The following is a 90,253-nucleotide window of genomic DNA, read 5'->3' as shown; positions in this document are numbered from 1 at the left end:
TAGCAGGAAATATACAACGGGTACTGTTCCCAGAGTTGGAAGAAATACTTACCGATTCAATAACCAAGAAACAAAAGCAGTTAGTTACAATCCTGGAGATAGTTCAGATAGAAAGACATATGTGGTGGGTAGACAGTCAATGCATAGGTCGTAAACTCAAGGAGAGGTATGCAATTGGCAGAGCGTTTGTAGCCAAAGTTGTCTATAATTACCCTACGACAAGTCTTTTGATAGAATCTCTAAAAACGATGCCAAATCTGAGAAAGATATGTGGATTTGCTAAAATACAAGATATACCATCAGAATCAACATTCTCACGTGCTTTTGCTGAATATGCACTACATGGGATAGGTGATAAAGTGCATGAAGCGTTAATTAAAGAGTATCTAAGGGACGAATTGATTGGTCATATGTCACTGGATTCTACAGCAATAGAGGGCAATGAAAAGCCGCAAAAGAAAGAAAAAAAGGTGATTGAGGCAGAAGAGCCGAAAAAATTAGGTAGACCTAAGAACGGAGAGAAAAGGGAAAAAAAGGTAGAAGAGAAGCGTATTGATAGACAAGTCAACGAGAGTTACGAAGATTCGTTGAAAGAGTTGCCATGCGTATGCGATGTAGGCTGTAAGGTAGATTCCAAGGGTTACAAGATGACATGGATAGGGTTTAAGTTACACATAGGTACAACTGACTGTGGTCTTCCTGTAGCAGTAGCCCTCACGTCGGCCTCTTTGCATGATAGTCAGGCAGCAATTCCAATGATGAAGATGGCAACAGATAGGGTGACATATTTCTATGACCTCATGGATTCAGCCTACGACGCAAAAACAATATACGATACAAGCAAAAATCTTGGACATGTACCAATAATAGACAAAAATCCTCGCCGTGGCAGCGTTTTACCAATGTCCACTGCAGAGGCTATAAGATATAATGAACGTACTACAATCGAAAGAGTCAATGGTAGATTGAAGACCGAATTTGGTGGAAATAATGTTTTGGTAAGGGGAAGCATGAAAGTAAAGATGCACTTGATGATCGGAATTGTTGTCTTATTTGCCGATCAAATGTTAAAACTGATAACCTAAACGATAAAAGATACCTAAAAAAAGGTTGTTTTAGCATTATGAGGGAGAAATGCGTCTAAAATCAGAACAAATTGGCAATTATGTCCGATAAAATAGAAGATTTGGAGATTTTTATGTGAGTGAATAAAATTTAGACCTCATTAAAGATGAGAGAGTAGATATTTGTAGGGATTTTTGATTTCTTTTTGCAAGAGGCTCATTTTAAAGATTGCGCCTGATATCTTGAGTGAATACATTGAACAAGCAATGTCTGTTGCCGTATATGACAGGCTACAAGACGATACTTTTGTTGGTCGGATACCAATCTGTAAGGGTGTCATAGCCTTTGGGGCTAAATTAAGTGAATGTGAAAGTGAGCTTAGTTCCACATTGGAAGACTGGATACTGCTCGGACTTAAGATGGGGCACCCCTTGCCAGTGATCTCAGGGCAAGGCCGCTGAACTCCTGGGAATAACCCGGCATGATCTCTTTGATCTGATGGCTGAATATAACGTGCCGATATCTGATTTTTCCATAGAAGAACTCCACCTGCAGCGGAGAGAAGTATAAACAATTCGACCTCTTGCTAAAGTACGGGCAAGTGTAGTACACTGTAGCCGGATATAATAACTGTATGAAGACAATAGCATTTATTGAGACGAGGTCTCCGCTGTCAAATATATTCAGGAGATTCCCTATACCACGTTTAGGGGCTGTCTTACTGTCAACGCTGCTTAGACAGCAGGGTTATGAGGTAAAGACGTTCATTGAGGATATCCGCACACCGGACTGGTCTTTCATTGAGCGTTCAGACCTTTTGTGCATATCCACCATTACCTCTACAGTCCATGTGGCTTATGAGACGGCAGACAGGGCCAGAAAGCTCGGGATACCGGTGGTGATGGGCGGGGCACACCCCACGTTCATGGCAGGGGAGGCACTGCAACACGCCAACTTTGTCATCAGGGGCGAGGGGGAGAGGGCGCTCCTGCAACTTGTGGAGTCGCTTAAGAGCGGAACTCCCGCCCTGAATTCAATCAACGGACTGTCCTACAGGGATAAGGCCGGCAACGATGTCCACAATCCGCCGTCGGAGTTCGTCGCAGACCTCGACTCGCTGCCCGACCCGGACTATACACTCGTGCATGGCTGGAGGAACTCCAATATCCACCCCATTGCCACCTCACGGGGGTGTGCCTTTAACTGTCGATTCTGCCTGGTAAGTCCCATGTTTGGCAGGAGATACCGATTTCGCTCTGTTGAAAGGGTGGTGAATGAGCTGAGGCGCATAGCATCAGTATCAAGGTCTCCATTGTTTTTCGTTGACGACAACTTTGCCGCCAACAAGAAACGAACCAAGGAGATACTACGCCGCATGATCGCTGAGGGCATAAAGCCACGATGGTCTGCAATGGTTCGTCCTGACATATACAGGGACGAGGAACTCCTGGGTCTGCTGGCCAGGTCGGGGAAGTTTACCGCATCCATCGGCTTTGAGTCAACAAGCGCCCAAGCCCTCAAGGACTACAACAAGCACCAGAAGGTCGATGATAACATAAGGTGTGTTGCCGCCCTCAAGACACATGGAATAAAGATACACGGCATGTTTGTCTTTGGTGCCGACACAGACACCATCGAAACGATCACTGACTCCGCCGAGTTTTCCATCGATAGCGGACTTGATTCGGTGCAGTTCATGATCCTGACCCCACTGCCCGGAACCGCACTGTATGAGGACTTTAAGGCAACACAAAGGCTCCTGCACACCGACTGGTCCAAGTACGACATCAACCACGTCGTCTACAAAACGGCCACCATCAAGCCCCAACACCTCCAGGTGGAGACCATAAAGGCAATGGAGAGGTTCTACAGCCTGAAACACTTCTGGCGACACATGAAGTCTCTTGACCTGTTCTATGCCGCCTTCGGTCTGTATAGCCGGCGGATGGTCAAAAAGGCCCTCAAAGATATCCAGGGCTATGCCGATTCACTGAACCAATAGCGTTTGCCGGCTCTTGCATTTGCCGGTTATGGTACACAAAAACTGATACATTAACGGATCGAGATATCTCACAGGGGGGATCATAAAACAGATGTCAATAAATTGTCAGTACGTGGCAATTTTTATACTGATAGAAACTTAAACGACAGGAGTATCAATGACAAACCTAGAAAAGCTACAGACCATGCTCCTTCACTGGAAGCATCACAACGTTGAACATGCCGGCACCTACCATGAATGGTCTCAAAAGATGTCAGAAGAAGGACACACGGAGTTGTCCGAGGTCATGCGGGAGATATCTGAGGAGAGTCTCAGGGTGAACGAATTATTCGATAAGGCATTGAGATTGCTCACAGAAAAACCATAGACACCAGATACTGAGATGCAGCAACCATATCTGGCATGAATCTTGATAAAGTTGTGTATTATGATTAAAAACATTAACGACAACAGGACAGATGCTTTCAGCAAGGACACGAGACTGGCAGTAGCGCAGGGCGCCGAGTTCAGTTCGGACTTCAGGAGAATCCTGACGGGGGCACTAAACGATGATGAGCACTTGAGGCCGTTGGATATGTCGGTGGTTGACTCGCTGCGCAGGATACTTGACATTTTTGTCAACCATAGCAATTCAGCTTTATTCCCCTCCGAGGATACTATGTTTAGTGGTAGCAGCAGCGGAGTTGGTGGGTTTCTCCCCATGCTTCCGCTTCCGTTGTACCTGCCACAGTTGGCACAGAAGAAGATTGCAGCCGTATCGCTGCCCTCTCATCCTGGGGCTGCCGTGGACGTCTCAGGCATAAAGCAGGCCAAAAAACCCCAGGAACAGACTGCCCGCACCGTAAAGAACGAAACCGGAAAAGGCATAAATGGGCAGACTGCAACAGAGCCTGACCAAATCTCCGTGGCTGCCACGGATGGCGACAACAACTCCTCTTCTGCAGAGGCAAAAGATGAGAATTCAGGTAAATACAAGGTGCTGGATAAGTATGAGGCAATCATAAATGAATCGGCACAGAAGTATGAGGTCAATCCGGCGCTTATAAAGGCGGTTATAATGGCAGAGAGTAACGGAGACCCCAAGGCCCAATCCTATGCGGGCGCACGGGGATTGATGCAATTGATGCCTTCAACGGCGGCAGGCCTCGGCGTAAAGAACTCCTTTGATCCCAAGCAGAATATCATGGGAGGCACACGTTATCTGCGCCAGTTGCTTGACCGTTACAACGGTGACGTGCGGTTAACCCTTGCCGCCTATAACTGGGGTATGGGAAACCTGGAAAGAATACCGCATAAGATGCCCACGGAGACACGCAACTACATAGCAAAAGTCGAGGGCTATTACCGCAATTTTGCAGAGGGAGCAGCGCCACCGGATATGTTAATGGCCTAGGGATACACTCTGCGCAAGGAAAACCTCCTGTTGCAGTTTTTTGCGGTAAGACAGGGCAATTGCTGCCAACCTTACTTTTTGGGGACAGCCCTGCCACTGATAGTGACTTGCAACACCTCGATTTTTGACAAATCAGGGGCTAAATCACCGGTTGTCACTACTTGTGCAGGACTGCCGTTTTTTAGTTGGCCTTAATTAATGTATGCCATCTCCTATTTTTTCTTGACTTTCTTACCTGCCTTTATTGGTTCGGTTTTTGGCGTGTCGGCAACTTTCTTTACAGGTTGATTTTTAGCTGTGCTTTTATTTGAGGTTTTAGCTGTGGGTTCCTTGACGACCAAAGCGTCTTTTAAGGCTGCCCCGGCTATAAACTTAGGGACTCTGGCAGCGGGGATTGTTATAGCGTCTCCCGTTCTTGGATTACGTCCCTCACGTGCCTTTCTCTCCCTGGCTGAAAAACTGCCAAAACCAACCAGTGTGACCTTGCCGTCGGTGGTGAGTGCCTTTGTAACGTTCTTCATAAACGACTCGACGATCTTCAGAACCTCGTGTTTGCTCATTTGGGTGTCACTAGCAATGGAAGAAACAAGCTGTGCCTTTGTCATAGATCCTCCTAAAAGTTAGTTATATCGTTCTTACGGCGTAAAGCCTATGTTTTTTTATGATACAGAATTGTTTTGAATTTGTAAAGCATTTTGAAGAAAAATTTATATTTTTTTTGTCTATTGTCAATACCTGTCCAATATCCCCTAAAATAGCCAACATACATGCCATGTCCTGATTTTAAGGGCTGTTGCAACATGCTGATTATATACGCTTATATCACAACAGTCCCCGTTTAGCACTCTGCCGAAGAACTCTGTTTTACAAAGACGCTACATTAATGTTAGCATACAGGAGAGTAACTTCATATGCTTACGTATTTATTTAAGAAGGCTACCGAGATGGTCGTCACGTTTGTGGGGATAACGATAATCAGCTTTTTGATAATCCACCTGGCCCCGGGCAAACCCACGGACGTCTTAACCGATATGAATCCCAAGATCACACCGGAGGCACGCACCAGACTCCTGCAATACTATGGTCTGGACAAACCCATATGGCAACAGTACACACGGTGGTTTGGCCGGGTTGTGCGACTGGACTTCGGTGAGTCATTTTCCTCAGACCACAGACCCGTCTGGAACAAGATCAAGGAGAGACTGCCTGTGACCTTTGGGATAAACCTGCTATCGCTGACCATTATCTTTGTTGCTGCCGTCCCCATAGGGGTGTTGTCTGCCACCCACAGGCATTCCATGTATGACAAGGTTACGACCCTGCTCGTGTTTGTGGGTTTTGCGATGCCGGCCTTCTGGTTGGCCCTGCTGTTGATGATGTTGTTTGGCACGTACCTGCACGTGCTGCCCATATCGGGGCTTAAGTCGTTGGGGTACGAAGGGTTGAGTCTTTGGGGCAAGGTGGTGGATATGGCAAGGCATTTGGTCTTGCCCGTGTTTGTATCCTCATTCGGGGGGCTTGCCGGCATCTCCCGATATATGCGGGGGAGTCTCCTTGAGGTGATACGTCAGGACTACATCACCACGGCCCGGGCAAAGGGGTTAACCGAAGGCAAGGTCATCTACGTCCACGCCCTGAGAAACGCCCTCCTGCCCATAATCACCATCCTGGGATTGTCCATACCGGGACTCATCGGGGGCAGCGTTATCTTTGAGCAGGTCTTTGGCATCCCGGGGATGGGACAGCTCTTTTACATGGCCGTCATGATGAGGGACTACCCCCTGGTGATGGGCATACTGACCATCGGTGCAGTCCTGACTCTGGCAGGCAACCTTGCCGCCGATATCGGCTACGCCATCGCAGACCCCAGAATCCGAAAGTAACAAGAAAAAAAAGGGGCGGCTCCGCTTCTTTGTCGCTCCAGGACGCTCCTGACCCCCCTTGACCCCATTAAAAGGGCCACGTATTTGCTCCACCACTGCATGTTCATCACTACAGCGTTATTTTGCTGATACCGTTACAATCGCGCTAAAGATCGGTTTTGCAGTGTTGTTGGCGTAGGCCGTGATGCTAATAGTCTGGCTATTCACGGCAGTTAAGACAATATCTCCCTGTGTGGTGTGTGTGGTTACAAACAAGGGCAACTTCGTAAATGGATTTTTGTCTCCTTTGTTGGTGCGGTCTCTTATAAAGTCGCTGATTACTTCATCCATGCCACCCGGGAAGGACGTGTAGAGGGCAGAATTGGCCTGGTTGTATACCGCCTGGCAGGTCTTACCGGTAACCGCTGCGTTTTCGACCTCGATACAACCTTGCTTACCGCTACTGTCTGTTACGATTAGATACGGGTTACCCGCTGCATATGAATTCAAATAGACTTGCAGGTCAGAGACGGCACCCCTTGCCGCTGAGTTGATGGCTTTTACCTTATCCCTGGCGTCAACGCCCTCAGCCCATGTTAAAAGTGTCTCTAATAGAGGCGGGGAGTTGTCGGTCCAGCTCAACCGGTGAATCGATGTCGTTGTTGCTATGCCGGCGATAAATATAAGGACAAAGGCTGCCACAGAGACAAGTGTCCATCTCAATTGCCAGGTTGTTGGTGTTTCGTTGCGGAGGCGCTTTAACTTTGGATAGAACCACTTCACAAACACATGCAACCCCACCGCTAACAACGCCAGGAGTACAATATCTAACACGAACACCGCCGTGTTAAAGCTTATTTTTTCAGTAACGAGTAAACAGGAAAACCATATCATTGAGATTAAATAGCTAGCAAATAGCAAGTTCCCTGTAACAAATATAACGGATGTTCTGGGTTTTGACTGTAAAAAATCGTGTAACCCCTTGACACTAAACGATTATTCAAAATTGATAGTGTCTACATTTTAAAATTCTTTGCTATATTAATAAGTTATCATGAAATGTATTATACCATGCCTCACTAATAAAATCAAGTTTTAGTGTCTACGTGTTTACACATTTTCTTTTATAAAACCTTATATTTAAAGGAAGTAAGCCTTTTTTTGCGCAGAACATCCGATATAAGCAAGTAAGCAGGAGCTGCTATAAATATAGTCGCTATAATAGCTTTCCGTATTTTACGCAAGTGTTTTTTAAGCTTCCATAAGGTAAATGTGCCGGCCACAAAAATAAGCGCCATTGTAATAGGAAAAATAAGAACATATAAAGGCAATGGCTCTCTATGGTCGTAGGTCATAAAAGAGATTAACACTATGCTTGAAAGGATATTGGAAGTCAACAGTAAAAGAAAGATAACAAACAAATACCCCTTTCTATCCAACCATTTCATATTAAAAAAGCATAGTAAAATGGGGTCAAGGGGACTTCTTTCCGGCCGGGGCGCCTCGCCCCTCCCCTTGCGGGGGGTTCTGAAGGGGGGCGGAGGGGGTGGGGCACCCCTGCCACAAACCGCCCCTTTCTTTCTTGCCGTAAAGTATAGTTACCATGAAATATCAATAGGATACATTTTATGCATCGATGATAACATATCTCCGTATCGCTGTCAATATGACGAATTGCCTGCTGGTGGAATTGACTGCCGGTGGTATGGTACAATACTAGCGGTCTAAAGGGAAAGCGTATTTAATGATATTTTGGAGAAACCGGCAATCGTGATACAAGAGCCAACAGTACAGGGGAAAAAAATAAACGCAATGAAGATACTGATCATCAAGCCAAGCTCCCTGGGGGATGTCATCCATGCGCTGCCTTTTCTGAACGCCTTACGCCAGGGGTATCCGCAGGCCGAAATCCACTGGGTCATCGCCAGGGGGTTGTACGATCTCCTGGATGGCCATCCGATGATACACAGGCTCTGGGCCATAGACAAAGACCAATGGAAGAGACCCGGGCGCATCAAGGAGACAATTGCAGAACTCAACGCGTTACGGATCGGCCTGAGAGAGGAGCGATTCGATGTCGTCGTTGATCTGCAGGGGTTGTTCAGGAGCGGGCTTGTAGCGGCACTGTCGGGATGCCCGCTGAGGATCGGATTCAAGGAGGCCAGAGAGGGCAGCAGGCTGTTTTACAATCAGCTCGTAGAGGGTGGCCGGAATTTTCATGCCGTTGAAAGATACCTGCGGGTGGCAACCACGACACTTGGGTGCAAGACACCTTCGGTGAACTTCCCCCTACCTATGGGTAATCCGCCGGAGGGGCTTGCGGGTAAGGACTTTGCCGTCATAGTCCCCGGTGCACGGTGGCGGACCAAGCAGTGGGAGCCGGAGAAGTTCGGTCAGGTGGCCGCAAGACTACCTGTATCCTCGGTTGTCATCGGCAGCAACGACGATGCAGAGGCCGCAGCGGCGGTGGTAGCACACTCGGCAGGGAAGGCCATAAACCTTGCCGGCAGGACTTCCTTAAAGGATATCGTCGGTATAATCGCCAGGGCACGCCTTGTGCTCACCAACGACACCGGCCCCATGCACATCGCAGCAGCCCTGAAAGTCCCGGTGTTTGCCGTCTTTGGCCCCACAGACCCACAACTCACAGGCCCATATGGCAGTTTTGGACACGTCTTCAGAACCGCAATTGCATGTTCGCCATGCCGTAAGAAAAATTGCAGAACAAAAAAATGTCTGAGGGATTTATCTTTTCAATCGGTTTATGAAACAATAATAGACAGTGTTTTCTCAGACGCTTGCCGGGAGGTTGACCCACTGGCGGCAAGAACACTTATACGGCTTTAGATATTCAAAACAAAGGAGGCAGATATTATGACTATCGGTTTACTTGTAACGAGGGATGGTTTTAAGGAAGACATCGTTGGTCTGACCAAGGCAGCGGCAGGCAAGGGATACACCGTCATCATCTTCATGATGGATGACGGCATACGACACTCACAGGATGCAGATATCCAGGCGCTGAAGGACCTGCCCGGTGTGAGCATGAGCCTGTGCGACCACAGCGCAAAGCTCAGAGACGTTACCGAGGGTATGATCCCGGCGTGCATCACCGCCGGCAGTCAGTACCAGAACTCAGTAATGAACCAGGACGCCGACCGGGTGATCCTCATTTAACAAACAATAAACAACTGCAGGAGACAACTAACACTATGGCCAAGAAAATAGCAGTACTCGTAAGAGACAGACAGGGTGAGGCGCTGAGGATGAGCATCGGTATAACCGTCATGGACGACATTATAGATGTCTTTATCCTGGACAAGAAGATCGTCGAAAACGAAGAAAACTCCATGAACCTTGAGATGATCAAGGACATGGGCATGAACCTGTGCACAAACATCAAGGACTACGACGACATACAGTACGTCACAACAGAGGAAATTGGCAGCAAACTCCTGGAGTATGACAATATCCTTGCTTACTAACAAAACACCCATGGAGGTAACATGAAAGTACTACTAATCCAGAAACAGGACCTTAACCCCACGGGCAAGGTCATCATAGATGAGATGAAAAAACACGCAGAACTTACTACCATCGACATGCGCACCGACAAGGACTACGGCAAGATTATTGACAGCGTTGTCAGCAGCGACAAGGTCATTACGTGGTAGGCGTTGTACGGTGGAGGGGGGGAGGTTTGCCCCCCAATTTTTTGTTGTCAGAAAAAGTCTTTGCTTATTGTACGCTTAAATGTGTATACTGTATAATTATTGTAATAAGGAGGTCATTTTATGCCTAAAAAGGTAGCGCTATTAACGGCGGGCGGATTGGCGCCATGTCTAAGTTCGGCGGTGGGGGGACTCATCCAGCGTTACAGTGAGATATTACCGGAGACGGAGATCATCGGATTTACCAACGGCTATGACGGCCTGTTGCGTAAGAGCTTCATAACTGTTACACCCGAGGTAAGACAGAACGCCCACCTGCTGCATGGGTTTGGCGGCAGTCCGCTTGGCAATAGCCGCGTGAAACTGACAAACGTCAAGGATTGCGTCAAAAAGGGCTTGGTCAAGGAGGGACAGAATCCCCTGCACGTGGCAGCCGAAAATCTCAAGGAACTCGGCGTAGAGGTACTGCACACCATCGGCGGTGATGACACAAGCCTCACGGCTGCCGACCTGGCAAAGTACCTGCACGAAAACGGCTATGAGCTGACCGTCATCGGCCTGCCCAAGACCGTGGACAACGACGTCTCACCCATCGTGCAAACACTTGGAGCCTACACGGCGGCAGAACACGGGGCAAACTTCTTCTTGAACGTCGTCGGCGAAACTTCGGCAAACCCCGGAATGTTGATCGTCCATGAGGTTATGGGTAGAAACTGCGGATATCTGACGGCAAGAACCGCCTATGAGTACAACAAGCTGCTCAAGAGGATATCCTTTGTGGACTCCTTTGGTATCTCAAGCAACACCTACGGGGTGGATGCCGTACTCATACCGGAGGTCGAGTTTGACCTGAACAAGTTGGCCGCCCTTCTCAAGGACAAGCTGGCAAAGAACGACTGTGCCAAGATATTCATATCCGAAGGCGCCGGAGCGGCAGGCATAGTAAAAGAGCTTGAGTCCAAGGGACTTGAGGTGCCACGCGATGCCTTTGGTCACGTGAAACTGGACAAGGTCAACGTCGGACAGTGGCACGCCGACACCCTCTCAGGCATGATCGGAGCCGGCAAGGTGCTCGTACAGAAGAGCGGTTACTATGCCCGTGCAGCCCGACCAAATATCCATGACATCATGCTGATAAAGTCCATGACGGACCTGGCCGTGGAGATGGCCGTTGCGGGCATCCCGGGGATACTTGGACATGACGAGGAGAGAAACGGCGTATTGCGTGCCATCGAATTTACGCGTATCAAGGGGGGCAAGCCCTTTGATCCAAACGTGGACTGGTTTAAGGCCCTGATAAAAGACATCGGACAGCCGGACCTCAAGTAGCATACGTGTTATAATCAACAAAACGGCCTCATTCATTGGTGATAGCTGAGGGGTGGGGCCTTTATTAAAAAACATTAGATTTATGGAGTAAGTAAATATGTTAAATGAGATGAAGATTAAGACCAAGTTGTATCTGGGTTTCGCTATAGTGTTCTGTCTTATACTGATAACCGGTGTTGTAGGTTTTATAAGTGTGGAAAAGCTGATAACACAAACAGACAAGGCAGAGGAGCTTAGTCAGAGCCTGGCAGCAGAGATTGGGACTAAAGACCAGTCAAAGGCGAGGACGATCCAGGATGCAGCCAAGAAAATAAAAGAGGAGGCTGATTCTACAGAAAGTACGGTAATTATTTCGATGATTTTTATGGTCATCCTGGGTATGGTGGTAAGTGTGTTGATAGCCATGTTCTTAAACAAGTCAATAACCCAGCCAATCATTAATATCGCCAGTACGGCGGAGTCTATCTCCGAGGGCAACCTCCACGTGGAATCCATGCGTGTGGATAGCCGTGATGAGGTTGGCACGCTCGTGGGTGCGGTTAATCGGATGAAGGAGTCGTTAGCTGGCGTTATCGATCAGATATCCGATACGGCGGGGCAGTTGACGTCGGCCTCGGAGGTGTTATCGAACTCTGTGCAGCAGATAACCCGCAAGGTCGATGACCAGGCAACGAGGGCAGGGCAGTTGTCCACCTCTTCGACGGAGATGTCTCAGACAGTTATAGATATAGCCAAGAACGCCTCGGAGATAGCCGCCTCAGCCAGCGAAACCCTGACAACTGCACAAAAGGGCGCCGACGTTGTCATCAAGACCGTCAACGAGGTCGATGAGATATCCAACACCGTCTCTAACCTGGCCCAGGTGATGACCACCCTGGGGGATCGCTCCAAACAGATCGGCGATATCGTAAGCGTTATAAACGACATAGCGGACCAGACAAACCTGCTGGCCTTAAACGCCGCCATAGAGGCAGCCAGGGCCGGTGAACAAGGCAGAGGCTTTGCCGTTGTTGCCGATGAGGTAAGGAAGCTCGCCGAAAAAACGGCCAAGGCCACCACCGAAATCAGTGAAATGATAAACGCCATCCAGCGGGAAACGGACAAGGCCGTGTCATCGATGGAGGAGAGTCTCAAGCGCGTTGAATCCGGCTCACGGTTCTCCCAAGAGGCCGGGACTGCTCTGCAAACCATCGTCAGCAGTGTGCAGGAGCTTCAGACTATGGTACTACAGATAGCCTCCGCCACCGAAGAGATGTCCACCGTAACCGAAACCATGACAACCGACATAGAATCCATAGCAGCCGCAGCCAACGAAACATCCTCTGATGCAGAGCAGATATCGCGTGCATCGACAGACCTGACTGACCTTTCGTCAAGTCTTGAAAAGGTGCTGGGTCAGTTTAGCTCCACGGGTTCCGGGCGAGGACAAAAAGCTGCTCCCAAAAAACGAGGATCTGCACCACAGTCGCTTAATTGGAACAAGGGTTAAGACAGAGAGAAACACACACAAAAAAGCGTTTTTTTATAAGTCGCTGACCATTACGGCGTAGTCAGTTTCTTAGCCTTGGCCATGCTTATAAAACCGGCACCGTAGCAGAAGGTGTTAGCCGTACCGGATGTTATTGCAAACTGTACGGTCTGTTGGAGGGGGAATGTTACCTGCCGGAGTCTCGGACATACTGGCAATCTTGAGACATAAATTATGTACACTATAGCGTGTCCTTATGGTACAATAGGTTTATGACAACACAAATATTAGAGAAGGATTTAGACTTGACTGAAATAATCAATGGGGTGGAAGTTATGTCGCCAAGTCCTTTTGAACGACATCAAAGTATCAGCAGTAATATTTACAGGAAAATAGACAGACATATGGAAAAGGTCAAGATTGGAAAGGTGTATTATGCACCCCTTGACGTTATCCTCAAGGAAGGGCAGCAAAGATTACAACCCGACATCTTGTTTATCAGAAGAGAGAACATGGTCATCGTGCAAGACTGGATCAGGGGCGTGCCCGACATGGTATGTGAGATTGTATCTAAAGGCTCTCATGGTAAAGACACCGTAACCAAGAAGAAAATCTACGAAGATTTCAGAGTGCCTGAGTACTGGATTGTCATCCCGGAGCTTGAAACCATAGAAGTGTTTACCATTGAGGGGGATGCTTACGAGTTGTTTTCCCTGGCAGAAGGTGAGGGAGTGGTAAGGTCCAGAGTCATTGAAGGGCTTGAATTTGATGTTAAGGACGTCTTTGAGGAATAAGGCCAAGAGGTAATCGTAAAGGGCTTTTCTCATAAGTCGCTGACAACGACAGCCGTAGCCAACTCCTTAACCTTGTCCATGCTGATGAAACCGGCACCGTAGCAGAGGGTGTTGGCCGTACCGGATGCTATTGCAAGCCGTAAGGTTTGCTGCAGGGGCGTGTTATCTGCCAAGGCTATGGCCATGCCGGCAACAACGCAGTCACCGCTGCCCCAACTGTTTACCGTTGCCACCTGCGGGGGGGTAATCCTCCACGCCGTGCCTGATGTAAAGGCAAGTGCGTCATCCCTGCCACGGGTAATGACCACCGTTGAAATGCCCAGGTTCAGGAGGCATTCGACATCCGAAATCGTCTCCTCCAGGGTACCGTCAACCCTCCCGGTGAGTCCGTGTAGTTCTGCTGCGTTTATCTTGAGGAAATCCGGTGCTGCCTCAATCCCCCTTGCAAGGGCACTGCCGCTGGTATCGAGAATAACCTTGGCTTGTCTCTGGTGCGCAATGGATATCAACTCTGCATACAGGCAATCGTCAATCCCCCTGGCCATGCTGCCGGAGAGCACTACGATTGCCCCGGCTGTTACCGTCTCCGCATAGAGCGCCTTGAATCTGTTCACTTCGCCGGTTGAGACGACAGGCCCCAGCTCATTGAGTATCGTCTCCCCTGCGTTTTTGGTCTCATCATTTAGCACATCCAGTATGCCATAACAATTTCTGCTCTCCTGCTCAACTTCAACGTACCTAAAGTCTATTCCCTCTTGCCTGAGCATCTCAACGATCATCCCACCCGTCCTGCCGCCAACGAAGCCAAGGGCAATGCCCTCCGCCCCCATGCGCACAACGGCACGGGAGACGTTGATCCCCTTCCCCCCAGGGCAGACCATCAGTGCCTCCCCACGATTGACACCGCTAACCCTGAAGTCATCCACTCTCAGAGTTCTGTCTATCGAGGGATTAAGTGTCACTGTTATAATCATCAACTGAGACAATTATAACATATGACGTGTGCGGAGCTACTTATTTCTTATTTCACGGTCAAATGGATTACCCTGGAGGTGCTCACTTTTTTACTCTTTTCGTATATAATTAAAGCTATGGATGAATATCTGCTTGGCCAACTCAGCAACGTATGCAAGACCTACAGGGTGGGCGACATAACGGTTGAGGCCCTCCGGGGGGTTTCGATGACGCTTAACCGTGGTGATTTCTTTGCCATCATGGGGGTATCCGGCTCGGGAAAGACCACGCTGCTGAATATTCTTGGGTGCCTGGACGTACCAACCTCGGGCAGTTACGTCCTCAATGGCAAGGACGTCTCCCGGACAGATGACGATACACTATCGACCATAAGAAACGAACTGATCGGGTTTGTGTTTCAGAGCTTTTACCTGCTTCACTACGCCACGGTGCTGGAAAACGTGCTGCTGCCAACCCTGTACAAAGAAAATTCCACGGCAGACACCTCCCGTAGGGCTGAGGAGGTGCTTAAACTGGTGGGCCTGCAGGACAGGGCAGACTTCAAACCCAGACAGCTCTCCGGTGGGCAACAACAGCGCGTGGCAATCGCACGGGCGCTTATCAATACCCCCCAGTTGCTCATATGCGATGAACCTACAGGCCAACTGGACAGCACAACTGCCGGCGAAATCATGGCCATCATCAAGGCCCTCCACCACAGTGGCAAGACCATAGTGCTCGTCACCCACGACAGGGACATAGCCGCATACGCCGACAAGGTGTTGACCATCAAGGACGGTCAACTCGTGACTGCCGCATGAGTCTGCAAGGCGTTAGACGATTGACGGGGATTGCCATTGATGCATTCAGGGCGGTTGTGGCGTTTAAGCTGAGGGCGTTTTTCTGCATCCTGAGTGTATCTCTGGGCATAGCAGCCATAACGGTAATCGTGGCCACAGTGGAGGGGGCATACAAGAAGGCATACGACATCATTGACATCTTTGGGCCGGACTCTTTGCTCGTCCTGGGCGGGGGGACGGAGATTCGGGCAGTGGCACAGAGGCAGAAGACCCTGACCCTTGATGACGCCGATGCCATTGGGGGAAACTTCCCATCGGCCTACTTCGTCACCCCCATGGCCACCAGGGGCGGGGTTGATGTATCCTACCGCGACCACAAGCACCAGACCCTGGTAATCGGTTCGACTTTTGATTATACCGCCAGTTGGAGCTGGGCCATAGCAGAGGGGGGAGACATCTCAGCCGATGACGTCACGGGGCGTCGCAACGTGTGTCTGTTGGGTCAGCACGTAGCCATGCAACTGTTTGACCAAATAAGCCCCGTTGGTAAAACTATCCTCGTTGACAGGCTGCAATGCCGCGTGGTGGGGGTGTTGTCACAGCGGAGTGCCTCACAGATGGGGCACAACATCAACGACCGTATTATCATGCCCATTACCACGGTGATGAGAAAGCTGCAAAACGAATCCCGCTACATCACAATGGTAAAGGTCAGGTTCAGGGAGACCGCATATCTCAAATCATGGGCGGAACAGTTGAGGCAATTTCTGAGACACCGGCACGGGATAAAGTCCGACCAGAGTGACGACTTCACGATTGTCAGTCCGGATGAGATCATACGCTTCCTGGTGGCCTTTACGGGATCGCTTGTGGTGTTTTTGGGGATTACGGGTGTGGTGTCGCTGTTGGTGTCAGGGTTTGTGCTGGCCAACCTGTTTAGTCTCTCCGTCAGTGAGAGGACAAACGAAATCGGGATCAGGCGTGCCTTGGGTGCCAGAAAAAGCGACATATTTCATCAGTTCATCCTTGAGTCAACCATCCTGACAACCGTGGGGGGACTGCTTGGGTTTGTGCTGGGGCTTGCGTCGTCAAAGTTAATCGTGATGATGGCTGAGTTTCCGATCTATTTTTCGTGGAAGGCCTTTGCCATAGGGCTTGCAATGGCAATTGTCGTGGGCGTAGTCTTTGCCGTTGCCCCGGCACGCACTGCCGCAAACCTCAATCCCATTGAGGCCATAAGGTAAAAAATACAACACACTCTCTCTGTTACCGATATAGTGGGGGTGCCCGATGAGCAATTGGTATCCTCTTAAAAAAGCAGGGTAAAATTTATTTCCCGGTTAAAAGGCATGGATTCCTGCTTTTGCAGGAATGACAGTTACAGCCGTTTTCCAAGTGTGCCTGCCCCTGGCTCGAACAGGGGTCATTCCTGGCTTGACCAGGAATCCAGGATGCGTAAAAGCATAGTTACCATGAAATATAAAGAGGATACAGCAATTGCATAAATGTTTGCGGTTGTTGTATCATAAAAAGGTGTTACTGTTATGAGCAACAACGATATTAACGACAAAGACGGCAATCACTTCCAACGGTTGGTTGAGGCTGCACGAGATGCCATACTGGTGATGGACCAGAAGGGGTCTGTCATGTATGGCAATAATGCCGCCACAAGGCTCTTTGGCTATAACAGTGACGAGCTAATAGGCATGAGCGTTGAAATGTTGTTTCCAAAGGGGTTGGATTTGTTAAAAAGAGAGACAAAGATAAGCGAGTCTGTTGCTGCTAAAAAAGATGGCAGCAGGTTCCCTGCCGAGGTGACGGTTTCAAGTTATGAGGTTGACAACAGGAAGTTCTTTATGTCGATGATCAGGGGTAATCTGTATCAGCACAACGATGAGGGCATATACGACGGCGAGTCTTATCCGTACAGACAGGCAAAGATAGAGGTAGAGACCCTTCTTAAGCAAAAGGAGCTTCTCATCAGACAACAGGACCAGATATTTGAGATGTACGCATATTCAGCCCATACCTTAAAGAATTACATTTCCACCATCATAACCTTCTTTGAGCTGCTTAAAAGGCGCAAGAACAAACCGGATAAGCTCAACGAACTGCTTGAGGAAGACTATATAGAAAGCCTCGATTTCGAACTAAAAAGCATGTACGAACTCCTTGTCAGCGTCCTTAAGAGTACCTCTGTCAATAACGTTGAGGAAGGCGACCTCAATGTCAATGAATATATAAAAAAGAACCTCCTGCCACTACGCATGGGTAAAAAGAGCAGTTACCTGAAGGTGGAGAACAGATTTCCAGACGATAAACAATATTACGTCAGGGGCATTGCCGTCAATCTCAACACCATTCTGAGAAACGTCTTTAACAACGCCAGAGATGAGGTTATCATGCACTATGGCCCCTGGGATGATGGCTTTTATGCCGAGGGTAATATGAAGATACTCGATACGGAAGAGTCGCATATTATAATAGACGGGCATGTCAATGACAACAACGTGCTTATCAAAGTCTCCAACAAAGGAAGACTTATACCGGATGACAAGAAGGAGTTCATTTTTGAAAAAGGCATTACCTTTAAAACAACCGGAACCGGCTACGGCCTGACCGACTGTCGCAAACTTACCGGCGAAATGGGAGGTACGATATGGGCAGAGAACTTTGGTGACAAAGGGGCAACGTTTTGCATCCAACTGCCACTTGTCAATGTAATAGAAGAAGGAGGTGCTACGGATGATTGATCCGCGCGTTAAGATGCTCATAAGGCAGCAATTTAAGACCATGAAGGTCCTGTTGGTAGATGACATGATGCCCAATATAAAAAATAACATCATGTTGCTTGAAGACCTGGGTTTTACAAAGGCAAACATAACGACTGCCTCAAATGGTGCACAGGCATTTTCAAAGCTGATGGTGACAAAGCCTAACTTTATCATAACCGACTGGAACATGCCGATGGTAGACGGTCTGACGTTTGTAAAGAAGCTGCGGGCACTTGAGGCCTATAAAGATATACCGGTCATTATGATCACGGCAGAGCCCGATAAGAAGGTTAAGGATGTAGAGGAGTATGTTAACGCCTTTCTCAAAAAACCTTATACTATACAATACCTTGAGGATATAATCTACTCCGTGGTGGCAAGAAAGCTGCTTAAAGACAAGAAGGTGTAAGGCAGCAAAAGGCTTTTTGAGGAACGTTGAATTTTCAGACAATTTCATTTTACAACAGATTCAAAATAAAACCCAGAGAGGCTTGACAGATGGAGGCTGACAGATGACAGATGCGATGCACAAGCAAACATTGCCCCAGGGGTTGCTGACCCCCAGGTGGACATTGAGTGAGCTCTTGCCGGGTGGGAAGGGGCCTGAGCTGGAGGATGTTATACAGGAGATAGACGAAACTGCAAGCTACATACAATCCCTTCGTGATACGCTTGTGCCCGGTATGACGTGCGAGGACTTTGTGAGAATCCTCAATGCCCTGGAGCGGTTTGCAACGCTGTCCAACCGACTGGGGGCCTATGGACAGTTGTGGTTTTCCGAAGACACGCAAAACCGTGAGGCACTGTCCTATATGGTGCGCATGGATGACATGCTGGCGTCCCTGCAAAATCGCATACTGTTTTTCAACCTCTGGTGGAGGTCACTGTCCAACGATGAGGCCAACAGACTCATCGCCTGTTCCGGCTCCCTGCAATACTACCTGAAACAGCAACGCAACTTTAAACGGCACACGCTTTCAGAACCCGAAGAGAAAATTATCAACTTAAAGGACGTAAACGGCATAAATGCAATCCTTACCCTCTATGATATGATTACAAACAAGTATGCCTTTGAACTGGAGATAGACGGCAAGAAACAGCAACTGACCAGAGATGCACTCATGGGCTATGTCCGTCACCATGACGCCGGGCTACGCAAGGGAGCATATCAGGAACTTTTACGGGTCTATGGTGCCGACGAGGCTGTTCTTTCGCAGATATACATCCACAGGTTGCGTGATTTTACAAACGAAAATCTGCATCTGCGCCAATTTCAATCACCAATAAGCGTACGAAATCTCGCCAACGACGTCTCCGACATTGCAGTGGAGATACTGCTAACCGTCTGCGAAGTGGAGGCCCATGTCTTTCAACGCTACTTCAAGCTCAAGGGGCGCATGTTAAACACTCCCAAGTTGCAGCGTTATGACATCTATGCCCCCTGCTACGCCTCCTCTGACAATCAGGATAATAAACCACACAAGACCATTGCCTATCACGATGCCGTGGCTATGGTACTGGACACCTTCAGGGAGTTTTCCCCGCAGTTAGAGGTGTTAGCCCGCCGTGTCTTTGAACAACGGCACGTTGATAGCGAAGACCGTCCCAATAAGCGTGGAGGGGCCTTCTGCTACAGTGCCCTGCCAACACTACTGCCCTGGGTGCTTGTCAACTACAACGGTCAACCGCGTCAGGTTGCCACCATTGCACATGAGATGGGACACGCCGTACATGCACTCATGGCTCATGAGCACAGCGTCCTTACGTACAACGCAACCCTCCCGCTTGCCGAAACGGCGTCCGTGTTTTCCGAAATGCTCCTGACCGAAAGGCTCCTGGCTACCGAAACCGACAGAAACGTAAAACGCGAAATCCTCCAAAACGCCATAGATGACATCTATGCAACCGTTATCAGGCAGGCATACTTTGTGATCTTTGAACAGAAGGCGCATCGTCTTTTTTCCGAGGGTGAAATAGACCTCAACGCCCTATACATGTCAACCCTTTCGGCACAGTTTGGCGACGTCGTGGACATCAGCAAGGACTTCAGATTCGAGTGGATGGCGATCCCGCATATATATCACACTCCGTTTTACTGCTATGCCTATTGTTTTGGTGAACTTCTCTCCCTTGCCCTGTATCAGAGGTACAAGGAGGAAGGTGAGAAATTCAAGCCGCTGTTTTTGAAGATACTCTCCTACGGCGGCTCAAAAAGCCCCGATCACATACTAAGCGAAGTCGGCATTGACATATCGGACCCGGCCTTCTGGAGAAGTGGCTTCAGGGTCATCGAAACCATGATAAACCAACTCGAAGTGCTATAGAAGGGGTTGCCAACAGAGGGGCGAAGTATCCTCATTACGAAAAATATAAAAGTGGCTTAAATCTTGCCAACCACGGTTGTTTGTGGTGCTTATTGATTTTGGGTCAATGGTTATGTAACAATAGGTGTGTTGGTTGCATGGTTAGTGGACGGTCATTTAAGGGCGGTTAGCTCAGTTGGGAGAGCATCACGTTCGCAACGTGGGGGTCGGGGGTTCGAATCCCCTACCGTCCATTTTAGAGTAACATTGTAAACGCTATCCCTGTTAGGTATAACATCCGGATAAAAGAAAATAAGGAGAATGGCTGTGAGTAACAAGTTATGAGGATGGGCACCTGCTTGAAACACTATGCGGACATACGGCTGTAGGGCCTTGGATATGACACCGAATGTTATCCGCCAAATGCCTTGTTACAGCCTACCTGATTTACGTGCATGAGATTCCGCAAGACGCTCTACAGGTTGATGACGTCAGGATGATAGCCATGAAAAAGCTGCCATCCCCAATACACTTCAAGCTAACCGTAACAGGCGGACTTGAAAATATACCTGAAATCGTGGACTTCATTGCAGAGTCGGTCCAATCACTTGGTCTGAGCGAAGACGTTGGGTTTGACTCAACATTGGCCGTTGAGGAGGCATGCACAAATATTATCAAATACGCATATGATGTCCCAGAACAAGCGTGGCTTAACCTTGGCATTACCGTTACTGACAGCAAACTTGTAATCACCATCAGGGATAACGGACGCCCGTTTGACTATGACTCCGTGCCTGCTCCGAACCTTACCGCTAATCTTAAAGACAGGAAACCCGGTGGCATGGGAGTCTACTTTATAAGACAGGTAATGGATGAGATGCGTTACGAACACAAAAACGGCATTGGGATGCTGACATTAACCAAAAAACTAAATTAAAACAGCTCTCAAACATGGAGACAGCATGGAAATCCTGACCCGTAAGAACGGCAACATAACGATTATAACAATTAACGGCAGACTCGACAGCTCCACTGCACGAGAGTTCACTGCCATAATAGAACCGTGTATTGCCAATGGCGAGCTGTATTTTATAATTAACGTAAGTGGCCTGGTGTTTATATCAAGCTCCGGACTTAGCAGCTTTGTCACACCGGCCAAGAAGCTCCAGGAACAAGGGGGAAAAATTATCTTCGTTGCCATGCCCAAACGCATAGAGCAGATATTTAAACTGACCGGCTTTTACAACACCCTCTTTAATGTCTATGACTCCGAGGAGGCAGCGTTAAAGGAGCTGCAATAAACTCCTTCATGCAGAGATTCAGTGGGGCCGATGAAGATTTATGTACCCAGAGAATTCGCTCCATTGACAACGTGATGCTTGATATGCTAACCTCAACCAAATTGTGGCAAGGAGATTTGTTCCATGTCTGATGAGTTGGACGACCTGTTTCAGGACAGTAGCAACGGTCAAGATGCACCGTTAACCGGCACCAATACCAGGTGGAAGGTTATGATCGTTGATGACGAGCCGGGGGTACACGAGGTGACACTGATGATACTGAAGTCGTTCACTATCGAAAGCAGGGGACTGGAATTCATCAGCGCATACACGGGCAAGGAGGCAATCCATGAGATCGCCAAACATCCTGACACCGCCCTGATATTCCTGGACGTGGTTATGGAAAACGACCACGCCGGACTTGACGTTGTTAAATACATAAGGGAAACGCTAAAGAACAAGTTCGTCAGGATAGTCCTGCGCACAGGTCAACCGGGATTGGCCCCGGAAGAAGCCATCATAGTGGATTACGATATAAATGACTATAAGGAAAAAAATGAACTCCAAAGACAGAAACTAATAACCTCCACGGTGGCAGCCATAAGGTCATACAGGGACATCATGACCATAGATAGCAACCTGCACGCCCTGGAAAAATTGATAGAGTCATCAAAGTCACTCTTTGACGTAAAACTCATAGACAGCTTTTTTTCAGAGGTGCTGATACAACTAAACTCGATCCTGACCCTGGATACAAGCACAAGAGCAGATGCATACTCACTCATCCTCACCGACAACAAGATAGACGACCTGATGGTTATAAGCGCTACCGGTGTGTATGAGCAGGCCAAGGGCAAGAGGGTTGCCGAGCTCGTTAGCGCCGATATCCTTGTGATGCTCAAGAAAGCCTTTGAGGCTGCATCTGCACCAACGACAGTAGAAAAAACCGATAAAAATGATTCAGTTGCCAGGCAACTGGTTACATGCCTTAAGACCGGTGATGAGATCAGCAACATGTTGTTGATAGAAAACCGTAACGCCATCAGCCAGTGGGACAAGAAGATGATCGACATATTCTGCACCCATGCCTCGATGTATTTCAGCAGTGTCAGGGAACATAAGCTGGAACAATCCCTTAAGCTCTCCCGTGACATACAAATGAACATGCTGCCTACGAACTTCTCCGACATAAAGGACAGATACGGGATCGATCTGTTTGCCTTCCTGCAACCGGCACGAGAGGTCGGCGGAGACCTCTACGACTTCTTCCCGATGGATGACAATCATCTCTGCTTTGCCGTTGGGGACGTATCGGATAAGGGCGTACATGCCGCCCTCATAATGTCTGCGGCCAAGATCACACTCAGGGCGTTTGCCACGTTGTATACGTCACCTGAGGCGATCCTTGGGGCGCTCAACAAGGAGCTTTGCGCACAGAACTCCGGGATGTTCGTTACATTTTTCCTGGCAATTATAGACATCCGTACTGGAGAGGTGAGCTTCAGCAATGCCGGCCACAATCCCCCATACCTACTCTACGCCTCCGACAAACCGAAAGAGATGAAGATCAAGGCAGATATTCCACTGGGCGTCATGGACGATTTCACATTCGACAAAGACACTGTATCGCTCAAAAAGGGCGACGGTATCTTTATATACACCGACGGCATCACTGACGCAGTGGATGCAAACCAACAACCATTTGATGCCCCTGCCCTGGAGCGTCTGTTAAACAACGCCAGCAACGACAGCGCAAATCACCTGGTAGGGCGCATCGTGGATGCCCTGCAGACATTCATTGGAGATGCCCCCCAGTTTGACGATATCACAATGCTGGCACTAAAATATGGAACTTGACTTTTTGAGAAAAAACAATTAAGGCTGTGGCAATGTTAAATTGTGTATTACGGGAAACACCCCAATTCTTTTATTATGGTGCTTATGGGCTTGTTTAAACAAAGCATGAGATGGAAGTTTTTGACCGTTGCTGTGGGTATTGTCATGATCGTTGTGGCAATAGTCACAGCCATCAACATATCCATCCATAAAGCAACTCTAGAGGATGAGCTCAATACACACAGGATAATCGTAAAAGAGGCCATGAAAGACAGGGCAAATGACCTTGCCGATACACTGACCACTATGGTCGAGGAGGCGCTGGTTACCGGCGGCATCTCCGGCGTGACCCAACAAATGGAAAAATATATCGAGGCTGGTAAAGACACCGGTGAGCCGGCATATATCATATTGATGAACAATGACTCAACCGCCCTTATCCATACCTTAAAGTCTCAATTGCGTCAGACCAAGCTGACCGAAAAAGAGGATGCCTTTGCCATCGCCCAGCATCAAAGAACTATTAATGAGTTTACAAAGGATGAAAATGAATATATGGAGCTTATCGTTGCCGTAAATTATGCCTCCAAACCTTGGGGGGTTCTGCGCATCGGCTATTCAAACAAAAAGCTTAACCAAATGATAAAAAGCACACAACATGCTATCAGCCTGAAAACACGGGAGTTGGTCATAAGGTCGCTCTTAGTAGCCATTGTCTCCATTATTATAAGTGCGATCATTGCGTTGATCTTCTCCGGAAGGCTTCTAGCCCCCCTGACCAAACTCACCAAGATGGTGGAGGGTATAGCAAAAGGGGATTTCTCAGCCGCAGAGCAGCTATCCACCGACTCAAACGATGAAATTGGTATGCTTGCCCGCAACTTTGTAGAGATAACCAGCAACCTCAAGTCATCACACGAGCAGCTTGAACAATATACAAAGGCTACAGAAATACCTGCCATACCCACAACACCTGCTAAAACAATAGAAACGGATGCGGTTAAACCAAAAACGCCACCTGTATCAATCAAATCTGCGCATGTCCATGCCTTTATCGCCCTTAATGGTAGCACCAATAAAACCAATGCCCCTGTAGATGCAACGGTGGAGTTTAACGACAAGGCTGCCGGTTCAATCTTTGAGGATATCGACGCTGTCTATGCAAGTACCGAACATTTGTTCAAACGGATAGGCACACAAGCGGACATACAATCGGAGGTTTTCTCCCTGGCTAATACGCTGATGCACGCATGCTCAACAGACACGGATATTGCACTTGGCACATTGCTAATAAAGCAAGAGGCAAAATACACTATCAAACATCCGTTGCATACGGCGATAGTGTGTGAGATTGTTGCCAAGAAACTTGGGTGGTCCGCACAGGATCGTTTATCCTTGCTCTCGGCGGCCATTACGATGAATATTACCATAATAGAGTTACAGGAAATACTGTATCATCAAAAAACTCCATTGACTGACGAACAGAGCGCAGAGATTCAAAGTCATCCTCTGGAGGGCATGACATTCCTTAAAAGGAACAATGTTACCGATGAATTGTGGTTAAATACCGTCCTGCAGCACCATGAGACCATAGACGGCAAAGGTTATCCCAAAGGGCTTGCGGGAGGGGATGTGTGTGGAGCTGCCCGCATTCTCTATTTGGCTGACCTCTACTGTGCAGAGATAACCGGACGCAGCTATCGCCGCCAGCTCTCCCCGGCAGTTGCCGTAAGGGATATATTCATCAACAAGGATCAAAAGTTCGATGAGAACGTGGCAAAAACCTTTATGGGAACCCTTGGTTTTTATCCTCCCGGTTCTTTTGTGAGGCTCAAAAACAATGATATAGCGGTAGTGACACAACGTGGAGAGAAGGCAAATGCCCCCATCGTCCACACCGTTGTAAAGGGGGATGGTTCCACCCCATTGACCCCGCTGCTGCGCAGCACCGGCATAGACGAATTCTCTGTCATAGCAATTGCCCCCCATGCCAAGGTTGACCGATATCGGCTATGGGGTTACGATGTGTCCAAACAACAATCTGATACAAAAAAGGGAAAGCGTTTTTGATGCTCAGAGACTTATTTTATCACAGCATACGGTGGAAATTTCTGGCTGTTGCAGTAGGTATTGTCGTAAGCGTTGTGGCGATCATGACTGTCATCCACATATCCGCCCAGGAAGCAGCCCTGAAAAACGAGCTCAATACATACATCGAAACCATGAAGGGGGCAATGAAAGAAAGGGCTAATGACCTTGCTTATAGCCTTGAGACTATGATTGAGGAGGCACTGGTCACCTTTAACATATCCGGCATAATAAACCAAATAGGCAAGTCCGTAAAGGCGGGGAAAGAGAGTGGTGAGCCGGCATATATCATATTGATGGATAACAGCTCAACGGCGCTTATTCATACCTTAAAGCCTGAATTGAGTCAGACCAGGCTCACTGAAGCAGAGGACATCTTTGCCATTACCCGGCAGAATAAAACCATTAATGAGTTTACAAAGAATGACAACGAATATATGGAACTTATTGTTCCAGTGTACTTTGCATCTCAGCCCTGGGGGGTTCTGCGCATAGGTTATTCAAACAAGCGACTTAATCAACTGAGCAAAGATACGCAGGATACTATTAAAGTCAAGACGCATGGGATGATCGTCCGGTCAGTTGTAGTGGCCATCATATTCATCATGATAAGCTCAATTATTGTGTGGATCACCTCTGGCGCTATTACAGACCCCCTGATCAACCTTACCGGGACGGCAGAGGAGATAGCAAAAGGGGATTTCTCGGCAGTAGACCGGATAACTGTCGGCCCCGGAGATCGTAAAGAGCGATTCCGGTCAAAGGACGAGGTTGGCATCCTTGCCCGTACCTTCGTAGAGATGACCAATAAGTTGAGATTGTCGCACGAACAGCTTGCACAATACAACAGGACACTCGAAGGTCGGGTAGAAGAACGTACTCGGGAACTCCACGAAATTAATAAACACCTGCAAAATGAACGCAATCGCCTTGAGCTGGCCCACAAAAAGATCACGGATTCTATCGAATACGCCTCCATGATACAAAACTCATTACTGCCGGAGGACTCCTCCATTGCCGCATACTTTAGCCAACACCTCGTCATCTGGCAACCCAAGGACGTCGTTGGAGGTGACATCTACATAATTGACAAGCTTAGTGAACAGGACGAGTGCATCGTATCCGTTATAGATTGTACGGGGCATGGTGTGCCGGGAGCCTTTGTCACGATGCTGGTAAGAACCATCTGGTCTAACGTAGTAGACACGATACTGTCAAAGGATAGCGGCATTGCCCCTGGACAGATACTCTTTATGCTTAACAAATCTATCCGTGATCTCCTAAAGCAGGACATCTTCGAAACCCTCGGTGACGTCAAAGGGCAATACCGACATAGCAATGTCGGATTTGATGGTGGCGTGTTGTACCTCAATCGCAAACGCGGCATCGTGCGCTATGCAGGGGCCAACGTCTCTCTCTTTGTATGCAGGCAGGGGCATGTCGATATTATAAAGGGGGACAGGCAAAGCGTGGGGTATAAGGACTCTAATCCAGACTATATCTATCGCGACATCGAGCTTAATATTGTCCAGGGCGACATATTCTACATCTCCACCGATGGCTACCTCGATCAAAACGGTGGCAATAAGGACCTGCCATTTGGCAGGAGGCGTTTTGTATCAATAATTGAAAACAACTGGCATAGACCAATGTCAGAGCAAAGGGAAGCGCTTTTAGACCAGCTCAATTCTTATCAGGGTCTCTCTGACCGCAACGATGATATAACCGTAGTTGGACTTACGATATGAGGATAATATGATAGACAAAATCCGATTTATAAAGCAACATTTTGACGAGGAAGGTATAATAGTCAGTCTCAGCGGTATACTGTCTCATTCGATCATAGCCAGTGTTGCCGAGGCTGTGGGAGAGAGTCTCGAAAAACTCGATATCAACAACAGACTTGTAAACAATGTCTTCGCCATATTCATTGAGATGGCCCAGAATCTCATCACCTACATCAACGACAAAGGCGATAGTATCAGCAACACTCATAAGGACTCAGGGATCATCCTTGTAGGATACGACAAGCAGAAAAACCGTTATTTCGTTGCCAGCGGCAATACCATACTGGCCAGCGATAAGGCCAGTATACACGACAAGGTGGGAAAGATAATAGCCATGGATAGCGCCACCCTCAAAGACTACTATCGCACGCTACGTAAGTCCGGGCAAGATGCACACAGTAAGGGAGCCGGCCTTGGCTTTGCCGAAATGCAACGTAAGGCCTCTGCCCCGCTTCAGTACAGTATCGATGACATTAGTGAAACAGAGGCATTTTTTTCGATAAAGGCAGAATTATGGGAGGTAAGATAAATCTATGGATAACCTGTACATAGAGGCCACCAAGGTCTCTCCAAGAATATCGTTTGATGCAGGCAGGGCTGTTATGGAGATCAGCGGAAAGTCCTATCCTGAAAACACATTTGACTTCTATGGCCCCGTGATGGCCTGGTTGAAGTCATACTTTGAGCAGGCACCAACTACAAAGACGGTATTTAACCTGACGATAACCTATTTTAACAGCAGCAGCTCCAAACTCCTGTACGACATGTTCGACCTCCTGGAAGAGGCACAGGACAGCGGGCATGAGATAGAGATAAACTGGATACATGACAAGGAAAACGAAAGCGCAGAGGAATCAGGCATGGATTTCAAGGAGGATTTCGAATCCTTGCGTTTTAATCTGGTTGTAGGATAGCATATAGCGTCATGGCAGACAAAGACGCTCTAATCCGCAAGGCCGAAGAAATTACCAAAGGCGATACCAGTCCCCCCGAGGTAAAGGAGGTCGTGACAAAACTGTTGAAGTATTATGAAAAAACCGCCCACCGTCTTGACAGGATTACAAAGATCAGCGACCGCCAGCAACGCGAGGTCCTCGAGGTCAACGAAAAACTCAATCAAGCCTATGAAAAACTAAAACAAAGTCAGGAGCAACTGGTACAGGCCGAAAAGATGGCATCCTTGGGGCAGCTTGTTGCCGGCGTTGCGCATGAGATAAACACCCCTGTTGGCATTGCCGTGAGCGCCGCATCGCACCTGCAGTATCTGACAAAAACCATCGCAACGGATATCGCCAACAAGACCGCAAAAAAGGACGACCTCTTTCAGTACATGCGTAACGCCGAAGAATCAAGCCAACTGATCCTTGTCAACCTCCAACGCACCAGCGACCTCGTAAGGAGTTTCAAGATGGTCTCTGCCGACCGAACCTCACACGAGAGAAGAAGATTTAATGTCAAAGACTACGTAGAAAGCGTGATCATAAGCCTAAGCCCCAAGCTCAAGGCGACCTCCATAAAGGTGGAGATAAAATGCCCCCCCGATATCGAAATGGACAGTTATCCCGGGGCGCTTGCCCAGGTACTGACAAACTTTACAATTAACGCCCTCATGCACGCCTACGACGATGACTCCGTGGGAACCATCCTGATAGATATCTACAGCGATGATACATTCGTTGTCATCAACTTCACGGACGATGGCAAGGGGATTGCTCCGGAAAACATGCCTAAAATATACGACCCCTTCTTTACCACAAACAGGGCACAGGGAGGAACAGGGCTGGGCCTGCACATAACCTACAACACTGTAAATCAGACGCTCAAAGGCACAATCGAGTGTCAAAGCATCCTGGGCAAAGGCACTACCTTTACCGTAAGAATCCCCGTGGATAAAAACGACGATGACAATGGCAAAGGGGGCAGTTCAGCCCCACCCCCCTTGAATCCATAAATGCTTGTGGCTGCTCTAATCAATCACGACTATCCGTTGTCTGCAAGTGCAGCAAGGATGCCCTGCAACCGCACCTTCTTGCGGGGCAGGTATAAGGAGGGGATGGCGTTGCCCTGTTTTTTTCTGATGCCTTTGTGTTTGACTCTATTGCTGCTACTTGTCAACCCTGCTGGTGCAAATGGGGCCGTTATATATTTTTACAGCCCCGAGCTTAACGTTGATAGCTTTAGCTCTTTAAAGGGTGCCTTTGACAACTATCTTGCCCGTTTTGGCAACTATCAGTTTCAACCCTTCAAGGACAAGGAGACATTTGAACGTCATGTCAATGCACAAACACTGGGGCACAACGGCCAGAAAGACAATGACAATATCTTTTTGGTCTCCAGTTGGTACTACCTGATGATCAAGGACAGAGCCAAGGTGCGCCCTGTAATGGTTGGGTTATCCAATGGCAAGGCGGTGCAGAAGCTGGTACTGGTGGCAAGCAAGAAGGTTGCTTCACTTGACAAGCTCCAGGGGGGCAAGCTGGCGGCCTCCGGAACCCAGGAGCATAATCGCAATGTCCTGCGCCAGATACTTGGCAATAAAAAGGAAATATCGGATACCGTCAGTATACTCACAGTACCAAAGGATATAGACGCACTCATGTCGTTAGGATTTGGCCTGGTAGACTATGCCGTCACCACCGATAACAGTCTCGAAAAGTTATCGACTATAAACCAGGAGCTTTACAGGACAATAACCACATTACTCCAGAGCAATGACATAATGCTCCCCGTGATACTCATACCGGACAAGTCTGACAGTGATACGCTGCTCACGATCCTTGAAAAGATGGGCAAAGAGCCGGAAGGAGCAAAGGTATTGAAGATGCTGGGCCTTGAGAAACTCAGGAGACTCAGCCCATCGGAAATAAAGACGCTTGAATGAACATATTACCACATGTATTGTAAAGATATTGTGTATCCTCTTAAAAAAACATGGTAAAATGGGGCCAAGGAGGGGGCGGAGCCGCCCTCCTTGCTTCTTCTTCTTTACTTAGGTTGCCAGCCGGAGGCAAGCCCAAAGGCCACATAGCCGCCACCGGTTATGTTCTTGCCATCCATGATGTACATGTAGACGTCGCCACTTGTGGTATCCTGCCAGAGGATGTCGGCTTTGCCATCGCTGTTGTAATCCCCAACGACCTTGATCTGCCAGTTGTGAGGCACACCCTTCTGGATGAAGTCGCCACCGACGATGCTCATCCCGTCCATGAACCATATAACAACGTCGCCGGTATTGGTGTTCTGCCAGATGATGTCGGCCTTGCCATTGCCATCGAAGTCGTCAACCGCCTTGATCTGCCAGTTGTCGGGGACACCCTTGGCAACATAGTTACCCGTTGACATGCTCAGACCGTCCATCAGCCACATGGCTACGTCGCCATTCCTGGTATTCTGCCACATGACGTCGCTTGTGCCATCGCCATCGAAGTCGGCCACGGCCTTGACCACCCACTCACCAATCATGCCCTTGATCATGTAGCCGCCGCCCTTTATATTCGTCCCATCCATAAACCAGACGTAGACGTCACCGGAGTTGGCGTTTCTCCACATGATGTCGGTCTTGCCATCGCCGTTGAAGTCGCCAAGCGTTGTGACCTCCCACTCGCCAGGCATACCCTTGACGGCATATCCACCGGCCTTTATTACGGTGCCCTCGATGAGCCATATAAAGACATCGCCCGCTGCATTTTGCCAGAGGACATCGGCCTTGCTGTCGCCGTTAAAGTCGCCTATTGCCTTGACGTCCCAGTCCGCTGTCACGCCCCTGGCGATAAAATCACCGCCGTTTATCTTCATGCCGTCCATCAGCCAGATCGCAACTTCGCCGGTTGCGGTGTTGCGCCACAGGACGTCGGCATGGCCGTCACCGTTGAAGTCGTGTCTGACCCGCCTGCCGGAGCTGCCGCCGTCGAACTCAACGGAAACGCTCTTGTCGGCGGACATTGTGACCATACACTGGTTAGCGCCGATGTTCAGGTCACAGCCCGTCCAACCCTTGATCGTTGAGCCCAGCGCGGCAGATGCCGTTAGGGTAACGGATGTATTCTTGTTATACGATGCCGTGCCAGTCTTGCCGCTCCAGGTGATAGTGCCGGGGGCCGCGGTTACCGTGCCGTCGCCGGTGCCCTGCTTTGCTACCGTGAGCTTCACTTGGCTCGGTGTTGGAGTGGAAGTAGGCGTTGGAGTTGGTGTAGGCGTTGAGGTGGGTGTAGGTGTGGGTGTAGGAGTTGGTGTAGGAGTGGGAGTTGGAGTCGGTGTCGGGGTGGGAGTTGGCGTTGGTGTGGGAGTGGGCGTAAGCGAAAACGTTGCTGCCACGCTCCTTGCCGCCGACATCGTTACCGCGCAGGTTGAGCTTGCCCCTGTGCAGTCACCGCTCCAACCCGCAAACGTTGAACCGGAGTCAGCCGCCGCGGTTAGGGTTACGGGTGTGTCGGTATCAAAATCGGCAGAGCACGTGTCACCGCAATCTATCCCTGAAGGCGTGCTCGTTACAGTACCGGAACCTGTCGTTGTCACCGTAAGGGTGTATTGTGATGGTGCATCCCACTCGCAAACCGGATAATAGGCTGCGTCACATTCCGTATCATTCCATTGGTTATTCTTGTACACCAGGCAATCTTCTTCACTTTTGTTATTGTTGTTATTAGGTTCGCCAGGAGCCCAATACGTAAAACCCCATGCCTCGCCTGTTATCCATCTAAAATCGCCTTCGTTCTCTACGTCAGTTGCCCCAAGCCAACAACGAGCTGAACCTATAAGAGTTGTAGAACAGAAGTTATCGACAAGAAACAGGTTTTCACTATTTTCAGTCACGGTTGCCAGGTATCCACCCTGCGCTTCACAATGAGCCTTGGCGTCATCCCATATCCGTAATATATCATACCTCTGATATGTGTGATTATTTGCGGGGTTAGTGAGCCTGGCTGAATCAGACATTGCTACACCACCAAACATGGCAAGAACCATGACACATACCAACAACGCTAAAAAAATGTTTCCAACGCCATAGCCCTTCTTTAACATACAAGCCTCCTTACAATACTTGCACTGCGGCATTTGAGATACTTCTTTTGGGGTCTGTTACTCCTTCGGAACATACTTCCTCCAATGGTACATATTTCGTTATAAACCTGTAAAACAGGTCTTGGTACTTATAGACATTTTATTTAGCTTGACAATGTCATATTCCAATCCCTGCAATTAAAGATGTCTGAACCACGATTTAACGGATTAAGGGATTATCAGGATTTTGTAAAAAAAAGGTCTTATCCCTTTTTCCTGTAAATCCTATAATCTGTGTAATCATGGTTCAGACAATCCTCATGTTTACTTATTTGAATATCATCGAGGACAGTTTTACCTTATTTGTTTACCTTTACCTTAAAGGTAAATATCTTCTTACCTCTCTTGTCTTTGATATCCCCATCTTTAGTACCTGTTTTGCTTGGTGTACATTGAAAATTCCATGATGAAGAATTGCCACCTAAATCCCCTTTACCGTTTTCTTTGCAATCTTTTAAGGAAAAGTTCATACCGGAGGTTAGGTTTTTGCCGGATACGGTAAATTTAGTGAGTTTATTGAGTTTGGCTGATGTCGGGGTTATTGAGCTAATCGTAGGGGATGGAGTTGAACCACTTCCTATGTAATTCGCTGGATTCTTGTAACCATAATCATCAGGGTTACCTGATGTATATCCCCAAAATTGACCGTTACTACAGGAACTACTTTTACCACATGTTTTTATTTCAAAATGAAGATGAGTTCCCCAGTAATTGGTTTTTCCATAACCTGATCCTCCTATTGTACCTATAGTCTGTCCTTTTGAAACAGTATTACCTTTCTTTATCTTTGAATCGATAGAGGCAAGGTGTGAATAAGAGCTATAGATTCCATTGTCATGTTGTATAATGACATTATTCCCCATCCCATGATCTTTACTGCTCAGTGTTTCTGCTACTACCACAGTACCAGAGCTTGTAGCTACGGCAGTACCAAAACCAGAGTAATCAATACCTGTATCGGATGTTCTGCGCAAAAAAAGGCTTACTTCCTTTAAATATAAGGTTTTATAAAAGAAAATGTGTAAACACGTAGACACTAAAACTTGATTTTATTAGTGAGGCATGGTATAATACATTTCATGATAACTTATTAATATAGCAAAGAATTTTAAAATGTAGACACTATCAATTTTGAATAATCGTTTAGTGTCAAGGGGTTACACGATTTTTTACAGTCAAAACCCAGAACATCCGCTGTATGTTGATATCCAGGTTTTGCACATTCTGTACTTCTATATCCACATTTTTTATTCTCAGCCACGGTAGTTGGGAGGCCAAATGTTTTGTCAGATGATGCCCTAAATGCCATATGCGATAGTTCATTCGGAATTGAAATTGGCACAGAAATAGTGACACCTTTAGTAAGCATAATACCAAAAACAAACTCTTGGTTTATGATGTCTATATTTGGATATGCCAACATTAACTTTGTCTGTAGGTTATATATATCCACAGAGACAAGAGTGCTTGTATCCTGCTCTGTTTCTTCAAGTTTAGCTGAACCTTCTTTTACCATAACTGAAAGAATATCCGTAATAGCAAAACTATTCACCGTAATAGAGGTTATGGTATCTAAAGGTATATTGTCAGCAATTACTACGAGATTATTGCCATCCACGGAGTAACTTAATTCAGGTAAAGTTAGACTTCCTTCCTCTGCCATTGACACCACTGGCAGCAATACAAAAACCATCAAAAACACCACCGTTAAAAACGACCTCACATACATTACTTTCTTTGTTGCTTTCATCTTGTCCTCCTTCGTTGTGCTCATTAGAGCCACGTTTCTTTTTGTTGAGTTCATGTTAAACCTCCTTAAACTAAGTGTTTATATTAGGGCAGGTATGAAACCTGCCCCATCCTATTTACTCTTCCTTACTTTCTCCAGAAAGATATAGTCTTGTTGACTTTGGCTTTAGAAACTGTCCTGTTCTTCAAAGTGCTTACATTATTGCAACCGGTTTCTGACTCATTTCCGCCTTGATTGGCACCCCTGACATCAATTCGCCAATTGCCTTTTTTATCGTCAATGGCGTTTTTATCGATAATCCCAACATGACCATTCGCAGTATCAATACCACTTCCGTAATTCTTCTCATATACGACAATATCGTTCTTCTTAGGTTGTCCATTGACCCGATTGTATCCATTGTTTTTGAGATAACCATTATCCCACGTATGGGCACCTCCCATGCCATTCTTAGGAAGCCCCTTTCTCAGCCTGACATAGTCTGTACACTGACACACATTAGCCTTATCAGCAGCCTTTGCACTTGCCTCTTCTGAAGCGGGAAGCAAATTGCTGACCTCCGGCAATGGCTTGCTGAGGACTGTCCCTTCCGATAAGGCAATCTGGAAATTATTTCCGGCAAACTCCGCAAGCGCTTCCTCTGTTGCGTAGATGCCAATGTAAAACCAGTCTGTATACTGGTAAACGACAAGCTGTCCCTGGGTTGCCATTTGTGCTAACGTCTCTCCTATTGAGACATCATCCAGGAGAAAGTCGCTGACGGCACCATAGTTTACCCCTAAAACCATAATACCGAACACACCATTGCTGTAGCTATACGTTATACTCGGGGCCTTGTAAGTGTCCTCGGCATAAAGCTGTCCGGCAAACACCACAACCAACATCGCTACTACCACTACTACCTTTGACATACATCTCTTCATTGTTACAGTTCTCCTTAAATTTAATTTAGTTTCTATAATTAATCCTACCACACCCAAAAGAGGCCATACTATGCGTCAACGCACAATTCAGGATTTTTTATATCGCTAAAGAGGTAAGCAGAAGAGCATAAGTAGCTATGACAACAGAAGAAAAGAAGGAGGGCGGTTTACGGCAGGGGTGCCTTACCCCCTCCGCCCCCTCCTCAGACCTCCCCCGCAAGGGGAGGGGCGAGGCGCAAGTGGGTCGCACCCACCCCGGCCACGAAGAAGTCCCCTTAACCCCATTATTCTTAACCCTAATGTTCTAAACATTTATGCTCCGTTATTTATTACTAAATTGCTCAATTTATAGGCCTAAACTTTACTTGCTTACAGTTACATCTATATACGTGGTACCAACCAAACTCGTGCCACTAACACCTATTCGGCTAGACCCTTTCCTAACGCCGGTAATGGTTACGGTGTTGCCTTTGACAGTGGCCTTGGCTGAACTAATAAGAGGAAAGTATGTAGTTGTTACATAAGTTGATGTATCACCATTAACGGTAGCGGTTGCTGTTTTACCAACCTTAACGTTTACGGTGGTTGGAGTCACTTTTCTTGAACAAGACTTTCCCGCTAGAAAATCATCTGCGGCATCTTCAAACAGTTTATTACAAGCTTTAGCAGTACGTCCATATTTTCCCGCACAAACATCATGGACTAAACAATTCACGCTATATTTATCTGCATTACCAATTATGCTACTACCACATCCTATTCCACAACGGCCTACACATTTACCGGCAGTACTAGTGCCAATAAAAGTCGCTTCTGATTTCCAGTTCCCTCCAAGACTATCAGGACTTGGAGGATAGGCAACATTAACGGTTTTACCGATGTCGGAACAAAGACTTTTGCTTAATGCTTTAGTTTCTGGATGTTTTTCATCCTTTGTCAAGACAATAGGCATGGTATCCGGCCAACTGCTCAATAAATTAAGTGTGTCAAGAAAAGTATCGCCAAGTTCACTATATCCAGCATATTGTAATAGTTCTGAATGTAAGTTACTGATAGATATTGAATCTTCCTGGCTTAATGTTGCGATTTCATTACTCTCAATACTTATGCCTTGTATATACAGTTCATGGCTTCTATCGTTGTATCCTTTTTGTACGGTGATCCTTTTGTTGTTCAATTGCAGTTCTATGATTGCCATGTCATTCTCTGTTAAGGCAGAAAACGTCACCCCCAAATCTGCAGATGCTCCGACAATCTTGTTGTCAGACACCTCGGAAAACTGAACCGCCGCTATTGCCATCATCGGCACTGACAATAAAACGGCCATAACCATCATCACTAATCCAATCCTTTTTAGTCCTTTCATCTTGTCCTCCTTCGTTGTGTTCATTAGAGCCACGTTTTTTCTTGTTGAGGGCAGGTATGAAACCTGCCTCCATCTCTTACCTACTTTCTACAGTACAATTTGTCTTATCGGCTATAGCGATCGTAGTCGTCAAATTGCTTATCGACAGGATTTTGCTGCATCATATGGATTTATAGATTCAGAATAGCTTGGAGCAGCCGCTGTTTTTTTCCCGTTACGGGCTTCAAAATGCAAATGGTAGCTTTTTGTACCTTTATTTCCTGTCATACCAATAGTCTTATCCTTTTTTATGTCATCACCAACTTTTAAACCGTTAAAGCTGGACATATGGAGATAGCAAAAGGTTTTATTCTTCTTACTATTGTATATACAGATAGTGCCGTATTTACCTCCAACTGTTGTTACTTTACCGTCGCATACGGCAGAGGCTTTAATGGATTTCCCTCCGGTTGAATAGTCAACACCAGGATGTTGACAGTTCGGATATATACTACACCAATCGTTATGCTTTTGCCCCCACTCTCCTGATGGTTTCCCAGATGCACCTAACACCCACTTTCTTAAAGTGCTATATTCACTACTGCTTATTGGATAAAATGCTTTGGTCTCTACTTTTGCACTTGGCTCTTCTGAAGCGGGAAGCAAATTGCTGACCTCCGGCAATGGCTTGCTGAGGACTGTCCCTTCCGATAAGGCAATCTGGAAATTATTTCCGGCAAACTCCGCAAGCGCTTCCTCTGTTACGTAGATGCCAATGTAAAACCAGTCTGTATACTGGTAAACGACAAGCTGCCCCTGGGTTGCCATTTCTTTCAACGTCTCTCCTATTGAGGAATCATCCAGGAGAAAATCGCTGACGGCACCATAGTTTACCCCTAAAACCATAATACCGAACACACCATTGCTGTAGCTATACGTTATGCTCGGGGCCTTGTAAGTGTCCTCGGCATAAATCTGCCCGGCAAACACCACAACCAACATCACTACTACCAATACTACCTTCGACATACATCTCTTCATTGTTACAGTCCTCCTTAAATTTAATTTAGTTTCTATAATTAATCCTACCACACCCAAAAGAGGCCATACTATGCGTCAACGCACAATCGTATCCTCTTTATATTTCATGGTAACTATACTTTAAGGCAAGAAAGAAAGGGGCGGCTCCGCCCCCCTTCAGAACCCCCCGCAAGGGGACCAGTCCCCTTGACCCCATTATTCTTAACCCTAATGTTCTAAACATTTATGCTCCGTTATTTATCGCTAAAGAGGTATAACATCTATATAAGGATCAGGATTCTTTACAAAATCGTGACTTATACAAATAGTCTCCTTGTTGTCTCTGATAATAATCCCTTGATGTTTAAGTATCTTGAGATTGTTTATCACGGCCTCATACCTTACCCCTAATACTTGTGCCAATGTGTTCCTGTTAAGGTCTATTTCTATACCGTCCGTGGTATTCCTGCCCTTTTCCGAGACCATTAAGAGAAAATACTTTAACCGGATTAATACCTTATCAAAGCTTATGATCTCAAGTTTATCCCAAGCACAACGCAACCACTGGCATAACATTTTGATTAAACCGTCTCTGAACTCCTTATTGGTATCAATCATACTGAAAAAATGCTCTTTTCTAATGAACAGTATGGTGCTGTCCTTCATTGCAATGATCTCAGATGGTGTTACCTTGCCATCAATTGCAGAAACAACGCCAAAGAATTCACCGGCATCATGTATTGCGATTAACAGGTCTCTTTCGGAATCTCTTCTGGCGCAAAGAACCTTTAGTTTTCCCTCTAATATGATATACATGAAGTCTTCAGTATCATCATATGAAAGCACTGTTTGATTCTTGCGGAAGGATTTTATAGAAAGCCCCCCAACTTGCCCTGGTTCGATATCATTCAGAAATGACAAAAACGGAAAGTGCTTTAACACCTCTTTTGTGTCAACAAACTGACGTTGTTTACCGTTGTTGTGTAACCCCTTTAACATTTGACCTCCTTATAACTATTGGCGGCATCTAAAACACACTACCCTCATCCGTACTTTTTTTGTATATAGACCGTCTTTGGCCAGGAAAGGGGCTGCCAGGAGACAGCCCCCGCGACCTTGATCTGCCAGTTGCAAGGTACCTCTCTTATGCACAAAATCGCCACCGATGGGTGCTCATCACTGCCCTGTCTAAAAAACCTGCCAATCGCTGGATATCTCTCTCACAACAGACATGACAGCAGATACTGAAGAGCCATCCATGAGCCATAAAACGATTTCACCAGTGTTTCTATTTTGCCATAAAACATCGCTCTTGCCGTCACCGTTGTAATCGCCTGTATATAGAAGAAACCAACCAGATGACATATTAACCGTACCAGGAGAAGCACCGCTCGATATTGCCGCACCATTCATTTGCCATATGTAAACTATACCGTCACCGATTTGATGCCACAAGATGTCACTCTTGCCATTTCCGTCAACATCGCCTGTATATAGAAGAAACCAACCAGATGACATATTAACTGTGGCAGGAGAACCACCACCGGATATCTTTGTACCATCCATTAGCCATATGTAAACCATACCTGTAGTATGGTTAAGCAATAAGACATCGCTTTTGCCATCTCCATTGAAGTCGCCTGTACCTCTAATCGTCCATTCTGTAGGTAAACCCTTGGCTACATACCCTCCGGATTTTATAGATATACCATCCATAAGCCAGATGACAACATCACCACTTGAGTTTCGGAGCAATACGTCCGCTTTACCATCTCCGTCAAAGTCGCCGACTGACTTAGTAATCGTCCAATCTAACGGTAAACCCTTAACCGTATAACCTCCGCCAGATATTGTTATGCCATTCATAAGCCATATTACTATATCACCAGTTGTGGTGTTTTCCCACAAAACGTCACTCTTGCCGTCGCCGTTGAAATCACCGACAGCCATAATCTGCCAGTCCAACGGTATGCCTTTAGCCACATAACCTCCACCGAATATTGTTGCACCATTCATAAACCAGATATAGACGTCGCCGGTCTTGGTATTGCGCCAGAGAACGTCGCTATGACCATCGCCGTTAAAATCGCTCTTGACCTTACTATCGGAGCCTGAAGGGGCAAACTTCTGGATACGACCGTTAGATGAATCAGCCACATAGACGTTACCTGCTCTGTCTAACGCTATCCCCAATGGACTCTCAAACTGCCCATCTCCGCTGCCTTTGCTACCCCACTTGGTTATAAACCTGCCGGTTGAATCAAACTTCTGAATCCGATTGTTACCAGAATCAACCACGTAGACATTGCCTGTGCTGTCTAACGTTATCCCGGTGGGCAAATAAAACTGCCCATCTCCGCTGCCCTGGCTACCCCACTCGGTTATAAGTCTGCCGGTTGAGTCAAACTTCTGGATAAGGTTGTACATTACATCAGTTACGTAGACATTGCCTGCATTGTCTACAGCAAGCCCCCGTGGGTAATTGCTACTATCCCACTTGGTTACAAACCTGCCGGTTGAGTCAAACTTCTGAATACGACCGTTACCTGCATCAGCCGCATAGACATTGCCTGCGCTGTCCAACGCCATCCCCAAGAGACGATCAAACTGCCCATCTCCGCTGCCTTTGCTACCCCACTTGGTTATAAACCTGCCGGTTGAGTCAAACTTCTGGATACGGCTGTTATCTGTATCAACCACATAGACATTGCCTGCGCTGTCTAACGTTACACCCCATGGACCGCCTAAAAATTGCCCATCCCCGCTGCCGTAACTACCCCACTGGGTTACAAATGCACCACCTGATGTAATTTCCTGTACGCGGGTGTTGCCCTGATCAGAGACATAGATATTACCTACGTTGTCTACCGCTATCCCGGTGGGAGCGCCGAAACTGTTCCACTGGGTTACAAAAACATAGTCTTCGGCAAATGCGTTTACTGCAAAGTCACTTAAACACATGGCTCCAATCACCACCAGAGTAAACAACGCCCTTATTCCAAACATACTTCCTCCAACGTTACTTATTTGTTTCTGTAGAGCCAGTAAAACCGGCCACCTGTTCTATCCACTAAAGTTTTACCACCCCCCAACCCAATCAACCACGCCCTTTACGGGGTCAAGGGGGCCGTGCTCCCTTGTGGGTGGGTCTGAGGGAGGGCAAAGCCCTCCCTTCTTTCCCTTTCTTCTTCTTCGTTATTTCGGTTGCCAGTCGCCGGAGAGACCAAATGACACCATGCCGCCATCGAACATAGTCTTGCCGTCCATGATGTACATGTATACGTCGCCACTTGCGGTGTTCTGCCAGAGGATGTCAGCCTTGCCATCGCCGCTGTAATCCCCAACAACCTTGATCTGCCAGTCGTGAGGCACACCCTTCTGCACGTAACCGCCATTGACTATACTAAGCCCATCCATGAACCAGAGAACGACGTCACCAGTTACGGTGTTCTGCCAGAGGACATCGGCCTTGCCGTCGCCGTCAAAGTCGTCAATGCCCTTGATCTGCCAGTTGTCGGGAACAGCCTGCGCAACGTAGTTGCCCGTTGACATGCCCAGACCGTCCAGCAACCACATAGCGACATCGCCGGTTGTGGTGTTGCGCCAGAGGACGTCGCTCTTGCCATCGCCGTTGAAGTCGGCTATAGCCTTGATCACCCACTCGGACTTCATGCCCTTGACGACATAACCACCGCCTGTCTTTATATTCGTCCCGTCCATAAACCAGACGTAGACGTCGCCGGAGTTGGCGTTTCTCCACATGATGTCGTCATTGCCGTCGCCGTTAAAATCGCCAAGGGCAGTGACCTCCCACTCGCCAGGCATACCGCGCACGGCATATCCACCGGTCTTTATGACGGCGCCCTCGATAATCCATATGTAGACATCGCCAGCGGTGTTTTGCCAGAGGACGTCGGCCTTGCCGTCGCCGTTAAAGTCGCCGATTGCCTTGACGTCCCAGTCCGCTGTCACGCCCCTGGCGACAAAATTGCCGCCGTTTATCTTCATGCCGTCCATCAGCCAGATCGCAACTTCGCCGGTTGCGGTGTTGCGCCACAAGACGTCGGCATGGCCGTCACCGTTGAAGTCGTGCCTGACCCGCCTGCCGGAGCTGCCGCCGTCGAACTCAACGGAAACGCTCTTGTCGGCGGACATTGTGACCATGCACTGGTTAGCGCCGATATTCAGGTCGCAGCCCGTCCAACCCTTGATCGTCGAACCCAGTGCGGGCGATGCCGTTAGGGTAACGGATGTGTCCGTGTCAAACGACGCCGTGCCGCTCTTGCCGCTCCAGGTGATAGTCCCGGGGGCCGCAGTGACCACACCATCGCCAGTGCCTTGTTTTGCCACCGTGAGCTTTACCTGAATACCTGTACCATCCTGTGTTACCTCGAATGTCAGCCCTGCTATGGTCATTGAACTGGAACGGGAACTGCCACCCGTGTTGGCTGATACCGTATAGCTCACCGAACCATTGCCACTGCCCGAATTACCGGAGTTGATCGTTATCCAGGTATCATTGCTTGAGACTGCCCACTGACAACCGGCATTAGTCGTTACGCTCACGCTATCGGTGCCACCGGTGGCAGGGAAGGTTTTACTCGTTGGGGAGATTGTGTAGCTCGTGCAGTCTGGTTTGGGTGCGTCCTGCGTTACCGTGAAGGTCTGCCCTGCTATCGTCATTGCACCGGTGCGCTGGCTCGTGCTGCTATTGAAGGACACCGTATAACTCACTGCGCCTGTGCCGGTACCTGCACTGTTACCGTTGATCGTTATCCAGGTATCATTGCTTGAGGCACTCCACGTACAACCGGTGTTTGCCGTTACGCTTACACTGTCAAAACCTCCGGACGATGAGAAGTTCCTGGTCGTTGGAGCGATTGTTATGTTTGAGCAATCTTGTTTGGCTTCCTGCGTTACCGTAAACGTTGTCCCGGCAATGGTCATTGTGCCGGTGCGTTGGCTTGTGTCGCTGTTAGCTGCCACCGTATAGCTTACCGAGCCGTTACCGCTACCGGAACTGCCGGCGTTGATCGTTATCCAGGCAACGTTGCTTGCTGCCGTCCATGTGCAACCGGTGTTTGCAGTTACACTCACGCTGTCGGTGCCGCCGGAGGATGGGAAGCTCTTGCTCGTTGGGTTGATTGAGTAGCTTGCACATGTTGGTGTCACGGCAGCCTGGGTTACGGTAAAGGCCTGCCCTGCTATTGTCATCGTACCAGTTCGAGAACTCGTGCCTGTGTTGGCTGCCACCGTATAGCTTACCGAGCCGTTGCCGCTGCCGGAACTACCGGCGTTGATTGTTATCCAGGCAACGTTAGTTGCTGCTGTCCATGTGCAACCGGTGTTTGCAGTTACACTCACGCTGTCGGTGCCGCCGGAGGATGGGAAGCTCTTGCTCGTTGGGTTGATTGAGTAGCTTGTACATGTTGGTGTCACGGCACCGTTACGTACAGGCAAAACTAGAAAGTATCCTGCTTTCTGGCTGATTTCCACCGGACCGTATGGAGCGATAATCCATGCAGATACCATACTGCTGGCACAAGTACTGGATGACCAATAGGAAGTTCCATCGCCGTTATAAAAGGGATATTTAAACGTTGGGGAAAACATTCCAAAATCAACTATGCTCCGCAGTTCTGTTCTGTTTGGTAGCCGCCAATCGTTATGGCCAAGGTAGTTGTTGGCATTAAGGCAACTAACATAACTCAGCGCTGCTTGCCAGGTCATTTGACCGCCTGTGCAAGTGTTCACGGATGGCGTACCGGTATCACTTGGCCAGACCAGCCCTGTGAGCTGGTCAGTAAGCGTCTGATTGCCATTGTCAGTAAACCTGGGGTCCGGCCAGGCCACTCCTGCCCTGATTGCACCGTCGTCACCTGATGCGTAGCTCACTGTCTGCCCCGTCTGAAACGTCATAGCCGGGAAGATAGGCCCATTAGCCCCCCGTACCGGCCAAACGTCATATTGATTATTCATATGAGCATATGCCACGAAACCATCACTTATGATGAGAGTCCACACATATTCCGTTCCTGCATAACCAAGGGCAGTGGATGACCAATATCTAAGCGTATATGACCCATTAGATTGCACATGTTGAAAGGGATGACCTGATGGAAGCGCCGGATTATCCCTTTGACCGTCAATCAGACTTTGCAACTCGTTAATATTCGGCAGCCGCCAGTCATTGTACCCAAGGTGGTTGGCGGTATTTAAGCAGGCCACGTAATCCAGCGCTGCGTGCCAAGTCTTAGGCCCACCGAGACAACTGCCCAAAGTTGTCGTCCCTGCTTCTGTTGTCCAGACCAGCCCCGTAAGCTTGTCAGTGATCGTCTGGTTGCCGTTGTCCATAAACCTGGGAGATGGCCAGGCCACTCCTGCCCTGATTGCACCGTCGTCACCTGATGCGTAACTCACTGTCTGCCCCGTCTGCGGCAGACGGACGGTTCCAGCATAGACGTTGTTGATGCACATGACTCCAATTACGGCAACCAGCGCCAGCATAAACAACACCCTTATGCTAAACACACTGTTAAACTGGAGATACTTCACGCTTGTTTGGTTATTCTCTTGTCCAAACATACTTCCTCCTGAAATGTTTTGCGTCCTGGCTCTGTGATCCAGCAAGGCTGGTACTTAGCACAGATACCTATTTCTGAATGATGCCCCTGATTAAACAAAAAACTCATACCCACAAAGTAATCCCTTCCTATTCACTCCGCCACTCTACCGGCAACCCTTTTACCACCAGCTCCACCCTTGATATGGCAATGCCATCCATGACCCATAGATACATGTCGTTAGTCTTGGTGTTTCGCCACACGATATCGTGCTTCTTGTCTGCGTTGAAGTCCCCGGCGCCCACTATCTGCCACTGACTGTCAACCGGCCCGTAGAACCCTCCGCCTTCAATAGTCAGGTACTTCATTAACCAGAAACAGAGCTGCCCTGTTGTTTCGTTTTGCCAAACAATATCGCTTGTTCCGTCACCGTTGAAGTCACCAACATCCCGTATGTGCCAATACAGGTCTGCTGTAATGTTTGGCAATATTTTGGCAATCTTTACAGAACTCCCTGTCATGGCCCAGATTTCTATATCGCCATTTATAGTGTTCTGCCAGAGGATGTCACTCCTGCCATCACCATCAAAATCACCGACCGCCAAGACGCGCCGACTATGGCCCACCGACATAATCACCTCCACTCTGGACATAGACACCCACAGGGCAAATTCACCCGTCTGTGTGTTTTGCCAGAGGATATCGCTTTTGCCATCACCATCAAAATCACCGATCCCCTCTACCTGCTCTTCTAAGCCAACTTTACCAATAACCTTGATGTTCGCAATCGACGCCCCGTCCATAAACCATATAACTAACAGACCCGTCTGCGTGTGTCGCAAAATAATGTCGCTTTTGCCGTTACCATCAAAATCACCGATCCCCTCTATATGCCAGTGGAGGTCTAACCTCATAACCGTGTTTACATTATGGATCGTCTCACCATTCATCCGCCATATTGCAACATCTCCTGTCAGCATATTGCGCCACAGGACGTCGCTTTTACCGTCTCCGTTGAAATCAGCAGTCAGGACATTATGCTTAAACGTGTATGCCACCATATCCGAAAGCTCACCGCAGCCGGCAGAGTTACAGGCGCTGACACGGTAATAATAGGTTACACCACTTACAGTCCCAATATGATCATATATATCGCTGTTTGACGTGCCCAACACACTGCTTGACTCGTCAATAAAGTTTATCGTGCCGTAATAGACCTTGTAACTCATAACATTCGATATTGAATACTCATCCAAAACCCCAGCCCAAGTCAACCTAACCCCGCCTGTTGCATGTGTGGCAGCAAGATATGTCACCTTAGCCGGTCTTGTCTCTGTGGTCTTTGTCAGCTTTTGGATGCGATTGGCACCTGCCTCTGCCACAAAGACGTTGCCATAGTAGTCAACCGCCAGACCATCTGGTTGGTCAAATAGCGTATCGGCCATACCGCCGCCGTTGAAGGACGATACAAATTGTCCGTCACTGTAAAACTTCTGCACATTATTATTGTGCGTATCTGTTATATAGACGTAGTCCTGGTTATCAACCGCTATAGAGCTTGGATGAGCAAACATACCATTCCCATTGCCACTACCGCCCCAGTACGACACAACCTCGCCTCTTGCACCATATTTGATAATATACTTGCTGTATGTATCGATCACGTATATGTAACCGGACCTGTCTATAGCTATCCCATCGGGAGAGAAGGTATCATCGACCTGTCTGAGCGTTTTCAGGTTCAACCCCTTTGGCGCTTTTGAAGACTTAGTTATGCCGGAAGCCTTCCAACTTCTGACAAAACGTCCATTCGTGTCAAACTCCTGCACCCAGTGGTTGCCCGTATCTGCCACGTATATATTACCGGCATAGTCTACGGCCACACCGTGCGGGGAGTTAAACAGGCCATCTGTATTGCCAGTTCCACCAAAAAAGGATATAAAAACGCCTTCTGTATCAAATACCTCTATCCGATTGTTGTTGGTATTGGCCACGTACACGTAACCGGATGAATACATGCTTATGCCAGATGGCGTATCAAACTGACCGTTATAGCTGCCATACCCACCCCACACGTCCTTGTAATTGCCGTCTGAGTCAAACTTCTGTACCCTATGGTTGTAGACATCCAGGACTAGCAGGTCGCCCTGGCCTTGTCCTTTTGCCATTTTGCCAGGCGAATTAAACTGGCCATTTTCGCTGCCAGGGTTGCCAAATTTCTTTGATGATATATATGTCTCCGGCGTGCCATTGAATGTTGCTGTTATGTCCCTGTCACCGGAGATTTTTATAGTGCATTGGTTGCCTGATGAGGAATCGCACCCCGACCAGCCGCCAAACGTGGACGTGCTCGTTGTAACGGTAGCCGTAAGCGTCACATTAGTCCCAGGAGCATACCTTTCCTCACCAACTGTCCCACTCCAAAGGAGTACACCCGCCGATGCCGTCACAATCCCTGTACCGGTTCCAGTTTTTGTCACGGTCAACAGACGGGTATTGACATGATCTACGCTGAAGGTACCGGCGTAGGCAGCGCTGCCAAGACACAACGCTCCGATCATAACGAGCAGCACCCCTATACTGAACACTCCATACTTCCCCTGCATGACCGGTGAAACCGGCCTGCTTATTCTAATAACGGATCGTGCTAAATGGCTAAAGTCAAGGAAATAGCCACAGGCAGCGATCAGGCAATATTCACCCGGCAAAAAAGCAGACATAAGGACGGAAGTTGAAGGATTGGTGATAAAGAAACAGGCTATTAAGGATGCGTTATATGTGCTTGCTTGCTTGCAATAGGGGTGCCAGAGGATCTGGCCCTTATATTTTTCTCCTCAGGTACGTTAAGTTTAAACATAGGCTAGTATAGCACTATATCTAATGCAATTGTCAATGGGCCTATGAGATTTTTTTATTGCAGCGGGTAGTCGCCGTTGCCAAAGGGCTGTCATACATGCTATCATAGAGAGTATAGAGTGAGAGAAAAGATAGAGAGGTAAAATCCAAACCGGATGGACGATATGTCATGAAGATACTGGCCAAGACAAAAACACTGCCGACCTTTTTCGAGAAGTGCAAAGGCAGACAGATAATCCCCATGCTTGCCAGTGTCGTCGTTGAGGATGAAATTATCAAATTCGCAGCCAGAAAGGGACTCTGCGTCGTTGCATACAGAAATTGGGAGTACCTCGACATACTCAACTTCGACGATATAAAGGCAAGGCAAGGGAACCTTCCAGCCATCCTCCCCTAGCCCCTAATACTATTGACTTAAGCATTAAAGATGTCTGAACCACGATTTAACGGCCTGGCGACTTTAAGGAGCGATTTGATTATGCGGGTTGCACCCGCCCCTGCTGTTCCTGCTTGCCTTAAAATATATACTTTCAAAGGTCATAGAACAAGTTTTTTAACAACTGAATGTTCAAAGTGTAAAGAATCAGAGGGTTGTAAAATACTCAATCACCTTGCTCAGTATAGTTACCATAGAAATATAAAAAAGGTACAAAATATTTACCATGCTTGTTAAGAGGATACCAAATTTATGAGTAAGTTTCTGATGATACAGGGTACAGGTTCGGGGGTGGGCAAGAGTCTGCTTGTTGCCGCCCTGTGCAGGATATTTAAACAGAGTGGGGTAAGGGTGGCACCGTTTAAGGCCCAGAACATGGCGCTTAACTCCTACATCACCATCGAGGGTGGGGAGATTGGAAGGGCACAGGCCCTCCAGGCGCAGGCTGCGGGGATCGAGCCGTCCATTTATCTCAATCCGATCCTGCTCAAGGCCTCCGGGGAGAGCGGCTCTCAGGTCATTCTTCTGGGCAAGGTACACGCCAACATGTCCGCACAGGAGTACTACCGCTTCCGGGACAGTGCCTGGCCATATGTCGAGGTCGCACTTGAGAGACTCAGCGCACAGTACGACCTGATCATCATCGAGGGTGCCGGAAGTCCTGCCGAAATCAATCTCTCAGACGTGGAGATCGTCAACATGGCTGTGGCACGGCACACCAACGCCCCCGTCCTGCTCGTGGGGGATATCGACAGAGGGGGGGTCTTTGCGTCGCTCTATGGCACCGTTGCGTTGATACCGGAGGATGCACACAGAATCAAGGGCTTTATCATCAACAAGTTCCGAGGCGATTTGGACATCCTTACCAGTGGCATCGACATGCTCTCTGCAAAGACGGGCATCCCCGTCCTGGGCGTCCTGCCCTACGTGGGCAACCTCAGACTGCCCGAAGAAGACGGCCTTGCCATAGACTCATACAAACGTTACAAGGATACATGCAGCGACAGACCCATCAAGGTGCGGGTGCTGAGGCTCAGGTACATCTCCAACTTCACGGACTTCGACCCCTTCCTGTACGAGCCTGATGTGGAGTTGTCGTACACGCTTGGGCAGCAGGAACTGTTGAACTCCGACCTAATCATAATTCCAGGCAGCAAGAACACCGTAAGCGATCTCCTGTCCCTGAGGGCCAACGGACTTGAGGCGGTGTTAAAGGAGGCCGCACTGAGGGGCATCCCCATTGCCGGTATCTGCGGCGGATATCAGATGCTTGGCAGGCTATTGAGCGACCCCTACTGCGTAGAGAGTCACGTCAAAGAGGTGGAGGGCCTGGGTTTGCTCGATATCTGCACCACCTTTGACCGGACAAAGACCACCCGCAGGGTCAGGGCTAACCTGCGCAAGGCACCCTGGTTGGACTGGCATGTCACAAACACTGCCGCTGATCATCTCTCCAACCTGCAAGGGTACGAAATCCACATGGGAGAGTCACAAGGCCGGATAGAGCTGTTTGACGTCAGCCCCCTTGATGGCACACATCGCTATGCCGATGGCTCCTCAAACGGCAACGTCTGGGGCACGTACCTGCATGGCATCTTTGACAACGACGCCTTCCGCAGGGCACTTGTCAACGCCCTCAGAGAGAAACGCTCCCTGCCGCCACTGGAGACCTCTGTCAACTACCACCAGGTAATGTTAGACTCCCTCGACTCCCTGGCAGGAGTTGTCAAGACACACCTGGACATGGAGGCTATCTGCAGAATCACAGACCTGAACCCTCTACCAGACGCCGTCTATCCTGGTGGAACACACCGGGCAGCGGCCAGTGCCATCCTCAGCCCTAAGTAAGACATCTTCGCTGACGAAAAACCCCTGCCTTTTGAGCAAGGACGTCTTGCAGGAAGGACACCAGGTGTCCTCGGTTCCTTCACTGTAGGCGTTGCCCTGATAGACGTACTTTAAACCGGCATCCAGGCCGATCTGCCTTGCCGTTGCCAGGGTATCGGCGGACGTCCACGGCCTGTCCATCATCTTGTAGGTGGGATGAAACCTTGTCACGTGCCAGGGGATTGACGGACTCACCGAGGCAATGAACTCCGCTATCGACCTCAGCACAGAGTTCGAGTCGTTGTGCCCGGGGATCACTAACGTTGTAACCTCAACCCATACCCCCCCCTCTGCCATCTGCCTGATGGTGTCCTTTACAGGCTCAATCCGTCCGCCGCAGACCTTTCGGTAAAACTTGTCGTCGCCCTTGAGGTCGATGTTGTTGGCGTCGAGATATGGAATGAGAGTCTGAGCACTCTCAGGCGTCATGAAACCGTTGCTTACAAAGACGTTTTTAAGCCCCTTCTCCCTGGCCAGCTTTGCACAGTCAAGGGCAAACTCGAAAAAGACCGTCGGCTCCGAGTACGTATACGATATGCTCCTGCACCCGGTGCTGAGTGCGGCACCAACCACCTCCGAGGCAGAGGAGTGCTTGCCGGTTACAACGATCGTGAAGTCTTCCCTGAAACTCCTTGGATACTGAGAGAGGTCGGCGTTCTGACAGTGCAGACACCGGAAGTTGCATCCCACCGTGGCAATGGAAAAGGTCGTGGAAGCGGGATGAAAGTGATAGAGCGGTTTCTTTTCGATGGGGTCTATGTGTGCGGTGGCGAGCTTACCGTAGACGAGGCTGTAGAGCATTGCCTGGCGATTCTCCCTGACCCCGCACAACCCGCGCCTGCCCTGGGCAATAACACACCTGTGGGCACATAACAAACACTCCACCCTGCCGTCAGGCAACTTGTTATATAGGTAAGCCTCTTTCATCTCCGTCTCTGCATTCATAACAATATATTAGCATATCACTTATATGTAATACAATAAAATAACGTATCTTCGTATCCTCTTTATATTTCATGGTAACTATACTTTAAGGCAAGAAAGAAAGGGGCGGTTTGTGGCAGGGGTGCCTCACCCCCTCCGCCCCCCTTCAGAACCCCCCGCAAGGGGAGGGGTGAGGCGCCCCGGCCGGAAAGAAGTCCCCTTGACCCCATTTTACCATGCTTTTTTAAGAGGATGCATCATGTCGTCAATTATGCAAGCAAGAAAGGACTCTACACGCTTGCCTTCAGGGATTGGTTGTATCTCGACATTCTCAACTTTAGGGAGATAAATCAGATAAACACCGCAACAAACCAGTCGTAAAGCCTGAAGCTCTGCCCTCACTCATGCCAGCCGTACTGTCCTATAAGTGGTACAAATACGCACAATACGTGAGACTCCTTAGTGAAGTCTTTACCTGACTTTTTGAGCTTTAATAACTGCTGCGTATGGCGCTGTCCAACCGGAGCAAGGGCAATGCCGCCATCAGCCAGTTGCTCAATAAGCGGCTGTGGGATATCCGGTGCGGCAGCCGTTATCAGTATGCGGTCAAAGGGTGCCTCCTCGACCCAACCAAGGGTGCCATCTGCTGTCCTGAACCTGATGTTGTCATATCCCAGGTCGTGCAATCTGTTTCGTGCCCGTTCCGTGTGGGAATCGATCCGCTCAATCGTGCAGACCTCCCTTGCAAGCTCCGCAAGGATGGCACTCTGATACCCCGAACCGGTGCCAATTTCAAGCACCTTCAGTGTAGGGTCAAGCTCCAGCAGCTCCGTCATAACTGCCACCATATAGGGCTGAGATATCGTCTGCCCCATCCCTATATCCAGGGCCATGTCGTGGTATGCCCGTTCAACTATGTCGTCTCCGACAAACAGGTGCCTCGGTACCCTAGACATGGCCTCAAGGACACGGGCATCCCTTACCCCGCGTGCCACGATCTGGGTATCAACCATGGCCCTGCGTCTGTCGTCAAATGAGGTACTAATCAAAGACCTCCCTCCACTGCCTTCTGAGACAGTCCAGGGCCTCGTAGTTGGTCAGGTCCAGGTGTATGGGGGTAATGGAGATATAACCGGACTCCACGGCCAGGTAATCGGTGTTGATGTCGTCCTCCCAGGAGGGCGTGCCGCCACCAATCCAGTAGTGTCTGCGTCCCCAGGGGTCAAATGTCTCATGGATGGAGCCGATGTAGAGCCTCTTGCCCTGCTTGGTGAACTTGACCCCTTTGATATCGACCTCCGGCAGATTGGGAAGGTTTACGTTTAATAGCGTGTCCTTTGGCAGCCCCTTGTCAAGTATTATGCGGGCAAGTTTACCGGCAAATGAGGCGGCTGTGTCAAAGTGATATCCACCGCTTCCCACCATCGATATGGCAAACGAGGTCACACCCATGATCGTCCCCTCAATGGCCGCCGACACCGTGCCGGAATAGGTTATGTCATCGCCCAGATTGCCTCCCATGTTTATGCCAGACACCAGCAGCGCAGCAGGTCTGTCTACCACCTTCTGTACCGCCACGGCCACACAATCAGTAGGGGTGCCATTTACACAGTAGATGTCCTGCCCCACTTCGCTGACCCGCAGCGGCCTGTGCATGGTCAGTGAGTGACTGGTAGCGCTCCTCTCCCTGTCGGGGGCTACAATGATCGAATCGGCTATCTCCTTCATCGCCCGATGAAGCGCTATGATCCCGGGAGAGCTTACGCCATCGTCGTTGGTGACAAGGATCAGCGGGGCCGTGGATTTACCCATAGCTGCCTCCAATTATGCCCGCGGATGACATTCGTTGTACTCCTTCCTGATAAGTTCGGTTGAGACCTTGGTGTATATCTGTGTTGTTGTTATGTCGGCGTGTCCGAGCATCCTCTGAACCGAACGCAGGTCTGCCCCGCCCTCCACCAGGTGCGTGGCAAAACAGTGCCGCAGCGTATGAGGCGATAACTCAACTCCTGCCGCCTTGCCATATGCCTTGATCGTCTGCCAGAACCGCTGTCGTGTCAACGGCTTTCCCCTGTTGCTTAAGAACAGATACGGACTGATGCGTTTTTTCAGAATAATTGGGCGTATATCCTTACAATAAGCCATTATACGCTGTCTTGCCCTGTCGTTGACCGGCACCAGCCTCTCCCGCGACCCCTTGCCCTTGACCTTTATAAAGCCGGCCTCCAACTGGAGATTGGCTATCTCTACAAGCACCAGCTCGCTGACCCTCAACCCCGATGCGTACATCAGCTCAAGCATCGCAATGTCACGCATAACATACTTGCTTGATACCGTCGTTTTCAATACCCCGACAACGGCCTCAACACTCAACGTCCTGGGCAGGTGCTGCCACCCCTTGGGTCTGTGCAGATTCTCCGCAGGGTCATCAACCCGCACTCGTTCGATCAACAGGTACTTGCACAGAGACCTCACCGAAGCGATAAACCTGCATATCGATCTGTAGGAATAACCCTTCTGTCTCAGGCTGTGTATGTACTCAATGATGTCTTGACGGTTAAAGTCTGCCGGTGTCTTTTGCCATGCCGTAATGAAGGCAAAAAACAGCCTCAGGTCTGTCCCGTAGGCATCAATAGTATTGCCGGCAAGCCCCCGCTCGGCACTCAGATATATCAGAAACCTTTTCAGTGCATCATTCATAGCTTCAAGTAATCTCCGATGCCCGTTGCACGCTTCAGCTCGTCGTAGACGTACTGTGCCACCACCAGGAGGTTTACCGTATCCTCACGGTTGTACTTGATAAGCGTCTCCAGGGAGGCATTATCGCCACGCTTATACATGTGCCACAACCTCACGGCATCAAAACCGTTCATTCCATCTACCTCGTCAACCCTGTTGATACCAAAACACTTCTCATACTTCTTAAGCCCACCGCGCATCCCGATCCGCCTGGAGTCAAGACACACATCGTAGTGCAGCATTTCAAGGTTAAGCGTTGGATAGCTCGTGAGCAAAAACGGGATGTCAAAAACCGCCCCGTAAAACGTGATCAAATACTTATACGGCGACAACGCCTTGATGAGGTTTGTCTCCGTCAACCCCTTGCCACTTACCAGGGACGTATACTTGGTACCGTCATACAACCCCACCACTGTTATATACCCGCCACAGTCCCTGGGCAGACCGTTGGTCTCAATGTCCAGACACACGGCATCGTTCTTAAACAGCTCAAAAAACCGCCAGTGCTCCTTTCTCTTGATGCACCGGGCAAACAACGACCAGTTACCGTCCTCCAGCCCCTTGGTGTAAGACTCAACACTCTTATTGATGTCGCACTTCCTCTCCCGGCTGACAAAGGGAATGGTCTCCTCGTTGACAAAGTCCTCCCATGTCATAATTCCCTTTTTCCACAGCCTCTTCTCCGTACCTTCCCCTATGCCGTCAAATACACTGAACGTATTTTTTATCATTTTATGCTATTCTATACCCGTTTATAACCTTTCACGTTAAAATAATTCCAAACCTAATTATAACAACAACTGACAATATAATTCAAAGCAAAAATAATATTGACAAAAAATACCTGATGTCATTACTATAGAGCTCGTGGGAGTATTGTGCGAAATCTCAAATGTTAAAGATAGCATTGCCATCAACATTGGACATAGAAGCAGCCGAGGCGGCTTATGACATCGTCAGGGAGAAAATAAAGCACCGCAGCGCCGTCCTCATAGATGCCTCGGAGGTCAGGGTCATTGAACCGGAGGGGCTGGATTGCCTGTTGGCCATCTCTAAGTTTGTCAACGACAACAACCTCCCAAAGGTGATCATCCGAAAGCCAAGCAGGGTGATGAAAGACGTCCTGATGTTGTCCGACACACTGGATTTGTTTGAAATAAACGAGTAGACTTTAATTATACCATGGGGTTTTAAAGGCCGCCTTTTTTTGAGGTAATATAAAAAAGCAGTACGGAGGAAGAAACATGAGAGTTAAGTTATTCGTGGTAGCGTTGATGAGTATCTTTATGCTTGGCCTTTCAGGTCAGGTCTTTGCAGAGGATGCAAAGCCCGCCAAGGGGTGGCCGGCCTCAGTTGATGAGGTTATCGGTAAGACCAAATCCTCAGTTAAGACCGTCGATATGGAGGCATTTAAGAAGGTGGTTGAAAACAAGGGTGATGCGATCATCATTGACGTCAGAGAGCCGGAGGAATATAAGTCCGGATTTATCCCTGGAGCCACAAACATCCCAAGAGGTCTGGCTGAGTTCAAGATATGGAAGGCAGTGGCGGGTTTCCCCGACAAGACCAATACCTCTCTAAAAATCTACACCTACTGCGCACTTGGCGGCAGGGCAGTGTTAACCGCAAAGGCCCTCCAGGACGTAGGATTTACCGATGTAACAGCCGTAACCATGAAAATGGCTGACTGGATAAAAGCAGGCAACCCGGTAGAAAGATAGAGGCGGTCTAGTTCAGTATACAATAAGAAATTTTGTATACACATGCACTGTCTGCTCTATAGAACCACTGCAAGGAAGGGGGTAAGTACCCTTTTCCTTGTTCAGTGCATGACAAGCCTCTGCCCATAGTTAATTACTTAGAGAAACAGATGCTTATAGAAGCCAGAGGGCTGAGTAAGTCGTATGGAGGTCTGAGTGCCTTAAGCGATGTTGACATTGTTATCGATGAGGGCGAGGTGGTTGGCCTTATTGGTCCTAATGGGGCCGGCAAGACCACGCTTGTCAATTGTCTTTCGGGTATTGTGAGTCCTTCTGGTGGCTTTATACGGTTTAAGGGGGTTGACATAGTCCCCGAGGTGGACGGTGCAGTTACGGTGTCTGTTGTCAGGTTCAGCTATGTGATGCTTGTTGCAACCCTATTGTGGGGGATGGTGTTTTCGGCGGTAACGCTACCGGGGGTGGTGTTTGAACTAGAGACATTTATGGCGTTAATGGTGGTCACGATACTCAGGGTGTTCAGCGCCCGGAGACTTGGCTCATTTGCAGGTTGGAGCAGGGCAGTGGCCATTGTCTTTGCGCTGTCTGACCTCATTACGGCGGTGGTGTGGCTCTTCAGGCTTGAGCTATACGGCCATTACAGGTTCTTTTCGGTTGGCCCGGAGGCCGTACAACTGTTGCCCCTGAAACCTGTTGTCATTGTAACGGCATTGATATTTATAGTATACAGTCCTTTTGTCATCGTTGGTCTCAGTGGCAGTGGTGTACTTGCCGCCTTTGGTACCTTCATCAGACCTAACAGGGTAAACGCATCAGGAATAGCGCGCACCTTTCAAAATATCAGGCTGTTCAAGGATATGACCGTCTGCGACAACGTTAGGACAGCCCGGCACCGGCATGGCCGCTGTGGAGTCCTGGCCTCGATACTGCGCAGTGCCTCTCAACAGGCCGAAGAGCTGGAGATTCATCGGTCTGCGGAGGAATTGCTTGAATTTGTCGGCCTGCACGACAGGGGTGACCTCAGGGCGGCCAACCTCCCCTACGGCGACCAGAGGCGTCTTGAGATTGCACGGGCACTGGCAACGGGGCCATCCCTCCTGCTCCTGGATGAGCCTGCCGCCGGAATGAATCCCCTTGAGACCGCCAGAGTCGTTGAACTCATACAAGAGATAAACCGCAGGGGGATAACAATCATCATCATAGAGCACGACATGCGGTTGATAATGCAGGCTTGCCACAGGATAATAGTCCTCGACCACGGCAAAAAGATAGCCGATGGCACCCCGCAGGAAATACGTACCAACCGTGAGGTCATCGAGGCCTACCTTGGCGTGGATAGCGACCATGCTTAAGCTCAACGACGTCCACTGTTACTACGGCAGCATACATGCCATCAAGGGGGTCGGCTTTGAGCTTAGGAGCGGTCAGATTGGCTGTCTGATTGGGGCCAATGGAGCGGGCAAGTCCACGCTGCTCTGCACCATCTCCGGTCTTCTGCATCCAACACAGGGGGAGATCGAGCTTGAAGGAGTGTCCATACACGGGGCGTCCCCGGAGCAGATAGTGCGCATGGGTATCTGCCAGGTTCCAGAGGGGCGGCGGATATTCCCCCGTATGACGGTGCGTGAAAACCTGCTCCTGGGTGCCTGCATCAGGAGGGACAGGGCAGGCATCAGGCAGGACATGCAGCGGGTGTTTGACTACTTCCCGGTGCTTGCAACGCGTCTTGATCAGGAGGGTGGAACGCTCTCCGGCGGACAACAGCAGATGTTGGCAGTTGGTCGGGCGCTGATGGCACGTCCCAGGCTCCTGTTGCTCGACGAACCCAGTCTTGGGTTGGCTCCACTGATGGTGCAGACCATCTTTGATATAATCAGGGGCATTGCCAGTGACAACATAACCGTTCTGTTGGTGGAACAAAACGCCAGGGCTGCCCTGAAGCTGGCCAATTACGGATGGGTACTCGATCTTGGCCGCATAGCCCTTGCCGCTCCGGCTCAAGACCTCCTGCACAACCCAAGGGTCGCAGAGGCATATCTCGGATAAGGGCAGGGCGGGCAAATCTATTTTTCGCTCGTGTGCAATACAGCACGTTTCGATTGGGTTAAATGCAATTGGGGAGTTTGACAAAAATATATAAACTTGTTAAGATAGTAATCAGTGAGCTGTATAATTTTAGGAAACGTTACACTATAGGAGAATATGAACCCAAAGCAGAAGATATCGGGAATGATAGTTTTCACGTCGGTGTTTGTTGGCAGCTTTCTCGGAGCAGGCATAACAGTTATAACGGCCCCAAAGGAAGCTGTAAAGGGCTTAAGCAAAAAACTCAAAGGAACAGCAGAGGTGTTAAAAGAGAGCTTCAACGATCAACTGGACCATGCCACTGTCAGGTTGATTGAAAATAGCACGAAGATACTGGCAAAGACGAAATCAACCCTCAGCAGCACAAACACGGTGTTTGGCATCTTAAAAGACGGCGTTGATTCCTTGCTTAAAAAGAACGTATAGTTTAAATAACGATATTGTCAACGAAGTAAACGGACACTACCGACCAAACCAAGGGGTAGGTCATGGAGAATATCTCAGCCCCCCACCATGAGACCACGGGCAAGGGTAGTTACCGCATCGAAGCAGCCGGGTAGTCGGCTCTGATACCAGTGGCTGCGTGTGTGTGTTGGTTAGTGGGGGTAAACTAAAAATCTGTCTCACTGAGAGTTGGTCTGTTGTTTTCAAAGGATGCATATTCAGCGGTAGACTTATTGTCTACGATCTTTAGGTTTGGAGTCAGCCCCAGGGTAGAACGTGCGTGGGACAGGGTTGTCAGGAACTCTTTTTTTTCACTTGCTTTTTTCTTTTTCCAGATGTCTCTTGCTACCTTGATCCTGAGATAGTTGTCTGCCTCGGTGTATTCGGTGACGACACCGGTGGTATTATTCAACAACAGCGTCTCTATGACCTTATTGGCTGCCTCTATCTCCTTGGGATCGGTGGCTTTTTTTATCGTGACAACCTCCTTGCCCAATCCCCCTGTAAACAGTAGTATGGAATACACCACTATCACTAGACCCAGGAACAGGATAGCCGTAATTTTTATAATATTCATATTTATCCCTTTGCCTGACGTGTTGCTTTTCATTTAGCCTCCTTTGTTTACAATTTGCCGTTACTTTCTTTGTCCTATTATATCTTATTTTGCCAAATTAAAACAAAAAAAGTGCATAAATTTTTCATGTGTATCCGTCAGCGCCTGCCGGCAGCACAGTCACCACTGAGCACCGGGGCCTATATACCATGCAACGGCAATGTGACTGCGATTGCCCTGCCGTGGCCACCCGCGCAACATAAATGCCTAATGAACATATCTGTTATGCTATAATAAACTGTAAGTGGCAATGAAAAGATTTAACCTCTTGTATAACACCACTATGGGGTTGACCCATCTGGGGCGATATAAGATACTGCATGAGCTTGGTCATGGGGCAATGGGTGTCGTCTACAAGGGCAATGATACGATCATTGATCGCACGGTAGCCATAAAGACCATCAAGCTGGGGAAGGTGCTGTCGTCTTTTAAGGAAAAGGAGCTTCTGGCGTTGTTCTACCAGGAGGTTCGGATAGCAGGCAAGCTGGCACATCCAAACATTGCGATGATCTACGATGCGGGGCAGCACTATGACATACATTACTTTGTCATGGAGCACGTCAGCGGCATATCGCTCAAGAGCGTTATTACGGATAAGCTCCCGTTGACCCTCGATGACAAGGTACGTATCCTAACCATCATAGCCAACGCCTTGCACTATGCCCATCAGCGTGGTGTCATACACAGAGACATCAAGCCTGCCAACATCATGCTCCTGGAGGATTACCAGGCAAAGATAATGGACTTCGGTATAGCAATGCTCTCAACGGCCAAGGACGCCATGGCCAGACCCACGCAGGACAAGATACTCGGTACGCCCTCATACATGTCCCCGGAACAGATCAGTGGACAGGACCTGGACAGGCTTACGGATGTGTTTTCCCTCGGCGCTATGGCCTATGAGTTTATAACGGGCAGAAAGGCCTTTCCGGCAAGCGATATCACCTCCCTGTTTCATAAGATCAAGACCGAAGACCCTATTGCCCCGCACTTTATCTTACCGGAAGTAGACAAAACCCTCAGCGATTGTATCATGGGCGCTATGAAGAAAAACAAAGAGGAGCGTTTCCAATCGGCAAGTGAGTTTGCCGATGCCCTGGTCATTTTTCTCAACAAGAGTGAAAAGGAAGGCTCACAGAGTGCCCGCAGCCCCGTAGAGTACGCCAACAAGGATTTCCTGCTGGCACTTAAGAAGAGTTACGCCTTTTTTTCGGACTTTACACTGGAAGAACTCCACACAATTATAAAAATAAGCAAAAAAAACACCTTTAAGGCCGATGAGGTTATATTTAAGGAAAACACCATCGGTAACACGATGTATATCATTATATCGGGTCAGATCAGGATCACAAAGGTGTTCTCCCCGCAAGAAAACCCAACCCTGTTAAACAGGCTCAAGGTGGGCGACTGCTTTGGTGAGATGGCAATCATGGAGTCTGCCCCTCGCTTTGCCACCGCAATATGCGAAACCGATTGCATACTCATAGCCATCAATGAAGTGGTACTCAGAAACTCTGAACCAAGACTCTGCCTGAAGCTATACAGAAACCTGGCCATCATACTTTCGGATAAACTGCGAAAGAGCGACGCCAAGGTCAACGCCCTCCTGGCCAAGCAATCAGACTCTTAAAAAAAACTGACTTCTTGACCCCCTGCCATTAATTATAGTAGACTTCTATGTATGAGTTTAACTGATAGGATTGCCATAGTCACTGGCGGTGCCAGGGGGATTGGCAGGGAGATATCGCTCAGACTTGCCGGGGCTGGGGCGACGGTGATTGCCGTCTATAAAGGTTCGGAGGAGCTTGCGGTATCCTTGTTGCCAGAGCTGGGAGGCAACAGTGAGATATTCAAGGCCGATATCACACAGGAGTCAGAGGTCAGGGGTCTGTTTGAACACGTGAGAAAAAAACATGGCCGCCTTGACATCTTGATAAACAACGCCGGTGTCATCAACGACAAACTCCTGCTGGCAATGGAGCTGTCCCACTGGCAGGGGGTAATGGATGTCAATCTCAAGGCCGTGTTTCTGTGCAGTCGCATGGCTGCCCAACTGATGATCGTCAATCATTGCGGCAAGATCGTCAATCTGGCCTCCGTTGCAGCCGTTAAGTGTACGCGCGGGCAGTCCAACTATGCGGCATCCAAGGGCGGGGTGATCTCCTTTACCAGGGCATGTGCCGTGGAGCTTGCCCCCAAGGGGATACAGGTAAATGCCGTGCTACCCGGGATGATCCTCACGGATATGAGCAAGAGGGTCAGAAAGCGTGCCGGTGAGGAGGTGCTCAAGGACATCCCCGCAGGGAGATTTGGAACACCGGGCGATGTGGCCGACTTGGTGCTGTTTTTATCGTCCCACGCATCGGATTACATAACGGGGCAGGCCATCGCCGTTGACGGTGGGTTAAGCGTCTCCTGATGCGTCTGTTTCAGGGGCTGGATATCGTTTATATCCCTAAGTTCAAAGACGTAGCAGACAGAAACACACGGCTTGTAACAGACATTTTTACCGAAAAGGAACGCATAGCCTGTATGCAGTTGGCCAGACCTTACGTGTCACTTGCCGGGCGGTTTGCGGCAAAAGAGGCCATGCTTAAGGCCATTGGCATTGGCTTTACAACAACGGGCGTCTTTCAGGACATAGAGGTTAGCAATCAACCCTCCGGCAAACCAACGCTGACATTAAGGGGCTGGATCAAGACCCTGATTAGACGACGCAATATCAAAGAGGTCACGGTTTCCATCTCCCACAGTGCCGACTATGCCGCCGCAACAGTAATTCTGTTATCGACAGACAACCCCTTAGAATAATACTGAGGTTACAACAACCCTGCGTGTCTTAATGCCTCTTTCAGTTCCGGGTCTTTTTCGGCTTTTGCTTTGATTGCGAGTGTCAGTTTCTCAGTATGAGCTTCAAGTTCCCTGGTGGTTCTAGTCAAAGGCGCAAGGATTGTCCGTCTGTCCCATAAGGCGAAACCGACAATAAAAAGCATACCGCTAACTGTTACGCTGATCATTACGTATATCAACCCTCTGAGATCGTCGATCCTCTGGTTGACGCTATCGATCCTCTGGTTGACGGCCTTGAGACCATCGTCGATCCTCTGGTTGACGGCCTTGAGACCGTCATCGATCTTCTGATTGGTGGCCTTTAAGCCTTCTTCCAGCCGAGTCATCCGGTCCCTGTCCGCCTGGGTAAATGACGAATCGGCAGCCTCAACCCCGATTGTCATGCAAAACATCAATACGAAAAATACCATCAATGTCTTCATGATTAATTGTACCATAAAAACTCCGGGAAAAGAAACACGCCTCAACGAAGGGGTTAAGTCATAACTTGACATTTACTCCCCTGATGTTACATAATCAGTGTTTTAAAAGGAGGTAAGTTTATGAAAAAAGAAAGTGTGTTAGTTACGGGAGGGGCTGGGTATTTGGGGTCTACATTGGTGCCTGTGCTGTTGAACAATGGCTTTAAGGTAACCGCTTTAGACTCGCTGCTGTTTAACCAGCATGCCCTCCTTGATTGTTGTGCCAATCCGGATTTTGATTTCATCAAGGGAGATATATGTAACGAACAACTGATGTCGTCCCTGATTCCAAAGTTTGACATCATCATTCCCCTGGCTGCCATCGTCGGCGCTCCGGCATGTAAGATAAACCCAACGCTGACAAACCTTGTAAACCACGATGCCCAGATGACGCTGATCAAGGGGCTATCTTCCTTACAGAAGGCCATCTTTCCCACCACCAACAGCGGCTACGGGATCGGTGAAAAGGACAGCATGTGTACGGAGGACTCTCCGCTGCGACCGATATCGGAGTATGGCGTGGCAAAGGTCGAAATCGAAAAGGCCTTCCTGGATAAAGGCAGCGCAGTCACCCTGCGTCTGGCAACCGTCTTTGGGATGAGTCCGCGCATGAGAATGGACCTCCTGGTCAATGACTTTACATATCGTGCCTACAAGGACGGTTTTATTGTCCTGTTTGAGGAGCACTTCAGGCGCAACTACATACACGTCCGCGATGTGGCAAAGGCCTTCGTCTTTACCATCAACAACTATGACAGGATGAAGGGACAGCCCTTTAACGTTGGCCTGAGTTCGGCAAACCTGACCAAACGTCAGCTCTGCGAAAAAATCAAGGAATACGTGCCAAAACTCTACATCCACTCCGCCGAGGTCGGCGAGGACCCCGACAAGAGGGATTACCTCGTTAGCAACGAAAAAATAGAGGGCATGGGATGGCGCCCTGACCACTCCCTCGATGACGGCATAAAGGAACTGCTCAAGGGCTACAAAATACTAAGGCCCAACCAGTTTGCCAACGTCTGATAGAAATTAAGGAGGACAAAGGGTGTTATTATGGTAATATCGCGCACGCCGCACAGGATATCGTTTTTCGGCGGGGGCACTGATTACCCGGACTACTATCTGAAACACGGGGGTAAGGTCCTGGGCGTTGCCGTAGATAAGTATTGCTACCTAAGCGTCAGGAGGTTGCCACCGTTTTTTGACTTCACGCACAGGATAGTCTATTCGAAGATGGAAAACGTTCAGGAAATCAACGACATACAGCATCCCTCCGTGAGAGAGACGCTCAAGTACCTTAATGTTGCCTATGGGGTGTCGATTCATCACGATGGCGACATTCCGGCGCGAAGTGGTATGGGGTCGAGTTCGTCCTTCACCGTGGGGCTGCTCAACTCCATGTACGCACTTGAGGGACAGGTGACTTCCAGGGATGAGCTGGTAAAGGAGGCCATACACGTAGAGCAAGACCTGATCAAGGAAAACGTGGGTTCCCAGGACCAGACCTTTGCCGCATACGGGGGGATGAACGTGATCAACTTCTTGCAGAGTGGTGAGATCGTCGTGGAACCCGTCATAATGAAGCCTGAGAGGTTGCATAGTTTCAGGGAGCGATTCTTGTTATTCTTCACGGGACTTTCCAGATATGCCTCCGAGGTGGCAGGAGACAAGATAAAGAATATCCCCAAGAATTACGACAACCTGGCACAGATGAAGGAAATGGTCGATTACGCCTACAAGATACTTACTACCCCAAGCAGGGACCTCAGGGAGTTTGGGGAACTCTTAAATGAGACGTGGAAGTTGAAAAAGACACTGTCAACAAAGATTACTAAACCCGAAATAGACGAAATGTACGATACGGCCATCAAAAACGGTGCCATAGGCGGTAAGCTCCTGGGGGCAGGAGGGGGAGGTTTCATGGTGTTTTACGCCGAACCAAGGGACCACTTTAAGATAAAAAGGGCGCTTGACAAGTTCCTGCACGTACCGTTTAACTTCGACTTTGACGGCTCAAAGATCGTCGTATATCAACCAGACAGGATGTGAAAATGAAATACTCGTTAACCTCCTCAACCTTTGGGGTTGAAGAGAAACAGGCAATGGTTTCAGTGATAGACAGCGACATGTTTACGATGGGTAGGCATGTCCGGGAGTTTGAGGAGCAGTTTGCGTCATACATGGGTATGAAACATGCCGTCATGGTCAACTCCGGCTCCTCGGCAAACGTTATAGCAGTTGCGTCGTTGTTTTTCAGGAGTAAGGCCCCCCTCCGGCGTGGCGATGAGGTCATAGTGCCCTGCATCTCCTGGGCGACGACGTACTATCCGCTGCATCAGTACGGTCTGAAACTGAGGTTTGTTGACGTAGACCTCCATACCCTCAATTACGACATAGACGAGCTGAGAAAGGCCATCACGCCACAAACAAAGATGGTTGTGGCCGTCAGCATCCTGGGTAATCCCTGCGATTTTACAGCCATCCAGGAGATATGTAACCATCATGGCATTATACTGTTCGAGGACAACTGTGAATCCCTTGGTGCCACCCACAAGGGCAGGTACACCGGGACATTTGGATTGCTCAACACCTTCAGCACGTTCTTCTCCCACCACATATCGACGATGGAGGGTGGCTTGGTGTTAACCAATGATCATGAACTGTACTGCCTGTGCAGGTCGCTGAGAAATCACGGATGGACGAGAGACCAAGACCCCGGTAGCGTCATATTCAATCGCCGCGACGACGATTTTTATGAGGCCTATCGCTTTATCCTTCCCGGCTACAACGTCCGTCCCACGGAGTTGCAGGGGGGTGTGGGCAAGGAGCAGTTGAAAAAGCTCCGGGGATTCATAGATACACGCATAGCAAATGCCGCCCACTTTACGGGGCTGTTTAAGGATGACGAGAGGTTTATTATCCAGAGGCCGGTGGGGCCGGATTCCGTCAGTTCGTCGTTCTGCTTTACGATGATCGTCAATCCCAAAGCGGGGGTAGACAGAGGTCGTGTTTTGCAGAGGCTCCGGGAGGCCGAAATCGAGCACAGGATCATCACTGGCGGCAACTTCCTCCGGCATGATGTCATAAAGTACTTTGACTACGAGGTGACTGGGTCGTCCAATGCCGATATCGCACACGACTATGGATTCTTTGTAGGCAACCACCCCATAGACATACGGGCCGAAATCGATTATCTCCACAAAACGTTAAAGAACGTATGAGCAGGATGAAGGGTTGAGTAGTTATGAAGGGGTTAAGGGAACTGATCCCTTGGCCCCGTAAAAATGCCACGTACCTTGTATTTAGTCCAATCAAACCTGCCATAAAAAAATATTGCAATTTTTTCTTTTAATTTGTTACACTGTTGCATGTCTGAAAAAGCAAAATTATATCATTGGTGCTACCTGAAAGATGGCTTGGCAGGACCGTTGGATAACGCTCTGTCGGGATTTCTTGGCTCTATCCAAGATAGTGATATACAGATCGGCATTGACTTGTCAGAAATAAAATTCATTGAACCCGCATCAATGATAATGCTCCTCGCAATCTATAGTGATCTTAAACGTAATAATCGCCCACCGGCAATAAAATTTCCCACAGAATTTGCCGTGCGAAGATTTATGAGAAACTGGAATTTCTTGGAGGCGTTAAAAAGTATAAGTGATCCATCTGTCCTAATGGAAAGTGTTGACGATACCAGTCAACCACGCCGTCCCGATGACCTTGAGAACGAGCTTGAGAAGACTTATCTCCCTATAAAGTTTATATGTGGTATCAATGGACAAGATAGACCAAGTAACCAGCATGTAGACGATGAGCTGAAACGTTCCAACGAAACTTTGATAATGGCTTGGCTCCAGTTGAATCTTAAGTGTCCGGAAGAAATGGACCGAACCGAATGGCGCAATTTTGTAAAGAACACTTATCCGTCTCGAATAGTTTTCGAGGCAATGATGAACGCTGTCCGTCATCCTGATGCTACGATGATTATCACGACTTCACACATTCACTGGAAGCACAATAAGGAAGAAGGAGCGTTCACGTGCTTGTGGTGGGACAACGGCAAGGGGATTGTAGAAACACTTAAAAAGGTGATTAATGATGGTGGATCAATCGTATCGTCCAGGTTACAACTCCCTGAGAAGCTGTGTTCAATAACGTACAAACATGCCAGCGAAGGTCAACCACGCAATCTATCGACAAATTATATTCCGAATAGAGACAGTTCTGACGCTGAGATTCTTTTCTCTTCAATATGCGCCGGAATTACACGCGACCCTAATGGTATAGGTCATCGCACTATGCTTTCCGATGAGATTCCAACGGACTCCCCACTCCGCCAGCCGGGCATGGGGCTCTATATTTTGGTTGACTGCGCCGTAAACATTTTTGGCGGCAGTGTTTCTTTCAGAACAGGGAATCTTTTTATGAATGTGAAGCGAGGAGAAGAGAAAGGCCCTAATAAAGCTGACTATGCCGTATCTATTTCGCGCCCGAATAATAACTTCCAATTCCCAGGTAACATGCTAATCGTTCGTCTTCCAATACGAAGACAATCAATGGGATCTGACTGCAACCAGTGAAGAGTGTTCAATTCATACAGTACACCTTTGGATCTCTAGCCTCCGAGCCGATCTCGAAAAAACTGCAAGAATTATATTGTTGGATAGCGCGTTCGCTTACTAAAGCGCATTGTATTCAGAGCGTATCAGGTAAAGATATGAACGTGCCATCAGTGGCAAAAACTGGCGGTCTAGGGCATATAGAGATATATAACGGATGTTCTGCGCAAAAAAAGGCTTACTTCCTTTAAATATAAGGTTTTATAAAAGAAAATGTGTAAACACGTAGACACTAAAACTTGATTTTATTAGTGAGGCATGGTATAATACATTTCATGATAACTTATTAATATAGCAAAGAATTTTAAAATGTAGACACTATCAATTTTGAATAATCGTTTAGTGTCAAGGGGTTACACGATTTTTTACAGTCAAAACCCAGAACATCCGATATAATCAGCTTTACAGCTATGTTCAGAACAATTGGAAGACACCCATAGAAATTGCAATAGTCGAGATAGCCAGAGCTACGTCAACGGAAACCATTCGCTCCGAATGGGAAATGGCTATTGTCTCCGCATTAACCACACTGATTAATGAATCGCTATCCCGAGGTGAACAACCTCTGTGGATAATACTAAAACAGGCGCGCCCCACAGAGACTGACATTTTATGGTCTCCAATGCTGGCTTCTTTCAATTCAGGGAATGCACTCATAATTGACGATGTAGGGCTTATCCGTGGGCATCAACAATTCAAAGATTTGATTGACAGAGAAGAATATAAAAGGGAGCTTCTGCGCGCAAGAAATACGCCAATTGATATGCTCGACTTGAAATTGATCAGGCGTTTAGGTCACTTTCGGGTCGTAAACAAAGAAAAGCAAGCATATTGTGCCAGGCATTACTTTGACGGTTCGGAATGCAAGGATGAGATTGCACAGCTCATACGAGATCACATAAAAGAACATTACAAAGACCAGGAGAACCCCATTATACTCTATACAGACCCCCAATCAAACTGGCTAAGAGATGTGGTGCTTACGCTCGAAGACTGTTCGTCCAAAAGACCTATGAGCGTGGAAGAATATCTCAAGGAAGGGCAAGATTGCCCTCAGGCACAATATCTTCTTGTCATGCCTGTAATCGATACAGCTAATACTCTTGCATCGATATTGCAAGATTGGGCCAAAGCAAAACTCCCCAAGCCGAAGATTTTTTCCGTCATATCTACGCGTGGGGACAAAGATAGGAATGGGTCTTGGCTACCCATATTCGATGGTGTAGAATACGAGGTTTTTTATCTACTCCATCGCAAGCTGAAAAAATATAATAGCCAATGCCCTTTGTGCCGGTTGGATATCCCGCATCAAGACAGTGGACTTGCCGATCAATACCTTTCTCTCACATCCTATGACTTCTGGGATATGGTAGGCGACTTTCCGTGTCTTTCAGAAGATAATTCAGATACCCCAAAGCATCGCTCCAAGCCTCTTAAAGTAGTGCCTCCCATTCGGGATATTGTGAATGAAAATGGTCCATGGCTTGCCAAGAAAGCAGTAAACCTGTTGAAAAATAGCCTTGGGGAATGCAGACTCAAGGGAATTCCCATTGTTCATTTGCAAGAGAAAGGTGCAAAGCCATTGCCTTTGTATCTTAGGGAACTACTTGGCGCAACTCTAATAGAACTCCCCAATTGGGTAAGGAATGAACTCAAGCCTGATTCCAGCAATGTGGAAGAAGTCACTGCACGACTTCGTCTCAAAGAACCTATTTGTAGTCAACAGCTTGACTCGGTTAATCCTGATCAACCAGTACTTGTCCTTGAGGAGTTCTCCGTGACTGGTGGGACACGGGATGCCATCATGAAACTTCTGGATCACCTTAGGCGCACTGTTCTTGCGCACTTGTGCGTCCTCAGCTTCGAGTCACCACAGGCCAGGTTGCGTATTGATAACAGCTTTTGTTTGTATGAGTTTGAGCTTCCAAAGGAATGGTTTAACAATGGTTCGTTCGTATAGGAACGACATACCGGACGTAGAACGTCCAGAGATATCGATCAGAGTTTTGGCGGATGAACTTGCCAAATGTAAAAATAACAACAAACGTGAACTGCTTATCGCTGATTTTTTCACAAAGTTGCAGATTCTACCAGCAGAGAGCTACTACTGGAATCTGGCAAAGGCAATGTTGAGCGAGTTCCCAGAAAGGATCAAGCCGATAATGGAACAGAAAATGAACGTAATGGAGCAGAAGATGAACGTAAATGTTCTTGTAATAACTGTACGGGATGATGAAATCAACTCTCTTAGAGAGACATTTCCCGACAAACAACTGCCTGGTATCTCTTCCTTTACGCCACTAGTTTTTGACGTTGAGAAAACATGGTATAGGGGACAGTTTTCATCTGATACTCGAACTGTTAACATTATCTTAGTCCAACAGACCGAAACAGGCAACCAAGATGCAGCTAGCATCGCGACTAACTTTATTTGGCAGTTTAAGGAAACCATTGGTTTGAAACCAGATTTGGCTGTCTTGGTAGGCATATGTGCGGGTTCACGACTAAGGGAATCTAATTTAGGTGATGTAGTTGTGCCTCCTCATATTTTTGACGAGAGTGTATACAAAATTACTCGGGTAGACGGGCGCCAACATACTATTCCAGAACTTCGAAATCCTGGAAAGCCAAATGAGCATTTGCTGAGGCTTTGCAGGGGGATTGGTCAGGAGCCGAGTATCTGGAATACGCCGAAGCTTCAGCGTATTGATAATCATAAGTTTCCACCTGATGTGCATCTTGATCCAGCATTCACTGGCAATGCTTTCATTGAAGACCCGGAATACATGAAAAAATGCCAGGACCTCTACAATCGCAAAACGATTGCGTATGAGATGGAGGTTGGCGGATTCGCCAAGGCATGTCATAGCCAGAATGTTCCTTTTGTTGTTATTCGTGGCATATCTGACTGGGCAGATGAGGATGCCAGCAACGACAAATGGCGCTCATATGCATCGCTAACGGCGTCTCTGTTCATGTATGAGCTGTTAAAGGTTGCTTCTATGCCGCCTCGGTAGCCCCTTTCCCGCTCTTCATTTCAACCAGAATGGAACGCACTGTTGCCAAAGTCATCATAAGCGTCATTGACTGCAACGGAGACTTTACGAAACCGCGCGATAGATAGAAACGCCTGGCCTGTTCCGAAGTGAGCTACCGCTCGCGTGCAAAGCGTCGCTCCTCTTTTTATCGTTCACCCCATTTAAGTTTTTCGCGCAAGACCTGGAAATAGTCCCGCTGTGCCGGCAACAACAAACGGGCTACGTGGTCGGATTTTCTGATCTCAATCACGTCGTTGTCACACAACGCCCGGCCTATCTGACCGTCGAGCGTGAGACTTATGTCCTTGCTACCCGGGTTGACCCTGGCCTCGATGAGCATACCATCCCCGATCACAATGGGGCGGTTGGTAAGGGTGTGTGAGCAGATTGGCGTTATGACTATGCAGTGCAGCGTGGGATACAGGATTGGCCCACCGGCTGAGAGCGAATAGGCCGTGGAACCAGTCGGCGTTGAGATAATCAGACCATCGGCCTTGAAGGTCGTTACGTACTTGCGCTCTATAAAGATTTCGATGTCAAATATGCGGGCCAACGCCCCCTTGTTTATCACCACGTCGTTGAGAACCGTGAATTCTTCATGAGATTGTCCCTGTCTGATGATGCGGGTGTGGAGCATGATCCTGTCCTCGATGACATAATCATCGGCAATGACCTTTTCCAAGGCATCGAGGGCCTCGCCCTTACTGACCTCGGTGATAAACCCAAGTCCTCCAAGGTTTATACCAAAGATAGGGATGTCTCTTTGTGCGATAAGCCGTGCCACTGAGAGCATTGTCCCATCCCCCCCCAGCACAATTATCATATCAACTAGGTCGGGCAGTGCACACCTCTCATAACCGCGTATGCCAAGGACTTGTGCCGCATCACTGTCTGCAAACACCGTCAACCCCCTCTCTGACAACCACGGCAGAAGCTCCTTTAAGAGTGCAATGGGTTCCGCTTTGCCCTTCTTACAGATTATTCCAATCCTTTTCATCCATACCTTCAATCACCAGACGGCGCAGTGACTGCTCACCGTGGGGCTCAACGTGTGTTATCGTTATGTATATATCGGCCTTGAAATGGCCATCCAACCTGTCGGCCCACTCCACAACGGCCACCCCCTCACCACCAAGACACTCAAAGACACCACAGTTGTAGATTGCCTCAACGTCTTCAAGGCGGTAGAGGTCGATGTGGTAAAACGGGATGTCCGTGTCATATTCGGCAATGATGGTAAAGCTGGCACTGGTGATGGCCTCCTGTCTGATTCCAAAGTTTTCGGCGATCCCTTTGATTAGAGTGGTCTTGCCGCAGCCAAAGTCACCAACGACAAACACACACTGTCCGCTCCTGAGGAGCTTGCCCAGCCTCTGACCAATCGCCACCGTCTGGTCGTGCGACTTACTGATAAGCTCAAACATAAGAAGGGGGCGACTCTGCCCTACAACATACCGATAAAACCACCCTGCCTGCCAGTACCGGCCTTTGTTCTGCGATAGGAGTGGTAGAGTTCGGGCATACAGAACGTACAATCAGGGGATATCCAGACGTTTGTCTCAGCCAATCCCACCGCAAGGGCCTGATGCAGGTTTGCCCTTGCCAGGTCAACGTACCACTTGTCGCCCTCCTGGCGGATATAGTCACCTGCCCCGGTTGTCTGCCGCACTTCATACATGACGTCGCCCCCCACCTCGTAGCAGCAGGACTTGATGGATGGCCCCACCGCAATCAAGATTTCCCGTGGATTACAGGAGAAGTCGGTACGCATGGTTGCTATAACTGTTTTGAGGATGCCCTTTGCCGTGCCACGCCACCCGGCATGAATGGCTGCTATTACGTGTCTATGCGGGTCAAATGCAAGTATGGGCACACAATCGGCAGTCTGTACACCGATCACGACCCCTGGCCTGTTCGTGATAACCGCATCGGCAACACAACCCTCCGGTGTCAATGATTGGTCTCTGAGGATGGTGATAGCCAAGTCTGTGTGTCTCTGTGTGGGCATGTAGAAGTCAACTTCCCGCTCAAATAAGGCACAGATGCTAGCCCTGTCTATACCAACGTTTTTGTCAGTAAAGAGTGCCTTTACCTGGTTGCCTAAAAAGAAGGGGGGCGGCTCCGTCCCCCCCTCAGACCCCCACTGCAAGAGGTCCATACCCCTTGACCCCTTTATATCTTGTTCACAGTGCAATGGATACAATTAACCGTTCTTTTTTAGTACGAAGGCCTTCATAAACCCTACGGGGTCGCCACTTGTTACCTTGTCAATGGTAACGGGCTGTCCTTCTATGATGTCATCTAAGTTTCTTGTGATGCTTGCAAAGCCATAGCTCAGGATTGCATCTATGGGTTTAGCCACATTGGCAGGGATATCGCCTTCCCTGAACAGGTGGTCGTAGACTAGTATCTGCCCGCCCGGTTTTAGTACGCGAACGACCTCGGAAAAGGCTTTTTTGGGGTTAAAGACAACCGTCAGAAACAGGCTAAGGATGGCCTTGTCAAAGGTGTTGTCATCGTAGTAGAGGTCTTCTGCGTCCATTTTCTTGAATCTGACGCTTTTATCCAGGCCCATTGCCTTGATCTTGAGTTTTCCGATACCGAGCATGACGTCGCTGATATCTACGCCCTCAACTACGACATCCTTGGGCAGGGCAGAGAGGTCATGACCCGTCCCCACACCGGGGACAAGGACACGGTCTCCGGCATTGAAGTTGAGCATGTTTATTGCCTTCTTGCGATTACCCCTCAGCGGTAACATCAGCGCCGGGTAGAAGACCGGTATAAACGTGTTAAAGGATAGTAGCTTCACAATGTTCTTCATTTCATATTCCTCCTGTGGATTTTATTTTATCTGGTGTCTCTGTTACACCTTAAAGTCATACGTTACACCATTGTACGTAAAGGGGTCTATCTGATAATCCTTCAGCTCCCTTCTTGCGTATTTTTGCAGCAGCCCGGATTGGACAAAGAAGTCCACAATGTCTTTATCTATATGTTTATCCTTTACCATCATGCCTATTATCTTAACACACTCCGAGAGTTTTTTTCCATGCTTATAGGGCCTGTCCCCTGCCGAGAGTGCCTCAAAGATATCCGCTATTGCAATGATCCTTGACTGCACGGACAGGGAGTCGGCATCGAGACCGTTAGGATAGCCTGTGCCATCGAGTTTTTCGTGGTGCTCACCGGCATATTCACAGACGCCTTTGAGTTTCTTTGGCCACGGTAGTCTGGCAAGCATTGCGTGTGTCAGTACCACGTGATTTTGGATAACATTACGCTCTTCTTCTGTCAATGTGCCTTTTCTTATACTGAGGTTATATACCTCGTTTTCGGTCAGCAGGTTCTGTTGTACGCCATTGAGTGTAATCTGTGTGGTAGCAATGTCCTTTAGTCGGGCAATCAGGGCATCTGACATAAACTCTCCTCCCTGGTTGATGAGCCTGAGGAAGTTGAGGTCTGAGGCGAGGCTATTTATTCGCTCATCGTAGACCTCTCTAAGCCTTTTTAGTTGCTCTTGCTTGTCTTTATCGTTGCGGGAGGATATTTCGGCGTGTTTTTTGAGATAGAACAGTTCAACGTCACGTATGAGTATTTCAAACTTTGCCTCTATGTAGTGAATCCTGTCGTAGATGGTTTCAAGCTTAGTGGCTTTGTCCACTACGTACTCGGGTGTGGATATCTTACCAATGTCGTGCATCCATGCGGCTATTCTCAGTTCATTGATTTCATCCTGGGAGAGGTTGAAGTCTTTCCACCGGCCGTCGTTTGAGCTGTTGAGGCCCTGGGCAATATCAAGCGTGATCTCCGCCACACGGCGGATATGCCCACCCGTATAGGGAGACTTCTCATCAATGGCGCTTGCTATGCTCTTGATAAAGCCATCCATGAGGTTTTTCAGGTCACTGAGCAGGGAGGCATTGGTGATGGCCACAGCCGCCTGCGAGGCCAGAGACTCGATCAACTCCTGATGGTCCATGGAAAACGGTATTATGGCACCTTCGCTATCCTGTGCGTTGATCAACTGCAGGACGCCGATTATTTCGTTTTCATAGTTTCTGAGTGCCGTTACCAGCATTGACTTGGAACGGTAACACGTGTTCTTGTCAAAGTCCTTGCAGCCCTGGAAGTCAAAGCCGTCTATCTCATAGACATCAGGGATATTCAGAGTCGTCCCGGTCAGGGCCACGTAGACGGAGACGAGGTGCTTGTTACCGGTACCATCGGGTTTATACAGCTTCAGGGGTGGGAATTTGATCTCTTTTGCGCTCGTACCCCCCATCTGTAGTCCCAGTGTGCGGTTTTGGAGTATCCTAAAGGCGATGGTCGTCTCATCGGGGGTCTTGATGTAGAGGGTAGCACCGTCGGAGTTTGTCAGATTCATGGCCTCAACAACAATCATCTCCAGGAGGGCCTCTATGTTTTTCTCTGCCGACAGGGCGGTTCCTATCTTGAGCAGGTCACTTGCAAGATGGCTCTTTTGCACTAAGATGGCCTGGAGTCTTGCTACCTCATCGCCCTCGACGACCGTCTCTCTGGCATCACCCGTAATTTGCATATGCCTCTATGATAGCATATACATTTTACTTTTTGCTTAACCTTAATTGTAGCCGGCATCAGGGCATTCCCGGTCGAGAGCAGAGAATTTGCAAAACCTGGTGGCTTAGGAGGACGTGTATTCGCCTCATAAACGTATCCTCTTTATATTTCATGGTAACTATGCTTTTACGCATCCTGGATTCCTGGTCAAGCCAGGAATGACACACTTGGAAAACGGCTGTAACTGTCATTCCTGCGAAAGCAGGAATCCATGCCTTTTAACCGTGAAATAAAAATTACCCTGCTTTTTAAAGAGGATACTCATAAACAAGCATACTATTGCCATACTATAAAACATCACACTCCTATCCTTCTTTTCACAATTAAAGAACGGAGCATAAATGTTTAGAACATTAGGGTTAAGAATAATGGGGTCGAGGGGACTGGTCCCCTTGCGGGGGAGGTCTGAGGAGGGGGCGGAGCCGCCCTCCTTCTTTTCTTCTGTTGTTATAGCTACGTATACTCTTCTGCTTATTAAAATTTTATGAGAGTATTTTTGAGTTGAAAATTAAGAGGATGCTCTATATTTTTGAATTGAACGTCATGAAAATATGTAAATCACTAAGGTTAGGTACAAGCAATGCTTTGAGGCATAATAATTGCATGCAAGATATTTTAAAATACCCCCTTGACTTTTTGTTTTTTTTTTTGTATAATTTTAAAATTATTATCTTGTAGGGCTAAACACTCAAGTCCAGTAGTGTATAGAGATGAAAAAGACACTATTGTCGATGGTGTTAAGTAACAGGGGTAGCACTATAACGCCAAGTGCTGAACTATTACGAATAGAATCTATGTTAAATGTCAGCCTTGCTGGCCTATAGAGTCGTATTTCACTGAATATGTATGGAGGAAGTATGTTTTGGAAAAGTAACAACCAAGTAAAGATGAAGCATCTCCCGTCACACTGTGCGACAGGCGTGAGGATGTTGCTCACCTTGGCGTTGTTTGCCATGATCGGAGCAATGTGTATTAACGGAGCCGTAAGCAACGTCTATGCGGCGGAGAACTATATCTTTGTTACTAAATGGGGAAATAATGGCGCAGGAGTTGGTCAATTCAATTACCCATACGGAATCGCGGTTGATACCTCTGGAAACGTCTATGTTGCAGATTGGTATAACACACGTATCCAGAAATTTAGTTCAACTGGCACCTTTTTAACCAAGTGGGGTAGTTCCGGTAGCGGTGATGGTCAATTCACTTATCCATATGGTGTTGCTGTTGATACCTCTGGAAACAACATATATGTTGCAGATGCAACTAACAATAATATCCAGAAGTTCACCTCAACTGGTACCTTTGTATCCAAGTGGGGTAGTTCCGGCAATGGTGATGGTCAATTTAATGTTGCAATGGGAGTCGCTGTTGATGCCTCCGGAAACGTTTATGTTGTGGATAGGAATAATAACCGTATCCAGAAGTTCAGCTCAACCGGTACTTTTATAACTTCTTGGGGTAGTAATGGCTATGGCGATGGTCAATTCGATGCACCAACCGGAATCGCTGTAGATACCTCTGGAAACGTCTACGTTACCGACCGTATTAACAACCGTATCCAGAAGTTCAGTTCAACTGGCACCTTTGTATCCAAGTGGGGTAGTTCCGGCAGCGGTGATGGTCAATTCTCTGACCCCAGAGCAATTACTGTTGATACCTCTGGAAACGTCTATGTCGGCGATACATCTAACAACCGCATCCAGAAATTTAGCTCAACTGGCACATTTATAACCAAGTGGGGTAGTCCCGGCAGCGGTGATGGTCAATTCGCTACCCCGGAAGGAATTACTGTTGATACCTCTGGAAACGTTTATGTTTCCGATTGGGGGAATCATCGCATCCAGAAGTTTGCTCTCGCAACGCCCACTCCTACACCCACTCCTACTCCAACGCCTACTCCTACTCCCACCCCTACTCCGACACCAACACCTACGCCTACGCCCACATCAACCCCTACTTCCACACCAACCCCTACTCCTACTCCTACGTCTACATCAACTCCCACTCCAACAGCAATACCAACTCCGACAGGTACTCCAACTCCCACTCCAACAGCAACACCGACACCAAGCCCTACTCCGACACAGACACCAGACTGTAATAGCAAATCAATCACTCCAACGAGCAAGCATTTCCTTTCAACCGGTGGGAGTGATAGCGTAAGCGTTACGGCTAACACCGGCTGCACATGGACGGCAACGAGTAACGATACTAGCTGGCTTACGATCAATTCAGGCAACTCCGGCAGTGGTAGCGGCAGTGTTGCGTATTCCGTAACGGCAAACACAAACTCTAGCGTACGTATCGGCACAATATCTATCGCAGGTCAAACCTTTACGGTAACTCAGGATGGACAGTCAGCTACAAAGAAGCCCCTAACAATAATGAAACAGGGCACAGGCGGTGGTTCTGTGGCAGCCTCAACCGGTACAATTGTCTGGAACGGTAACACCGGTATTGTTGAATATGACCTCAATACCTCAGTATCTCTCACGGCGCAGGGGGATATGAGTTCAGATTTTGTTTCATGGTCAGGGTGTGACACTACGGCGTCAAATGTGTGTACGGTCAATATGACGGGGGCCAGGACAATCTATGTGACGTTTAACAAAAAGACAAACGGCGGATTTCTCCTGACTGTTACCAAGATAGGCACAGGAGATGGTACGGTAAGCACTTCCACGGGCGTGCTCAACTGGAGCGGTAAGACAGGTACGGCAACTTACACGGCTGGTTCCCAGGTAATCCTCATGGCAGCACCAGACAACACATCAAAGTTTATAGAATGGAAGGGGTGTGATGTGCCCATCGGCAACCAGTGTACGTTGACAATAACCGAAACAAAGAGTGTCTCTGCCGAGTTTAATAAGACCACAACAGGCAAGGCTAAGAAAGATTTTAACGGTGATGGTAAGAGCGACGTCATGTGGCAGAATTCCAAGACAGGGGACGTGGCCATCTGGCAGATGGATGGTGTTACAAGAAAGTCTGCTGCCTTTGCGGCAAATAACGTCCCCGCCAACTGGCGTGTCAAAGCGGCGGAGGATTTTGACGGCGATGGTAAAAGTGACATGATGTGGCAAGACATCGACACGGGTGACGTCTACGTATGGCTAATGGATAACGGCAAACCAAAATCCGGTAACTACGTGGCCAGGGGTATCCCGGCGGACTGGCAGATCAAGCTCTCTGAGGATTTTGACGGCGATGGCAAGAGCGACGTTATGTGGCAGGACTCCAAATCCGGGGCAGTCTACATCTGGCTGATGAATGGCACCGCCATAGCCTCCGGAGATTATGTAGTTGGTAGTATGCCACAAGACTGGTATGTCAAGGGAGTAGGAGACTTCAATGGCGATGGCAAGGCTGACATCCTGTGGCAAAACCAAAATGGTGACTTCTTTGGATGGCTGATGGATGGCACAAAGATTAAGGCCGGAAGTGATTTCATTGTCAAAGGGATACCAATGGAATGGCAGATCAAAGGAGTTGCGGACTATAATGGTGACGGCAATAGCGATGTGTACCTGCAAAATAGCGTTACAGGTCAGAGCGTAATCTGGCTGATGGATGGTATACAGATAAAGGGAGCCGACTTCGTGAAACCTAAAGGTGGTGCAACAACCCAATCAGTGCCAATAACTGAACGTGGAAAAGGCTCCGACACCTGGGATGTAAAATCAACAGGAGACTATAACGGTGACGGTATGAATGACGTGCTCTGGCAGAATGGTTCAACTGGAGATGTATATATGTGGTCAATGGACAGCACGGGATTGAATTATTCAGGAGGATTTGTAGAGCAAGGAATTCCCAGTGAATGGAGTATCTATTAATCTACATAACGGTAATGAGGGCTGCCTTAAGGCAGCCCTTTTTCAAGAAACATAAACCAAACTAAAAGGAGTGTACACAATGAAGAGAAATAGGCTTTTGGGAGCAAAAGGTCTGTTAGTAGTTTGCGTATGGTTTGCGTTGTTTGTTATTGCAACAAGTAGGATGGTAACAGCAGCCCAAGGTGATGAGGTGCAAGTACAGATTGCACCACTTAACCCTGAATTTATCGAATATGTCAACAGCATTAAAGAAAGAGGCACAACCACGGAAACAAGCACAAACGAACATGCAACAGGAGCTATCCCATCACCAGTTGACCTATCACATCTGGCAGGACAACGTGTGTATGATGACAACGCCGTCTTCCCCACGTCATACGATCTTCGCACGACAGGTAAGCTCACAGCCGTCAAGAACCAAGGCTTATGCGGTACATGCTGGGCCTTTGCCTCTTACGGATCATTGGAGAGCGCCTTGATGCCAGGGGAGGCAAACGATTTCGCCGAAAACCACCTCAAGAATACACACGGTTTTGATAAAGGCATGTGTCAAGGTGGCAACGCCTCGATTTCAACAGCCTATCTTTCCAGGTGGGGTGGTGCTGTAAATGAGTGGCAGGACCCATACAACACGTCATCAAACGAATCTCCTGCTGGTCTGACCCCACATAAACACATTCAGGAGGTGTTATTCATACCAGGCAGTGTCGGCTTTATGGATAACGACGAGATTAAACGTGCCGTAATGAACTACGGTGCCATGTACACCACATACTATCACAACGATTCGTACTATAAGGCAACCACGTACTCCTACTACTACAATGGCACATCTTCGTTAAACCACGCTGTTGCCATTGTGGGTTGGGATGATAATTATGATAAATCGAAGTTCTCTCCAGTTCCCCCTAACAACGGGGCATTTATTGTTAGAAATAGCTGGGGTAAATATTGGGGTGAAAGTGGCTATTTCTACATCTCTTACTATGACAAAAATATAGCTAAAGGGCAGAACGTCGTCTTTAACAATGTCGAATCGAGGTCCAACTACACCAGTATCTATCAGCATGATCCCCTTGGGCATACGAGTTCAATAGGCTATAATAGTGAAACCGGATGGTTCGCTAACATATTCACATCAAATGGCGATGAGCTGCTTTCGGCAGTAGCCTTTTACACTATGTCGCCCAATTCTTCCTATACAATCTATGTTTACAAGGATACCACCTTAATGACTACTCAAGATGGTTCTATACCGTATGCTGGATACCACACGATAAAAATTACACAACCTGTTGGCCTTAATGCCGGACAAAAGTTTTCTGTAGTCGTAAAACTGACAACTCCCGGATACAAATACCAAATATCAATTGAAAGGCCTAGTGCCAATTATAGCAGCGGGGCTACGGCCAGCCCTGGTCAAAGCTATATAAGCAGCAACGGCGCCAACTGGACAGATCTAACAACAAATTTTCCAAATTCAAATGTCTGTTTAAAGGCATTCACAAAGCATGCGTCAGGAATAAGCGTAGCCTACCCGCAACAGAATGCCGTACTGCCAGGCGGGACTAATTACAACATCCAGTGGACAACGACTAATCTGTCGAATAATAAGTGTGATATAACCTTCTATGACGGATCAGCATGGACACAGGTAGCAAAAAACGTGTCCGATAGCTTTAGCTGGCAGACTCCAAATAAAAGCGTATCAGCCAGTGTAGGCTTAATGTTTATCGGTTGTGCTTTGGACGCCAACGGTAGTCAGTATGAAGCTGCTACGTATGTAAAGGTTGGGATATCCAGTAGCGCAACAATGAGTGTAACATCCCCGCAGAATGGTCAGGTTTTGTCAGGAGGGTCTTACTACAACATCCAGTGGACGACGGCTAATGTTTCAAATAACAAGTGTGATATAACCTTCTATGACGGAGCATTGTGGACGGAGGTAGCAAAAAACGTGTCAAATAGTTTTAGCTGGCTGGTTCCAAATAAAAGTGTATCTAATAGTGTAGGCTTAATGTTTATCGGTTGTGCTTTGGACGCCAACGGTAGTCAGTATGAGATTACTACTTATAGGAAAATTGGCATAGTCAGTAGCGCAACAATGAGTGTAACATCCCCGCAGAATGATCAGGTTTTGTCAGGAGGGTCTTATTACAACATCCAGTGGACGACGGCTAATGTTTCAAATAACAAGTGTGATATCACCTTCTATGACGGAGCATTGTGGATGGAGGTAGCAACAAGCGTATCCAATAGTTTTAGCTGGCTGGTTCCAAATAAAAGTGTATCTAATAGTGTAGGCTTAATGTTTATTATCGGTTGTGCTTTGGACGCCAACGGTAGTCAGTATGAGATTACTACTTATAGGAAAAATTGGCATAGTCAGTAGCGCAACAATGAGTGTAACATCCCCGCAGAATGATCAGGTTTTGTCAGGAGGGTCTTATTACAACATCCAGTGGACGACGGCTAATGTTTCAAATAACAAGTGTGATATCACCTTCTATGACGGAGCATTGTGGATGGAGGTAGCAACAAGCGTATCCAATAGCTTTAGCTGGTTGGTTCCAAATAAAAATGTATCGAATAGCGTAGGCAATATGTTTATAGGTTGTAGTTTAGCCAACGGTCAGTATGAGATTACTACTTATAGGAAAATTGGTATAGCCAGTAGCGCAACAATGAGTGTAACATCCCCGCAGAATGGTCAGGTTTTGTCAGGAGGGTCTTATTACAACATCCAGTGGACGACGGCTAATGTTTCAAGTAACAAGTGTGATATAACCTTCTATGACGGAGCATCGTGGACGGAGGTAGCGAAAAACGTGTCAAATAGCTTTAGCTGGCGGGTTCCAAATAAGAGCGTATCAACCAGTGCAGGCAATATGTTTATAGGTTGTAGTTTAGCCAACGGTCAGTATGAGATTACTACTTATAGGAAAATTGGTATAGCCAGTAGCGCAGGCTCAACCTCTTCTGCTTTCTGGACAGGAAACGGATCGCTCATAAGTTATAATGGACGATCTTTGACAAAAGATGTTGTAGGGGCTGAGTATCCTTATGGAATTACACGAGATGTAACGGTGTTACAATCGTCAACAAATCTACCCGCAGGTTTCTTTCAGTGGCACATTAACACAAATGGGTGTAGCAAGTTAAAAATTTCTACTCCCACGAACAGCGAAAGATTTGATGTTGTAATAGGAGATTGGAACACCAGAGCAAACGACAAGATTTATTCAAACGTTGAACTGCCAGCTGTCATTAATCACGCTGATGGCGCAGGAGATGATGATTGGAATGTGTTAATGATTGCCGCTAAGGACACGGTTAACACCTCTGTCAAGTTGGATGTACAATGTAGCAATGAGCTGCTCACAAGTTCTCATGCGCCTGCAGGGTCTAATGCAGGTGTGCTTTACGATGGTAGCTATAAGTGGAATGGAAACGCATCGGTTATCAGTCATAGTTTTAGAAGTCTTGCCAATGTACCTGCTTCAGGAGAATGGCCATACGGCGCTTTTAAGGATGTAACAAGGGTCGAACCATCAACCTACAAACCGGTAGTGTTTTTCCAATGGCAGGTGTGGAATAGTGGTTGCAGCCAACTTACATTGAATGCTCCACAACTAAGCGATAGTGAGAAGTACGTTGATATTACGATGAAGAATTGGGATTCAACAAACATAGTCACATACTCCAACCAGAAATTACCCTATACACTATACGCTGATACTAGTCTACCAGATGATGGCACGCAATGGAAAGTCGTAGAGATTAAGTTTTTAAATCCTGTAACCAAGGCGGCAGATGTGACTGCAAACTGTCCAAACTATTAAGGAGGTTTAGTTAGAATGAGTTCAAGAAGAAGATTGACGCATAGATACATATTGCATCTTGTTTCGGTGGGCATAGTGTTTTTGTCTATGCTGCTTATGTCAACACAAGCAGCATATGCTGGAAAGGGATCACATAAACTCACCGTAACAAAGAACGGCAGAGGAGAAGTCACCAGCAGCCCTGGTGGTATTAGTTGCGGTACAGGTTGTTCCTCTGATTTTACCGCAGGCATAGAAGTAACCCTAACGGCGAAGCCGGATTCAGGTTCAACCGTAATTTGGGGTGAATCTTGCTCAGGGACAAGTTTGACCTGCAAGGTAACCATGACGGCGGATACTCTTGTAACGGTTACGTTTACGTCAGGTACAACACCGACGTTATGGAGTAATAAGAAGGACTTTGACGGAGATGGTAAAAGTGACATCATGTGGCAAAACAGCAGCACAGGAGATGTCGTTATATGGTTGATGAACGGAAAGGCAATAAAAGGTGGTGAATTTGTAGTTAAGGGCTTACCCTCAGATTGGGCGATTAAGGGCATAGGTGACTTCAATGGCGATAGCAAGGCGGACGTTCTATTGCAAAACACCACTAACGGTGACGTCTACATTTGGATCATGGATGGGGCTAAGATATCTGGTGGTGGTTTTGCCTTACATGGTATGCCAGGGGAGTGGTTATTCAAGGCAGTAGGCGACTTTAATGGCGATGCCAAGAGTGACATACTATGGCAAAACAGCACAAACGGTGATGTTGCCCTGTGGTTAATGGATGGGGCTGGTATAACGAGTGGTGACTTTGTAGTAAAATCTCTACCCTCAGATTGGACAGTCAAGGCAGTGGCAGATTTTAATAACGATGGCAAGAGCGACGTCCTTTTGCAAAACGATAGCGGTGATATTTACATCTGGAGCATGGACGCAACAAAGGTACAAGGAGGCGGATTCGCTGCCAGGGGTATCCCGGGCAACTGGCTGATAAAGGCTATAACTGATTTAGATGGTGACGGTAAGAACGACGTAATATGGCAGGACACCATAACCGGTGACACAGCCGCCTGGATAATGGATGGCTTTAGTGTCGTTGGCGGCAACTACCTGGCACGAGGGATACCAAACAACTGGAATATCCTGACAAGTGGAGATTACAGCGGCACCGGCAAGGGTCATGTATTGTGGCAGGATAGTGTAACTGGCGACATTGCAGTGTGGTTTATGAACGGGCTTAACATCTCCGGTGGAGATTACGTGCTAAAAGGTATGCCATCAGATTGGCAGATCAAATAGAAAGTTGGGGGTCGAGGGGGGCAGCGCCGCCCCCTTTTTCTTATTTTTTTTGGGGGGGGTAGGCTAACCATTCATAATCAGCAGTGTAACCAGCAGGGTCGCCAGGAGGTAGAGTATGTAGAGCCTCATCTGCCCGCCCTGAAGCCGGCCAATGGTCTCAAACGCCCGCCTGCAACGCAGCCAAAACCACGGCAACACCCCGCCGATGCCTTGCACAATGGCGTCAACACGGGCTACAACGGCGACCATGGAGGCGGAACCGGCAACGAAGAATGAGGCCGATGAACGTTGATTTTTCTCACCGTTGACAAGTGCAACTGGTTGGGCTTTTGGGGTCAGCGACCCCTGGCTCAATGGAACCAACGACCTCAGAAGCATAAGCGCCCCGGTTGCAAACACCGGCAACAGTGATGCCCTCGATATCGATGAGACGAGCATAGAGGTTTCGTGTATGGCGATATCGGGGTTTATGTGCATAGAGACCAACGCTGCCTTTACCACGCCTGACACCAGCTCCGGCATCAGGCCGAGCAGCAGACAGACAACGGCAAGCACCACCATAGGCAGGGTCATGGAGGCAGGGGATGGCTCTGCCTCGGCGGCCTTCGTGCTGCGTGGCTGCCCCAGGAGCGCATAACCTGACACCTTTATGAAGGCTATGGCCGTCAGGGCATTTATCAGCGCAAGGGCTGCAACACCCAGCCCTCCCGCACTTAACACTGCCCCATTGGCTGACCCCTTGGCCCCCAGTAGCCCCATGAAAATGACGGCAACACTGATAAAACCGTTAAAGGGCGGCAGACCGCACACGCACAGACATCCGCACAGAAACAACACCGCCACAACCGGCATCCTCTTTATGAGTCCGCCCATAAGGCCCAGGTTGCCGGTATTAACGCCCCTGACAAAGGCGCCAACACCATAGGCCAGCAGCCCCTTAAACAGGGTGTGATTCAACGTATGAAACACGGCGCCACCAAAGCCAAGTGCGGTCATCAGGGGCAGACCGTTGCCCTGACCTATCAGACCGGTGCCGATGCCGATCCCTATGACGCCGGTGTTTTCAACGCTGTTGCAGGTGATAACTCCTCTGAGGTTGTTCTGCGTGATGCTGTTGATGGCGCCCCACAGGCCCGTGACAACGGAGAATATGAGCACCACGTAACCGGCATATTTGGGGGCAGTCCCCGTTTCAGCAATGCACCTGAGTATCCCGTAGATGCCCATGTTTGTGAGGAGTCCGGATAACAGCCATAGATCGCCGCCGGCGGTGGTGGTGGAGGTCTTTGTCATCCAGGCATGAAAAGGCACACTACCCGCCATGAAGCCAAACCCCACCAGCAGCAGGTAATACACGCCCACACCCGAAGAACTCCACCGGAGTGCGGCCAGATCAGTGAAATCCGTCCCGCCGCAGTACACACTGGCAGCGGCAAACCCCGCCATCAACACAATGACCCCCATGTGCATATATGCGATGTATCCCAGGGCAACGGCCCTTGTCCGTGTGCCTTGGCGCTCAGACAGGAGTATAAAAAATGCGCACACCAACATAATCTCCCATGCCATGACAAAGGCTATGGTGTTTTTGACCGTCACGACGACAACCATGGCGGCAAGCATCAGGTTAAAAAACATATAGTGTCGCGCTACAGGTATGTTTTTATTGGGATTAAGGCGTATGTACCCCTGCATGTACAGGGCATTGAGAGTGCCCATAACGGCAATAAGACAGACAAAGAAGGCCGATAAGGCATCCAGTTGCAGCGGCACCACTGCCAGAGGAGAACCGAGGTCTAAGACAACCATGCGGGACTGCCCTGAAAACAGCACATCATAGGCGACCTTAACCATAAACGCCGCCCCAACAACAACAGACGCCAGAGAGATAACCCCGGGGAAGTGCTCCGAACCCCTGCCAAGAGCCTTGACCACTCTGCCCCCCACCCCACCTACCACCACGGCTGCAACAACAATCAGGGCAAGGGCATAAAACACATATGACAACTCAGCGCATCCTGTGGCCACACTCCGTGCGCCATGTAAGCAGAAGAGTATAAGTAGCTATAACAACAGAAGAAAAGAAGGAGGGCGGCTCCGCCCCCTCCTCAGACCTCCCCCGCAAGGGGACCAGTCCCCTTGACCCCATTATTCTTAACCCTAATGTTCTAAACATTTATACTCCGTTATTTATCGTTGCAGCGCTCGCAGTAGAACTCAAACTGAAAACCGGCATTGACTCCGTGCGATATGCACATGTCGCTGTAGTTTCTGCTAAAACTTATCTCTGCCATGTGCTCCTCAGACGTTGTTGTCGTTAAAGATTGCCAGCAACCTGTCACGGGCGTTGTTTAGGAAGTAGGGGTTTTCAGGCCACTGTTCCATTATTATCGAACCGGAAAAGTTGCGTCGTTTCATTTCGGCGACAAAGGCGGTTATGCCGATGGGGTTGTCCCCGGCCGGGCCAGTGAATATGGGCATATGTCTGTCCCAATCGCCGTAGTTTTCGTGCATGTGGATGTGTATGATTGATACGTGCGGCTGTATTGTCCTGATGTAGCGGATGTAGTCATTGCGTGTATGGGGGAATATGTTTGCGTGTCCGATGTCAAAGCACATTCCCACGTGGTCTGTTGGTATGTGGTCGAGCTGTCCGATAAGCTCAAATGCCCTGTTGACGTCATCAGGGGATATTTCCGGGGTGTTTTCGATTGAGAGCTTCAGGTTTAACTCTGCCGTGCGTCTGATGTAAGGCTCCAGGGATTGTACGTATCTCTCCATTCCCTCGTGGTTAAACAGGTGGATGTTGATAAGCACGGCACCTATGTCCAGGGCAAAGTCAACGGTATTGGTGAAGGCGTCATAGGTCTCACCCCGCAGCGGATTTACCACAAGGGGGGCATGGACGCTCAGGGTGATCTTTTGTTGAGCGGCCTTTTTCCTTATGTTAGTTCTTTCGGTGGGGCTTATATCGTCCTCCAGCCACCCCCCCCAATCCTTCTTGTCAGGGAACCACTCAAAGGTATCAAATCCGCTGGCGATGGCATACCCAAACGGCAGCCCCGGCGATGAGGCTACACATGAGGTCTGGTTGCCAACCCTTATCTGCAGTTGCGTGAACATAGTTTATAGTAATGGTTTGCGCACAGCTTTGTCAATCCGTGGAAAAAAAGAAGGGAAACGGCTCTGCCCTCCCCACCATCCCCCTGTTTATGTTAATATATGGCATGAGAAAACATACAAGATCAAACGAGTTATTTTCCAAGGCTCAACAACTGATCCCTGGAGGTGTCAACAGTCCGGTGAGGGCGTTTAAGGCGGTGGGAGGCAATCCGCTGTTTATTGCACGTGCAAAGGGGTCGCGGGTCTACGACGTCGATGACAATGCCTACATTGATTACGTCCTTTCCTGGGGACCGATGGTGCTTGGTCATGCGCACCCTGCGGTGGTTGAGGCCATCAGGGGGGCGGTCGAAAACGGCACGAGCTACGGTGCCCCAACTGCACTTGAGGTGGAGCTGGCCGAGCTTGTCCTGGGGCTATATCCGTCTATGGCCAAGGTGCGCTTTGTCAACTCTGGAACCGAGGCCACAATGAGTGCCATACGAGCAGCCAGGGCTTTTACGAAAAAGGACAAGGTTATCAAGTTTGACGGTTGCTACCACGGTCATGCCGATGGCCTCCTGGTGAAGGCCGGCTCCGGGGCAACGACCCTGTCGATCCCTACCAGTCCGGGAGTGCCGCAGTCCTTTGCAGCGGCCACCATAACCCTGCCATTTAACAACGTCGATGCCATTGAAACCGTTATCACACAGCAACACAAGGAAATCGCCTGTATCATCCTTGAACCCGTGATCGGTAACATTGGCTGCGTACTGCCCAGAGAGGGATTCCTGCAACGACTCAGGGAACTCTCTGCCAGGTACGATATCGTACTCATATTTGATGAGGTCATGACGGGGTTCAGGGTTGGCATTGGCGGCGCTCAGGCAATGTATGGGATCACGCCTGATATGACATGCCTGGGCAAGGTGATTGGAGGAGGTCTGCCCGTGGGGGCATACGGTGGCAAGGGTGAGATCATGGCTATGATAGCGCCGGAGGGACCTGTCTACCAGGCGGGTACGCTATCGGGTAATCCCATCGCCATGACTGCCGGTATCAAGACCCTCAGGCTGCTCATGGAAGGTGGCGTATACGACAAGCTGGAGCGCACGGCTCAGGCGCTACAGGAGGGCTTGACGGACGCCGCAGCCAAAGCAGGCGCAAAAACAAGGTTCTACCGCGTTGGGACAATGTTCTGCCAGTACTTCTGCGACGGCGACGTCTTTGACTACGACACGGCACTTAAAGCAGATACCGAACGATATGGACGATTTTTCAGGCTCATGCTCGATGAGGGCGTGTACCTGGCTCCATCTCAGTTTGAGGCCGGGTTCATTTCGTTGGCTCACTCAGACGGCGATATCGACGATACCATCAAGGCCGCATTCAAGTCCCTTAAGGCCCTATAACCTCAACGCGCAATCAAAAAAAGACGGGGGGTGTTTGCCCCCCAATGGGGCATTATCAGTTGTGGTTCAGTCTGCAACTGCCCTAACGCCTATAGCATCTCATTAAACCGCGACACTCCAACACCACACAAAGGACACTTCCACCCCTCAGGCAAGTCCTTGAACTCCACCCCGGGCGGTATCTTTGACTTCTTGTCCCCCTTTTTGGGATCGTATATGTAACCGCACAGACCACACACATAAACCTTTGATTCCTGAGCTTGTGACATAATATCTATCCTTCCTTTTTGTTTTGTTTAAAATTCGTAACTAATGTTACAACCTTTAAACTATAAACGTCAAGGGGATTAGGGATAGGTATAATTTGTTCTATGCCACCAAGCCCAATCCTACCCTCCCCTGACCCCTGAAGGTGAGAACAGCTCATTTTCGGGCGTCTGTCAACTTAACGAGCGTTCTTCTGACGTTTAAGACTATAGCATACACAACGCCAATGACAAACAGGGGGATGGACAACATATCTTCCCATGTCTGCATTTCCTCTCTGGATTTATCATGCACTTGTTTGACGTTAAGAGTTGTGCCTGTTGTTGCCTCCGCAGTGCCTGCAACTGAATCGTTATGCAGCGATGCCGGGCGTTTAAGGCTTGCACTAATACCCCTGAAATACTCTACGGTTAATTTGGCAAGGAATATGCGCTTAACATTCAAGTCATGTTTCAGAATTTTAAATGCCCCGGCACTCCAGCCGTTACGTGTCAATTCGAAAAACATCTGCAAAGGACACAGATAGCTCTCCAGTGTCTTCTCTATTGCCACCGTATCGGTAAGTGCCTTATACAGGGTTGCCATCAGGCTACGTGTTGATCTGAAAATAGGGATCACCGTCCTTATCTATTTCCTATATTCTAACATTTTGGCGGATGTCCTGTGGAAGAAATAGTTTTGTCACCGATGTTGTCTGTCTTGTGGGTGGATATAGCAGGTTTCGATTGGATTAAGTACAAAAGACATGGCATTTTTTATGGGGCAAAGAGGTTTGAGTGGAAGGGCAGAGCCCTTCCACCTTCTTTCGCTTAGTATATACTCCAGTTTTGTGGAATACCATGGTCTACCCAACCTCCAGAGTAACCATTACCACTGCCGTCCATTATCCACATATATACATCACCTGTTGAACTATTATGCCAGATCATATCACTAACACCATCACCGTTGTAGTCGCCTGAGGATTTCAGCTCCCAGGTACTGGTACCAGAACTGTGCTGTGTTAGCGGGCCTGATTGACTTGTCGATGTACTATTTGGTTTTGTGTAATCGGCATGGATTATTTTTGTCCCATCCATCAACCAGATTACGGTTTTGGCTGTCGTGGTGTTGTATATGGATACATCACTCTTACCATCACCATTATAGTCAGCAATTGCCTTGACCTGCCAATCCGTCGGTATCCCCTTGACAACATCGTCACTGCTAGGTTGCATCTTTGTTCCATCCATCAACCAAAGATAGAAGTCACCGCATCACTCTTGCCATCAGCATCAAAATCCCGCTTTGCCTTCTTACCAATGTTGTTAAGTTTAAACTCTACGGATATGGACTTGGCCGATGTCATATTCACAGTGCACTGATTGCCAATAGAATCACTACAGCCGGTCCATGCTACGAACTTTGAAGTGCTAGCCGCATCAGCTTTTAAGATCACCTGAGAATTGGCAGAATACATAGCCGTCCCAGTCTTGCCAGTCCACTGGAGTACACCAGTAGACGGTGTCACTGACCCATCACCTGTGTCTGTTTTTGTCACAGTCAACATAAAGGCATTTGACGCCTTTTTATCAAATTTTACAGTAACCGTCTTGGATACTGTCATCTTGACTGTACATATATTAGATGAAGTTGTATCACAACCTGACCATGTAACAAAATCTGAGCTCATATCTCCACTTGCTGTAAGTGTTACTGTGGTGTTAATATCATACTCAGCACTGCCAGAAGAACCGTTCCATATAATTGTACCTATTGAAGCATCTATAGAACCATCACCAGTACCTTGTTTTAAGATGTTGAGTACCTTTTTGGTTGATGACTGACCCTCTTGAGCTACTGTAAATGTCTGATCTGCAATGGTCATTGTACCGGTACGTATACTTGCAGTTGTATTTGCAGTTACTGTGTAGGATACAGTACCATTTCCACTTCCAGAACTACCTCCAACTATTGCTATCCAATCGCTTTTGCTTGTTGCAGTCCATGTACATCCAGCACTAGCCGTAACACTTACGCTGCCACTGCCACCGGCAGATGAAAAAGTATTACTTGTTGGACTGATTGATTTAGTCGTACAGCCTGGTGTCGGCGTCGGGGTAGGCGTAGGGGTCGAACTTGGCGTAGGTGTAGGTGTCGGGGTTGGGGTTGGTGACAGAGCAAAAGTGGCTGTAACATTGCAATCATTTGTTATGGACCGGTCGTATATGTACTACCACTGAGTGATCCACCACAACCCGTTACGTTAGATACCTGATACCATGAATTGGGCGTCACAATTAGGGTTGTAGTATCACCAGAGGTAACCGTCTGAGATGCTGGTGTAAGGGGTGCATAAATTTTTGGTGGCATCAGGCTGCAACCTTTAGATGTGTGACAATATTGCTCCATCGTCCAGATAGATATAATGCTCTTAGTGATACCATAGGTTGGACGTTTTTCTTGTTCCAATGCATGCCCGATTGTTTCATTCTGCTTTGCACTATAATACGATGGGAACTCTCTATAACTCCACTGCCTATATCAATAAGTACCTACCCATAAGTAATTATATATTCTTGACCAAAATTATTAAGCACACCATCAATGTAATCTACCAAATGGTTCCAACTTTTGTATGCGCTGAAGTTAATCCATTCATACTTCATAAATCTCCACAGAATTTCAATTAAATTCATTTTAGGAGAATAAGGTGGAAGATAGAATATTTTCAACCCTTTTGCTTCCCATTTAGGAATATTTTCCTCGAAACTTTTACTCTTATGAGGTGAGGCATTATCAATAACTAATCGAGCCTCTTGCAAAACTCCTAAACTAAACCTTTTTTAGTTCTCTTTGTGCTATAATATAACACCTAAATATAATAGATTAAAAGGAGAACATAATGTTATTAGAGAGTATATCATGGTTAGCAGGAAATATACAACGGGTACTGTTCCCAGAGTTGGAAGAAATACTTACCGATCCAATAACCAAGAAACAAAAGCAGTTAGTTACAATCCTGGAGATAGTTCAGATAGAAAGACATATGTGGTGGGTAGACAGTCAATGCATAGGTCGTAAACTCAAGGAGAGGTATGCAATTGGCAGAGCGTTTGTAGCCAAAGTTGTCTATAATTACCCTACGACAAGTCTTTTGATAGAATCTACTAAAAACGATG

General features: G+C 48.2%; 83 protein-coding genes, 1 tRNA gene and 2 pseudogenes. 52 read left to right on the top strand and 34 right to left on the bottom strand.

Annotated features, from left to right (window positions below; translation table 11 throughout):
- The 6 genes from Mcas_RS08020 to Mcas_RS16590 form a co-directional block, all read left to right on the top strand.
- Nucleotides 1–1,085 (top strand): transposase (locus Mcas_RS08020; protein ID WP_040335016.1); only part of this gene is annotated, 1,085 nt, incomplete at its 5' end.
- A 174-nt stretch (nucleotides 1,086–1,259) separates the two neighbouring features.
- Nucleotides 1,260–1,526 (top strand): type II toxin-antitoxin system HicB family antitoxin, encoded by a 267-nt coding sequence (locus tag Mcas_RS19185; protein ID WP_353740385.1) that lies wholly within the window; start codon nucleotides 1,260–1,262, stop codon nucleotides 1,524–1,526.
- A 4-nt stretch (nucleotides 1,527–1,530) separates the two neighbouring features.
- Nucleotides 1,531–1,635 (top strand): hypothetical protein, encoded by a 105-nt coding sequence (locus Mcas_RS19180; RefSeq protein WP_156033268.1) that lies wholly within the window; start codon nucleotides 1,531–1,533, stop codon nucleotides 1,633–1,635.
- 64 nt (nucleotides 1,636–1,699) lie between these two features.
- Nucleotides 1,700–3,067 (top strand): B12-binding domain-containing radical SAM protein, encoded by a 1,368-nt coding sequence (locus tag Mcas_RS08015; RefSeq protein WP_052567021.1) that lies wholly within the window; start codon nucleotides 1,700–1,702, stop codon nucleotides 3,065–3,067.
- 157 nt (nucleotides 3,068–3,224) lie between these two features.
- Nucleotides 3,225–3,434, top strand: coding sequence for a DUF8180 domain-containing protein (locus Mcas_RS08010; RefSeq protein WP_040334984.1), 210 nt, complete (start codon nucleotides 3,225–3,227; stop codon nucleotides 3,432–3,434).
- 60 nt (nucleotides 3,435–3,494) lie between these two features.
- On the top strand, nucleotides 3,495–4,460 hold the full coding sequence (locus tag Mcas_RS16590) for a lytic transglycosylase domain-containing protein (protein WP_200873657.1): 966 nt from the start codon (nucleotides 3,495–3,497) through the stop codon (nucleotides 4,458–4,460).
- A 212-nt stretch (nucleotides 4,461–4,672) separates the two neighbouring features.
- Here the strand turns inward: Mcas_RS16590 and Mcas_RS08000 are convergent, their stop codons facing one another.
- A complete protein-coding gene (locus tag Mcas_RS08000; protein WP_081853705.1) occupies nucleotides 4,673–5,065 on the bottom strand; it encodes an HU family DNA-binding protein in 393 nt (130 codons plus the stop codon).
- A 306-nt stretch (nucleotides 5,066–5,371) separates the two neighbouring features.
- Between Mcas_RS08000 and Mcas_RS07995 the strand changes: the two genes are divergently transcribed.
- Nucleotides 5,372–6,343, top strand: a complete 972-nt coding sequence (locus Mcas_RS07995; RefSeq protein WP_040334983.1) for an ABC transporter permease — start codon at nucleotides 5,372–5,374, stop codon at nucleotides 6,341–6,343.
- Nucleotides 6,344–6,460: 117 nt separating this feature from the next.
- Here Mcas_RS07995 and Mcas_RS07990 read toward each other — a convergent pair whose 3' ends face one another.
- Nucleotides 6,461–7,156 carry a hypothetical protein gene (locus Mcas_RS07990; RefSeq protein ID WP_156033267.1) on the bottom strand — a complete coding sequence of 232 codons (696 nt, stop codon included), beginning with the start codon at nucleotides 7,154–7,156 and terminating at the stop codon, nucleotides 6,461–6,463.
- A 537-nt stretch (nucleotides 7,157–7,693) separates the two neighbouring features.
- Here Mcas_RS07990 and Mcas_RS18120 point away from each other — a divergent pair.
- The 7 genes from Mcas_RS18120 (at nucleotide 7,694) to Mcas_RS07960 (ending at nucleotide 12,811) form a co-directional block, all read left to right on the top strand.
- The gene (locus tag Mcas_RS18120) at nucleotides 7,694–8,050 is read left to right on the top strand and encodes a hypothetical protein (RefSeq protein ID WP_156033266.1); all 357 of its coding nucleotides are present in this window, start codon (nucleotides 7,694–7,696) and stop codon (nucleotides 8,048–8,050) included.
- Between the two features lie 42 nt (nucleotides 8,051–8,092).
- Complete coding sequence (waaC, locus tag Mcas_RS07980) at nucleotides 8,093–9,169, top strand: lipopolysaccharide heptosyltransferase I (protein WP_052567019.1); 1,077 nt, start codon at nucleotides 8,093–8,095, stop codon at nucleotides 9,167–9,169.
- 27 nt (nucleotides 9,170–9,196) lie between these two features.
- A complete protein-coding gene (locus tag Mcas_RS07975; protein WP_040334980.1) occupies nucleotides 9,197–9,499 on the top strand; it encodes a hypothetical protein in 303 nt (100 codons plus the stop codon).
- Nucleotides 9,500–9,534: 35 nt separating this feature from the next.
- The gene (locus Mcas_RS07970) at nucleotides 9,535–9,807 is read left to right on the top strand and encodes a hypothetical protein (RefSeq protein WP_040334979.1); all 273 of its coding nucleotides are present in this window, start codon (nucleotides 9,535–9,537) and stop codon (nucleotides 9,805–9,807) included.
- A 21-nt stretch (nucleotides 9,808–9,828) separates the two neighbouring features.
- Entirely contained in the window at nucleotides 9,829–9,996 is a 168-nt protein-coding gene (locus Mcas_RS18115; protein WP_156033264.1) for a hypothetical protein, read from the top strand.
- Between the two features lie 120 nt (nucleotides 9,997–10,116).
- Nucleotides 10,117–11,322, top strand: coding sequence for a pyrophosphate--fructose-6-phosphate 1-phosphotransferase (locus tag Mcas_RS07965; protein ID WP_040334978.1), 1,206 nt, complete (start codon nucleotides 10,117–10,119; stop codon nucleotides 11,320–11,322).
- A gap of 97 nt (nucleotides 11,323–11,419) precedes the next feature.
- Nucleotides 11,420–12,811: a methyl-accepting chemotaxis protein gene (locus Mcas_RS07960; protein ID WP_052567018.1), complete on the top strand. Its 1,392-nt coding sequence runs from the start codon at nucleotides 11,420–11,422 to the stop codon at nucleotides 12,809–12,811.
- A 50-nt stretch (nucleotides 12,812–12,861) separates the two neighbouring features.
- Here Mcas_RS07960 and Mcas_RS18110 read toward each other — a convergent pair whose 3' ends face one another.
- Nucleotides 12,862–13,032, bottom strand: a complete 171-nt coding sequence (locus Mcas_RS18110) for a hypothetical protein (RefSeq protein WP_156033263.1) — start codon at nucleotides 13,030–13,032, stop codon at nucleotides 12,862–12,864.
- A gap of 30 nt (nucleotides 13,033–13,062) precedes the next feature.
- On the opposite strand from Mcas_RS18110, the gene Mcas_RS07955 reads away from it, so the two are divergent.
- Nucleotides 13,063–13,584 (top strand): Uma2 family endonuclease, encoded by a 522-nt coding sequence (locus tag Mcas_RS07955; protein WP_040334977.1) that lies wholly within the window; start codon nucleotides 13,063–13,065, stop codon nucleotides 13,582–13,584.
- A 29-nt stretch (nucleotides 13,585–13,613) separates the two neighbouring features.
- Here Mcas_RS07955 and Mcas_RS07950 read toward each other — a convergent pair whose 3' ends face one another.
- Complete coding sequence (locus tag Mcas_RS07950; protein ID WP_162176284.1) at nucleotides 13,614–14,546, bottom strand: 1-phosphofructokinase family hexose kinase; 933 nt, start codon at nucleotides 14,544–14,546, stop codon at nucleotides 13,614–13,616.
- Between the two features lie 129 nt (nucleotides 14,547–14,675).
- Here Mcas_RS07950 and Mcas_RS07945 point away from each other — a divergent pair, with 129 nt between their 5' ends.
- From Mcas_RS07945 to Mcas_RS07870, 15 genes are all read left to right on the top strand, one after another.
- Complete coding sequence (locus Mcas_RS07945; protein WP_040334975.1) at nucleotides 14,676–15,359, top strand: ABC transporter ATP-binding protein; 684 nt, start codon at nucleotides 14,676–14,678, stop codon at nucleotides 15,357–15,359.
- Nucleotides 15,356–16,582 (top strand): ABC transporter permease, encoded by a 1,227-nt coding sequence (locus tag Mcas_RS07940; RefSeq protein WP_040334974.1) that lies wholly within the window; start codon nucleotides 15,356–15,358, stop codon nucleotides 16,580–16,582. Before Mcas_RS07945 ends, Mcas_RS07940 begins: the two co-directional genes overlap by 4 nt.
- Before the next feature lie 300 nt (nucleotides 16,583–16,882).
- Nucleotides 16,883–18,091: a PAS domain-containing sensor histidine kinase gene (locus Mcas_RS07935; protein ID WP_040334973.1), complete on the top strand. Its 1,209-nt coding sequence runs from the start codon at nucleotides 16,883–16,885 to the stop codon at nucleotides 18,089–18,091.
- On the top strand, nucleotides 18,084–18,521 hold the full coding sequence (locus Mcas_RS07930) for a response regulator (protein ID WP_052567016.1): 438 nt from the start codon (nucleotides 18,084–18,086) through the stop codon (nucleotides 18,519–18,521). The genes Mcas_RS07935 and Mcas_RS07930 overlap by 8 nt, the downstream gene beginning before the upstream one ends.
- Before the next feature lie 103 nt (nucleotides 18,522–18,624).
- Nucleotides 18,625–20,436 carry a M3 family oligoendopeptidase gene (locus Mcas_RS07925; protein ID WP_040334972.1) on the top strand — a complete coding sequence of 604 codons (1,812 nt, stop codon included), beginning with the start codon at nucleotides 18,625–18,627 and terminating at the stop codon, nucleotides 20,434–20,436.
- Nucleotides 20,437–20,596: 160 nt separating this feature from the next.
- Nucleotides 20,597–20,669, top strand: a tRNA-Ala gene (locus Mcas_RS07920).
- 155 nt (nucleotides 20,670–20,824) lie between these two features.
- Nucleotides 20,825–21,352, top strand: coding sequence for an ATP-binding protein (locus Mcas_RS07915; protein ID WP_052567015.1), 528 nt, complete (start codon nucleotides 20,825–20,827; stop codon nucleotides 21,350–21,352).
- A 25-nt stretch (nucleotides 21,353–21,377) separates the two neighbouring features.
- A complete protein-coding gene (locus Mcas_RS07910) occupies nucleotides 21,378–21,716 on the top strand; it encodes an STAS domain-containing protein (protein ID WP_040334971.1) in 339 nt (112 codons plus the stop codon).
- Between the two features lie 123 nt (nucleotides 21,717–21,839).
- Nucleotides 21,840–23,552 (top strand): SpoIIE family protein phosphatase, encoded by a 1,713-nt coding sequence (locus tag Mcas_RS16585; protein ID WP_052567014.1) that lies wholly within the window; start codon nucleotides 21,840–21,842, stop codon nucleotides 23,550–23,552.
- Between the two features lie 120 nt (nucleotides 23,553–23,672).
- The gene (locus Mcas_RS16580) at nucleotides 23,673–25,601 is read left to right on the top strand and encodes an HD domain-containing phosphohydrolase (protein ID WP_052567013.1); all 1,929 of its coding nucleotides are present in this window, start codon (nucleotides 23,673–23,675) and stop codon (nucleotides 25,599–25,601) included.
- Nucleotides 25,601–27,367, top strand: a complete 1,767-nt coding sequence (locus Mcas_RS07890; RefSeq protein ID WP_040334970.1) for a SpoIIE family protein phosphatase — start codon at nucleotides 25,601–25,603, stop codon at nucleotides 27,365–27,367. Before Mcas_RS16580 ends, Mcas_RS07890 begins: the two co-directional genes overlap by 1 nt.
- 7 nt (nucleotides 27,368–27,374) lie before the next feature.
- Nucleotides 27,375–27,935, top strand: a complete 561-nt coding sequence (locus Mcas_RS07885; RefSeq protein ID WP_040334969.1) for a SiaB family protein kinase — start codon at nucleotides 27,375–27,377, stop codon at nucleotides 27,933–27,935.
- A gap of 4 nt (nucleotides 27,936–27,939) precedes the next feature.
- A complete protein-coding gene (locus tag Mcas_RS07880; RefSeq protein ID WP_040334968.1) occupies nucleotides 27,940–28,320 on the top strand; it encodes a DUF1987 domain-containing protein in 381 nt (126 codons plus the stop codon).
- Between the two features lie 11 nt (nucleotides 28,321–28,331).
- Nucleotides 28,332–29,357, top strand: a complete 1,026-nt coding sequence (locus Mcas_RS07875) for a sensor histidine kinase (protein WP_052567012.1) — start codon at nucleotides 28,332–28,334, stop codon at nucleotides 29,355–29,357.
- The gene (locus tag Mcas_RS07870; RefSeq protein ID WP_040334967.1) at nucleotides 29,358–30,287 is read left to right on the top strand and encodes a PhnD/SsuA/transferrin family substrate-binding protein; all 930 of its coding nucleotides are present in this window, start codon (nucleotides 29,358–29,360) and stop codon (nucleotides 30,285–30,287) included. It begins immediately after the preceding gene.
- Nucleotides 30,288–30,391: 104 nt separating this feature from the next.
- On the opposite strand, the gene Mcas_RS17535 is transcribed toward Mcas_RS07870, so the two are convergent.
- The 10 genes from Mcas_RS17535 to Mcas_RS16560 form a co-directional block, all read right to left on the bottom strand.
- Complete coding sequence (locus tag Mcas_RS17535; RefSeq protein ID WP_162176283.1) at nucleotides 30,392–32,428, bottom strand: FG-GAP-like repeat-containing protein; 2,037 nt, start codon at nucleotides 32,426–32,428, stop codon at nucleotides 30,392–30,394.
- Nucleotides 32,429–32,766: 338 nt separating this feature from the next.
- Nucleotides 32,767–33,441 carry a M23 family metallopeptidase gene (locus tag Mcas_RS16570; RefSeq protein ID WP_162176282.1) on the bottom strand — a complete coding sequence of 225 codons (675 nt, stop codon included), beginning with the start codon at nucleotides 33,439–33,441 and terminating at the stop codon, nucleotides 32,767–32,769.
- 134 nt (nucleotides 33,442–33,575) lie between these two features.
- Complete coding sequence (locus tag Mcas_RS07845; protein WP_040334965.1) at nucleotides 33,576–34,271, bottom strand: hypothetical protein; 696 nt, start codon at nucleotides 34,269–34,271, stop codon at nucleotides 33,576–33,578.
- 71 nt (nucleotides 34,272–34,342) lie between these two features.
- Nucleotides 34,343–35,140 carry a CHAP domain-containing protein gene (locus tag Mcas_RS07840; protein WP_040334964.1) on the bottom strand — a complete coding sequence of 266 codons (798 nt, stop codon included), beginning with the start codon at nucleotides 35,138–35,140 and terminating at the stop codon, nucleotides 34,343–34,345.
- 361 nt (nucleotides 35,141–35,501) lie between these two features.
- A complete protein-coding gene (locus Mcas_RS07835; protein ID WP_156033261.1) occupies nucleotides 35,502–36,506 on the bottom strand; it encodes a DUF8213 domain-containing protein in 1,005 nt (334 codons plus the stop codon).
- 138 nt (nucleotides 36,507–36,644) lie between these two features.
- Complete coding sequence (locus tag Mcas_RS07830) at nucleotides 36,645–37,526, bottom strand: M23 family metallopeptidase (RefSeq protein ID WP_040334962.1); 882 nt, start codon at nucleotides 37,524–37,526, stop codon at nucleotides 36,645–36,647.
- 243 nt (nucleotides 37,527–37,769) lie between these two features.
- Nucleotides 37,770–38,504 carry a Crp/Fnr family transcriptional regulator gene (locus Mcas_RS07825; protein ID WP_040334961.1) on the bottom strand — a complete coding sequence of 245 codons (735 nt, stop codon included), beginning with the start codon at nucleotides 38,502–38,504 and terminating at the stop codon, nucleotides 37,770–37,772.
- A gap of 189 nt (nucleotides 38,505–38,693) precedes the next feature.
- A complete protein-coding gene (locus Mcas_RS17530) occupies nucleotides 38,694–40,511 on the bottom strand; it encodes an FG-GAP-like repeat-containing protein (RefSeq protein ID WP_081853700.1) in 1,818 nt (605 codons plus the stop codon).
- Between the two features lie 189 nt (nucleotides 40,512–40,700).
- Nucleotides 40,701–44,090, bottom strand: a complete 3,390-nt coding sequence (locus Mcas_RS16565) for an Lcl domain-containing protein (protein ID WP_052567008.1) — start codon at nucleotides 44,088–44,090, stop codon at nucleotides 40,701–40,703.
- 127 nt (nucleotides 44,091–44,217) lie between these two features.
- Nucleotides 44,218–46,656 carry an FG-GAP-like repeat-containing protein gene (locus tag Mcas_RS16560; protein WP_162176281.1) on the bottom strand — a complete coding sequence of 813 codons (2,439 nt, stop codon included), beginning with the start codon at nucleotides 46,654–46,656 and terminating at the stop codon, nucleotides 44,218–44,220.
- A gap of 437 nt (nucleotides 46,657–47,093) precedes the next feature.
- Between Mcas_RS16560 and Mcas_RS07805 the strand changes: the two genes are divergently transcribed.
- Both Mcas_RS07805 and Mcas_RS07800 read left to right on the top strand, forming a co-directional pair.
- Complete coding sequence (locus Mcas_RS07805; RefSeq protein ID WP_040334960.1) at nucleotides 47,094–47,321, top strand: hypothetical protein; 228 nt, start codon at nucleotides 47,094–47,096, stop codon at nucleotides 47,319–47,321.
- 291 nt (nucleotides 47,322–47,612) lie between these two features.
- The gene (locus Mcas_RS07800) at nucleotides 47,613–49,208 is read left to right on the top strand and encodes a cobyric acid synthase (protein ID WP_052567006.1); all 1,596 of its coding nucleotides are present in this window, start codon (nucleotides 47,613–47,615) and stop codon (nucleotides 49,206–49,208) included.
- Here Mcas_RS07800 and amrS read toward each other — a convergent pair.
- The 5 genes from amrS to Mcas_RS07775 form a co-directional block, all read right to left on the bottom strand.
- Nucleotides 49,140–50,174, bottom strand: a complete 1,035-nt coding sequence (gene amrS / locus Mcas_RS07795; protein WP_040334959.1) for an AmmeMemoRadiSam system radical SAM enzyme — start codon at nucleotides 50,172–50,174, stop codon at nucleotides 49,140–49,142. The genes Mcas_RS07800 and amrS overlap by 69 nt on opposite strands.
- A 395-nt stretch (nucleotides 50,175–50,569) precedes the next feature.
- A complete protein-coding gene (locus Mcas_RS07790; RefSeq protein ID WP_353740386.1) occupies nucleotides 50,570–51,217 on the bottom strand; it encodes a protein-L-isoaspartate(D-aspartate) O-methyltransferase in 648 nt (215 codons plus the stop codon).
- Nucleotides 51,213–51,983 (bottom strand): 5'/3'-nucleotidase SurE, encoded by a 771-nt coding sequence (surE, locus tag Mcas_RS07785; protein ID WP_040334958.1) that lies wholly within the window; start codon nucleotides 51,981–51,983, stop codon nucleotides 51,213–51,215. The genes Mcas_RS07790 and surE overlap by 5 nt, the downstream gene beginning before the upstream one ends.
- 12 nt (nucleotides 51,984–51,995) lie before the next feature.
- Entirely contained in the window at nucleotides 51,996–52,871 is an 876-nt protein-coding gene (gene xerD / locus Mcas_RS07780) for a site-specific tyrosine recombinase XerD (RefSeq protein ID WP_040334957.1), read from the bottom strand.
- A complete protein-coding gene (locus Mcas_RS07775; RefSeq protein ID WP_040334956.1) occupies nucleotides 52,868–53,641 on the bottom strand; it encodes a ribonuclease H-like domain-containing protein in 774 nt (257 codons plus the stop codon). Before Mcas_RS07775 ends, xerD begins: the two co-directional genes overlap by 4 nt.
- A 161-nt stretch (nucleotides 53,642–53,802) precedes the next feature.
- Here Mcas_RS07775 and Mcas_RS07770 point away from each other — a divergent pair, with 161 nt between their 5' ends.
- The 5 genes from Mcas_RS07770 (at nucleotide 53,803) to Mcas_RS07745 (ending at nucleotide 57,139) form a co-directional block, all read left to right on the top strand.
- The gene (locus Mcas_RS07770) at nucleotides 53,803–54,078 is read left to right on the top strand and encodes an STAS domain-containing protein (RefSeq protein WP_040334955.1); all 276 of its coding nucleotides are present in this window, start codon (nucleotides 53,803–53,805) and stop codon (nucleotides 54,076–54,078) included.
- Between the two features lie 76 nt (nucleotides 54,079–54,154).
- Entirely contained in the window at nucleotides 54,155–54,631 is a 477-nt protein-coding gene (locus Mcas_RS07765; protein WP_040334954.1) for a rhodanese-like domain-containing protein, read from the top strand.
- Nucleotides 54,632–54,780: 149 nt separating this feature from the next.
- Entirely contained in the window at nucleotides 54,781–55,980 is a 1,200-nt protein-coding gene (locus tag Mcas_RS16555; RefSeq protein WP_052567005.1) for an ATP-binding cassette domain-containing protein, read from the top strand.
- Nucleotides 55,973–56,674 carry an ABC transporter ATP-binding protein gene (locus Mcas_RS07750; RefSeq protein WP_040334953.1) on the top strand — a complete coding sequence of 234 codons (702 nt, stop codon included), beginning with the start codon at nucleotides 55,973–55,975 and terminating at the stop codon, nucleotides 56,672–56,674. The genes Mcas_RS16555 and Mcas_RS07750 overlap by 8 nt, the downstream gene beginning before the upstream one ends.
- Nucleotides 56,675–56,830: 156 nt before the next feature.
- On the top strand, nucleotides 56,831–57,139 hold the full coding sequence (locus Mcas_RS07745; RefSeq protein WP_040334952.1) for a hypothetical protein: 309 nt from the start codon (nucleotides 56,831–56,833) through the stop codon (nucleotides 57,137–57,139).
- Nucleotides 57,140–57,323: 184 nt separating this feature from the next.
- On the opposite strand, the gene Mcas_RS07740 is transcribed toward Mcas_RS07745, so the two are convergent.
- Nucleotides 57,324–57,767: a hypothetical protein gene (locus Mcas_RS07740; RefSeq protein WP_040334951.1), complete on the bottom strand. Its 444-nt coding sequence runs from the start codon at nucleotides 57,765–57,767 to the stop codon at nucleotides 57,324–57,326.
- A 256-nt stretch (nucleotides 57,768–58,023) separates the two neighbouring features.
- Between Mcas_RS07740 and Mcas_RS16550 the strand changes: the two genes are divergently transcribed.
- Genes Mcas_RS16550 through acpS form a run of 3 tightly spaced genes read left to right on the top strand, consistent with a single transcriptional unit; the run spans nucleotide 58,024 to nucleotide 60,584 of the window.
- Entirely contained in the window at nucleotides 58,024–59,403 is a 1,380-nt protein-coding gene (locus Mcas_RS16550) for a serine/threonine-protein kinase (protein WP_052567004.1), read from the top strand.
- Nucleotides 59,404–59,454: 51 nt separating this feature from the next.
- Entirely contained in the window at nucleotides 59,455–60,192 is a 738-nt protein-coding gene (locus tag Mcas_RS07730; RefSeq protein ID WP_040334950.1) for an SDR family NAD(P)-dependent oxidoreductase, read from the top strand.
- Nucleotides 60,192–60,584: a holo-ACP synthase gene (gene acpS, locus Mcas_RS07725; RefSeq protein WP_040334949.1), complete on the top strand. Its 393-nt coding sequence runs from the start codon at nucleotides 60,192–60,194 to the stop codon at nucleotides 60,582–60,584. The genes Mcas_RS07730 and acpS overlap by 1 nt, the downstream gene beginning before the upstream one ends.
- An 8-nt stretch (nucleotides 60,585–60,592) precedes the next feature.
- On the opposite strand, the gene Mcas_RS07720 is transcribed toward acpS, so the two are convergent.
- Entirely contained in the window at nucleotides 60,593–61,060 is a 468-nt protein-coding gene (locus tag Mcas_RS07720) for a hypothetical protein (RefSeq protein ID WP_040334948.1), read from the bottom strand.
- Nucleotides 61,061–61,165: 105 nt separating this feature from the next.
- Between Mcas_RS07720 and Mcas_RS07715 the strand changes: the two genes are divergently transcribed.
- From Mcas_RS07715 to Mcas_RS07690, 6 genes are all read left to right on the top strand, one after another.
- Nucleotides 61,166–62,107: an NAD-dependent epimerase/dehydratase family protein gene (locus tag Mcas_RS07715; protein WP_040334947.1), complete on the top strand. Its 942-nt coding sequence runs from the start codon at nucleotides 61,166–61,168 to the stop codon at nucleotides 62,105–62,107.
- Nucleotides 62,108–62,137: 30 nt separating this feature from the next.
- The gene (locus Mcas_RS07710; RefSeq protein WP_040334946.1) at nucleotides 62,138–63,133 is read left to right on the top strand and encodes a GHMP family kinase ATP-binding protein; all 996 of its coding nucleotides are present in this window, start codon (nucleotides 62,138–62,140) and stop codon (nucleotides 63,131–63,133) included.
- A gap of 2 nt (nucleotides 63,134–63,135) precedes the next feature.
- A complete protein-coding gene (locus Mcas_RS07705; RefSeq protein WP_040334945.1) occupies nucleotides 63,136–64,305 on the top strand; it encodes a DegT/DnrJ/EryC1/StrS family aminotransferase in 1,170 nt (389 codons plus the stop codon).
- Nucleotides 64,306–64,452: 147 nt separating this feature from the next.
- Entirely contained in the window at nucleotides 64,453–65,667 is a 1,215-nt protein-coding gene (locus Mcas_RS07700; protein WP_162176280.1) for a hypothetical protein, read from the top strand.
- Nucleotides 65,668–66,208: 541 nt separating this feature from the next.
- Nucleotides 66,209–67,666 carry a hypothetical protein gene (locus Mcas_RS07695; protein ID WP_040334943.1) on the top strand — a complete coding sequence of 486 codons (1,458 nt, stop codon included), beginning with the start codon at nucleotides 66,209–66,211 and terminating at the stop codon, nucleotides 67,664–67,666.
- Nucleotides 67,667–67,712: 46 nt separating this feature from the next.
- A complete protein-coding gene (locus tag Mcas_RS07690) occupies nucleotides 67,713–68,723 on the top strand; it encodes a 5'-methylthioadenosine/S-adenosylhomocysteine nucleosidase family protein (protein WP_162176279.1) in 1,011 nt (336 codons plus the stop codon).
- A 166-nt stretch (nucleotides 68,724–68,889) separates the two neighbouring features.
- Here the strand turns inward: Mcas_RS07690 and Mcas_RS07685 are convergent, their stop codons facing one another.
- The 5 genes from Mcas_RS07685 to Mcas_RS07665 are packed head-to-tail and all read right to left on the bottom strand — an operon-like array spanning nucleotide 68,890 to nucleotide 73,305.
- The gene (locus tag Mcas_RS07685) at nucleotides 68,890–69,741 is read right to left on the bottom strand and encodes an NAD(+)/NADH kinase (protein ID WP_040334941.1); all 852 of its coding nucleotides are present in this window, start codon (nucleotides 69,739–69,741) and stop codon (nucleotides 68,890–68,892) included.
- Nucleotides 69,716–70,168: a tRNA (adenosine(37)-N6)-threonylcarbamoyltransferase complex ATPase subunit type 1 TsaE gene (gene tsaE / locus Mcas_RS07680; RefSeq protein WP_052567003.1), complete on the bottom strand. Its 453-nt coding sequence runs from the start codon at nucleotides 70,166–70,168 to the stop codon at nucleotides 69,716–69,718. Before tsaE ends, Mcas_RS07685 begins: the two co-directional genes overlap by 26 nt.
- A gap of 20 nt (nucleotides 70,169–70,188) precedes the next feature.
- A complete protein-coding gene (gene pgeF, locus Mcas_RS16545) occupies nucleotides 70,189–70,902 on the bottom strand; it encodes a peptidoglycan editing factor PgeF (protein ID WP_156033259.1) in 714 nt (237 codons plus the stop codon).
- 45 nt (nucleotides 70,903–70,947) lie between these two features.
- Entirely contained in the window at nucleotides 70,948–71,568 is a 621-nt protein-coding gene (locus Mcas_RS16540) for a class I SAM-dependent methyltransferase (RefSeq protein ID WP_052567001.1), read from the bottom strand.
- A 42-nt stretch (nucleotides 71,569–71,610) separates the two neighbouring features.
- Nucleotides 71,611–73,305 (bottom strand): HD domain-containing phosphohydrolase, encoded by a 1,695-nt coding sequence (locus Mcas_RS07665; protein ID WP_052567000.1) that lies wholly within the window; start codon nucleotides 73,303–73,305, stop codon nucleotides 71,611–71,613.
- Nucleotides 73,306–74,203: 898 nt separating this feature from the next.
- Between Mcas_RS07665 and Mcas_RS18105 the strand changes: the two genes are divergently transcribed.
- From Mcas_RS18105 to Mcas_RS07635, 4 genes are all read left to right on the top strand, one after another.
- Nucleotides 74,204–77,182, top strand: coding sequence for a 6-bladed beta-propeller (locus Mcas_RS18105; protein ID WP_156033258.1), 2,979 nt, complete (start codon nucleotides 74,204–74,206; stop codon nucleotides 77,180–77,182).
- A gap of 79 nt (nucleotides 77,183–77,261) precedes the next feature.
- On the top strand, nucleotides 77,262–79,574 hold the full coding sequence (locus Mcas_RS16535) for a C1 family peptidase (RefSeq protein ID WP_052566999.1): 2,313 nt from the start codon (nucleotides 77,262–77,264) through the stop codon (nucleotides 79,572–79,574).
- A gap of 7 nt (nucleotides 79,575–79,581) precedes the next feature.
- Complete coding sequence (locus Mcas_RS07645; RefSeq protein ID WP_156033257.1) at nucleotides 79,582–81,024, top strand: hypothetical protein; 1,443 nt, start codon at nucleotides 79,582–79,584, stop codon at nucleotides 81,022–81,024.
- Between the two features lie 15 nt (nucleotides 81,025–81,039).
- Nucleotides 81,040–82,311, top strand: a complete 1,272-nt coding sequence (locus Mcas_RS07635; protein WP_156033256.1) for a VCBS repeat-containing protein — start codon at nucleotides 81,040–81,042, stop codon at nucleotides 82,309–82,311.
- Nucleotides 82,312–82,374: 63 nt separating this feature from the next.
- On the opposite strand, the gene Mcas_RS07630 is transcribed toward Mcas_RS07635, so the two are convergent.
- Together Mcas_RS07630 and Mcas_RS07625 are read right to left on the bottom strand one after the other, a co-directional pair.
- Complete coding sequence (locus Mcas_RS07630) at nucleotides 82,375–84,309, bottom strand: proton-conducting transporter transmembrane domain-containing protein (RefSeq protein WP_235203291.1); 1,935 nt, start codon at nucleotides 84,307–84,309, stop codon at nucleotides 82,375–82,377.
- 303 nt (nucleotides 84,310–84,612) lie between these two features.
- Entirely contained in the window at nucleotides 84,613–85,434 is an 822-nt protein-coding gene (locus Mcas_RS07625; protein WP_040334936.1) for a sugar phosphate isomerase/epimerase family protein, read from the bottom strand.
- A gap of 104 nt (nucleotides 85,435–85,538) precedes the next feature.
- Here Mcas_RS07625 and hemL point away from each other — a divergent pair, with 104 nt between their 5' ends.
- Entirely contained in the window at nucleotides 85,539–86,825 is a 1,287-nt protein-coding gene (gene hemL / locus Mcas_RS07620) for a glutamate-1-semialdehyde 2,1-aminomutase (RefSeq protein WP_040334986.1), read from the top strand.
- Nucleotides 86,826–86,914: 89 nt separating this feature from the next.
- On the opposite strand, the gene Mcas_RS07615 is transcribed toward hemL, so the two are convergent.
- The 6 genes and pseudogenes from Mcas_RS07615 to Mcas_RS07595 form a co-directional block, all read right to left on the bottom strand.
- Nucleotides 86,915–87,094, bottom strand: coding sequence for a rubredoxin (locus tag Mcas_RS07615; RefSeq protein ID WP_040334935.1), 180 nt, complete (start codon nucleotides 87,092–87,094; stop codon nucleotides 86,915–86,917).
- Between the two features lie 154 nt (nucleotides 87,095–87,248).
- The gene (locus Mcas_RS07610) at nucleotides 87,249–87,677 is read right to left on the bottom strand and encodes a hypothetical protein (protein ID WP_040334934.1); all 429 of its coding nucleotides are present in this window, start codon (nucleotides 87,675–87,677) and stop codon (nucleotides 87,249–87,251) included.
- Nucleotides 87,678–87,901: 224 nt separating this feature from the next.
- Entirely contained in the window at nucleotides 87,902–88,309 is a 408-nt protein-coding gene (locus Mcas_RS07605; RefSeq protein WP_156033254.1) for a hypothetical protein, read from the bottom strand.
- Between the two features lie 14 nt (nucleotides 88,310–88,323).
- On the bottom strand, nucleotides 88,324–89,157 hold the full coding sequence (locus Mcas_RS07600) for an InlB B-repeat-containing protein (protein ID WP_268748992.1): 834 nt from the start codon (nucleotides 89,155–89,157) through the stop codon (nucleotides 88,324–88,326).
- Nucleotides 89,158–89,443: 286 nt separating this feature from the next.
- Nucleotides 89,444–89,620, bottom strand: a pseudogene (locus tag Mcas_RS18100) (ISKra4-like element ISUnCu20 family transposase); the annotation flags it as partial.
- Nucleotides 89,621–89,626: 6 nt separating this feature from the next.
- Nucleotides 89,627–89,896, bottom strand: coding sequence for a transposase (locus Mcas_RS07595; RefSeq protein ID WP_052566997.1), 270 nt, complete (start codon nucleotides 89,894–89,896; stop codon nucleotides 89,627–89,629).
- 80 nt (nucleotides 89,897–89,976) lie between these two features.
- Between Mcas_RS07595 and Mcas_RS07590 the strand changes: the two are divergent.
- A pseudogene (locus Mcas_RS07590) lies at nucleotides 89,977–90,253 on the top strand (IS5/IS1182 family transposase); the annotation flags it as partial.

Origin of the sequence: Candidatus Magnetobacterium casense (genome assembly GCF_000714715.1) — a bacterium.
Classification (GTDB): Bacteria; Nitrospirota; Thermodesulfovibrionia; order Thermodesulfovibrionales; family Magnetobacteriaceae; genus Magnetobacterium; species Magnetobacterium casense.
Note: the sequence above shows the minus strand (reverse complement) of the source record. Positions and strands in the feature narration are given on the sequence as shown.

Bases quoted from the DNA above. Each gene is read 5' to 3' on its own strand.
- Mcas_RS07995 (WP_040334983.1), top strand. From the start codon at position 5,372: ATGCTTACGTATTTATTTAAGAAGGCTACCGAGATGGTCGTCACGTTT.
- Mcas_RS08010 (WP_040334984.1), top strand. From the start codon at position 3,225: ATGACAAACCTAGAAAAGCTACAGACCATGCTCCTTCACTGGAAGCAT.
- Mcas_RS07875 (WP_052567012.1), top strand. From the start codon at position 28,332: ATGGCAGACAAAGACGCTCTAATCCGCAAGGCCGAAGAAATTACCAAA.
- acpS (WP_040334949.1), top strand. From the start codon at position 60,192: ATGCGTCTGTTTCAGGGGCTGGATATCGTTTATATCCCTAAGTTCAAA.
- Mcas_RS07800 (WP_052567006.1), top strand. From the start codon at position 47,613: ATGAGTAAGTTTCTGATGATACAGGGTACAGGTTCGGGGGTGGGCAAG.
- Mcas_RS07825 (WP_040334961.1), bottom strand. From the start codon at position 38,504: ATGTTAAAGGGGTTACACAACAACGGTAAACAACGTCAGTTTGTTGAC.
- Mcas_RS07615 (WP_040334935.1), bottom strand. From the start codon at position 87,094: ATGTCACAAGCTCAGGAATCAAAGGTTTATGTGTGTGGTCTGTGCGGT.
- Mcas_RS07745 (WP_040334952.1), top strand. From the start codon at position 56,831: ATGAACCCAAAGCAGAAGATATCGGGAATGATAGTTTTCACGTCGGTG.
- Mcas_RS07885 (WP_040334969.1), top strand. From the start codon at position 27,375: ATGATAGACAAAATCCGATTTATAAAGCAACATTTTGACGAGGAAGGT.
- Mcas_RS07960 (WP_052567018.1), top strand. From the start codon at position 11,420: ATGTTAAATGAGATGAAGATTAAGACCAAGTTGTATCTGGGTTTCGCT.
- Mcas_RS07765 (WP_040334954.1), top strand. From the start codon at position 54,155: ATGAGAGTTAAGTTATTCGTGGTAGCGTTGATGAGTATCTTTATGCTT.
- Mcas_RS07715 (WP_040334947.1), top strand. From the start codon at position 61,166: ATGAAAAAAGAAAGTGTGTTAGTTACGGGAGGGGCTGGGTATTTGGGG.
- Mcas_RS18120 (WP_156033266.1), top strand. From the start codon at position 7,694: ATGCTTGAAAGGATATTGGAAGTCAACAGTAAAAGAAAGATAACAAAC.
- Mcas_RS07625 (WP_040334936.1), bottom strand. From the start codon at position 85,434: ATGTTCACGCAACTGCAGATAAGGGTTGGCAACCAGACCTCATGTGTA.
- Mcas_RS17530 (WP_081853700.1), bottom strand. From the start codon at position 40,511: ATGTTTGGAATAAGGGCGTTGTTTACTCTGGTGGTGATTGGAGCCATG.
- Mcas_RS07805 (WP_040334960.1), top strand. From the start codon at position 47,094: ATGAAGATACTGGCCAAGACAAAAACACTGCCGACCTTTTTCGAGAAG.
- Mcas_RS07740 (WP_040334951.1), bottom strand. From the start codon at position 57,767: ATGAAAAGCAACACGTCAGGCAAAGGGATAAATATGAATATTATAAAA.
- Mcas_RS16550 (WP_052567004.1), top strand. From the start codon at position 58,024: ATGAAAAGATTTAACCTCTTGTATAACACCACTATGGGGTTGACCCAT.
- hemL (WP_040334986.1), top strand. From the start codon at position 85,539: ATGAGAAAACATACAAGATCAAACGAGTTATTTTCCAAGGCTCAACAA.
- Mcas_RS07975 (WP_040334980.1), top strand. From the start codon at position 9,197: ATGACTATCGGTTTACTTGTAACGAGGGATGGTTTTAAGGAAGACATC.
- surE (WP_040334958.1), bottom strand. From the start codon at position 51,983: ATGGGTAAATCCACGGCCCCGCTGATCCTTGTCACCAACGACGATGGC.
- Mcas_RS07955 (WP_040334977.1), top strand. From the start codon at position 13,063: ATGACAACACAAATATTAGAGAAGGATTTAGACTTGACTGAAATAATC.
- Mcas_RS07750 (WP_040334953.1), top strand. From the start codon at position 55,973: ATGCTTAAGCTCAACGACGTCCACTGTTACTACGGCAGCATACATGCC.
- Mcas_RS07940 (WP_040334974.1), top strand. From the start codon at position 15,356: ATGAGTCTGCAAGGCGTTAGACGATTGACGGGGATTGCCATTGATGCA.
- Mcas_RS07845 (WP_040334965.1), bottom strand. From the start codon at position 34,271: ATGAACTCAACAAAAAGAAACGTGGCTCTAATGAGCACAACGAAGGAG.
- Mcas_RS07700 (WP_162176280.1), top strand. From the start codon at position 64,453: ATGTCTGAAAAAGCAAAATTATATCATTGGTGCTACCTGAAAGATGGC.
- pgeF (WP_156033259.1), bottom strand. From the start codon at position 70,902: ATGGACCTCTTGCAGTGGGGGTCTGAGGGGGGGACGGAGCCGCCCCCC.
- Mcas_RS07925 (WP_040334972.1), top strand. From the start codon at position 18,625: ATGACAGATGCGATGCACAAGCAAACATTGCCCCAGGGGTTGCTGACC.
- Mcas_RS07705 (WP_040334945.1), top strand. From the start codon at position 63,136: ATGAAATACTCGTTAACCTCCTCAACCTTTGGGGTTGAAGAGAAACAG.
- Mcas_RS07930 (WP_052567016.1), top strand. From the start codon at position 18,084: ATGATTGATCCGCGCGTTAAGATGCTCATAAGGCAGCAATTTAAGACC.
- Mcas_RS07870 (WP_040334967.1), top strand. From the start codon at position 29,358: ATGCTTGTGGCTGCTCTAATCAATCACGACTATCCGTTGTCTGCAAGT.
- amrS (WP_040334959.1), bottom strand. From the start codon at position 50,174: ATGAAAGAGGCTTACCTATATAACAAGTTGCCTGACGGCAGGGTGGAG.
- Mcas_RS16555 (WP_052567005.1), top strand. From the start codon at position 54,781: ATGCTTATAGAAGCCAGAGGGCTGAGTAAGTCGTATGGAGGTCTGAGT.
- Mcas_RS07720 (WP_040334948.1), bottom strand. From the start codon at position 61,060: ATGGTACAATTAATCATGAAGACATTGATGGTATTTTTCGTATTGATG.
- Mcas_RS08000 (WP_081853705.1), bottom strand. From the start codon at position 5,065: ATGACAAAGGCACAGCTTGTTTCTTCCATTGCTAGTGACACCCAAATG.
- Mcas_RS08015 (WP_052567021.1), top strand. From the start codon at position 1,700: ATGAAGACAATAGCATTTATTGAGACGAGGTCTCCGCTGTCAAATATA.
- Mcas_RS16590 (WP_200873657.1), top strand. From the start codon at position 3,495: ATGATTAAAAACATTAACGACAACAGGACAGATGCTTTCAGCAAGGAC.
- Mcas_RS16565 (WP_052567008.1), bottom strand. From the start codon at position 44,090: ATGTTTGGACAAGAGAATAACCAAACAAGCGTGAAGTATCTCCAGTTT.
- Mcas_RS07695 (WP_040334943.1), top strand. From the start codon at position 66,209: ATGGCTATTGTCTCCGCATTAACCACACTGATTAATGAATCGCTATCC.
- Mcas_RS18105 (WP_156033258.1), top strand. From the start codon at position 74,204: ATGTTTTGGAAAAGTAACAACCAAGTAAAGATGAAGCATCTCCCGTCA.
- Mcas_RS07610 (WP_040334934.1), bottom strand. From the start codon at position 87,677: ATGGCAACCCTGTATAAGGCACTTACCGATACGGTGGCAATAGAGAAG.
- Mcas_RS07685 (WP_040334941.1), bottom strand. From the start codon at position 69,741: ATGAAAAGGATTGGAATAATCTGTAAGAAGGGCAAAGCGGAACCCATT.
- Mcas_RS07915 (WP_052567015.1), top strand. From the start codon at position 20,825: ATGTTATCCGCCAAATGCCTTGTTACAGCCTACCTGATTTACGTGCAT.
- Mcas_RS07945 (WP_040334975.1), top strand. From the start codon at position 14,676: ATGGATGAATATCTGCTTGGCCAACTCAGCAACGTATGCAAGACCTAC.
- Mcas_RS07775 (WP_040334956.1), bottom strand. From the start codon at position 53,641: ATGATAAAAAATACGTTCAGTGTATTTGACGGCATAGGGGAAGGTACG.
- Mcas_RS18115 (WP_156033264.1), top strand. From the start codon at position 9,829: ATGAAAGTACTACTAATCCAGAAACAGGACCTTAACCCCACGGGCAAG.
- Mcas_RS07665 (WP_052567000.1), bottom strand. From the start codon at position 73,305: ATGCAAATTACGGGTGATGCCAGAGAGACGGTCGTCGAGGGCGATGAG.
- Mcas_RS07605 (WP_156033254.1), bottom strand. From the start codon at position 88,309: ATGCAACCTAGCAGTGACGATGTTGTCAAGGGGATACCGACGGATTGG.
- Mcas_RS07835 (WP_156033261.1), bottom strand. From the start codon at position 36,506: ATGAAAGGACTAAAAAGGATTGGATTAGTGATGATGGTTATGGCCGTT.
- Mcas_RS16535 (WP_052566999.1), top strand. From the start codon at position 77,262: ATGAAGAGAAATAGGCTTTTGGGAGCAAAAGGTCTGTTAGTAGTTTGC.
- Mcas_RS07970 (WP_040334979.1), top strand. From the start codon at position 9,535: ATGGCCAAGAAAATAGCAGTACTCGTAAGAGACAGACAGGGTGAGGCG.
- Mcas_RS07645 (WP_156033257.1), top strand. From the start codon at position 79,582: ATGAGTGTAACATCCCCGCAGAATGATCAGGTTTTGTCAGGAGGGTCT.
- Mcas_RS07730 (WP_040334950.1), top strand. From the start codon at position 59,455: ATGAGTTTAACTGATAGGATTGCCATAGTCACTGGCGGTGCCAGGGGG.
- Mcas_RS17535 (WP_162176283.1), bottom strand. From the start codon at position 32,428: ATGTTAAAGAAGGGCTATGGCGTTGGAAACATTTTTTTAGCGTTGTTG.
- Mcas_RS07910 (WP_040334971.1), top strand. From the start codon at position 21,378: ATGGAAATCCTGACCCGTAAGAACGGCAACATAACGATTATAACAATT.
- Mcas_RS07935 (WP_040334973.1), top strand. From the start codon at position 16,883: ATGAGCAACAACGATATTAACGACAAAGACGGCAATCACTTCCAACGG.
- Mcas_RS07635 (WP_156033256.1), top strand. From the start codon at position 81,040: ATGAGTTCAAGAAGAAGATTGACGCATAGATACATATTGCATCTTGTT.
- Mcas_RS16585 (WP_052567014.1), top strand. From the start codon at position 21,840: ATGTCTGATGAGTTGGACGACCTGTTTCAGGACAGTAGCAACGGTCAA.
- Mcas_RS07770 (WP_040334955.1), top strand. From the start codon at position 53,803: ATGTTAAAGATAGCATTGCCATCAACATTGGACATAGAAGCAGCCGAG.
- Mcas_RS07710 (WP_040334946.1), top strand. From the start codon at position 62,138: ATGGTAATATCGCGCACGCCGCACAGGATATCGTTTTTCGGCGGGGGC.
- Mcas_RS07830 (WP_040334962.1), bottom strand. From the start codon at position 37,526: ATGAAGAGATGTATGTCGAAGGTAGTATTGGTAGTAGTGATGTTGGTT.
- Mcas_RS07965 (WP_040334978.1), top strand. From the start codon at position 10,117: ATGCCTAAAAAGGTAGCGCTATTAACGGCGGGCGGATTGGCGCCATGT.
- xerD (WP_040334957.1), bottom strand. From the start codon at position 52,871: ATGAATGATGCACTGAAAAGGTTTCTGATATATCTGAGTGCCGAGCGG.
- Mcas_RS07890 (WP_040334970.1), top strand. From the start codon at position 25,601: ATGCTCAGAGACTTATTTTATCACAGCATACGGTGGAAATTTCTGGCT.
- Mcas_RS07840 (WP_040334964.1), bottom strand. From the start codon at position 35,140: ATGAAGAGATGTATGTCAAAGGTAGTAGTGGTAGTAGCGATGTTGGTT.
- Mcas_RS16540 (WP_052567001.1), bottom strand. From the start codon at position 71,568: ATGAAGAACATTGTGAAGCTACTATCCTTTAACACGTTTATACCGGTC.
- tsaE (WP_052567003.1), bottom strand. From the start codon at position 70,168: ATGTTTGAGCTTATCAGTAAGTCGCACGACCAGACGGTGGCGATTGGT.
- Mcas_RS07880 (WP_040334968.1), top strand. From the start codon at position 27,940: ATGGATAACCTGTACATAGAGGCCACCAAGGTCTCTCCAAGAATATCG.